Source organism: Nonomuraea endophytica, assembly GCF_014203235.1.
Lineage (GTDB): Bacteria > Actinomycetota > Actinomycetes > Streptosporangiales > Streptosporangiaceae > Nonomuraea > Nonomuraea endophytica.
In genome coordinates, this window is the sequence record NZ_JACHIN010000020.1 from 1 (window position 1) to 110,473 (window position 110,473).

Genomic DNA, 110,473 nt, shown 5'->3' on the forward strand with positions numbered 1-110,473 from the left:
ACGTCTTCCGCGGCCTCATGCGCTGGGGCTTCAGCATGATCGCCATCGCCCCCCTGCTCACCTGGCTGATCTTCCTCGCACCCAACTGGTCCTGATGGCGGCCGCAGGCGGGAGCCGCCTGCGGCCGTTAGTTCTGGATCGACCATAAGGCCCATTTTCGACAGCTTTTTCGAAACTGTGTTCCCTTGAGGGTTGTGACTCCAGGTTCGGCTGGGGTACAACTGACCTGGATTTGCGCAAGTCGCACCCGGCTGAAGGCGGCGAGACCCGCCGTAGTCGGCCATGTCGCCCAGGAGTCCGCCGGAAGGCTTGCTCCGGCAACCCCCAAGGAGCCTCGTGCCGAGCTTGCTGCTGCCCATGTCCAGACATATCCCGTTTCTGGTGGCGCTGGTGCCTGCCATCGCCCTGCGGGGACTGGCGATACACGGCTACCCGCCAGCGCTGTTCTTCTGGGCGGACTCCTTCACCTATCTCAGGTCCGCGGCCGAACCCGTACCTGGAACGTTCCGGCCGCTCGGATACTCCTTGTTCCTGGCGGCGTTAAGCCCGGGGCAGAGCCTGGCGCTGGTCACGGCCGTCCAGCACCTGCTCGGCCTGGGCCTGGCGGTAGCGGCCTACGCGCTGCTGCGCCGGCACGGCCTGCCCGGCTGGGGCGCGACGCTGGCGGTCACGCCCCTGCTCTACGACGAGTTCCTGATCCTGCTGGAGCACATGATCATGGCGGACGCCCTGTTCACCGTGCTGGCCACGGGCGCGATCCTGGTGCTGCTGCGCCGGATCACGCCCGCGTCGGGGGCCTGCGCCGGACTGCTGCTCGCGCTGGCCACGCTCACCAGGACGATCGGCGCGGTCGTCCTGCTCCTCACCGCCGCCTATCTGCTGTGGCGCGGCCGGCACGCCGTCATCCCGCACCTGCTCGCCGCCGCCGCCCCACTCATCGCGTACGCCTGCTGGATGGCGGCCACCAGCGGCACCTTCGGACTGACCAAGTCCGAGGGCATCTTCCTCTGGTCGCGCACCATGAGCTTCGCCGACTGCTCGGTGATCAAGCCCGAGCCCCGGCTGGTGGTCCTGTGCCCCGGCCAGCCCGTCGGCGAGCGGCCTGCGGCGCCGTTCTGGCTGTGGCAGCCCGCCTCGCCCCTGTACAAGGTGCCGGGCGCGGACAGGAACGCCCTGGCCGGGCAGTTCGCCCGTACGGCACTCGCCGCCCAGCCCGGCGCCTACCTCGCGGCGGTCGGCAAGGACATGCGCTGGCTGCTGCGCTGGGAACGCACCACCGACAGAAGCGTCGCCGTCAGGAAGACCAACCCGTACTGGTTCCCGTTCGAGCCACGGCCGCTCAAGGACAGTGCGGCCGCCGCCTACGAGGGCGAACCGGTCAAGCCGCGCATCGCCGAGCCGTACGCCGGCCTGCTCCGCGTCTACCAGCGCTTCGGCTACCTGCCGATCCCGCTGCTGCTCGCACTGCTCGCCGGCACCCTGGCCACAGCGCTGATACGGCGCCGCCACGACGCCCTGCTGCCCGCCCTGGCGGCGACCGCGCTCATCCTGGCCCCGCTCTTCACCGCCGGTTTCGACGTGCGCTACGTCGTCCCGGCAATCCCGCTGGTCTGCGTCGCGGCCGGGCTCGCGGTGCTGCGGGGCGGTCAACCCCTGGGCGTCGCGGCTTGACCGGTCACCGGCCCAGGTCGTCCCACTCCTGGAGCAGGTGGGCCGTGGCCGCCGCGGGGGCCGTGAACGACCAGCGGCCCGGCGGCAGGTTCAGGGCGCAGCCCCCGTCGGCCAGGCGGGTGGTCGGCAGCTGCTCGTTGAGTCCCATCAGGAAGGTGCCGTTGACGGTCATCCCGTCCCAGGCGCCGCGCACGGGCAGCACCGCGCGGGCGGTCACGCCCTCCGGGACGGCGAACGTGAACTGGACCCCGTCGGGCCCGGCCCGCCAGCCCGACTCGACCGTCCCCGACGCGCTCTCGTAACGGGCGTGCGCCTCGCGCAGCAGCGGGACGGGGCCGGGGCGCAGCAGCAACTCACCGAAGCCGCCGCCCGTCCCGCGCGGGTCGTCGCCCAGGCCCGCCACGTGCCGGAACAGCCAGTCGCCCACGCAGCCGTAGGCGTAGTGGTTGAAGGAGTTCATGGCCGGCGTCTGCAGGCCGTGCCGGTGGTGCCAGGCGTCCCAGCGCTCCCACATGGTCGTCGCCCCGGCGCGGAGCTGGTAGCGCCAGGACGGGTAGCCCTCCTGGTTGAAGATCCGGCACGCCAGGTCGTGGTGGCCGGTCTCCGACATTACGGGCAGCAGCAGGGGGGTGCCGACGAAGCCGGTCATGAGCCGGTGCCCGTCGGCGCGTACCAGCTCGGCCAGGGCCTGCGCCGACGCGGCGCGGTCCTCGGGCGGGACCAGGTCCCAGGCGAGGGCGACGGCGTAGCCGGTCTGCGTTTCTGTGTGCAGCTTCGGCCCGTTGAGGAAGGCCTGCTGGAAGGCGCCGGACACGCGGGTGAACGCCTCGCCGTACTCCGGCGCGTGCGGTTCGCCGAGCACGTCGGCCACGTGCGCGACCAGGCGGAGGCTGCGGGCCAGGGCTGCGGTGGCGATGAGGCTCTTGGGCGTCTCGACCGTGCCGGGGGCCAGCCAGTCGCCCAGGGCTCTGCCGGGTCTGATGCCCCCTTCGGCCTGGGCCAGGCAGTAGTCGGCCCACCGGCGCATCGGGTCGTACGCGCGGCGCAGCGTGCGGTCGTCGCCATAGCGGCGCCACAGCAGCCACGGCACCTCGACCAGCGCGTCCGACCATACGGGGGAGTCGTATCCGTACTCGGGCAGGACCGGCGCGACGTGCGGGACCGCGCCGTCGGCCCGCTGCCCGTCGATCAGCGTCGTCACCCAGCCGGACAGGAACGCCTGCGTGTACCGCAGGAAGCTGAGCGTCGAGCCGAACACCGAGATGTCGGCCGTCCACCCGGCCCGCTCGTCGCGCTGCGGGCAGTCGGTCGGCACGCTCACCAGGTTGCCGTCCGCCGACGCGCCGATGTTGGCGACGAGCTGCCGGACGGCGGGATCGCTCACGGTCAGCGAGCCGGTGACGGTGAGCGCCGAGGACAGCAGCACCGCCTCCAGGTCGTCCGGCGTCAGCGTGCCCGGCCAGCCGGTGACCTCCGCGTAGCGGAATCCATGCAGAGTGAACGCGGGCTCCGCGACATGTGAGCCGGGGCCGAGGTCGAACTCGTCACGCTGGTCCGCGGTGCGCAGGTTGTCGGTGTAGAGCCGCCCGGTCGCGGTCAGCTCCTCCCCGTGCCGGACCACGATCCGCACCGGGCCGGGTGCGTCGACGCGTAGCCGTACCCGCCCGACGACGTTACGCCCGAAGTCGGCCACCTGGACGCCCGGCACGGGCTCGGTCACGGACACGGCGGCCACCGTGCCGATCACCCGCACCGGGGGAGCGGGGTCGGCCTCCACCAGGATCTCGGGGGCCGGGATCTCCGAGGCGGTGGTGACGTGCGGCGAAGGCGCCTGGACGGTCTCGCCCATCACCAGGTCGGCCCGTGGACGACCGAGATCACGCACGGTCCAGGTGGTGTCCGTGGCGGCCACGCGGCGAACCCCGCCGGAGTCCCGCACGAGCACCTGGGCGCTGGCGGCGGGCCGGTCGCCGTAGCGGCGCGGGCCGCCGCCGGCCACGTGACCCGCGTACCAGCCGGGAGCCAGCCACAGCTCCAGCTCGTTCTCACCGGGTACGAGCAGCTCCGTCAGCTCCAGCAGCCGGTAGCGCGTCCGGTGGCCGTAGTCGGTCCAGCCGGGAGCCAGTTCCTCATCGCCGAGCCGTACCCCGTTGAGCAGCGCCCGGTAGAGGCCGAGCGCGGTGACGGCCAGCCACGCGCGCCCGGACGGCCTGGTGAAGGACCCGCGCAGGCTCACGGCCGCTCGCGGGTCTCCCGCCAGCCACGGAGCGGTCCACTCTCCCCGCAGGCCCGTGGTGAACGCGCCGGTCGCGTGTCCTTCGACCTGCCAGGTGTACGGCATGAGCGGTTCCAGCAGCCCATCGGGCACGTCCACGAGATGTGACCCGGCGGACAGGACGGACCGCCACACCTCGCGCTCGCCGGCGGACACGGTGACCGCGGCCGCCTCGGGCAGCCGGGTGTCCCACGAGAGCCGGGGCTCCTCCACACCCACCGGATCCACCAGGCCACACGTCAGACCCGCCCGCGACCCGGGCGGAGCCGGACGGATGTAGGGCGTCTGCGCGCCCGAGACCCGAACCCCCGAGTTCTGGTTCACGCATCCAGCCCAGTCGTGAAGGCGTTGTGCAGATTGTCGACGTCGACGCCGGACAGGCTCGGCGCCATCACGTTGATCAGCAGGACGAAGCAGGCGTCCTGCTCCGGGTACATCCACCACTGGCACCCCGAGGCGCCGCCGTGCCCGTACAGCCGCCGCTCCAGCAGCCCGGGAGCCGCGTTGCGCAGGTTCCAGGTGAGGCCCCAGTCCTGTCCGGCGTTGACCGGGTCGGGCTGCAGCTTGACCAGGCCCGTCGTCTGCGGGGTCGTCATGGCGGCCAGGGTGGTCGGGTGGATCAGCTCGCGGTCGCCGCGCAGCAGCGCCCCGCCCAGCGCCAGGAGGTCTTCGGCGCGGGAGAACAACGCGCCCGCGGGGTGGCGGAGCCGTACGAACTTGTCGAAGTCGAAGCCGGGCCCGAGCAGCTCGATGCCGTGGACCTCAGCCGGGTCGCACGCCGGGTCGAACGTGATCCGCCCGCCGCCCGGCACCAGCGCGTTCAGGTCGGAGTCGATCACGTCGGCCAGGTCGCGGCCGGTGACGTCGCGGACCATCTCCGCGATCCCGGCGAAGCCCAGGTTGCAGTACTGGCTGAGCGTGCCCGCCTCGAACATCGACGGCGCGGTGACGAGGTGCTCCACCAGGCTGTCCGGCGTCAGCGTCTGCTCGGCGATGCCGCTGGTGTGGGTGAGCAGGTGCCACAGCGTCACGTCGGGCCGCGCGAAGTTCGGCAGCACGTCACGCAGCGGGCGGCGCAGCGACAGCAACCCGCGCTCGACCTGGCGCAGGGCGGCCAGCCCCGTCAGCGGCTTCGTCACCGAGAACAGCGCGAAGTGGTCGTCGGTCCTGGTCTCGCGGCCGTCGTGCTCGCCGAACGCCTCCAGCACCTGGATCCCGTCGGAGGTGGCGGCGCCGAACACCGCGCACGGTAGCCGCCCCGCCTTGATCTCGCGCCTGACCCAGTCGAGCGCGAAGTCGTGAGTGGTCATCCCTTGAGTGCACCTTCCGTAAGACCGGCCAGGACGCGCTTCTGCGCGACGACGTACACCGCCACGAGCGGCAGCGTGGTGAGCAGGACGTGGGCGAAGACGAGGTTCCAGTTCAGGCTCTGCAAGGTGCCGGAGGCGAACTGGAACAGGCTCAGCGGCAGCGTGGCGTTCGCGCTGCCCTGGAGCAGGAAGAGGGCGAAGAAGAAATCGTTCCAGACGTTGATGATCAGGATCACGCCGCCGACGAACAGCACGGGCCGCAGCAGGGGCAGCAGCACGCGGACGAAGACCTGCGGGCGGGAGGCGCCGTCGATGGCCGCGGCGTCCTCCAGGTCGCGGGGGAACGCCCGGACGAACCCGGTCGCCAGGAAGATCACGATGCCCAGGCGGCAGCCGGTCATCGTCAGCACGTAGCCGAGCGAGCCGCCGTCCAGCGACAGCGCGCGCAGCAGGTAGACGGTCGGGATGATCGACGGCGGCAGCAGGATCGACAACCCCATCACGAAGTACGCCGCCTGCAGCCACCGCGACCGGCTGCGCCCGAACGCCCACGCCGCCGCAGCGCCGAGGAGCACCACGGCCACCACGATCGGCACGGTCACCTTGAGGCTGTTGACCAGCCCCATCAGGTAGCCGCCCCGGTCGAGCACGATGCCGTAGTTCTCGGCGATCGCCCACGTCCTGGGCAGGCCGAGGCCCAGCTCGGCGGCCTCGCCCGCGGGTTTGAACGAGTTGACGACCACGAGCCAGATGGGCACGATCACCCACGGGATCGCGAAGAGCGTCAGCGCCGCGTACTTCACCAAGGCCTTCATCCCGTCACCTCCCTGCGCCGCAGCCACCACACCAGCGGCACGGCGGTGGCGATCACCAGCAGCGTCACGGTGAACCCGAGCGCGCTGGCCGAGCCGAAGAAGCCCTGCCCCCACTGCTGGCGCATCACCACGTTCAGCGCCCGCGTGTGGTCGCCGGGCCCGCCGCCGGTGGTCGCCGCGATCACGTCGTACGCGCTCAGCGCGCCCACCAGCGTGACCGCGACGTTGAAGGTCAGCGCCGGGGCGAGCATCGGGAACACCACCCGGCGGAACCGGGTCCACGGCCCGGCCCCGTCGACGGTCGCCGACTCCAGCAGCGACTTCGGGATGGAGTTGAGTCCCGCGATGTAGACGAGGGTGATCAGCCCGCTCCACTTCCACGCGTCGATGAACGCGACCACCACCAGCGCGGTGGCCGGTTCACCCAGCCAGGCCCACTCCAGGCCGAGGAAGGAGTTGACCGCCCCGTCGGGGGCGAGCAGCCCGCGCCAGATGTATCCGGCGGCCAGCGGCGAGATGAGCGTCGGCAGGAAGAACGCCGAGCGGAAGATGGTGTTGATCCGGCTGGTCCGCTGCAGGGCCAGGGCCAGCGAGAGGCTGACCGTGTTCTGGATCGCCATGCACAGGATCGCGTACACCACGGTCACGGTGACCGCGTTGGCCAGTAGGTCCTGGTCGATCAGCGTGCTGAAGTTCTCCAGCCCGTTCCAGGTGATCTCGGCGCGGAAGCTCGTCCAGGAGGAGAACGCGAACCTGACGTTGAGCAGGAACGGGGCGACGAAGAAGACCATGACCAGCACGATCGCCGGGAGGGCCCATGGCAGCCAGGCCGCCCTGTTCCGCATCACCATCCGGGCAGCCCTGCCGCCTTGGCCGCCTGCTCGACCTGGCCCTGCAGCTGCGTCGCCGCCTTCTGCGGATCCTTCTGCCCGGCGATCAGCTCGGACATGAGCTGGGCCAGCCCGCCCATGCCGGGGATGTCGGAGTTGAAGGCGATGACCGCGCCGGTGTCGTACGCCTTCTTGACGTCCTGCAGCACGGACGAGACGCCCTGCGGGTCGGGCACGTCCTTGAACACGGGGAAGGTCTTGGACGCGGTGATGTACTCGGCGTAGGCCGGGCCGGTCATGAAGCGGACGAAGTCGAGCGACGCCTTCTCGCGTGCCGCGTCACCGGTCTTGGGCAGGTAAAACGTTCCGATCGGGCCGGGCGCGTAGGTCACCAGCGGCTTGTCGCTCGACAGGCCGACGAAGCCGACGGACTCGTCCACGGTCTTCTGGTCGCCGCCCGCGGCCGCGAGGAGGGCCGGGAGCATGTCGGAGTGCTGGGCGACCATGGCGGCCTCGCCGGTCACCAGGGCCTTCATCGAGTCCTCGAACTTGGCGGTGACGATGTCCTTGTTGAAGCAGCCGTCGGACTTCAGCTTGGCGTAGGCGGTCAGGCCGGAGACGAAGGGGGAGCCGGCGTCGGCCAGCGTGCTGCTGTGTCCGGCGATGGCCTTGCCGTACGCGTTGGACTGGTTGGCGCCCGCCAGGTAGAGGATGGGCAGGATCTGCACCGGCCAGATCGACCCGCCCGACTCGAAGACCGGCGTGACCCCGGCGGCCTTGAGCTTGGGGCAGGCGGCGGCGAGCTCGGTGAAGTTCGCGGGCGGGGTCAGCCCGGCCTTGGTGAAGACCTTCTTGTTGTAGTAGAGGCCGAAGACCTGGGGGAAGCCGGTGATGGCGGCGTAGACCTTGCCGTTGACGGAACCGGCGGCCTGGTAGAGGTCGCCGGACCTGGCGATGTACGACTCGCCGGTCAGGTCGCGCAGGTTCTGGGCCGGGTTGAGCGCGAGCAGACCGCTCACCGTGGCGTGGTACTCCAGGATGTCCGGGCGTTCGCCGGTGGCCCACTTGGTCTGGGTGGTGTCCTCGAAGCCGTCGGACGGGATCGACACGAGCTCGATCTTGTGGCCGGACTGCTTCTCGAACTTCTTGTACATCTCCAGCAGCGGCGCCGGGTCCGCGCTGTTGTGCCAGAGGGTCAGTTTGACCTGACCGGTCCCCTCCGGCGCGGACGACCCGCAGCCGGAGAGTGACAGGGCGAGGACGGCGCCGAGTGCCGCGCCGAGCAGACGGGATGGTGCTCTCACGCCCGCCCTCCTGTTCATGTTGGATGGTCTTCGTGTAGAACGTTCTCCATTGGTAGGGCATGAGAGAATCGCCCGTCAAGAGGTAGACCTGAGTAGCGGTGGAGAGCTAGCCTCCGGTTTTAGAAATCGTTCTACGAAGAATCGACGAAGGACGGCGTGTGACGAGCGGACGGGTGACGATCGCCGATGTGGCCAGGCGGGCCGGGGTTTCCACGGCCGCCGTGTCCAAGGTGGTGCGCGGGGCCTACGGCGTGAGCGCGGAGATGCAGGCCAAGGTGACGCAGGCCATCGACGAGCTGGGCTACCGCCCGCACGCCGCGGCCCGCGCCCTGCGCGGACGCACCTACACCCTCGGCGTCATGCTCTCCGACACCCGCAACCCGTTCTTCCCCGACATCATCGAGGGCGTCACCGACCGGCTGGGCGACACCGAGTACCAGGTGCTGCTCGGCCCCGGCGGGATCGAGCCCAAGACGCAGGCCAGGATGACCGACGCCATGATCGACCGGAGCATGGACGGGCTCATCCTGATCTCGCCGGTCATGACGGACGCCGAGCTCACCGCCATCGCGACGGCCACCCCGGTCGTCGTGGTGGGCAGGCACGGCGGCGCCGCGGCCTACGACGCGGTCGTCGACGACGACGTGATGGGAGCCAGGCTCGTGGTCGACCACCTGGTCGGGCTCGGGCACACCCGGATCTCGCACATCACCCACCTGGAGCGGGCCCGCGCCCAGGGACTGCCGCACACGGTGCGCGCCGAAGGCTACCGCCAGGCGATGCGCGCCCACGGACTGGCCGACGACGTGCTGGCCACCTCCTTCACCGAGGTGGGCGGCTTCGAGGGCGCGCGGGAGCTGCTCGCCCGCGCCGACCGGCCCACGGCGATCTTCGCCGGGGCCGACATCGCGGCGCTCGGCGTGCTGCGCGCCGCCGACGAGGCGGGGCTGTCGGTGCCGGAGGACCTCTCCGTCGCCGGTTACGACAACATCGGCATCGCCTCGCTGAAGCGCATCTCGCTCACCAGCGTCGACCAGGACGGGCACGTGATCGGGGCGACCGCCGCGCGCCTGCTCGTCGAACGCATCGAGGGACGCACACGTTCGGTGACCTCGTCGGTGTCACCCACGCTGATCGTCCGCGGAACCACCGGGCGGCCTCGACCCTGAGAACCGGGCCGCATGTCGGGGGACTGCCGCGGCCCACGCATAAAAACGTTCCGGCCGTCACATGCCGTGCGTTAAAACGATTCAATGGAAGGACCCCCCACGTGAGACGACTCGCTCTCCTCGCCCTTCTCCTCCCGCTGGTCGCGCCGGCGCAACCGGCCAACGCCCAGACGTCAGCCGCCCTGGCCTGCCCGGTCAGGGTCGACCCCGCCGCGTTCGCCTCCGAAGCCCGCCTGAACACCCTGGCCGAACAGCAGGAGACATACGGCCCCAGGCCGACCGGCTCCTCCGCGCACGCCGACTACGTCGACTGGCTGGAGGACGAGATGGCGGCCATCCCCGGCCTCCAGTTCTCCTCCCTGCCCTACAACATCGACCGCTGGGACAGCCTCGGCACCGGCCTGACCGTCGGCGGCACGGCCGTGCAGGTCGCGGCCCCCGTGCCGTTCTCCTCCTCCACCGGCGCCGGCGGCGTCACGGCGCCGCTCGTCCACCTGGCCGCGGGCACGAACATCACCGCGGCCAACGCCGCCGGGAAGATCGTCGTCCGGGACCTGCCCTGGACCAACGTGCCCAACCTGCTCTTCTATCCGCTCGGCCTCGGCTACTCGATGTACGACCCGGGCATGACGATCAACCTGCTCGGCTCGGAGTCGATGGAGGCCCCGGCCGCGGCCGACGCCGACCTCAAGGCGGCCGCCGCCGCCGGCGCGCTGGGCGTGATCGAGGTCAGCCAGCTCCCGCACGCCCAGATCCAGGGCATGTACGCGCCCTACGAGGGCCTGCCGTACGGCCTGCCCGGCGCGTACGTCGGCGCCGACCAGGGCAAGCAGATCAAGGACGCGCTGGCCGCCGGGCAGCCGGTCCAGGCCAAGCTGACCGTGAACGCCGCCTGGACGCCGACGACCACCCGCACCCTGCTCGCGACGCTGCCCGGCGGAAGCGCACAGAAGATCGTGGTGGAGAGCCACACCGACGGCATGAGCCCGGTGTGGGACAACGGCCCGCTCACCATGATCGAGATGGCCCGCTACCTGTCGACGCTGCCGGTGGAGTGCCGTCCGCGCACCGTGCAGTTCGCGTTCGTGACCGGCCACCTCTACCAGCACCTGACCGGCCCCAACGTGCGCGAGGGCGGCGCCGGCCAGCTCGCCGCCCAGCTCGACGCCGAGTACGACCAGGGCGGGGTCTCCTCCGTCGTCGTGCTGGAGCACCTCGGCGCCAAGCGCTACGACGCCGTCGCCAGGCCGAACGGCCTGCCGGGCAAGCAGCTCGTCGCCAGCCCCAACCTCACCGAGCTGCTGATGGTCCCGGTCAGCGAGAGCACGCCGCTGCGTGAGCTGGTCAAGGGTCACATCCAGTACTGGGACGTGAAGCGCACCGCCGTCCTCAAGGGCCTGTCCGCGGCCGACCTCGGCACGGTTCCGCACCACTGCGGCTTCGGTGGCGAAGGCACGCCGTACAACCAGCACCTGCTGCCCGTCATCTCGCCGATCGCCGCGCCCAAGACGCTGTTCTCGCCGCAGTTCGGCGCCGAGGCGCTCGACATCCCGGCGATGCGCAAGGCGTCGCTCGCCTTCACCGACGTCGTGCTCGACCTCGGCCCGATGGCGCAGTCGGCGGTGGCGGGCGACGTGACCGCCATGCGCCAGCAGCGCGCCTCCGGCACGCCGGGGTGTGCGTGAGCATGGACAGGAGGACGCTCGTGCGTCGGCACACCATCGCCGACGCCGGGTGTCCGCTCACGGTGGGCAACGGGGAGTTCGCCTTCACCGCCGACGCCACCGGGCTGCAGACCTTCGCGCCGCTGGGCACGCAGGCGCAGTGGGGCTGGCACACGATGCCCAACCCCAAGGGCCACGTGCCGGAGGACGCGCTCACCGACTACGACGGCGTCGGTTATCCGGACCTTTATCCGGCCACCGAGGCGGGCGGCTGGCTGCACGTGAACCCGCACCGCCTGCATCTCGGGCGGATCGGCCTGGACGTCCGTGAGGGTGACACGCTGGGCCGTTCTGCTCAGACGCTCGACCTGTGGACCGGCCTGTTGTCCAGCTCGTTCGAGCTGGGCGGCCTGCCGTACGAGGTGGAGACGGTCTGTCACCCGGAGCGGGACCTGCTGGCCGTCCGCGTCGTGGGCGGCGCGGTGATCAGGATCGCCTTCCCCTACGCCAGCGACGGCTGGCACACCACCGCCGACTGGGACAAACCAGACAGACACACCACCACCTACACGCGGAACGGCTCCCGCTGCGACTTCGTCCGGATCCTGGACGAGGACCGCTACCACGTGGCCGCCGAGTGGGCGGGCCCGGCGCGGCTCACCTCGCCAGGACCTCACGTCTACCTGATCCGGAGCGAGGAGCTCGTCGTCGAGTTCTCCCCGCGTCCCGTCGGCGGCGCCCTCCCGTCCTTCTCCGAGGTACGCGCCGCCGCCGAGGAGCACTGGGAGAGGTTCTGGACCAGCGGGGGAGCGGTGAGCTTCGAGGGCAGCGCCGACCCTCGGGCGCCCGAGCTCGAACGCCGGGTCGTGCTCTCGCAGTACCTCACCGCGGTCAACTGCGCGGGCTCGATGCCGCCGCAGGAGACCGGGCTGGCGGTCAACTCCTGGAGCGGCAAGTTCCATCTGGAGATGCACTGGTGGCACGGCGCCCACTTCGCCCTGTGGGGCAGGCCGGAACTGCTGGAGCGCAGCCTGCCCTGGTATCGCGAGATCCTGCCGATGGCCAGGGCCACGGCCGCCCGGCAGGGGTTCCGCGGCGCCCGCTGGCCCAAGCAGGTGGGGCCGGAGGGCAGGGAGAGCCCGAGCGAGATCGGCGCCTTCATCGTCTGGCAGCAGCCGCACCTGATCTACTTCGCCGAGCTGCTCCGCCGGGCCCGCCCGGGGGCGCTGGAGGAGTACAAGGACCTGGTGTTCGAGACGGCCGAGTTCATGGCCTCCTTCGCGGGCGGCGGGCATCTGGGTCCGCCGCTGGTCCCGGCGCAGGAGTCGTACTTCGAGGCGCGGCGGGTGGTGCGCGATCCCACGTTCGAGCTGGCGTATTGGTGGTGGGGGCTGGAGACGGCCCAGCGGTGGCGGGGCCTGCTCGGGCTCGGGCCCGACCCGGAGTGGGCGCGGGTCATGGACGGCCTGGCCCGGCCGCCGGTCCGCGACGGCGTCTACGCGGCGATCGGCGTGGAGCCGTACACGATCAGGACCGACCACCCCTCGATGACCGGCGCGCTCGGGTTCGTGCCGCCCACTCCGCTGATCGACCCCGAGACCATGCGGGCCACCCTGCACGACGTGCTGGCCGACTGGGACCTGGACAGCACCTGGGGCTGGGACTATCCGATGCTCGCCATGTGCGCGGCCCGGCTCGGCGAGCCCGGCACCGCCGTGGACGCGCTGCTGATGGACGCCCCGAAGAACACCTACCTGGCCAGCGGCCACAACCACCAGTGGCCCGATCTGCTGCCCCTCTACCTGCCGGGCAACGGTGGCCTGCTGGCCGCCGTCGCCCACATGGCGGCGTCGGAGTGCTTCCCGGAAGGCTGGCGGGTTCAGGCGGAAGGGGTGGTCACGATGCTGTGAGCAGGACGACCGTGGAGTGGTAGAGGTCGCCGGCCGACGACGTCAGCGTGGCGACGCGGCCCGCGCGCACCTCCGAGGCGATGAACTCGGTGGTCCCGTAGACGATCAGGCGGGGCACCGCGGCGCGCAGCGGCGGCAGCGAGGGATCCTCCTGCCTGGCCCGCGCGGCCAGCGCCTCCAGCATGTCGAGGAAGGGCCGGTAGGCGGCCTCGCGCTGCTCGACGGCCCGCTCACCCGCCCTCGGCAACTCCACGAAGTACGCCTGCGCGTATTCCGGGCGCTCCTGCCACCACCGCAGGTAGGCGTTCATCCCCAGCCGGAGCGCCTCGCTCCAGCGGTCGCCCGCCTCCTCCGCGGCCGTGTAGATCGAGTCGATCATCTGGGGCAGGTCGCGCTCGCACACGGCGAGGAAGCACGCCTCCTTGTCGGCGAACTGGGCGTAGAAGGCGTTGCGCGAGACCCGCGCGGCGGCGATCACGTCCGGCACGCTCGTGGCGGCGTATCCACGCCTGGCGACGAGCCTCAGCATGGCCTCCACGAGGCGGTCCCGCTGGGAGTTGCGCACCGTGTCGGGGGAGAGTCCGTGCCGCCCCCGGGGGAGTGGACGGGCCGCCGGAACTTCCTTCTGTTCATCTCTTGACATCGCTCACCGATCGTACTTCCCTCTGTTGGGAGACGTTCACGTCTCCAAATAATCTACGAGGTGACCATGGAAAACTTCACCCGCCGGCAGGCGTTGCGGGCAGGGGCGCTCGGCCTCATGTCGGCCGGATTCCTGTCGTGGACGACCACCGAGGCCAACGCCGCCTCCGCCATCGAAACGATTTACAAGGCAGCGGGCCCGTGGCCGGTCGCCACCGGCACCTCGGGCGGTCACCGGCTCTACTACCCCTCGACCCTGGGCTCCGGCGGCGCCACCCACCCGATCGTCACCTGGGGCAACGGCTCCTGGGCCACCCCCGACAACTACCCGGGACTGCTCAACCACCTCGCCTCGTGGGGCTTCGCGGTCGTCGCCTCCACCGACACGACCACGGGCACCGGCGCCGAGATCCTCGCCGCCGCCCAGCACCTCGTCGGCCTCAACACCGACCCCGCCAGCGTCTTCCACGGCAAGCTGAACACCGCCCAGGTCGCCGCCGTCGGCCACTCCCAGGGCGCGGGCGGCTCCATCAACGCGGCCAACGACTCCGCCGGGCTGATCAAGACCGTCGTGCCGATCGCCGTGCCCGCGCAGTGGATGGCCAGCCCGGGAGACGAGTTCTCCGTCGCCGACCTTACCTGCCCGGTGCTCTTCCTCAGCGGTGCGAACGACTGGCTGATCTCCTCGGCCGCGACCGTCCAGGGCTACTACGACCAGGCCCCCGCCGGAGCGGGCAAGGCACTGCTCAAGGGCGCGGGCCACAACGACATCCAGAACACCGGCGGCGCCTTCCTCGGCTACCTGACCGCCTGGCTGAGATACCGCCTCCAGGCCGACACCCAGGCCCGCGGGGCGTTCGCCGGCGGCACCCCCGAGCTCCCCACCAACACCGCCTGGCAGAACCAGGCGCTCAAGAACCTCACCTAGGAGAACCACGATGGCGGATCTGACGCGGCGTGGGCTACTCGCCGCCGGCGCGCTCACCCTGCTCGCCGGATGCGGCGATGACCAGCCTCGGCAGCAGGCCGCGGACGGCAAGCCGCAGGGCACGGTCAACGTCTGGCTGCACGGCTCGCAGGACACCGGCCGGCAGTTCCAGGAGCTCGTGCACCGCTACATGGCCGACTTCCAGATCGACGTGAGGCTGCTCTACCTGCCCGTGGGCCAGCTCGACGCCAAACTGCTGACCGCCTTCAGCGGCGGCACCCCGCCCGACGTCTTCAAGATCGGCCACTGGAGCTTCCCCGCGCACGCCAAGAAGAAGCGGCTCGCGCCCGTCGACACCAAGGCGCTCCCGCTGCAGAACTACGAGCCGGGCACGACCGCCCCGCTCACCTACCAGAACGTGCCCTACGGCGTGCCCATCGACTTCAACCCCTGCATGCTCTACTACCGCAAGGACCGGTTCAAGGAGGCCGGGCTCGACCCCGACAAGCCCCCGTCCACCTGGGAAGAGGTCGCCGAGTACAGCGCGAAGCTCACCTCGAAGGACCGCAAACGCGTCGGCCTGCAGTGGCTCTACGGCGACCCGCAGTGGGCGCTCATGATGCTCACCGCCCTCATCCAGGGCCAGGGCGGCAAGTTCCCGTCGCTCGCCACCGAACACGGCATTAACGCCCTGACGTACATGTCGGGGATGGGCAACCCCAAGCTCTCCAACCCGCTGGGCGCGCTCGGCCTGTTCTACTCCGGCGAGGCGGCCATGGTCGTCAGCGGCGCCTTCCTCGGCCCCGCCCTGGAGAAGCTGGGCAAGGACAAACTCACCTTCGGCAAGCAGTACGGCGTCGCCCCCATGCCCACCTGGGCCGGCGGCCAGTCCGTCGTCCCCGCCTACACCTGGGGCTGGGGCGTGGCCAAGGACTCGCCCAACCAGTTCACCTCCTGGCACTTCGTCAACTACATGCAGGGCGCCCCGTCGGTGACCGCCAACCTCGACAACGGCATCATCATCCCGACCAAGGGCTGGCGCGAGGCAGGCCCGCGCGGCAAGTCGGAGATCATGAAGATCGTCGCCGACAGCCTCCCGCACGTCGACTTCGGCCCGATCATCCCCGGCACCCTCGAACTGGCGAAGGCCGCGGCCGGCGCCGTCGACTCCGTCGCCCACGGCAAGTCGACCCCGGACCAGGCCGCGGCGACCTTCGACTCCACCGTGCGACTGATCCAATGAGAACCCGGCCCCAGGCCACGGCGGGTGTCGCGCTGACCCTCCCGGTGGCCGTCTTCTTCGTCGTGTTCTGGCTCGTCCCGTTCCTGGCCGCCATCTATCTCAGCTTCACCGACTACGAGATGGCCGGGACACCCAACTGGATCGGCCTCGCCAACTACGAGCGCATGTTCGCCGACCCCGGCTTCCTCAACTCGGCGTGGATCACCGTCGTCTACACGGTCTGCACGGTCGTCCCGACGATCGTGCTGGCCCTGCTGGTGGCCGTGCCGCTGAGCAAGCCGGGACGGCTCAACCGCTGGCTCAGGGCGCTCGTCATGATCCCGGCCGTGATGCCGCTGGCCGCCACGTCCATGGTCTGGGTGATCATCTACTCCGACCGCGGCCTGGCCAATACCCTCCTCGGCCTGGTCGGGGTCGAGCCGCAGTCCTGGCTGACCAGCTCCGACCTGGCCATCTGGGCCCTGGTCGTGATGGTCGTCTGGAAGAGCATGGGCCTGTTCGTGATCATCCTGACCGCAGGGCTGCAGGCGCTGCCCGGCGAGGTGTACGAGGCCGCCGCCATCGACGGCTCGGGAGCGGTGACCACGTTCACCCGGATCACGATCCCGCTGCTGCGCAGGACCCTGCTGTTCGTCCTGGTCATCTCGGTGGCCGGATCGATGCAGGCGTTCGTGCCCGCGTTCCTGCTCACCGGCGGCGGGCCCGCCGACGCCACCCAGGTCCTGCCGTACTACATCTGGGCCAACGCCTTCCCCTACGAGCACATGGGCTACGCCGCCGCGATGGGCATGGTGCTGCTCGTCGCCATGGTGATCGTCTCGGCGCTGCAGTTCGGGTTCCTGAAGGGCGGCGACGAATGAGGATCCTGCGCGCCGCCTGGCTGATCGCCGCGGTCGGGACGATGCTGTTGCCGGTGTACGTCATGCTCGTCGTCGCCTCGGCGCCCGACGACACCGACCTGCGCGGGCTGGTCTTCAACGGCTTCCACCTGCCCGACAACATCGGGGTGCTGTTCGGCGAGGGCAACCTGCCCATCTACCTGCGCAACAGCCTCATCCTGTGCGTCGGCACCGGCCTCCTGGACGTGATCTTCTCGGCCGCCGCCGGATACGCGATGGCCCAGCTGTCCTTCCCCGGCCGCCGCGTCCTGTTCGCGCTGGTGGTCGGCACGCTCGCGCTCACCCCGATGGTGCTGGTCATCCCCGTCTTCCTCATCGTCAAGGAGTTCGGCTGGGTCAACACCTTCCAGGGCATGATGGTGCCCGGCATGATCAGCGCGTTCGGCGTCTTCCTGGTGCGGCAGTTCGCCCTCGGCATCCCGAAGGAGCTGCTGCTGGCCGCCCGGGTCGACGGCGCGGGGGAGTTCCGCATCTTCGCCCGCATCGCCGTGCCGCTGCTCAAGCCCGCGCTCATCACGCTGTTCCTGGTGCACTTCCTGGCGCAGTGGGACAACCTGCTGTGGCCCCTGATCGTGGCCAACGAGCAGGAGCTGTGGCCGTTGCCGGTGGGGCTGGCCAACTTCCAGAGCGAGGTCGGCGTCACCTATCACCTGACCACCACCGCGGCGCTGGTCACCGCCGTGCCACCGTTCATCCTGATGGTGGCGCTGCAGCGCTACTACGTGGCGGGGCTGACCTTCGGAGGGCTGAAACGATGATGGACTGGATTGAAACGATCGTTTCGCGGGGCATCAGGCGTCCCGGCTACCCGGCCGACGACTGGACCGCCGCGTGGGCCGCCAAGCGCTTCACGGAGTTCGGGCTGCATGACGTACGGCTGGAGCCGGTCGAACTGCCCGTCTGGCGGCCGGTCTCCGCCTCCTTGGAGGTGCGCCTGGACGCCGATCCGTCGAAGGTCGTGCGGGTGGCGGCGTCGGCGCTGCCGTACACCACACCGAAGGCGGTCGTGAGCGCGCCGGTCAGTCGTGAGGTCGTGCCGGGCGCGATCGTGGTGCCCGAGTACACCTTCACCGAACTGCCGCAGTCGTTGGTCAGGGAGCTGGCGACGGCCGTGCACGACCCCGAGGGCGTCTTCGACGAGCTGGTCCAGACGCTGCCGTTCCAGCTCGACTATCTCGACGTCATCCAGGGCGTCATGGACGGCGGCGCCGCCGCCTTCGCCGGAGCGCTGACCGGCGTGCCGTGGGAGACGCGCGACTACTACGTGCCCTACGACGCCGTGCACCGCGACATTCCGGCCGTCTGGCTGTCGGGCGGCGACGCGCGCCGGGTGCTCGACCTGGTCGACGAGGGCCCCTGCACCGGCACGCTCACCGTCGAGTCGGAGACCGGCCCGGCCGTCTCGCACAACGTGCTCGGCACCCTCCCCGGCCGCTCCGACCAGTGGGTGATCATCGGCTCGCACCACGACGCGCCCTGGGCCTCCGCCGTCGAGGACGCCACGGGGATCGCGCTGGTGCTGGCCGCCGCCCGGCACTGGGCCGGCGTGCCCGAGCGGGACCGGCCGCACAACCTGATCTTCCTGCTGACCGCAGGTCACATGGCGCACGCCGCGGGCACCCGGGCCTTCATCGAGACCCACCGCGACCTGCTGGGCGACGTCGTCCTGCAGCTTCACCTGGAGCACGCCGCCCGGCGGTGCGTGGTCGTGGACGGCGAGCTGATGCCCACCGACGACCCCGAACCCGGCTGGTGGTTCACCACCAGGAAGCCGGAGCTGGAGAGCCTGGTGGCGAGCGCCCTGGTCGCGGAGGACTTGAAACGTTCGTACGTGCTGCCGCCGGACGTGTTCTCCCCGATGCCGCCCACCGACGGGGCCTTCTTCCACCCGGAGGGGGTGCCGCTCGTGCACTTCCTGTCGGCTCCCATGTACCTGTTCGACTCGGCCGACACCCTCGACAAGGTGCACGAGGCCGGCCTTGAGCCGCTCACCAGGGCGGCGATCAGAATCGTCGAAGGGACCGCCGGATGGCGCCGGGCATGATCGTGCGAACCACCGCCGGGCTGGTCAAGGGCAAGGCCGAGGAGGGCGTTCTGGCCTTCCTCGGCGTGCCGTACGCGGCCCCGCCCTTCGGCGAGCACCGCTTCGGCGCGCCCGCCCCCACCCCTCCCTGGCAGGGTGTACGGCCGGCCGTCACCCACGGCCCCGCCGCCCCGCAGGCGGCCGGAGAGGACATCGGCCTGTACGCGCCCGACGTCTTCGAGACCGGCGAGGACTGTCTCAACCTCGACATCCGCACCCCCTCGCTCGATGGAGCGGGTCTGCCCGTCCTGGTCTGGATCCACGGCGGCGCGTTCTCCATCGGCGGCAACGGCGCGGCCTGGCACCAGGGTCACCGCTTCGCCCGCGACGGCGTCGTCTGCGTGGCGATCAACTACCGGCTCGGCTTCGAGGGCTTCCTGGCCCTGGAGGACGCCCCGCTCAACCGGGGCGTCCTGGACTGGCTGGCCGCGCTGGAGTGGGTGCGCGACAACATCGCGGCCTTCGGCGGTGACCCGGGCAACGTGACGATCGCCGGCCAGTCGGCGGGCGCCGCCGCGGTGGCCACCCTGCTGACGATGCCCCGCGCGGAAGGGCTGTTCCGGCGCGCGATCGTGATGAGTGGCTCGGCCAGTCTGGTCGCCACCGAGCAGGAGGCACGCGACTACGCCAAGGAACTCGCCACCCGGCTCGGAATCGAGCCGACCAGATCCGCCTTCGCCCGGCTGTCGCCTTCGGAGCTCGTCGCCGAACAGCCGCCGCCGCTGGCCGGCGACTCCGGCGGGCTGAACGCGTCGGTGCCGATCAAGCCGGTGATCGACGGCGACCTGATCCCGGCCGTCCCGCTGGCCGCCCTGGGCGCGACCGCTCACGTTCCGCTGCTCGTCGGCTGCACCTCGCAGGAGGCCGACGTGTTCGTCCGCCGCATGGCCGCCGACGTCGACGAGGCATCGGCGCGGGCTCTGCTCGACCACCTCGGCGTCCAGATCGACGAGCCCGGCCTCACCCCCGCCGAGCGCGTCGGACGCGCCTTCACCCAGCACCTGTTCACCCGCGAGACCCGCTGGATCCGCGAGGCCAGGCCCGCCTACGCCTACGAGTTCCGGTGGGAGTCGCCGGTCGAGAGCCCGGTCGGCGGCGGCCGCGTGGGCGCGGTGCACAACCTCGACCTGCCCTTCGTCTTCGACGTGCTCGACGCGCCCGGCGTCGAGCGCACCGCGGGGCCGGACGCGCCGCAGGACCTGGCCGACGCGATGCACGCCGCGTGGGTCCGCTTCGCCCGCACCGGCGATCCAGGCTGGCCACTTGATCATCTACGGAGGTTCTGACATGCAGTCCTACTCGAGCGCGGTCGCGCCGGCCCCGCTGCTGGGCGAGACCATCGGCGGCAACTTCGAGCGTACGGTGGCCCGCTTCGGTGGCCGCGAAGCCTTGGTGGAGGTGCCCACGGGCCGCCGCTGGACCTACGCCGAGCTGGACGCCGCCGTGAACCGGCTGGCCCGCGCCCTCCTGGCCTCCGGCATCGCCAAGGGCGACCGGATCGGCATCTGGGCGCCCAACTGCGCCGAATGGGTGATCGTCCAGTACGCCACCGCGAAGATCGGCGCGATCCTGGTCAACGTCAACCCCGCCTACCGAGGCCACGAGCTCGACCACGTCGTCAGGCAGTCGGGACTGCGCCTGCTCATCAGCGCGCTCACGCACAAGGGCAGCGACTACCGCGCGATGGTCGAGGAGATCGGGTTCGCCGACGTCGTCTACCTCGGCGAGCCCGGCTGGGACCGGCTGCTGGAGCTGACCGTCCCCGAGGAGCGGCTGCGCGAGCGCATGGCGTCGCTGAGCCCGGACGACGCGATCAACATCCAGTACACCTCCGGCACGACCGGCTTCCCCAAGGGCGCCACGCTCTCGCACCACAACATCCTCAACAACGGCTTCTTCGTCGGCGAGGGACTCGGCTACACCGAGGATGACCGGATCTGCCTGCCCGTGCCCTTCTACCACTGCTTCGGCATGGTCATGGGCAACCTCGGCGCCACCTCCCACGGCGCGTGCGTGGTCATCCCGGCGCCCGGCTTCGACCCCGAGTTGACGCTGCGGGCCGTACAGGAAGAACGATGCACTTCCCTGTACGGCGTGCCGACCATGTTCATCGCCGAACTGGAGATCGCCGCCCGGTTCGACCTGACCAGCCTGCGCACCGGCATCATGGCGGGCTCGCCCTGCCCCGTCGAGGTGATGAAGCGCGTCGTCACCGAGATGAACATGGCCGAGGTCGCCATCTGCTACGGCATGACCGAGACCTCGCCCGTCTCCACCATGACCAGGTCCGACGACAGCCTGGAGCGCCGCACCGAGACCGTCGGCCAGGTGATGCCGCACGTCGAGGTCAAGATCACGCATCCGGAGACCGGGCTGACCGTGCCACGCGGCGAACCCGGCGAGCTGTGCACCCGCGGCTACTCGGTGATGCTCGGCTACTGGAACGAGCCCTCGAAGACGTCCGAGGCGATCGACGCCGCCCGCTGGATGCACACCGGCGACCTGGCCACCATGGACGCCGACGGCTACGTGAACGTGGTCGGCCGGATCAAGGACATGGTCATCCGCGGCGGCGAGAACATCTACCCGCGCGAGGTCGAGGAGTTCCTCTACCGCCACCCCGACATCACCGACGTGCAGGTGGTCGGCGTGCCCGACACGAAGTACGGCGAGGAGCTCATGGCCTGGATCGTCGTCCGCCAGGGCGCCGCCCCCTTGACCGCCGAGGCCGTCAGGGAGTTCTGCGCGGGAAAGCTCGCCCACTACAAGATCCCGCGTTACGTCCACGTCGTCGACGGATTCCCGATGACGGTCACCGGCAAGATCCGCAAGGTCGAAATGCGTGAGGAGGGCGTGCGCCTGCTCGGACTCTGAACGTGAAGGCGTGGGCTTTTGCGTATGCGCGCATCGGTTATTGCTGACAATTCGGTTTTATCGGGATATAAGAACCTTGAACGCATAGACGCCGAATGCCAGGGGGCATGATGCGCAAGGTTCTGGCCGCTATCTCCATCCTCCTCTTATCCATCTGGACGTCAGCCCAGCCCGCCCACGCCGCTGATGACACGGGAGCAATCAGCGGCAAGATCATGACAGCCGAAGGGGAGCCCGCCCGGTTCGCCTGGGTGGCTCTGACGGACGCCGCGACCGGCATCGGTCTGGGCGAGGTCTTCACCGAGCTCGACGGCACCTACACCCATCCGAACGTCCGCCCGGGCATCTACAAGCTCCAGATCAACTACAACAACCGCTATCAATGGGTACCCCAGAAGGTCACCTATGAGGACGGCGCCGTCTTCACCGTCACGGCGGGGGCCACCACCGTGGTGGACGAGACGCTGCTGCCCGGTGCGGTGCTGAACGTCAAGCTCGTCGACGCGAGGTCGGGACGGCCGGTGAGCGCGGCCTGCGCCGCCGTCCACATCGACAAGAAGTGCGACCAGGCGGGCGGGCTGTTCACCTTCACCGGCCTTCCCGGTGGCGAGCACGACGTCGACGTGAACGCCCCCGACGGGCTGCACCGTTCGGTGTCCCAGCGTGTCACCACCGTCCTCGGCCAGACCACCGACGTCGAGATCCGCCTGACCCCGTCGGCGGCGATCACCACGGTGGTGCGCGATCGGGCGACGGGAAGCCCGGTTCAGGGCGTGTGCGTCATCGCCCTGCCTCGTTACTTCGGTGACGTCCGCTACGAGGACTGCAAGTACCGGAGCGCCGCCGACGGCAAGGTGGTCGTGGGCCAGCTCGACAGCGGCACCTACTCCTTGCTCGCCGTGCCGGGCTGGGGCCACGGCATCCAGTGGGTCGGACCCTCTGGCGGCACCGGCAGCCAGTACCGCGCTCAGCAACTCAGGGCGGTGGTCGGAGCGGCCACACCGGCGAGCCAGATCCGGCTGGACCCGGCCGGGTCCGTCACCGGCACCATCACCGACGCCGATACGGGCGAGCCCATCAGGTACGGCAACGCGTGCGCGACCATCCTCCCCATCCGCACGGGACAGAGCGGCGTCGGCGGAGCATCGTGCACCACTCCCGAGGGCACGTTCGTGCTCAACGGGCTGGGCCCGTACGCGTGGCCGATCCAGTACACGGCCACGCTCTATCCCAAGTACTACGCCTGGGAATGGTCGGGCGGCGCCGCCGACCGGCGCTCGGCTGACCCGGTCAAGGTCACGTCCGGCCAGGCCGCGACCGCGAACGCCGCGCTGAGGAGCGGCGGCACCCTGACCGGCCGCACGCTGAACAAGGACGGCACCGTCTACTCCGGATTCCTCGACCTGTGGAGCTACAACGCGCGCACCGGCGATGTCGCGGGCCCGGCCGAGTACGGCCACGCCGGCGCCTACACCCTGCGCGGGCTGGCGAGCCAGCACATGAAGATCAAGCTCTGGGCGGCCGGCCACGGCTACCGCTGGCACGAGGACGCCGCGACCTTCGAGAAGGCCGACCCGGTCCGCGTCACCCGGGGCCGCGACCGCACGCTCGACATCACCCTCCCGTCCCCGTCCTGACCTTCCCTCCAGTACGGCTCCCGCCGGGGAAGGCGGGAGCCGTACTGCGTTGTGCCGGGAACGTCCCGATCGGCCGGGCGGGGACGGGTCCCGGAACGGACGGTGAATCCTGAGGGAGCCACGCGGCCTCGCGCCATAAGGGTTCGCGGAATTTGGCGGCTGCTGAATTACCGGAGAATGCCGACGAAGTCATCGCATCCTGGCATTTGTCATTTAACCGACCTATCGTGCGATGTTTCGAGCTTTATTGACACACGTGGCCTTCATCCGTCGATCCACGTGGAGACGACATGTCTGGACCTGACGAACACAACGCCGTGGTCGTGGCCGAACTCGGGGCGATCGCGGGCCGCGAGATGTACCAACGCAACGCCTTCCGCGTCACCGGGCTGGAGACCGAGGCCGACGCCGCGGTCGTCCGCGGGCGGCAGCAGTGGATCAGCGCGGCGCGGTCGGCGGGCATGGGCGCCGACCTCGACGCGGACGAGGTGCGGGACGCTTTCGACCGGATCGGCGACGCCCCGCGGCGGCTGGTGCACGAGCTGTTCTGGCTATGGGACTCGCCGAAGGCCACCTGCTCGTGCGCGCGTTCGCTGCACAAGGATCACGACGTCGCCGTCCGGGCGCACAGTGCCGCGCTCGACCGGGAGGCGCGGCTGACCGCGCCGGACGGGGCCGGGCGGCGCGAGCTCGCCGACCTGTGGAACACGGCCGCGCGCGCCTGGTCGTCGGTGCTGGGCCGCGCCGACCTTTGGGATCATGTACGGCACCGCGTCCACGAACTGGACTCCCTCGACGCCTCCGCGCTCGAGCCGCTGCGCTCCGAGCTTCCTGCCTTCCTGGTGAAGCCGCTGGTGGAGCTGGCCGGCTCGGCGGAGGACCCGGCGCGGCTGGCCGCGATCGCCCGGTCGTGGCCGGTGCCGTCCCATGTGCTCGACGACGCGCTGAAGAGCGTCTCGGAGCCGCTGTTCCAGACCGTGCGGTCCCAGCTCGACCGGCCCGGCGATCCGGCCGCGAAGGTGGCCGGGGTGAGAGACACGGTCCTGCCCCTCCTGCGCCGGCTGGACGGTCTCTTCCCGCGCGGCCAGAACCGTCGCGCCGCCGGAGCACACGCCGAAGCCGCCAACATGATCAACGACTGCGCCCGCGAGCTGGTCAGCGCGTCCGCGCTGCTGGATGACGCAGCCGCCCGCGAATGGCTCAACCTGGCGCTGAGCATCGCCGACGACGACACCACGCGGCAGCTCATCACGAAAAGCCTGACCGACCTGGACAAGCTCGTCGAAACGCTGGACAACGTCGGCGAAGACGCCAGGCGACAGCTGGCGGCCGGACGGACCGACGCGGTCAGAGACGTGCTCCGGCGGCTGCTCGTCCAAGCCGGTGGCGGAGCCGGATCGGGCGCCCTGGCGGAGATGCTCGCCCAGGTGGAGAACCAGAGGCCGCTGGTCTGGCGCGCGGATCCGCGTACCCCGCCCACGCAAGGCCTGTCGGCCCGCGCGCTAAGATCAGGGGTGATCGGCACCTTCGCGGTGGCGGTGGTCCTGGCCATCGGCTGGATGTACGGCGTGGGCCCGACGCCGGCCCCCGTACGCCTCGGTACGACGAACACCGCCACCATGCCGCCCAGCACCCCGACGACCCCCGCAGGACCGAAGCCCGCGACGTTGTTCGCCGAACGCATGAGTGACAACGCCCCGGCCGGGACCTGCCTCGCCACCGAGGAGGGCTGGGACGACAGCGAGGACAAGTCGAGTGTTCCCACCGTGTCGTGCGACGAGCCGCATTGGGGGGAGGTCCTGGGCTATGTCCGCCTGGCCCGTGCTCCTTCGCGCTACCCCGGCGACGACCAGGTCACCGCGTTGGCGGGATTCCACTGCGGCCGGATGCTCGAACACCAGAAGCTCGCCGAAAGCCATGACTTCGACTACGTCATCCCCGTCCGGGCGTCCTGGAACGAGGGCGGGGAGGTGTACCAGAACTACGCCACCTGTGTGGCGGTGAGCATGGACGACAGCCTGATGGCCGCCGGCCGCGCGACCGAGCCCCGTGGGCCGGTGCCGGGCCGCGTGACGACCGTGATGAGCCTGTACGCGGCCAAGATCCGGGACAACGCGCCCGTGGGCACGTGCGTGCGTACCGAACGGAGCTTCGACACGATGATCTCGGTGTCCGTCCTTCCCTGCTCGCAGCCCCACTGGGGCAAGATCATCGGCTATCCGGTGTTGTACGGCAAAGGCAAGAAATGGCCGGGTCTGAACGCGCTCGTCGCGAAGGCGAGAGTGGCCTGCGAACGGCTGGCCGACGCGCGATCCGACGTCAAGTACGGCATCGGCTACAGCATCAACTACATCCGTCCTCTCAAACGGGTCTTCGCCGACAAGAGCAGGGTGCGCTACGCCACCTGCGTGCTGACCCGCACCGACAACCGGCTGATGAAGCGCTAGCCGGGGGCGGTGGGCATGCGTTCGCGGAGCGCGTCGACGAGGGTGCCGAGAGCGTGGCGGAAGGTGTGCTCGGCGGGGGTGGCGTAGCCGATGACGATGGCGGGCGGGGCGTTCTGCCGCTGGTGGTAGAAGGGCGACAGGCCCTCGACGTGGACGCCGCGGCGCTCAAGGTGGCCGAGCAGGGAAGCCTCGGATCCGGCCTGGTCGGGGAGCTGGAGCACGGCGTGCAGACCGGCGGCGATGCCCGACAGCCGCGCGTACGGCAGGCGCTCGGTGACGGCCTGGCCGAGAAGATCGCGCCGGCGGCGGTAGCGGGTCCGGCAGTGGCGGATGTGCCGGTCGAGTTCGCCGGTCTGGATGAGCCGGGTGAGGACGAGCTGGTCGATCACGTTGACGTAGGACTCGTCCCAGCGGGTCGCCTCCTGCAGCGGGGTGACCAGGCCGCCGGGCAGGACGAGCCAGGCGAGGCGCAGGCCGGGGGCGATGGTCTTGCTGGTGGTGCCCACGTAGATGACCCGGTCGCTTGCCATGCCCTGGAGCGCGCCGACCGGGCGGCGGTCGTAGCGGAACTCGCCGTCGTAGTCGTCCTCCACGATGAACCCGCCGGACCGCCTGGCCCAGGAGACGAGCTCGACCCGCCGGGCCGGGCTCAATGTGACTCCCAGCGGGTACTGGTGGGCGGGCGTGACGACGACGGCCGATTCGTCGGTGAGCCGGTCGACGATCAGCCCGTCATCGTCGACCGGTAGGCGCCGCGCCCGGTGTCCCAGCTGCTCGACGAGTTCGGGATAGTCCGGCTCGGTGGGATCCTCGAAGACGATCACGCTCCCGGCGCCGGCGTGGTGGCGCAGGACCTGGCACACCAGCCGCAGCGCGTGCGCGTACCCGGCGCACACCACGATGTGCGCGGGAGCGGCGGCGACTCCACGCGCCCGGCCGAGGTATTCGGCCAGCGCCTGCCGCAGCTCGACCGCGCCGCTCCGATCCCGGTAGCCGAACGCGGTGTTGGGCGCGGTCCGCAGGATGTGCCGCGTGGCCGCGAGCCACTGACGTCGCGGGAACACCGCGAGGTCGGGAAAACCCGACCTGAGATCGATCCCCGGTACGGCCGGCAGCGTCGCGTGCGACGGGCGTGGAGTCTCGACCGGCGGGGCGGGCTGCGGCGCCACCCGCAGGCCGGAGCGCGGCTTCGACTCCAGGTACCCCTCGGCGACCAGCTGGTCCAGGGCCTGGGTGACGGTGCCGCGCGAGACCCCGAGGTCGCTCGCGAGCGTCCGCGACGAAGGCAGCCGCGTCCCCGGTGGAAGCCGCCCACTGCGGACGGCGTCACGCAGCGCGACTTCGAGCCCGGCTCTCAGCCCTTCACCCGTGCTCGTCTGAAGATGAAGATCCAACCCCGATCTGGACCACTGAACTGCCATGGTTCTGGACTATAACCCTGGGCCAGATGCCATCTAGCGTCGAAGGCATGAGGCACCTCGCCACAGCCATCGGGCTCACGGAGTATTACCTCGGCCAGGCCGTCCCCGCAGCGCCGGAGGCGGTACCGGACCGATCAGACGGCGACCGGTTGTGGGGCATCGCCCGCTGGGCCAGACGCCTGGCCCGCCCGACGAGCCGCTGATCGCTTCTCGGGGAGGGCAGATGGCAGTCGGCGGCCGGCCACCCTGGTGGCAGCGGGTCCTCACCGCCCTGGCCGTGCTCGTCTTTCTGGCGATCGCGGGCATGATGGTCGTTCTGCTGGTCGCGGGTCCCGACTGAGGCCCCCGGGTCACAGGAGCATCCTGGTGAGGGCGGTTTCCGCCCATGCCTGCCAGGCGGCGTGAGTCCACCGGCGTTCCGTGACCAGCAGCGTGTAGGTCTCGGGGGACAGGATCGTGAGCGCGATGTCGGCGGCGATCTCCGGCTTCATGCCGTCGCGCAGCGGAGTCTTGCCCGCCAGGGCGCGGGCGAAGACCTGCTGCACGGCCAGGCGCTGCCTCAGGTTGGCCGCCCAGAGCTCACTCAGGTCGGGGTCGGTGGGCGCCGCGCTGCGTACGACGTCGAGCAGAGGCGCGGCGCGCAGGTAGATGTCACCCGCCCCGGCGGCCTGGCGGCGTAGCTGGCCGCGCGGGTCGGGGTCGGCGACCGCCTCCCGCGCCCACGGACGCTCCAGCGTGGGGATCGGCTGGTCGTCACCGGCGACGGCGCGGTCGAGCGCGGCGGCGAGGACGGCCTTCTTGGTGCCGAAGGAGTAGTAGATGGTCTGCTCGCTCACTCCGGCCGCCGCGGCGATCGCGCCGATGCTCGTGAGAGTGTAGCCGGTGCCGGTGAACAGGCCGGCCGCCGCCGCGACGACGCGCGCCCTTGTCGCCTGCGCCCGTGCGGTGCGGCCGTCCGTCCGCTGTGATCTTTCTCCCACCCGCTTGACTGTAGCACCACTACAAAAACATTCTTGTAGGAGCACTACAAAAATGAGGTGAGATGAACAGACGCGAAAGCATCAAGCTGGGCGCCCTGGTCGCCGTGTCGGGCACGGCCTTCGTCGCAGAGAAGGAGGTCCTGGTCACCGCCGACCTCATGTTCGACGGGCGGCGCTTCGTCGAGGACGCCGCGGTGCTCGTCAAGGATGGCAAGGTCGTGCGGGCCGGCCCGGCGCGGGCGGTGGGCGGGTCCTCGGCCCGCAGGTTCGTCCTGGGGGCGGCGACCATCGCGCCGGGGATGATCGACCTGCACGTGCACGCCACCCACAACCACGTGCCCTTCGACCGGATCCTGCGCCACGGGGTGACCACGATCCGCGACCTCGGCGGCCAGGTGCGGGGCGGCCCGCAAGGACCCGGGCGGCTGCGCTACCTGGGGTCCGGGCCGCTCGTCACCGCGCCTGGCGGCTATCCGATCCCCACGTGGGGGACGGGGCTGGCCGCCGTGGTCACCGGGGCGGACTCGGCTCGCCGTACCGTGTCCGAGCTCGTCGACCGGGGAGCGGCCGTGATCAAGATCGCGCTGGAGCCCGGAGGGGAGTCCGGGGCGCCGTGGGGCGGCGAGCACGCCTCGACGCCGCCACCGTGGCCGATGCCGTCGCCGGAGACGGTGCTCGCCGTGGTGCGCGAGGCGCACCGGCGCGGACGGAAGGTGAGCGCGCACATCGGCGAGCACCGCGGGGCCCGCCTCGCGCTGGCGGCGGGCGTGGACGAATGGGCGCACAGCCCGGCCGATCCGCTGCCGGCCGACCTGCTCAAGCAGGCCGTCCGGCAGGGTGTACGCATGATCGGCACCCTCGACACCCAGTCCCGGACCCAGGGCGCGATGAAGAACGCCAAGACGTTCGTCTCCCTCGGCGGCAGGCTGCTCTACGGCACCGACATGGCCCACCCCGAGATCCCGCACGGGTTCGACTCCCAGGAGCTCAGCCTGATGACGCACGCCGGGCTCACCCTGGAGCAGGCGCTGGCCGCCGCCACCTCGCTCGCCGGGGAGCACCTGGGGCTGTCTCCGCTCGGCACCCTGGCACCCGGCGCGCCCGCCGATCTCATCGCCGCCGCCGGTGACATCCGCAAGGGGCACGGCGGCGTGAAGAACCTAGAGTTCCCTCTACTCGTGATGGCCGGCGGGCGTGCGATCGTCACCCCCTAACCTCTCACGCCGGTGACTCTTGTCCCGCGCGAGCTTGCTCCGGATCACGAGTGCCATCCCGGCCAGCGTCAGCCCCATGCCGGCGACCTGCAGCGACGTCGGCGCCCCGGCCAGGTGCGACAGCGCCGAGCTGATCCCCACCAGCGGCGGTACGGCAAGGCCCAGCAGAGCGGAGTAGGACGGCCCCCCGGTCAGCAGGATGCGATGTTGAAGGAGGTAAACGGGCACGTAGATGACGATGCCCAGGACGACGAGCATGCCCAGCACCGTCCAGCTGACCCGCTCGCCGCCCGCGACGTCCGTGGCCGCCCACGCGGCCAGCGGCACCGTCCCGACCGCGAAGATCGGCAGGATGCGAGGCGCCATCGCCCCCTGGTAACCCCGGTTCGTCCGGCTGAAGTAGAGACCGTAGAAGGCCATGGAGAACATCGCCCCGAGCGCGACCAGCGCCCCGAGCGCCACGTCGTCGCCGAGCGTCCCCGCCAGCCGCGGAACCGTGTAGAGCACGGCGCCGCCGACGGCGATCACCGTTCCGGCGATCGTGCGTGGTGAGGGCCGGGTGCGCAGCATGACGCTCTCGGCGATCAGCACCACGGCCGGGGTCAGGGAGAGGGTCAGCGCGGGCAGCGCCGGTCCGGCGAGGCTGATCGCGACGGTCGAGAGCACCGTGTACGCGGTCACGCCCGTCAACGCCAGCAGCCCGATCTGCCACCACCGATAGCGCGCGGCCGGGGCGGCGGGCGACGCGGGGGCAGGCGTCCACCAGGTGAGCGCCAGCAGACCCAGCACGGTGAACGCCGTGCGGCCCGCCGACACGATCGCGGTGCTCGCGTCGCGCAGGGACGCCTCCACGACCAGCCAGGTTGAGGCCAGCAGGATGACCAGCGCGGCGGACTGCCAGATCAAGCGCCCTCTGCCACCGCTCACCGGGTGACGGTTTCGTAGACGGCGCAGGTGCGTTCCACCATGCGGCCGGCCATGAACAGCTCCCGGTGCCGGTCGCGGGCGCGGTCGGCCATGGCGGCGCCGCGGTCCTCGCGTGCCAGGACGTTCAGCGCGGCCCGTGCCAGCGCGTGCGGGTTGTCCGGCGCGACGAGCAGGCCGTCGACCTCGTGCCTGACCAGCTCCGGGATGCCGCCCACCGTCGTGGACACGATCGGGATGCCCGAGGCCATCGCCTCCAGGACGACGAGGCTGGCCGCGTCGCCGCGGGAGGAGGCCAGGAGCACGTCCGCGCCGATGTCGGCGGTCAGCGCGCCCGACACGCTGCCGTGGAAACGCACGTGCTCGGCGATCCCGAGAGCGGACACCAGCCTGCGGAGCAGCGTCTCGTCGGGGCCCGTCCCCACGAGGTGCAGCTCCGCGCCGGGCACCTGGCCGAGCATCAGCTCGAACGCGAGAACGGCGACGTCCGCGCCCTTCTCCGGCGACAGGCGTCCGCAGTACAACACCCGCGGCCCCGCGCCCGGCTCCAGCCGGAAGCCCGCCGGGGCCGGGACGTCGACGCCGTTCGGCACGTAGTGGACGCGGCCCGCGTCGCCGAGGAACTTGCCGATCACCCGCTGGGCGAACTCGGCGACCGCGATGACCGGGAAGTCCATGTCCATGGCCAGGGCGGCCTGGAGAAACGGGTCCACCGGGTTGTACATGTGCTGCGTGTACAGCAACGGCGCCCCGATCGCCCTGGAAAGCTCAGCGCCGCGGAAGCCGGCGTGCATCAGGTGGGCGTGGACCAGGTCCGGCCGCCAGGCGGACCCGACGGCGAGGAGGGCGGCGGGGTCGCCGGGCTCTCCCGCGGCCGGCACCGGGAGCAGGGTCGGGTCGACGAAGACGTCGGCCCCCGCCTCCCGGCAGTGCCCGGTCAGCACGCCGTCGCTCCCGGCCACCACGCCGACCTTCAGTCCGCGGGCGATCTGGTGGGTCACCTGGGTGGCGACGTGGCTGACCGTTCCACCGGTGGTGGGGCCGCACTGCACCAGATGCATGACACGCATGCGTTCGTGTCCTTTCCTGTCGGGTAGGGGGGTCAGCTGCCTTCGACGGAACGGGCCATGAGGGCGTTGCCCGCGGTGAGCCCGCCGTCGACCGTCAGGACCGACCCGGTGATCCAGGCCGCGCTGTCGGAGGCCAGGAAGCAGATCGACGTCGCGACGTCCTCCGGCTCCCCGACCCGTCCCAGCGGGTACCACTGTTTGAGCGCCTCGAAGGTGGCGGGGTTCTTGGCGATCTGCTCGTCCCACGCCGGGGTGCGGATGGTTCCCGGGCTGATCGCGTTCACCCGGATGCCGTGCCCGCCGTACTCCACGGCCAGCGAGCGTGTCAGCGAGACGATCGCCGCCTTGGCCGCGCTGTAGGAGGGGTGGCCGAAGAAGGCGAAGGCGTTCACCGAGACGACGTTCACGATCACGCCGTCGCCACGAGCCATCATCGCGGGCAGTGCCGTCTGTACGCAGCGCACCGCACCCTTGACGATCACGTCGAGGTCGGTGTCCCAGAGCCGCTCCGGCGCCTCGTGGAAGCGGGGCGGCACCGGACAGGCCACGATGGCGTTGTTCACCAGCACGTCCACCGGGCCGCCCAGTTGCTCCACGGCCGTGGCGAATCCCGCCGACACGCTCTCGGCGCTCGTGACGTCCAGCCGGAGACCGATCGCCCGGCCGCCGTCTGCGGTGATCTCCTTGGCCAGGTCGATCGCGCCGCTCTCGTCGACGTCGGTGACGGCCACCGCCGCGCCCGACGCCGCAAGCCGCCGGGCCGTCACCCGCCCGACGCCCCCGGCCGCGCCGGTCACCAGCGCCGCCCTTCCGCTCAGATCGAATCGGTCGTGCCGCCCGCTCATGCCGCCTCCACCTGTCCGTTGTCGAAGTAGGCGCGCAGCGACGCCTCCAGTTCGGGAACCCGCAGGACGGCGCCGCCGTTCCGTAACGAGCGGGTGGCCAGGTCACCGGCGGCCACCGCCGTACGCGCGTCCACCGGCGAGGTGTCCGTGCGCCCGCCCTCACGCACGAACCGGACGAACTCCTCGACCACCTTCTCGTCCGCCCCGCCATGCCCGCCGACCGGCCCCGGAATGTGGAACTCCGCGTCCCCGGCCGGGTCGTAGCCGCGCCGGCTCGAGTTCCAGACCCGGATCGTGCCGCCCGGCTCGTCACCGAAGTTCTCCAGCCGCCCGGCGTCGCCGATCACCGTGAAGGAGCGCCAGTAGTCGGGGGTGTAGTGACATTGCTGGTACGCGGCCAGCACCCCGTTGCCCAGACGCAGGTTCAGCAGCGCCAGATCCTCCACGTCGATCACCGGGTTGAGGTCACGCTGGCTCGACGGCGGCCAGTGTTCCAGGCTCAGCCAGTTGTCCGCCTTCGGCACTCCCGCCGCGCGCCGGGGCAGGTCGCCGTAGACGGTCAGCCCGCCCAGCGCCTGCACCTCCTCGGTGTGGCCGCCGACGATCCAGTGCATGGCGTCGAGGTCGTGGCAGGCCTTCTGCAGCAGCAGGCTGTTCACCTTGGACCGTTCGGCGTGCCAGTCCTTGAAGAAGTAGTCGCCGCCGTGGCCCACGAAATGCCGGATCCACACCGCTTTCGGGGTGCCGATCCGGCCCTCCTGGACGAGCCGGCGCATCAGGCGTACCACCTCCATGTGCCGCATGTTGTGCCCCACGTACAACCGGGAGCCCGACTCCCTGGCGGCGCGCAGCACGGCGTCGGCGTCCGCCACCGTCGTCGCCATCGGTTTCTCCAGGTAGACGGCCTTGCCCGCGCTCAGCGCGTCGATCGCCACCTGGGCATGGGTGTGGTCGGGGGTCGCCACCAGCACCGCGTCGACGTCGTCGCGGTCCAGCAGGCGGCGGTAGTCGGTCTCGGCGGCGTTCGCGCCGAAGAAGTCGGCCTCCGCGCGGAGGGTGGTCTCATCCAGGTCGCAGACGGCGGTGATACGCGATCCGCGGCCTGACTCGCGGTGGGCGGCGACGGCGAGGCTGCGCCTCTGTCCCAGCCCGATGGCGGCAATGCGGAGATCGTCCATGCTCTGTCGGCCTCTCCATACGTTGAGTCGTCAAGGCGTGGTTCCGTTGCGATCAAGATGCCTAATGATGATTGAAAAGACAAGACTTGAAGCGAGTTCGAGCACGAGTACGCTGTCTCCGCCACCAAATATGATGGAGTCCACAATTAGCGAAGGGGTGCCACCGGCCCGTTCTCCGGGTTGAAGAACCGCTGGTTGAGATGCTCCACGCCGAGGCAGACGGCCCCGATGGCCACGCATTCGTCCCCCAGCGTCGAGGCGCGCAGCTCGGGCGTGCGCAGGCACATCGTCTCCAGCTCGGCGCGGAGCGGCGGCATCAGGACGTCGGCCGAGCGGGAGAACCCGCCGCCGATGACGATCACCTGGGGGTCGACGGTCAGCGCCATGGCGGCGGTGGCCAGGGCGAGCACCTTGACGTAACGCAGCACCGCGTTGAGCGCGGCGGCGTCACCGCGCCGGGCCGCGTCGAAGACGGCCTGTCCCGAGTTTCCCGAGGTCAGCACGTCGCTGGAGTCGGCCAGGTGGAAGAGCGGGTGGAGGCCGATCTCGCCGGCGGCGCCGGTGGAGCCGCGCAGCGGGACGCCGTCCAGGATGATGGCCGCGCCGGCCCGGCGCCCGATGTGCAGGTAGACGATGTTGCGCGCGTCGCGGGCCGACCCGCGGCGGCATTCCGCGAGCGCGGCGAGGCGGCTGTCGTTGTCGACCAGGACCTCACCGGCCACCCGGCCGGTCAGGTGCTCGGCCAGGGGCACGCCGGACCAGTCGTGGATGGCGCGGGAGACGACGACGTTGCCCTCGTTGTCGACGTAGCCGGTGCTGCCGGCGGTGGTGATCCAGACGTCGGCCGGCGCGGTGCCGGTGGCGGCCAGGCACGCGTCGACGGCCCGGTCGACCGCGGCCAGGCGCTCCCGCCTGCTGTGCTTAGGGGTGATCGACTCGCGGGACACGTGCAGGACCTCGCCGTCGAGATCGCCGACGGCCGCCAGGACCTTGTGCGCCCCTATGTCGAGGCCGAGCACCCGGCCGTTCTCGGCACGGAAGCGGTAGCGGCGGGCTGGACGGCCCTTGCCGCCGCCGGTGCTCGGATCCATCTCGGCGACCCAGCCCATGGCGACGAGGTCGCGGACCACTTCCTTGATCGTCGCCCTGGCCAGCTCGGTGTGCCCGGCGAGCCGGGTGAGCGGGAGCGGTCCGGCCGTGCGCAGGGCGGAGACGACCGCGAGGGCGTTGAGCCGCCGCAGTCGCTGGAGGTCGCCACCGCTGACAGCGAGGGTCACTGCGTTGATCCCCTCTTGACGGTTATTAATTGTGGAGTCCACTATAAATGCGATTTCGGGGATCAGCGCCGGGAACGGCATCTTCGGCACGTCATCCCGCGGGAGAGGTCACATGCTCAAGATTCTTGCCAGCTTAGTCATGCTGCTCGGCCTGGCCGTACCGGCTCAGGCGGCAGCCACCCCGCAGCTCGAGGCGTATTTCACCGCCCCGAGCCTCACCGGCGCCACCGACGCCTCGCTGGAGACCAAGCTCAACGAGCTGATCGACCAGGCGGCGCCGGGCTCCACCCTCCGGCTGGCCACGTTCGTGCTCGCACGGGCCGTCATCAAGGACAAGCTCGTCCAGGCCGCGCGGCGCGGCGTGGACGTCCGGGTGGTGGCGGAGAAGACCGGGCACGACCCGCTTCTCGACCAGCTGGCCACCGAGCTCGGCCAGGGCCACGTGGTGTTGTGCGCGGACGCCTGCAACAGCACCGCCAAGGATGTCATGCACCACAAGTTCGCCGTCTTCAGCCGGTTGCTGGACGGCCGGACCGACGTGGTGGCGCAGAGCTCGCAGAACCTCGACGGCAAGTTCGGCGCCCATCAGAACATGCTGGTCAGTACCGGCGACGCCGGGCTGGCGGCCGGATATCGCGCAGTCTTCGACAAGCTGTGGTCGCAGCAGATCCACACCTGGTCGGGCTCCTTCACCTCCGACAGCGGCAGGGTCACCGTCTGGATGACGCCGCGTGCCGACGACCCGCTGGCGGCGGCGATCAACGCGGTCGAGTGCCCGGGTTCGATCCGGCTGGCGCACTCCCAGTTCGCGCTCGATCGCGTCGCGGTCAGAACCGCGCTGGTCGATCGCAAGAAGCAGGGCTGCTCGATCCAGATCTTCGTGCCCGAGGGCAACCAGACGACGGACGTGGCCAAGGAGCTCGCCAAGGACGGCCTCGTCGTCCACACCTTCCGTCCCGGCGGCTGCCACGAGCCCGTCTCGACCTGCGACGTGGACACCATCCACTCCAAGATCATGCTGACCGAGGACGCGCTGGGCAGGAAGCACGTCTACACCGGCTCGCACAACATCAACATGGGCTCGCTGACCACGGCCGACGACTCCATCGTCAAGGTCGACGACGCCGCGACCTACACCGCCTACGACGCCAACATGGATCTGCTGTACGAGCAGGCGATCAAGCTCGTGCCCGCCGTCTACCCCAACGCCGCCCTGCAGATGGCCGCCAACGACCCGGCCGACGAGCGCACCCCCAGAGCCTCCGCAGAACGCAACGGCTACACCGCCCTCACCTGGGAGAGCGGCGCTCAGGTCGTCGCGAGAATCTTCCGGTACGGCCGGCCCGTCACCGCCCCGATCCGCGTCGACATGGGCGGCGCCGGCTGCGCCACCGGCTGGAACCACATCCAGCCCTCGGCCGGAGTCGACGACGGCGGCAACGCCTACATCGCCTGGGCCGAGGACGGCGACTGCCGCGCCGAGCACAACATCGCCGTCCGCAAGCTCTCCGTCACCGGCCAGCTCGGCGCCCCGATCTGGGTCAACCAGCCGGAATGGCGCGGTGACCAGACACGGCCCCGGATCGCGGTCACCGGCGCCGGAGCGTTCACCGTGGTCTGGGAGGACGGCCCCACCTCGACCGTCCGCGCCGCCGGATACTCCTCCTCCCTCACCCGGCTCTGGGGCCCGGTTGAAGTCGGCGCCGGCAACCGGCCCGACGTCGCCGTGGACGCCTCCGGCGTCGCCACTGTGGTCTGGCAACAGGCCCCTCACGTGTACGGCAAGCGCCTCGGGGTGACCGGGACGGTCGTGGCGGGCCGTACCCAGATCAACACCAACAACGCGGGCCAGCACCTCGCCCCCGCGGTCGCGACCGCCTCGTCCGGAAACAGCGTGGTGGCCTGGAGCGACAACCTCGACGGCATCTGGCGGGTGCGCACACGTGGATTCACCCCGTCGCTGGCCGGCCGGTTCGCCGAGAGGCCGGTGAAGAACGGCCGCTACACCCTCGGCGACCAGGCTGACGGCAACCTGGAGTACCCGCCGCTCTGCCACCTGAACACCTGCGCCGTGCAGGGAACGCCGTCGATCGCCGCGGACCCGTCCGGCGGCTTCGTCGTCGGCTGGACCGAGACCGACATCTGGAACCAGTCCCGCACGCACGAGGTCTACGCCAAGGGCTTCAACGCCGACGGCTCGGCGACCGGACGCTTCCCGGCCGAGCGCATGAACCCGAACACGGTCGGCAACCAGTTCGCCACCGCGGTCAGCGCCGGGCCGGGCGGCTTCACCTACTTCTACACCGAGGACTTCAACGTCAACGGCTACGCGGACATCGTGGCCAGAACCGGCTTCACCAACACCGCTTTCTGACCACCACACCGGCCTGGGCAGATGGCCCGCGATGGTACGAAGGCCACCTTCCGATCCAGGACGATCATCTGCTGCGCCGAGTCGTCGACGACCCGATGCCGGGATCAGCGATAGGTGGGATCGGGGAGTGTCTCGGTGGTGATCGGGTGCCGGCGCATCGCGCGCGCGATCCGGGCCAGCCACTGGACCTGCGCCGCGGCGTTCGCCTGGTCGTGCGCGGGTGCCGGGTCGACGAAGCTCCGGATCGCGGCGGGGTCGTCCACCGGTGGCCGGCCCGCGCGTCTGAGGGAGATGGCGAGCGCGAGCATCTGGGCGGCGACGTCGGCCTCCGGGTCGAGCTGCCCGGAGGGATGCCGGCGTACCCGCTGCTCGGTTCGGGCGGACATCCATGGGCTGAGCAGGACGTAACCATCGAGGATCTCGACGGTCAGCCGGATGCGCCGGAGCCGGGGTTCGACCGGGCGGGGGCACAGGGCGATCTGTGGCACCGCGTCGTACATGATCTGCCAGAGCGGTCTGAGGCGCCGGCAGTCGCGGCGGGCGAGGAGGCTGTCGAGCAGGCGGTCCAGGCCGACTCTCGGGCCCCAGGCGGGAACGGTGCCACCGACGAGCACCGCCAGGATCGCGACGACATACAGCAACAGAACGACCTGGTCGAGCAGGACGGTGGACGCGCCCACGCTCGCGGCGATCATCGCCGCGAGTTTGGCCGCGATGTAGCCCAGCCCGACGAGCACTCCCACGGCGATCAGCCGGGTGCCGACGGCCAGGAGCGGGCGGGAGACGATCCGGGCATAGCGGATGGCGGCGATCGCGAGCTGCACCACCCACCAGCCGAGGCAGATCAGGTAGAGCACGGTGTGCGGGGCTTCGGAAGGGGTGGGGGTGGCGGTGTAGTACGCGATGCTGCGTACGTAGTCATCGGCGAGGTCGTACGGCGCCGGCGCCAGCGGGAACACGGCCGCGATGGCGGCGACGGAGGCCGCCGCGAGCGTCAGGTCGCGGCGAACCTGCCGGAGCGCGGGCTCGTCCTGCGCGGTGAGAAGGATGATCAGCGCGTGTCCCGCCGCGACCGCGACCAGCGTGAGGCAGTTCCCCAGCGCCCGGCTCAGGCCGAGGACGCCCAGGGCCAGGTCGAGTCGCGGGGCGATCGGCTGAACGGTCAGCGCCAGCGTGATCGCCGTCTGGGTGAGGCACATGAAGGCCAGGGGCCGGTTGCGCGGCCGGCGAACCAGATGCGCGATCTTGATCGCGGTCATGACCCAGCAGGCGAACGCCACGGCGAGCTGCGCCACCTGGATCGGCGTCACGGCCGGGGTGCACTGCCTTCCAGCGTCTCGATCAGCCGGGCGAGCTGCTCGGGGGCCGCCGACCGGCTCTGCGACAACGATGACCAGGTCTGCGTGCGCCGCACCGTCACCGTGCCGAACAGCTCCGCCCGCAGTTCGGCCAGTTCCGCGTAGGTGGTGCGCTGCTGGACCTTCTGCACCGTCGAGTGGTCCATCTCCGGGCTCAGCATCGCCACGAGTTCGCGGGGGTCCGCGGCCGCCGTGTCGTCGTCGAACAGCATGTGGCCGAGCTCATGGGCGATGATCTGGTACTGGCGGACGGGGCCGATGGAGCTGTCGAAGAAGACGTAGTCGGCGTGTTCGCCGGCGACCCAGAGGCCGTGCGGAGCGCGTACCGGGAGTTCTCGGGCGATGAGGTGAATCGAGCGGTCGCGGCGTTCCTCGACTCGGCCGCATAGCTCGGGGATCGTGAACGTTCCGGGTAACCCTAGGGAGTCGAGCAGCGCCTCCGACTGACGGCACAACTCGCCGACCTGCCGACGCCCTCGTACGCGAACATGAGCTCCGCTCGCCGCCACGGCATCAGTCTTGACCGAAGATCGCGACCGGTCAAGCCTGGCCGGTGTCACGCTTACGGGGCGGCTTGGGCGCGATCGATTCCTCCAACTGGCGCACCTGGTCGATCATGGCGGTGATCGCGTCGAGGGCGGCCGGAGACAGGTCGGCCTCCATGGCGCGCATGGCCAGGCGCTTGATCCCCGGATCGTTCAGGGCCTGGACCAGCCGCAGCCGCGCCTCGACCGCTTCGGCGTGCTCGTCGTCGACGTCCTCGTCGACGAAATAGCTGGGGCGCACCTCGAAGAAGCGCGCCAGCGCTTGGATCGTCTCCACCGACGGGTTGTCCCTGACGCCCTTGCGGAGGTAGCCGATGTAGCTGGCCGAGACGTCCGTCGCGGCCGCGACCTCGCTGTTGGTGTATTCCCTGTGCGCGTCTCGCGGCCGGACCGTCTCGAAGAGAAGGTTCAGCTTGTCGGCGAAGCTCTTACGGCCGTCTGCTGGCGACGCCATCCACTCATCCCTGCTTGACTATCGTGAATCTTGATCAACCTGGCTGCACAATGGTTGACCGTTCTGTGTTGACGTGGTTATGTCCCTTGTAGCGCTCGCACAACTATAGTGCAGCGCCGGACGCCGGCGGCAACTCAGCGACGCCACGCGTCCCACCCCCCCTGCAGCCGACCCAGGAGGTCGCTTCATGGCACACCGATCGCGCATCCGCATGGTCCTGGCCGGGTTATCCCTCGCCGGCCTCGGTCTTCTCGCCCCCATGGGCAGCGCCTCCGCCGCGGCCTCCCAGCTGGCACCGGACCAAGAGGTCCTGGGCTCACAGAAGGCCGCGGCCGCGGACATCAATTGCTGGACCACGATCCTGCAGCCGGGCGGCAACGGCACCATGATCCACATGTACTACCGGAACTGCGGGGGCGCCTCCGCGGTCATCGCCCCCACCAGCTACGCCGTCGCCTTTGACGGCTCCTACACCCATGTCAACCGCTGCATGGAGGTTCCGCCGGGAAGTATCGGGTATTGGCGGGTCGCGCCGTCCCACTTCCCGCCCGTTGACACGACCCGGTGGGGCTTCACCAACTGCATGTGGACCGGATAGCCGGCCGTCAACAGCATCAGAGGGACCCGTCCGGGATGCTCCGGACCGGTCCTTCGCCTGATCCCGCATGGTCGGCTGGCGCCCGCTCGCCGACCTCGACCCGTCGGCCACTAGGGCATGTTGTGGCGGCCGGGGGAGGGGAGGGCGTTGGTGGTGGCGACGGTGTGGAACCAGTGGCCGGACGCCTTGACGGTTCTGCGCTTGGTCTGATGGTCCACGTGGACGAGGCCGTAGCGCAGGGACAGGCCGTCGTGGAATTCCCAGCCGTCGAGCAGGCCCCAGACGAACGCGCCGCGTAGGTCGATCCCGTCCTGGATCGCGCGATGGGCGGCGATCAGGTGGTCGCGGAGGTATCCGATCCGGTCGTGGTCGTGGACCTCGCCGCCGGTGAGGCGGTCGGCGCGGGCGGCGCCGATCTCCACGAGGTAGACGGGGATCTTCCCGTAGGTGTCGCGTAGGGCGATCAGCGCGGTGTGCAGGCCGTCGGGGTCGTTCTCGTTGAAGGTGTCGGTGGCCGACAGTGCGTGTTCTCCTGGTTTGGCGGCCTGTACGGCCCGGCTGCTGCCGTAGTAGTCGACTCCGATGAAGTCGATCGGCGCCGAGATCGTTTCCAGGTCGCCGTCGCGGATCGACGTGTGGGGCCAGGCTTCGCCGTACCAGTCGATGAGAACTTCGGGGTAGTGGCCCAGCAGTTGCGGGTCGAGGACGATCCCGTTGTAGAAGGCGTCCAGGCGGGCGGCGGCGGCGACGTCGCGCTCCTTGGGCGATTTCGGTGCGGTGGGGATCAGCAGGTGCCAGTTGCCGATCTGGCCCTGGGCGTCGCCTGCGCGGAGTGCCTGGACGGCCTGTCCCTGGCCGAGGAGCTGGTGGTGGATGGCGATCAGGCCTTGGGACACGTCGGCCAGCATCGGCGGGTAGTAGCCGAGGAAATAGGCGTACTGGGTGAAGGACACGATTTCGCACATCGGCAGCCAGTGGGTGACACGGTCGCCCAGACGGTCATGGAGGACAGCGGCGTAGTCGGCGTACCAGTGCGCCATGTCCCGGTTGAGCCAGCCGCCGCGATCCTGGAGCGCTTGCGGGTGGTCCCAGGTGTACATGCCGCAGATGGGGGACATTCCGCCCGCGAGGGTCTCGTCGACCAGCCGGTCGTAGAAGTCCAGTCCGGCGTGGTTGATGGTGCCCGTGCCCTCGGGTAACACCCGAGCCCAGCTGACCCCGAAATTGTGGGAACCGAGCCCGCGTATGAGCCGCAGATCGTCGCGGTAGTGCCGGTAGAAGTCGGGCCCGTCCTCGACGGTCTCGCCCGTCGTCACGTTGCCCGGCGTACGTGACCAGGCATGCCAGATGGACGGGCCACCGCCGTCGGCGAGCGGCGCCCCCTCGTTCTGTACGCCGTTGGTGCCCACCCCCCAGAGAAAGCCCTGCGGAAAGGCGTGATTCGGGTCCAAGGTCATCATCTCCCTCCGTGATGCCGCCGACGTTAGCCCTGGACCATCCCTCTCCGCCTATGGGCTTGTGTCTCATTTGGCAGGTCAGTGGGCATGCGGAAGGATCACGCCCATGGAGGCACTCGCCCGCCGGCTGGTCCCCGACGCGATGTGGGAGGCGGCCCGTCCGCTCATGCCGGGCCCGCGTCCCAGGCGGCAGGGCGGCGGCCGGGCCGCGGCCGACGCGCGCACGGTCATGGCCGCGGTCGTCTACGTGATCACCAGCGGCTGCGCCTGGCAGCACCTGCCGCCCGTGTTCGGCGTGACCGTGCCGACGGCGCACCGCTGGTACACCCGCTGGACCAGCGCGGACTTGTGGCAGGGCCTCTGTGAGGCCACCGCCGACAATCCCGGCCTCGCCGACTGGACCAGGACGATCCGTGACTGTGCGGCATCTCGCGTGTACGACTGAAAATTCGCCAAACGAGAGAGCGTCATCTGGGGCGTTGGACGCAGGGGGTGAAGTAGGTCCTTCTCTTGTCCGTCTTGAAGTCGCGCAACCTCATCTCCAGGTAGTAGCAGACGTTGTACTTGGTCGGGCTCGTCCGGACGCCGACCCAGCTGGCCGTGCCGGTCGTGGGGATGGCCTGGTAGTGGACGGGTGCGTACTCGCCGTTTCCGGATACCCAGAACTGCAGCCACGACTTGTTGCCCTTGTGGTTCTCGTAGCGGCCGTACCTGATGCCGGCGCTGTCGATGCTGAGGCAGAAGGAGGGCAGGTCGGCCGCGCAGCCCTTCTTGGCCATCAGGCGGGAGCCGGTGTCCGCGCCGGCCGCTGACGGCAGCGACAGGAGTCCGGCGGCGAGCGCCGCGGCGACGATCACGATCTTGTGCGGGGGATTCACCATGACGGCCACGGTAGGGATGGCCCTTATAGATTCGCTTTTGGTCCTCAGCGGCGGTTGGCGATGCCGTCGAGGATCAGGGCGATTCCGGTGAGGAACTGCTCGCGATCGTCGTGCTCGCGCATCTGGTCGCTGATGGCGTGCATGAACGGGTAGTCGGCGGGGTCGAGTTCCTGCCACGCCGCCGACGCCGCCTCAAGGTACTTCTCGCGGTCCTCGTCGGACTCGGCGCCCGGGGCTTCGCCGCCGATGTGGGTCTGGCTGACGGCGCCGAGTATGTAGTGCACGAGCGTCGAAGCCGCGACGAACCAGATGCCCCGAGGCACGCCCAGGGCGCGCACCGGCCGGCCGCGTACGAGGAGGCCATGTTCACCCGCATGAGCCGGGCTGACGAAGAGACGGCCAAGCACCTCAGGGAGACGTTCGGCGACGTGATCGGATAAGACCGGCCGCTACTCCGGGCAGTCGCGGGGGTCGACGCTCTGTCCTGAACCGACGACGGAGATCTCGTCAGGGTTCTCCTGCAGGGCGGCGGTGGTGCACACGATCTGCTGGACGGCCAGCGGGGACAGTTCGCTGCCCGGGATGGACGGGTTCAGCACCAGCCGGCTGGGCGACTTGACGGTCACCGCGATCGGGTTGGCCTCGGGCGGGACGTCGGTGGTGAGGCCGCGTGCCCGTTCCTCCGCGGTGGGCCCCGCCGCCAGCTGCGCGAGGATGTCCGGCAGGAACATGGGACGGATACGCGGCCGCGTCACCCCGGTGAGCCGGCTGTTCTTGACCAGGTAGAGGGTGACCGTCATGGCCGGTGCGACGCTTCCGCTCGGCGGCGCGCCGGCGGAGATGGCGTCGCTGGGCCGTACGCCGCAGCCGGCCGCGGCGACGAGCGACACGAGGCCCGCGGCCAGCACGAGGCGGGCGCGTCCGGCCTTCACCCGGAGCCTCCGTCCGAATCGTCCGCCCGGCGCGGCAGGCGCAGCGTGAAGAGGGCGCCGCCGTCCGGGGCGTTGGTGACGCTGAGGTCGCCGCGGTGCAGGCGCGCGTTCTCCAGCGCGATGGCCAGGCCGAGGCCGCTGCCCTCGGATCTGGTCCTGGCCGCGCTGGCCTTGTAGAACCGGTCGAACGCGTGCGGCAGCACCGCCTCGTCCAGCCCCGGCCCGTGGTCGCGTACCTCCAGAGTGATCCACTGCGGGTCGGCGGAGAGCCGCACCGACACCGGTGGCGCGCCGTGCCGCAGGGCGTTGCCGACCAGGTTCGCGAGGATGACGTCCACCCGGCGCGGGTCCAGCCGGGCCGTCACCGTGCGGGGAAGGTCGGTGCGCACCTGCTCCGACCAGCCGCGGGCCCGCAGGGTCGCGGGGACCAGCTCGGCCACGTCGACCTCGTTCAGCGTGAGGGCCGCGACGCCGGAGTCGAACCTGCTGATCTCGATGAGGTCGTTCACCAGCTCGGTGAGGTTGAGCGTCTCCTGGCTGACCAGCCTGGCCGCCTTACCCGCGGTCTCGGGCAGCCGGGCCGCCTCCTCGTCGAGGATCTCGGCGACCGCGGCGAGCGCGGCCAGCGGGGTGCGCAGCTCGTGGGACACGTCGGCCACGAACCGGCGGGCGTCGGACTCCATCTCACGCAGCTGCGTGACGTGCTGCTCCAGTTCGGCCGCCGTGTTGTTGAACGTACGCGCCACGTCGGCCAGCTCGTCGGAGCCGCTGACCGCGATCCTGGTGCGCAAATCGCCCTCGCCGAGCAGGCGGGCCGCCCGGCCGAGCTCGCGCACCGGGCGCAGCACGCTGCGGGTGGCCAGCAGCGCCAGCAGGACCGCGAACGCCATGGCCGCCCCGCCGATGAGCCAGGCACGCGTGGCGAGCCAGTCGATGCTTTGCTGTTCGGGAAGCAGGCTGCTCGTGGTGTAGACCTCGATGCCGGACACCCGCGTCCGGCCCTGCTCGACGATCAGCAACGGCGCGCCGATGATCAGGTACGGCCGGCCGTCCCGCACCACGCGTTGCCACGTGATGTCGCCCTTGGCCACCTGCTCCCTGAGCCCCCGCGATAGGTCCTCCGGACCCAGGGACGGCGGCGTGTTCCCGCCCGGCCCCCTGCCCCACGGCGGGCCGGGCGGAGCGCCGGGCGGTGCCCCCTCCGGCGGGCCGACCTGCGCGTACGCCTTCTGGTAGATGACGAGCGCCGAGCTGTTTCTTTCGACCATGGTGGAGCCGATCCTGCCGAGCTCGGTCTGGTCCGGCGTCGAGGTCCGCAGCGGGAAGAGCGCCTCCAGACGGCTTTTCATCGCCTGCAGCGCGGCGTCCTGGGCCCGCTGCAGGATGTCGTTGCGGGCCTGGACGTAGATCCCGCCGGCCACCGCCGCCGTGGTGACCACACACAGCAGCGCGAACGCGGACAACAGCCGGGCACGCAGCCCCAGGCTCGGCCGAGGCGTCATCGGCGGCTCACACCGGCCCGAACCGGTACCCGAACCCCCGCACCGTCTGCACGTAGACGGGCGCCGCCGAGTCGTCCTCGATCTTCGCGCGCAACCGCTGCACGCACGCGTCCACCAGACGCGAGTCACCGAAGTAGCCGTGCTCCCACACCGAGTCCAGCAGCTGCTGGCGGCTGTGCACGCGGCCCGGCGTGCCGGAGAGTTCGAGCAGCAGGCGCAGCTCGGCGGGGGTGAGGCTGACCGGCACGCCGCGGTTGGTGACCACCAGCCCGGCCCGGTCGATGGTCAGCTCCCCGTGCCGCTCCAGCTCCGCCTGGTCCCGGCCGATCCGCCGGAGCACCGCGCGGATGCGCGCCTCAAGCACTCTGGGCTGCACCGGCTTGACCACGTAGTCGTCGGCGCCCGCCTCCAGCCCGGCCACCACGTCCATGTCGTCGCCGCGTGCCGTCAGCATGATGATCGGTATCTCGCCGATGGCCCGGATGCGGCGGCAGACCTCGAACCCGTCCATGCCGGGCAACATCAGATCGAGCACGACGACGTCGGGCGGGTCGGAACGCAGCCGGTCCAGCCCTTGCTCGCCGGACTCCACCGCGCCCACCCGATGCCCGTGCCGGGTCAGGGCCAGCTCAAGGCCCTCCCGGACCGCCGGGTCATCCTCGATCAACAACACTCGCGACACGCCGCCGAGTACCACAGCACGCTCCGTAACTCGTTCGCCGGTCAACTCCATCCACTGTCGGCCGGCCATGTCCCCGCCCCGTCCGCGGCATGTCATCGTTGTGTCACGGTCGCCGACGGGTGGTCGCCGTCGTCAAACGGTGACAATCGGCAGACGACGCACTCACATTCGGCGCCAATCGTAGTTCGTCATGAACGAACCACGCACCATCCCATCCCGGCCCCGAGATCGGCTGTTCGCCGTGGTCACACAGGTGCTCGCCGTACTCCTGCTGCCCGTGGCACTCCTCCGCGCCCCCGGCCGGGCCCGCGAACGGGCCTGCGGCTGGGCGTTGTGGATGCGCTTCCCGGCCGAGGATCTCACCGGGCTCACCGAGGGCGCCCTCGCGGCGTTCACGGCGGCGCGCACCGAGGCGTTCTGGCGGTACGGCCAGCTCATCGGCCTCACGTCGGGCCACCGCGATCCCCTTGTCCAGCAGCGGATGTTCGACGACGAGGTACGCCGCACCGGCTCCCCGGCCCTGGCCCGCATGCTCGTGCTACCACCGGCGGAGTCCTGCCACGTCCAGGGCATCGCGCTGGACGTACGCCCGCACGAGGGCGCGCGCTGGCTGGAGGAGCACGGCGCCCGCTACGACCTCTACCGCATGTACGACAACGAGTGGTGGCACTTCGAGCACCACCCGGAGTACGGCGGCATGCCGCCACGACGACGACCCCACCCCGGCGTGCGCTACGCGAGCGAGAACGGTAACCGGTATGTCAGCGGCGAGTAACAAGTCCGGGCTGCTCGGCCGGCGCCTGCGAGCGGCGCGCGAGCTGGCGTTCGTGGGACGCGAGGAAGAACTAGCGGCCTTCAACAAGGCGTTGTACGGCGGCAGCAGCGTTCTCTATGTCCACGGTCCCGGAGGAATCGGAAAGACGGCCCTGTTGCGCAGGTTCGCGCACGAGGCCGCGGCGGCGGGCCGGCCGGTCTCCCTGGTGGACGGGGACACGCTGGAGGCCGACCTGGTTCCCTACGATGCGGACGCTGTGCTGCTGGTCGACGACGTCGAGCAGGGCTTGGAGGGATGGCTGCGCGAGCGGTTCCTGCCGCGCCTGCCCGTGGGCGCCCTGGTGGTGATCGCCGGCCGGAACCCGCCGGACCTGCGCTGGCAGGCGGATCCGGGCTGGGCGGGGGCGCTGCAGGTGCTGCCGCTCGGTGACCTGCGGCCAGGAGACGCACAGGCCCTGATGGACGCCGGCGGGGTGCCGGCCGAGTCGCGCGGGCCGCTGCTGGCCTTCGCCGGCGGTCATCCGCTCGCGCTGCTGCTGGGGGCGGCCGTGACGGTGAAGGACGGCCGGCGGTGGAGGCCAAACCAGGACATGGTGGCCACGTTGCTGGATCAGCTGGTGGGCGAGCTGCCTTCGGCGGCGCACCGGCACGCCCTGGAGATCTGCGCGCACGCCTACACGACCACCGAGGACCTGCTGCGGGCGACCCTCCCGCAGGACGCCGGGACGTTGTTCCGGTGGCTGCGGCGGTTGCCGTTCATGCGGTCGAGCAGGTACGGACTGTTCCCCGACGACGTGGTGCGGGAGGTCCTGGAAGCGGACCTGCGATGGCGCGATCCCCAGGGGTACGCGGCGATGCGCGACCGTGTCCATGCGCATCTGGCCGACAGAGTGCGCACGGTGAGCGACGCGGACGTGCCCGGCGCGGTGGCGGCACTGCTCTACCCGCACCGCGACGACAGAACGCCGGCCGACCGCGACGACCCGGGCGAGTTCCGGGAGGACGTCATGCGAGAGGCAGACATCGGCACGCTCCTCCAGGAGGGCGCCGCGGCCTTCTGGGCGGAACGTCAGCCGGAGGCGTTCCGGCTGTATCGGCGGACCGAAACCGGCGAGCCCGTGGCCTTCGCCGCGTGGCTGCGGCTGGCGGAGCTAGACGAGGAGGAGCTGGCGGCCGACCCCATCGTGGCCAAGGCATGGGCGCACGCCCGTGCCACCACGCCGCTGCGCGCCGGTGAACATGTGGCGGTCGGCCGCACATGGACGCTGCCCCCGTATCGCGGGAACTCGCCGGTGACGGATCTGATCCGGTGGCGGGTGATCGGCAACTGCCTGCGCTCCGACCGGTTGGCATGGTCCTACATCGAGGACGCCGAGCGTTACGGGATGCGTGACATCTCCGACGACGCCCACACCCTGTTCGCGCACGACTGGCGCGCGGTGCCGGCGCGGGCGTGGCTGCAGGGGATGAACCAGCCGCCCGACGCCGTCGCGACACTGGCGGTGCTCTCCCGGGCGGAGTTCGCCGAGGCGGTTCGCCAGGCCTTGCGCCACCTGTCACGCAAGGACGCGCTGGCCGCCTCCCCGCTGACGCGTACCAGGCTGATCGCCGAGGGGGCCGGGGAGAACCCGGCCACGGCACTGGGCGACCTGCTCCGCCGGGCCATCGACGACCTGCGTGAGGACCCGCGCTCGGCCAAGTTCCACCGGGCGCTCACCGTCACGTTCCGGAGCGGCACCCCCACCCAGGAACTGGCCGCCGAACGCCTCGGCCTCCCCCTCACCACCTACCGCCGCCACCTGACCGCCGGAATCGAACGCGTCCGCGCCGACCTGTGGCACCGGGAGCTGTACGGCGCCTAGTCGGCGAGCGCGAAGCCGGCCGCCGCCTCCGCGTGCAGCCGGGCGCTCGGCAACACCGGAATGGGGCTGTCCTTGTCGCTGATCAGCAGCTCGATCTCCGTGCAGCCGAGGATGACGCCTTCAGCGCCGTCGTCGGCGAGGTCATGGATGATCTTGGTGTACGCATCCCTGGACGCGTCGCTGAGCACCCCGCGCACCAGTTCTTCGAAGATCACCCGATGGACCAGTTCCCGCTGCTCACGCCGGGGGACGACCACGTCGAGGCCATGGGCGGCCAGCCGATCCCGGTAGAAGGGCTCCTCCATGGTGAAGCGGGTGCCCAGCAGGCCGACCCTGCGCATGCCCCTGGCGCGGATCTCGGCGCCCAGGATGTCGGCGATGTGCAGCACCGGGACGCTCACCGCCCGCTCCACGTCGTCGCTGACCCGGCTGAACGTGTTGCTGCAGACGAGCAGCAGGTCGGCGCCGGCATCCTCCAGGCTGCGGCCCGCGCCGGTCAGCAACGTGCTCACCTCCCCCCAGCGGTCGGCGAAGATGAGATCCTCGACGGTCGTGTAGTCGACCGACCAGATCAGGCTGTTGGCGGAATGGCTGCCGCCGAGCCGCTCGCGTACCCGCTGGTTGATGATCTGGTAGTAGACCACTGTCGATTCCCAGCTCAAGCCGCCGATGAGACCGATCGTGCGCATGGAACTCCGTTTCACAGAATGGCCAGGGCGCGGGCGCAGACATCGAGGCCGATCTCGCTGGAGGCCTTGACGAACACCACGTCCCCCGGTTCGAGCAGCGCGGTGGCCAGCCTGAGAGCGTCGGCCACGTCATCGGCGGTGTGGACGGCCACGCCCCGCTTCGCGGACTCCGCGGCCTCCGCCAGCGCGAGCGGATCCCCCGCTCCGACCGCGATCAGCACGCCGAAGCCGAGGTCGGCGACGAGCCGGCCGATCTCCGCGTGCCGGGCGCGGGAGGCGTCCGCCTGCTGCCCCATCGCGCCGAGCACGGCCACGGTACGGCGGGCGCCCGCCAGGGCCTTCACCGCCCGCAGCCCGGCCCGCATGGATTCGGGGCTGGCGTTGTAGGCGTCGTTGACGACGGTGACGCCGTCAGGCCGTTCGACGATCTCCAGCCGGCCCGCCGAGCGCCGTCGTGCGGCGTTCAGCCCGTCGGCGATCTCGGCGGCGCCCAGGCCGAGCGCGGTGGCGACGGCCGCGGCCGCCAGGGCGTTGCTCACCTGGTGCTCGCCGATGAGGTCCAGCTCGACCGGGGCACGTCCGGAGGGCGTCACCAACGTGAACGCGGCCCGCGCGCGATCGGCCATCCGCACGTCTTCGGCGCGCACGTGGGCCTCCCGCGGCCTGCCGTACAACATGATCTGGGCCTTTGTACGGACGGCCATGCTCATGACATACCGGTCGTCGGCGTTGAGCAGCGCGAACCCGTTCGCCGGGAGCGCCTCGACCAGCTCGCCCTTGGCCTCGGCGATGTCGGCGGGCCCGGTTCCCAGGCGTTCCACGTGCGCGGTGCCGACGTTGAGCACCAGCCCGAGGTGGGGCGGTGCGAGCCCGGTCAGGTACGTCAGGTCGCCCTTCCGTCCCGCGCCCATCTCCAGCACCAGGTAGCGGGTGGTGGCATCGGCGCGCAGCACGGTGAGCGGCAGCCCCAGCTCGTTGTTGAACGACCTGTCGGTGGCGACCGTCGCGGCATGCCGTTCGAGCACCTGGGCCAGCAGGTCCTTGGTCGTGGTCTTGCCCACGGAGCCGGTCAGGCCGATCACGGCCGGGCTGAGGTGTTCGAGCACGTGCTTGGCCAGCAATCCGATCGCGAGCTGCACGTCCTCGACCACGAGCGCGGGCACGCCGACGGGCCTGGAGGCGAGCACGGCGACGGCGCCCGCCGCGATGGCGGCGGCCGCGTAGTCGTGACCGTCCACATGCGCGCCGGCGGTCGCGACGAACAGGCCGCCGGGCACCACCTCACGGGAGTCGACCGCCGAGGCCCCCGTCACCAGCGCCCGCGGGTCGGGCACGTCGTGCAGGCGGGCGCCGACGACCTGCGCGATCGTGTCCAGCGTCATGGGGATCATGAGCCGCTCCTGGCGAACGCGAGGTCGATGAGGCGGCGCAGCAGCTCCGGGTACGGGACACCGCTCGCGGCCCACGCCCGCGCGTAGACCGAGCGGGCGGTGAAGCCGGGCATGGTGTTGATCTCCAGCACGTACACGCGCCCGGTGTCCTCCTCGTAGAGGAAGTCGACCCGGGACAGGCCGTAGCCGCCGATCGCCCGGAAGGCGCGCAGCGACAGCTCACGCACCTCCTCGTCCACGCGTTCCGGCAGCACCACGGGGATGGTGGCGATCTCTGCCTGGCTGAGGTATTTGGCCTCGTAGTCGAGCCAGTCGCCGGGCACGATGAGCTCGCCCGGCACCGAAGCGTCCGGAGTGTCATGGTCGCCGAGCACGCCGCAGATGAGCTCGCGCGCGTTCACCTCCTGCTCGACGATGACCACCCGGTCGTAGGCCAGCGCCAGATCCACGCCCGCGCGCAGTTCCTCCATGGAGGTGACCCGGGAGATGCCGATGGAGGAGCCCATGCTCGCCGGCTTGACGTACATCGGCCAGTCGAGTGATTTCACCAGACCCCAGTGGTCGGTGGAGGTACGCCATTCGTGCGCCGTGAACCACACATGCGGCGTGACCGGAATGCCCTCCGCCAGGAAGGCACGCCGCATCGCGACCTTGTCCATGGCCACGGCCGAGGCCAGGACGCCGCAGCCCACGTACGGGATGCCCAGCGTCCGCAGGTGCCCCTGGACGACGCCGTCCTCGCCGAACGGCCCGTGCAGCACGGGGAAGACCACGTCCACCCGATCGCGTCGCAGTTCCACCGGCCACCTGCCCTGCCGGTCGATGATGACGGGGACGGGCTCGTACAGATCCTTCGGCAGAGCGTCGAGCACGGCGTGCGCCGACTGCAGCGACACCTCGTGCTCTGCCGAGGGCCCACCCGCCAGCACAGCCACGCGTACGCGTTCGGTCACGATCGATCAGCCTTCCTCACCGGCATGGAGACAGCGCGGCCGGCGACACGGTGTTCACCGTCCGCCGGCCCAGCCTGCCGAGTGTCGTGTCTCCGGCCCGCCATTTCCCAGGCCATTCGCCGTCCAGTTCCAGGCGTTCACTTGGACAGATGTTCTGACCGGACCGGGAAGAGGCGGCAGTCGTGCTGTTCCTGTTACGGGCGACTCTTCTGGCCCGGGGGGTGGAGGGCGGTGATGGGCGCGTCGGCGGCCTCCAAACGGCCCTTGGTGAACTCGTCGGCGAAGGCGTCCGCCCCCAGGGCGCGCCGGGCGGCGGCGGTGATGCGGTCGACGTCGCCGCGCTCGCCCGCCGGCAACGGAGCGTTCACCGCGTCACGGGCCGCTGACCCGGCGCCCAGGAGGCGGGCAGCCGTCCGGTGGTCGCCCGCGCCCGCGTACGCTCCGGCGAGCCCTTCCAGGGCGAGCGCCACGGCGCGCTTGTCAGAAGTGGCCAGGGCCGCCTCCAGCCCCTCCCGGTGCAGGTCGAGGGCGGTTTCGGGGTCGCCGCGGAGTTCGGCGACGAAGCCCAGTTCTGCCAGGATGAGCGCGGCGCCGGGATCGCCCTGCCACTGGCGGCACCAGTCCAGCCAGGCGCGCAGGTGCCGCTCGGCGGTGTCGAGGTCACCGCGTCGCCGGGCGGACAGGCCCAGGCCCACCTCGGCGAACTGCTCCGATCGTCGGCGCCGCGCCGGGGGAGAAGGCCGGGTCGGCCGCGGCCATGGCGGAGACCGGGGCCGAGCTCGGCGCCGCTCTGGGGATCGCGCTGATGGGCAGTGTCGGGGCCGCGGTCTATCGCGCTGCGACAGCGGGTACGGCGGCGCCGGCCGTACCGGGTGGGCTGCTGGAGGGGGTGGCGCGGGAGGCGTTCATGCGCGGGCTGAACACGGTCGCCGGCCTCAGCGCGGTGATCATGGTGTGCCTGGCGGTCGGGGCGGGCCTGCTGCGCCGGGTCCGGACCGATGGGTGAGGTCGAGTCCGGCGAGTTCGGTCCGGGAGGAGATGCCGAGTTTGGGATAGGCGTTGGACAGGTGGTAGCCGACGGTTCGCGGGCTGAGGAACAGGCGGGCGCCGATGGCCCGGTTGCTCAGCCCGTCCGCGACCAGCGCGGCCACCTGGAGTTCCTGCGGCGTGAGCCGTTCGACCAGGTCGGCGGCGTCCTGCCGGGCGGGGCGGCTCTCTCCGGCCGCGCGCAGTTCGGTGCGGCCCCGCTCGGCCGGCCCTCCGTCGTGCCTCCGGAGCTCCATGAGACCTGGCCGCGGGGCACAGAACCTCGGCTCTCCTCTCGCATCTTGCCGGTGTCATCACTTCCGGCAAGATCAGGAGATTTGGCAGAATATGGCGATACGGCCCCGAAGCGTCGGAGTCGCTCGGTGAGGAGTGCCCCATTTCCACCCCAGCCAGCTTCGCGGAGGCGCTGCGCCGGCATCGGCGCGCGGCGCGGCTGACGCTGGAACAACTGGCCGAGGCCTCGGGCGTCAGTGCCAGAACGGTGTCCGACATGGAGCGCGGGCGCAGCACCGGCCCCCAGCACCGGACCGTCGTCGCGCTGGCGCGGGCGCTCTCGCTGGGGGAGGAGGACAGCCAGCGGCTCATCGACTGGGCGCGGGAGGGCCGGCTGCGCGATCACTGGACGCGGCCGACCGGCCTGGCCGAGCTGCCCCGCTCGGTGGACGACTTCACCGGGCGCGCCGCCGAGCTGGCCTGGGCGGACGACTTCATGCGCGCCGGTGACACGCCGGGCGCGGCCGGCGTGGCGCTGATCACGGGCGCGGCGGGGCTGGGCAAGACCACGTTCGCCGTCCGTGCCGCCCATGTGCTGCGGCCGAACTTCACCGACGGGGTGTTGTTCGTCGACCTGTTCGGCATGTCCGCCCAGCCCCTTCCCGCGCAGGACGCCCTGACGCTGCTGTTGCGCGCGCTCGGCACCACCGACCGGGACATGCCTCCCGCTCCCTTGGAGCGTGCCTCGCTCTACCGTTCGCTGCTTCGGGAACGGCGGGTGCTGGTCGTGCTGGACAACGCCGCGTCGGAGGAGCAGCTACGCCCGCTGCTGCCCGGCGGAGGCAGCAGCCGCGTACTGGCCACGAGCCGGCGGCTGCTGGCCGGGCTGGAGGGGGTGCACCGGCTGAGCCTCGGCCCGCTGCCGCCGGACGAAGCGGCCGAGCTGCTCACCGGGATCGTGGGCAGGCGCGGGTCGTCGGACGGTGAATCGGCGATCGGCGAGCTCGCCGAGTTCTGCGCGGGACTGCCGCTGGCCCTGCGGATCGTGGGCAACCGCCTGGTCAGCCGCCCCAACTGGCCCGTCGCGGAGTTCGCCGACCGGCTGGCGGACGAGGAGCGGCGCCTGGACCAGTTCAGGGCCGGCGACCTCAAGATCGCGACCGCGTTCGGCATGTCCTACCAGCAACTGGCCAGTCTCTCGCAGCAGGTCTTCCGCCGTCTGTCCCTGGTGCCGGGCCGCGACTTCGACGCCGACCTCGCCGCCGTGCTCGGCGGCGTCCCGGTCGCGGACGCCTGGGACGCGCTCGACGACCTCGTCGACCTCGGCCTCCTGCAGGACAGCACGTCCGGCCGCTACCGCTTCCATGATCTGGTACGGCTGTTCGCCCGCGATCGCCTGAAAGAGGAGGAACCGGCGGAAGACCGCGACGCCCTGGCGGAACGGATGACGGCCTGGCTGCTTCAGACGGCCACCACGGCCGGACGGTGGTTCGAACCCGCCTACGCCCGGCCCGACCGCCCGGACACCCACCTGTCCTCCCCGGACGAGGCCGAGCGCTGGCTGCACGAGAACGCCGGCAACTGGCTGGGCGCACTGCGGCAGGCGGCGGCCAGCGGCCTGCACTCCGTCGTACTCGACTGCGCCGAGTCCATGCGCTGGTTCTCCGGCCGGTGGATGCACTGGCCCTACTGGCAGGAGGTCTTCACGCTCGGCGCGGAGGCCGCCACCGCCCTGGACGATCCCGCGTACCAGGCCCCTCAGCTGACCCATCTGGCCCAGCTTCACATGGTTCCGCCGCCCGACCCGGAAACCATGCTGCGCTACGCGGTCGAGGCCCTGGACCTGGCCACGAAGAAGGGTGCCAGGCCGCCGCAGCTCGCCTGGGCGCACATGCACCACGGCCGCGCGCTCATGCGCCTGGGAAGGTTCGGTGAAGCCGTCGAGCCGGTCTCGGAGGCGGCGCGGCTGTTCAAGACCGCCGGCGACGTCGACGTCTACTGCCAGTGTCTCGGCACGATCGGCGAGTGCCGGCGCGGCGAGGGCGACTACGCCGCGGCCCTGGAGCTCTACCTGGAGATGGCGGCGCTGACCGGCGACGAGGGATCCGGGATGACACCGAGCATCGCGGCGCTCAGCCTGCCGAACGCCTTGGCGGGCGCCGGCCTGTGCCTGGAACTGCTCGGCCGCCGGGCCGCGGCGATCGAGAAGTACACCGAGGCCAACACCCTCTTCGAGCGGCAGCCCCCGTCCGGATCGTACGCCCGCAGCCAGCAGCGGCTCGCGATCGTCCTGGCCGAGGAGGGCAGAACCGGCGAGAGCCGCCACGCCTACGCGCGCGCGGCCGAACTGTTCGAGGCGACCGGCGACGCCGAATCGGCTGACCGGTGCCGCGCCCTGGCGGCGGGGGCGACCTGACACGCGCGGAAGTTCTGCATGCTGTTCTGCGTGGTCCGGGCCCTTCACCGCGAGTTGGATGGAGGGCACAGGGACAGGCGCTGGGCCTGTTCCACCAGGTCAGGAGCGACCATGGCAACCATCAAGAACATCGTGCTCGTGCACGGTGGGTTCGTGGACGGGTCCGGATGGCAGGGCGTCTATGACGAGCTGACCAGGGACGGCTTCCGCGTCCACGTGGTGCAGAACCCCACGCTGTCGCTGGAGGACGACGTCGCGGTGACCCGCCGGACCCTGGACGGCCTGGACGGCCCCGCTGTGCTGGTCGGTCACTCCTACGGCGGCGTCGTCATCAGCGAGTCCGGCACCCACCCCAACGTCGCGGCGCTGGCCTACATCGCCGCGTTCGCCCCCGACAAGGGCGAGTCGGTCAACACCCTGATCGCCGACCCGCCGCCCGGGGCCCCGGTGCCGCCGATCCTGCCTCCCGTCGACGGCTTCCTCTTCCTCGACCGCGAGAAGTTCGCCGCCTCCTTCGCCGCCGACCTGCCCGCTCAGGCGGCCGCGTTCATGGCCGACTCCCAGGTGCCCTGGGGTGTCAACGCTCTCGGCGGCGCGGTCACCGAGCCGGCCTGGCGGCACAAGCCGTCCTGGTACCTGGTGGCCACCGACGACCGCATGATCCCGCCGCCCGCCCAGCGGGCCATGGCCGAGCGCGCCGGAGCGACCGTCGTCGAAGCCGTCGGCAGCCACGCGATCTACGTCTCGCAGGCCGCGACGGTGGCCGACCTCATCCGTCAGGCCGCCGCCTGACCTGGAGCCCATACGCGGCGCTCCGCTGGAGAGCGCCGCGTCCTCCTTTCTCCCTACCCCCCGTTTCTTGGAGACTGTTGTGAACCGTCCTATCGCTCTGCCGCGCCGTCTTGCCTTCGCCGCTGTCGCCGGTGGTCTGGCCGCCGCGCTGCTCGCCGTACCGTCCGCGACCGCGGCTTCCACGGCTTCCGGTGTCAAGCCCACTGTCGTGCTGGTGCACGGCGGGTTCGCCGACGCCTCCGGCTGGAACAGCGTGATCGAGCGCCTCCAGCGCGACGGCTACAAGACGATCGCCCCCGCCAACCCGCTGCGCGGCATCCCCACGGACGCGGCGTACATCAACAGTGTCCTGAAGTCCGTCGAGGGTCCGATCGTCCTGGTCGCCCACTCCTACGGCGGCGCGGTCATCACCAACGCCGCGGTCGGCGTCGACAACGTCAGGGCGCTGGTCTACATCGCCGCGATGGCGCCCGACGAGGGCGAGAAGCTCATCGACCTGTTCGGCAAGTTCCCCGGCAGCCAGATCCCCGACTCCGTGCGCGAGGTGCCCTACGCCAACGCCGACGGCAGCACCGGCGTCGACCTGTACCTCAAGCCGGACAAGTTCCGCGCCGCCTTCGCCGCCGACCTGCCCGTCTCCACCACCCGGCTGATGCAGGCCACGCAGCGCCCGTTCGCCGCCTCCTCCTACACCGACGTCACCGCCGGCGCCGCCTGGCGCACCATCCCGTCCTGGGCGCTGGTCGCCACCGAGGACAAGGCCATCCCGCCGGCCCTGGAGCGCTTCTTCTACAAGCGCGCGAAGTCCAAGGTGTACGAGGCCAAGGGCGCCTCACACGTGCCGATGATGAGCCGGCCCGGCCTGGTGACCCGCGTCATCAAGGACGCGATCCACGCCGTCGACTGAGTTTCTCCGCCTGAGTGCCGCCCTCGATTCCCCGGGGCGGCACTCTCCCCTTGAGGAGCCCGCTTGTGAGCCCTGACCCGCTGCCGCCCGGCGCGCACACCGTGACCATCCGGGGCGTCCTGCAGCGTTACCACGTCGCCGGCACCGGTCCCGTGTGCCTCGTTCACCCGGGCGGTCCCGGCCTTGGCTGGGAGTATCTGCGCATGCCGTACCTGGAGCGGCATCTGACGCTTGTCTACCTGGAGCCGGTCGGCACCGGCGGTTCCGGGCACCTGGCCGGTCCTCAGGACTACCGCATCGGCACCTACGCCCAGTTTCTGCACGGCCTCGTGGAGCATCTGGGCGTATCGCGCCCGTTCCTGCTCGGCCACTCCCACGGTGGCTTCGTCGCGCAGCACTACGCGCTGGCCCACCCTGACACGCTGGCCGGCCTGATCCTCTACGACACCTCGCCCCGCACCGGCGAGGAGTTCTGGAACCAGGCGCTGGCCAACCTCGACAGCTTCCCGGAACGCCATCCCGGCCGGCCCGAGGCCGCCGGCATCCCCGGGGCGTTCCGCCAGACTCTGGCCGCCACCGACAACGAGTCCGCCACCGAGGGCCTGCGCGCGGTCCTGCCCGCCTACTTCGCCGACTACTGGGCGCACGAGGCGGACCTCGCCCCGCTCCGGGCCGGACTGCGCGCCTGGATCAGCCCGATGCGCGCCGCCGAACCGCCCTTCGACGTCCGCGACAAACTGGGCACCATCCGCACACCCGCGTTGATCATCAGCGGTGCCCACGACTTCATCTGCGCTCCCCGCTGGGGGCGGATGCTGCATGAGGGCATGACGCACTCCGAGTTCGTCCTCCTGCACGACAGCGGGCACATGGGACACCTCGAACAACCCGCCGCCTTCGCCTCCGCGATCGCTCAGTTCACGCGCGACCGGCCCGCGGTGGCGTAACCGGACAGAAGGGCGCTCAGAATGTCGGTCAGCCGGGGTTCGACCTCGACGATGGAGTGGTTCTCCGCCCGCACCGCTAAAGTCAAGCAGCCGTTTGACCTTGAAGGTCAAACGGCTGCTTGATCGCTCAGCGGCCGTACGACCAGATGACACCGCCACGGCCAGAGGGCGCCGTGCCGACCGCCCAGACGGTACGGCTCCCCAGCTGGTTGGCGAGGTCGCGGACGGACGCGTTCCGGCTCGGTGAAGCCGGAAAGGCGCCCGGCTCGACGCTGTCGGGGCCGATGTGCAGGTACGCGCTGCCTCCGCCCTTGGCGTCGTAGACGACCCAGGCGCCGCCTCTGCCGTCGGGCTCCGCCTGGGCGCGCGGCTGGATGCCCGGTTCAGTGCGGACCTCGTATTTCATGCTGCCCAGATAGCCGGACAGCAGCAGAGTCTCACCACAGAAGGAGCGATTCCCGGCGCCGCACGGCCAGGCGACCCAGCCGACCGCCATCACCCGGGCGGTCTCACCGTCGACCGCGACATCCGTCAGCTCCGAGATCTGGCCCGGGTGGGCGGAGGGAATCGCCGGAAGTGCGACCGCGCGCCAGTCCTTGCCGTTCCAGCGGGCCAGAGCCGCCGTGCCCCGCACCGACCCCGCCGCCCACTTGCCGTCGAGCCCCTTGACCACGATCGGCGTCGGGACCTTGCGCCACGCCGACCCGACCAGCCGCCGCAACGTGGACCGCGCCTTCCATCCAGCCTTGCCGGCCGATGGGAACACGTTGGAGTTCTCGATGACCCACAGGTTCTGGCCGATCGCGTACGCCCGATCCACCCGGCCGTGACTCCATCGTTTGACCTGCCAGCGCTTGCCGTCCCAGCGGGCGTAGCGCGACGCCCCGAACGCCCAGACCCTGGTGTCGGAGGCCGACGTCAGCCGTTTCACCCGGAAGCCCGGCCCTTTGACCCGCCGGCCGCCCTTCAGCAGGAGCGGCTCCGAGAGCCTGGTCCCGGCGACCCAGACCGCCCCACCCGGAGTCACCGTGACCGCGTCGTAGGAGTCGCGGCGATCGTGGTGAACGACCTTCCACTGATCGGTCGGCGCCGCTGCGTGGGCCGGCCCTGTGGCGACGACAAAGGCGACGACCGCAGCGGTGCCGCGCAACCATAATCCCATGAGAGTGAGACGCGCCTTTCGTAGGAAAAGTTCGAGCCTTGTGTCGTCACGCGGCGTCGCTCTTCGGGGCGATGACGCGTGCCCATGTGGTGATCCTGTCCACGAGCTTGAGAATGAACTCCCGGCCAGCCGTGAAGAACGGCAGCACCAGGAAGGCCGGAGTCATCAGAAGAATGACCAGGGCCAGGGGAAATACCAGAAGCCCGCCGAGCGCGACGCGCTGCCAGGTGGCGTTCATCACGATCATGAAATCGGCCCTTGCTCGCGAATGGCACTGAGAGGGCTAAGAGGTTCGGCCTCTTAGGTTCGTCGGCAGCCGGCTGGCTGCTCAAAGGCGTGCCTCTCGCCTAGGGCCACGGCAGGGCCTGCCGTTCTCCGCTGTCAGAGGCTGACGGTGAACGCCAGCACACAGACCAGGGGGTGGGCATTGGGGATCAAGTACTTGTACGACTTGATTCGCATGCCATCACGTTACCCCGATTTGATGGACGCACGCGCGCGGTGGCTGGTTCTGGCCCAAGTAGGCCGTGCCAAGCCTCACCCTCGACGAGCCGCGATCGCGCGTGTGATCGGCCGGGTCGCGTAACGAAGGAATCGTTGCAGCGCGCGAGGGAACAGAAATGCGACGCCCATGACGGCCAGGACCATGCCCACCAGAGGCAGCAGAAAGATCGTAAGGAACAGCTGGGATGTGCCCGGCGCATAGACGTTTCCAGAGGTGCCGGCGAGGAGCGCCGGGGTTTGGGCATCGGGACTCAGCTCATCCGCGGAGCGGCCATGGAGCCACACGTCGTGTTTGACGATGGCGCCGTCGTCGCTGGTGAACTTTCCGCGCCACTCACACGGCCCACGACCCGAACAGTCCAGCTCCCGGGCGACGAAGGCGCCCATGCTGCCTTCGCCGCGAGACGCCCGGATCTCCTCGCCCACGTGAAGGAGGGCAACGCCCACGACGCCCAGCCCGATGATCACAAAGATCAGCCCGACAAGCCTGCCGACGATGCCACGCGATGCCCAGACCGGTAACGGCTCCCGTCTCCTTGCCTGAAACGGCTTCCGAGACGACCGTGCCGCCCTTCCCCCCACTACCTGCCCTCGTCCTTCGTCACACCTCCATGAACGGATCCTTCTCGGCTCCAGTTCCTGGCCCGCTTCCGGTGGGCTTGCCGAACCAGCGGGAGAGGTGCTCGTCCAGGGCCCGCTGATCGTCGCCGATCCAGGCGACGTGGCCGTCGGGGCGGAGCAGGACACACGGGACATCCAGCCCCGCAGTGGGATCCGCGAGGTGGTCGACCCGATCTGACCAGCCGCCGACGGTCAGGCGTTCGGTGCGGTCCAGCAGCAGGCCACGGCCGCGATGCAGCCGGCCGTACAGGCTCCCCTGTTTCAGGGTGACGTCGCGCAGGCGGCGGCCGACCAGGTCGGGGCCTGCGCCGAAGTCGTAGCGGATGCCGATCGCGGTGATCTTCTCGATCATATGGCGGTTCACCTCGTCGAAGTCCATCAGTTCGGTGAGCAGCCTGCGCACGGCCCGAGGGCCCGGTTCGGCGGACAGGAGTTCCTTCTGGGCGCGGGTGTTGTCCAGCACGTCCTCGGCGACCGGATGGCGTTCGGCCTGGTAGGTGTCCAGCAGTGGTTCCGGCGCCCAGCCGAGAATCTGCGCGGCCAGTTTCCAGCCGAGGTTGAACGCGTCCTGAACGCCCAGGTTGAGTCCCTGACCGCCGATGGGCGGATGGATGTGCGCCGCATCCCCGGCCAGCAGCACCCGGCCGACCCGATAACGTTCGGCCAGCCGGGTGGCATCGCCGAAGCGGGAAAGCCAGCGCGGGGAGTGGACGCCGAAATCGGTTCCGGCGATGGCACGCAACTGTTGCCGGAAATCGTCGAGGGTGGGCGGTTCCGCGCGGTCGCTGACTCCCGAGGCCGGGACCACCACGCTGTAAACCCCTTCGCCGAAGGGTCGGAGCCAGAATGGGGTCTCGCTGATGGCGGCCACCGTGGCGGCGATCTCCTCCTGCGGCACGCCCACTTTCATCTCACCCATGAGCGTGTCGTTCCGTGCGGGCTCGCCGGGAAAGCCGACGCCGAGCAGTTTGCGCACCGTGCTGCGCGCGCCGTCACAGCCGACGAGATAGCGCGTACGCAGCAGTTCCCCGCCGGCCAGTTCGACGGTCACCCCGTCGTCGTCCTGCTCGAATCGGGCGACGGCACGACCCCGCCGGACCTGCGCGCCCCGTTCGATGGCATGTTCTTCGAGCAATCGAACGATGACCGGCTGCGGGATGCCCAGCAAATAGGCGTGCGCCGAATCCAGGCCCTCGGGCGCGGGTTTGGGAATGGCGGCGAAGAAACCACCGGCCGGACGCTTTCTTCCGTGCGGGAGAACGCGCTCCAGCAGCCCGCGCATCGCCATCAGCTCAAGACTGCGAATGTGCAGACCGACGATGCGCACGAACGACGCGGGCTCGGTTTCCTTGTCCAGGACGAGGACCCGCACATCGTGCAGCCGTAGTTCGGCGGCCAGCATTGCACCGGTCGGCCCGCATCCGGCGATGATCACGTCGAAGGTGTGAGTGACCTGCATAGGTGTTGCCTTTCGGGAGTTGGTAAGGCGCTCCCGGCGACACCTACGTCAGTCGCCCGGCCGTGACGGCAAGGGGGAGCACCCACAGCGATACAGCGTTCATGGGTCTCACCTCCTCGGGCGGCGTCACGGTCAGCAGCAAGCTACAAGCTCGGGCACCACCCCGTCCAACCACTTTCCTCCTCCACTTGCGTACACGGTACCCAGTAATCTACCGTAACCGCGTACAACGTACCCAATGGGGGAGTCATGGCAGAACCGATCGTGATCGCCGAAGGACTGCACAAATCCTTCGGCGACACCCATGCGCTACACGGCCTGGACCTGAGCGTCCCGAAAGGAACCGTCTGCGGTGTGCTCGGCCCCAACGGGGCAGGAAAAACCACCGCGGTCCGTATCCTGGCCACCTTGTCCGACCCCGACGCCGGGCACGCCCGCATCGCCGGATACGACGTCGTCCGCGACGCCGCCCAGGTGCGGGCCAGGATCGGGCTCGCGGGCCAGTACGCCGCCGTGGACGAGAAGCTCACCGGCCGCGGAAACCTGCGCATGTTCGCCCGCCTGTCGCACCTGTCCAGGCGCGAGGCGCACCGGCGGGCCGACGAACTGCTCGACCGCTTCTCCCTGATGGACGCCGCCGACCGGCAGGTCAGCGGCTACTCGGGCGGCATGCGCCGCCGCCTCGACCTGATCACCAGCCTCATCCTCCGCCCCGACGTGCTCTTCCTGGACGAGCCGACCACCGGCCTGGACCCGCGCAGCCGAGGCCAGATCTGGGACAGCGTCCGCGAACTCGTGGCCGACGGCACCACGGTGCTCCTGACCACCCAATACCTCGACGAAGCCGACCAGCTCGCCGACGACATCGCCGTCATCGACCACGGACGGGTGATCGCCACCGGCACCCCCGACGAGCTGAAGGCCACGATCGGCGACCGCCTCGACGTCGAACTCGAAGACCCCGCCGCACTTCCGGCGGCGGCGACCGTGCTGGAAGCCCTGGCCGGCGCCGAACCCACCACGACCGACGACCGGCTCACCGTCGCCCTGCCCGCCACCGGTCTCCGCCTCGCCGACATCGTGCGCGAGCTCGACCGGGCCGGAGTCGCGGCGGCCGACGTGCGGCTCCGCCGTCCCACCCTCGACGAGGTGTTCCTGCGCCTCACCGACCAGAAGGAGCCCGTCCGATGACCGCCCTCACCTCGCCCCTGGGCCGCCTGCGGTGGACGTTCACCGACGGGTTCACCCTGATCGGCCGCGAACTGGGACGGCTGCGAAACGACCCCGGCGAACTCATCGTCGCGCTGATCTTCCCGGCCGTCATGGTCGTGCTGTTCGGCTACGTCTTCGGCAGCGCCATCCAGGTGCCGGGCGGCGGCGACTACCGCGAGTACCTCATGCCCGGCCTGTTCGCCATGGTGACCTTTTCCGCGCTGATGGGGGTCATGACGCGGATGGCCGGCGACGCCTCCCGCGGCGTGATGGACCGCTTCCGCTCCATGCCCATGGCCCGCTCGGCGGTGCCGTTCGGGCAGACCGGCGCCGACCTGCTCACCGGCCTGCTGATGCTGGCCATCATGGTCGCCGCGGGCCTGCTGGTGGGCTGGCGGCCACACCACGGTCTGGTCCCCACTACCCAGGCGTTCCTGCTGATGATCGTCCTGCGGTACGCACTCAGCTGGGCAGGCGTCTACGTGGGCCTGGCGGTGAAGAACGACCAGATCGCCAACGCCCTGGTCCCGCTGTTCCTGCCGTTCACCATGCTGTCCAACGCGTTCGTCCCCACCGGCGGCATGCCCGGCTGGCTGCGCTTCCTGGCCGACTGGAACCCCGTCAGCGCACTCACCGCCGCCACCAGGCACCTGTTCGGCAACCCCGGCGCCCCGTCCGCGAACGCGGTCTGGCCACTCGCGCATCCGGTGGCCACCGTCCTGCTCTGGTCGGCCGCCCTACTGGTGATCTTCGTCCCGCTGTCGCTGCGCGCGTACTCCCGCAAAGGCCGCTAAAGCTCGAAAGGCATGAAAATGACACACGAAAACGTGCAGGACATCCTGGACCGGGCCGTGGCCGAGGACGGCATTCCCGGCATCGTCGCCGAAGTTCACGACGCCGACGGGACATGGTTCGGCACCGCGGGAGCGGCCGACCTCGCCACCGGACATCGGCGACAGCCGGGGGAGCACCTTCACATCGGCAGTTCCGGCAAGGCCTTCACCGCAGCCACCGTGCTGACCCTGGCAGCCGAAGGCAGGCTGAGCCTCGATGACCCGGTGAACACCTGGCTGCCCGGCGTCCTGGAAACGGGCGGCTACGACGGTGACAGGATCACCATCCGCCAGCTGCTCAACCACACCAGCGGCCTGTTCCTCACCGGCCTGGCGCCGGAGTTGCAGACCAGCCTCGTCACCGAGCCCACCCGCGTCTGGACCACCTCCGAACTGCTGAAACTCGCCGTGTCCCAGCCGCCGGTAGGCGAGCCGGGAGGGCAGTTCGTCTACTCCAACGGCGGCTACTACCTCGCCGGCGCCATCATCGAGAAGGTCACCGGCAACACCTACGCCGCCGAAGTGGAACGCACGGTCATCCGCCCGCTCAACCTGACCCACACCTACGTACGCCCAGCCGAAGCCACCGGTTACCCCCACCCCCACCCCACGGCCTACGTCACCGGCGCCCTCAAGGACGGCGTCGACCCGGCGACCCTCACCGCGGAGAACTGGGCGTCAATGATCGACCCTGACAAACCGCCCATCGACGTCACCGCCCTCAACACCTCATGGGGCTGGGCGGCCGGCGGCATCGTCTCCACCACCGAAGACCTGACCCGCTTTCTCAGGGCGATCTCGACCGGCGCCCTGCTCCCACCGGCTCAGCATCGCGAGATGTGGACCATGGTCGACAACAACACCGGCGTCGTCTGGTTGCCGCACGCCCGCTACGGCCTCGGCGTGATCGAGTTCGACAGCGCGGGCATGGCCGGCCTGACCGTCCGCGGCGTCAGCGGCACCCTCCCCGGCTCCTTCACGCTCGCCCTGAGCACCGGCGACGGCCGCCGGAGCGTCGTCATCCACACCAACCTCGAACCGACGACCTTGGACATCCCCATCACAATCATCAAGGCGATGTACGGCGTCGCCCTCGGCTGACCGAGCCGGACGGCGGTTCATGACAGGCCGCCGTCCCCGGGTCACCTCCCTGCTCGCCGTCATCCCGCTCCTGCGTTCTGGCCGGAAGGGCATCCCTGTGAGGACTCTCGTGATCACCGTTCGATGGTCGCCTTGAGCAGGGCGGTCAGCGCCGCGTCGTCGAGCAGCGAGCCGTCCCAGACGATGGTGAGGCCGCTGATGCGTGACTCGCCGTCGAGTTCGATCGCCACCTGCCGGAGTAGCCCCGGGCCCGGTCGGACTCGGGGTAGCGCTCCAGCCTGGCCCGGACCTCGGCGGCGTCGACGTCGGCTCCGAACAGCGTGGTCCCCGGCTCGAACCGCACGCCCTCGGCCAGCGGTCCCGCCACGACCGGGTCGAAGCCGAACGCGTCGACCAGTGCCGCGACGGCTTCGAGGTCTGCCGGGTGGTCTCCGGCGATCGCGATGGCCTTGCGTCCCGGGCTGCCCGCCGGCCGGGCCTCGTCCTCCAGGTCGTGGTAGCCCAGGTGGTTGAAGGCCTTCACGACCCGGGAACCGGGCAGGAAGGCCTGCACGATCTCGCTGGAGGACGTCGCCGGGTCGGTGAGGTCGTCGCGGACGCCGTCCACCTCCCACCAGTAGTTCATCGCGTCGACCACGAGTTTGCCGCGCAGCTCCGCCGCGGGCACCGTGTGGTACTTGCCGAGTGGCAGCGCCAGGATGACGAGGTCGGCGCGGGCCGCGGCGTCGGCCGCCGTGGTCGCGACCGCGCCGGGCGTGAGCACGTCGACCGTGAGTGCGATCTTCGCCGGATCGCCCGACCCGGCGATGAGCACCTTGTGGCCCGCGGCCAGCGCGAGCCGTGCCAGCACGGTGCCGACCTTGCCCGCGCCGAGCACGCCGATGGTCTCGTTCACCGGTCACTCTTTCCGAGCAGATCGCGGACCATCGGGATGACGGCCTTGCCGTACAGCTCGACGGCGCGCAGGCGGGCGCTCGCCGGTTGCGAGCCCGCGGTGTAGATCAGGTCGAAGCGGCCGACTCCGAGCGTGCCGACCGCGTCGGCGATCTTGCGGGCGACGGTTTCCGGCGCGCCGATGTAGAGGGAGCCGTGCTCCACCTCGGCGTCGTACTCCTCGCGGCGGATCGGCTGCCAGCCGCGCAGCGCGCCGATCCGGTCGCGCAGCACCCGGTAGCGCGGCCAGAACAGCTCCCTGGCCTCCTCGTCCGTGTCGGCCACGAAGCCGGGCGAGTGCATGCCGACCGGGTGCGCGGTGGTGCCGAGCTGCTCGGCGGCGCGCCGGTAGAGCTCCAGGTAGGGGGCGAACCGCTTGGCGGGACCGCCGATGATGGCCAGCATGAGCGGCAGGCCGTACTGGGCGGTGCGGACGACCGACTGCGGCGAACCGCCGACGCCGACCCAGGTGGGCAGGCTGCCCGAGGCGGTCTTCGGGAAGACGTCGGCGTCCTCCAGAGCGGGCCGCAGCCTGCCCTTCCAGGTGACGGGCCGCTCGTCCAGCAGCTTGGCGAACAGGTCCAGCTTCTCCTCAAAGAGCTCGTCGTAGTCGGCCAGGTCGTAGCCGAACAGCGGGAACGACTCGGTGAACGAGCCGCGGCCGAGGATGACCTCGGCGCGGCCGTCCGAGAGCGCGTCGACGGTGGCGAAGCGCTGGAACACCCGGACCGGGTCGTCGGAGCTCAGCACGGTGACGCCCGACGACAGCCGGATCCGCTCGGTGCGCGTCGCGATCCCGGCCAGCACGGTCTCGGGCGTCGAGATCGCGAACTCCGGGCGGTGGTGCTCGCCCAGCGCGATGACGTCGACGCCGAGCTCGTCGGCCAGCACCGCCTCCTTCAGCACCTGACGGATCGCCTCGGGGTGGGTCATCAGCTCGCCGTGGTCGTCCTCCGGCAGGTCGCCGAAGGTGTCCAGGCCGAACACCAGATCAGACATGACAGGCCTCCTGCGCCTCATGTAATTGACACGTCAATTATGTATGATGTGATTGATATGTCAATCAGGAGGCGGGATGACGCGGAAGCGCAGCCTGCCCACAGCCGATGAGCTGCGGGTGTGGCGTGAGTACATCGAGACGGCCGAGGCGCTCAGGGCGGTGATCTCGGCGCGGCTGCAGAGCGACTCCGCGCTCTCGCCCGGCGACTACGCGGTACTGCTGGCGCTGAGCGAGGCGGAGGGCCATCGGATGCGGTCATCCGATCTGGCGGCGCACATCAACTGGGAACGCAGCCGCCTGTCGCACCACCTGGGGCGGATGGAGCGGCGTGGGCTGATCGGGCGGGAAGATTGCGTCACCGACAGCCGAGGGGCGGAGGTGGTGCTGGCCGCCGCGGGCGCCGAGGTGTTCCGGGGGGCGACGGTGCCGCATCTGCGTGCCGTACGGGAGTTGTTCGTCGACGCGCTGACAGCCGAGCAGCTCGACGCGGCCGGGCAGGTCGCCGCGGCGCTCCGAGCGCACGTGCGTTCCTGACTCTCCCAGGCCCGGGATCGTACGATCGAGGTAAGAACCGGGGGGTTGTCATGGTTGACATGAAGATCGAGGCCGTCGCCGTTCCCGTGTCGGACGTCGACCGGTCGAAGGTGTTCTACACGGACCTGGGGTGGCGGCTGGACGCCGACTTCGCCTTCGACAACGGGTTCAGGATCGTGCAGTTCACGCCGCCGGGCTCGCCGTGTTCTGTGCAGTTCGGGATGAACGTCACCGTCGCCCCGCCCGGGTCGGCGCGGGGGCTCTACCTGGTGGTGTCCGACATCGTGGCCGCCCGTGACGAGCTCGCCGCCCGTGGGGTGAAGGTCAGCGACGTGTTCCACATCGAGGCCCCGGGGGCCCAGTTCCAGCCCGAGGGCAGTCCCAGCCGCGGTGCCGGGCCGGAGCCCGAGCGGGGCAGCTACGGCTCCTTCGCCACCTTCGCCGACCCCGACGGGAACGTCTGGCTGCTGCAGGAGGTCACGACCCGGCTGCCCGGCCGCGTCGACGACGCTCCCACCTCGTACGCATCGGTGGACGAGCTGCGGCAGGCGCTGGAGCGCGCGGCGGCGGCGCACGGCGAGCACGAGAAGAGCCTCGGACGACGCGACGACGACTGGCCGGAGTGGTACGCCGCTTACATGGTGGCCGAGCGGTCGGACTGAGCCCGCTGGATCACGGACCAGGCCCGCTCCTCGGCGAAGGTGCGAACACCTCCTCGTGATCAGTGGCGACGGCGGAGCCGTACGGCAGGCGGGTGTGTGTCTGTTTGTCTACGATCACGTCATGCCGGATCAGAAGAGGGAAGCGCATCCGCTGGGGCCGCCACCGGAGGAGCAGCACTGGGTGGATACCGCGGCCGAGCTGGCCAGGGAGTTCGCCGGGACCGCGGCCGCCTATGACGAGAGCACGTTGGTCCCGCGCGAGAACCTGGAGATGCTGCACGCCAGCGGGCTCGACGCGGCGCTGCTGCCCAAGCGGCTCGGCGGGCAGGGGCTGAGCTACCGGAGCTACGGCGAGATCGTGCGGCTGGTGAGCGCGGGCTGCCCGGCCACCGCGTGCATCTGGGTGATGCACATCGGGGCGGGCGTGGGGCTCGCCGAGATGTCGGAGCCGGAGGTGGGCCGCTTCTACGCCGACGAGCTGATCGCCGGGCGGCGCTTCGCCAACGCGCTGTCGGAGCCTACGGGCGGCAACCTGTTCCTGCTGCCGCAGCAGCACGCGCAGCCCGCTCCCGGCGGGTTCCGGCTGTCGGGATCCAAGCGGTTCACCTCCGGGTGCGAGATCGCCGACCACTTCCTGGTGAACGTGCTGGTCGACGGGGTGCCGACGTTCTTCGGGGTGGAGGCGGGCGAGTCGATCCGCTATCTGCCGATCGGCGACACCATGGGCATGCGGGCCAACGGCAGCCGCCTGGTCGAGTTCTCCGGCACCTTGTTGCGCGAGGACCGGCGCTGCCCGCCGCCGTCCGGGCCGCGGCCCAACCACATCGGGTCCGGGATCGCGTTCCTGTCGCTGGGGATCGCCGACGCGGCGGTCGCGGCGCTGGTCGCGCACGCCCGTGGACGCACGATCCCGACGACCGGCGAGCCGCTGTCGGCGATGCAGTGGCTGCGGTTCGACCTGGCCACGGTGCACAGCCAGTTGGAGGCCGCGGCCATGTACGCGCGGCACATGTCGTGGCTGGCCGACCAGAACGACCCCGGGTTCAACTCCGCCACCCTGCGGGCCAAGGTGCTGAGCAACCAGGTCGCCATCGACGCCGCGCAACTCGCCCTGAAAGCGGGCGGCGGTTCCGGCTTCCTCAGCACGTCCCCTATTCAGCGCATTCTTCGCGACGCTTATGCGGGCTGGGTGATGGCGTACTCGGTCGAGGTCTGCCGCGACAGCATCGGCGATGAGCTGTTCGGCAGTTCGTGATCGGGGGTGATTACTCGACTGCCATGTACTGGATGTGCCAGCCGTTGTTCTTCGCGAACAGCGGGTCCAGGGCAGCTCCGTCAGCGAACCGCAGGTAGATGCGGAACCCTCGCCGCAGGTCGCCGCCGAGCGTTGAGTCGGGCGGGTAGACCGAGGTGGCGCCGGTGGTGTTCCAGTGGGTGGAGGTGCCGGCGAGCGAAGTGAAGTACATGGGAGTCGAGCGGAAACCGGCGCTGGAGGTGTCTACCTGCATCCAGATTCCGGGGGAGTTGGGGCCGGTGTAAACCTGCCATGTGCTCGGGTCTGTTGTCCCGTGATGATTTTCATGTCGTCTCCTCTTTCGTTGCTGGAGTAAGGGCTTGTGCCTCCGGGGGTGATCCCGAATTCCGGTCTGCCTTGTGGAAGCGTCCCGCTTTTAATGTCTCGCGCGGGAGGTGGGGAGAGAAATACGCTCTTCCGCGTATTCCCGTGGGTGCCGGAAATGAAGGACCGGGACGATGGAAGATCCTCGCGTTGTCGTGCTCGATTTGAGCTATCAGGCGCTGGGAGCGGGCCAGGACTGCCACGCGGTGGTCGGAGCGTGCCTTCAGCGGGTGATCGGGGGAGATCATGTCGGATGGTGGTGGCACGAGCCGGAACAACGGCAGATCCGGATGTGGGGCGACCCGCCCGATCACATTCCACCGCCGGACTCATTGGCGTTGGCCGTGCGGGAACATCCGCTGGTCCGCCACTTCCGGCATTCCGGTGCGGACTTTCTGCCGCGCCGGGTGAGCGACTGCCTCCCGCCCCGGGAGCTTCGACGCAGCTCTTTCTACGTCGATCACATGCTCCCGCTGGCTTCCGCGTACCAGCTGATGATCGCCTTGACGAGACCGGGGGAGGACACGGCCGGAGCGGGCTGGACCATCACTCGCTCGGTCACCGACTTCACCGACGAACAGGTGCGGCTGGCGGCAGTCCTGGCGCCGATGATCCGGCTCCTCGATCGCCGCTTGGACCTGTGCCAACCGGCGGAGCGCGATGAGGCGCGGCTTCGGGCGAGGCTCACGCCGCGCGAGGCCGACCTCATCACGCTGCTGGCCGCGGGTGCCAGCGCCGATCAGATGGCGCACCTACGGCGGCTGAGCGTGCGGACGGTGCGCAAGCACCTGCAGAACACCTACGACAAGCTGGGCGTTCACGACCGGGTGCACGCCATCAACCGTGCCCGCAGACTCGGGGTGATCCCCTGATTCCGGGGGTCGCGTCACAAGCTGATCGCCGGTTCGCCTCCCTCGTCGACGAGGCGGCTGATGCGGTCCACGATGGTGTAGTTCAGGCCGAGGCGCCGGTCCGGTCCGGTGTGGCTGACGTCTACGGTGACCACGGGTTCCATGCCGTCTATCCGGAAACGTGCCTGCGTCGACCGCGGGGACAGCCGGATCTCCAGGAGGTCGCCTGTCCACGAACGCGCGTACACGGTCCAGGGGTCGAGTCCGTAGGCGATCATCTTGATGATCCAGGCGTGCTGGACCAGGGGTGGGTCGTCGCCGGCCGGCATGCCCAGGGACCCGTCGTCCGGTGGGGCCGCGCGGAGCGGGACGCCCTGCGCGGCGAGCGTGTCGCGCAGGGCGTCCCGTGAGGAGATCGCGTAGTCGACGTGACACTCGACGGCGGCGCCGCCGGCCGGTGTCACCGTGCACCGGCCGGTGTCGCCGTCGAGCCGGATCGAGCTGAACCTCAGGCCGTCCGCGGCGTTGGCGCGCTGCGTCGCCGCCAGGTCGTACGACAGCCGTAAAGGTGCGACCAGGTCAGGCTGGTCTTCGGTCCGGGCGTCGATCCGCATGGGGAGGTTTCCTCGGTTATCCGGGCACGGGCAGGAGTACGGCGCCGAACGATCGTTTCATCCACGGGGGGCACACCGTAATCCCCTCGCAGTACGCGGTGAGAACTCCGAGAGTGCCCTGATACTTGCTGGACTCGGTGTTGAAGTCCACGATCGTCCTGGTGTCGCGGCTTTCCGTCACCTTGCAGGTTCGCCACCAGAGGAACCCGCTGCACGTGTGCCGGTAGGCCGTGGCCTGGTAGTGGTAGCGCGTCATGATGAACGGGTCGGGGACGATGCCGCGATGCGGGTGCTTCGTCATCTGATGAGCGGACAGGGCGTCCAGGTCGTGCTTCTGCACGATCTTGACGTTGCCGAACCCTTCGTCCCGTGCCCGGTCCCAGTACCCCTTGCGGTAGTTGATCCGCTTGCCGTCCTGGCTCTGCCAGGAGCCGAGCAGGGCGAACGCGTCGGGCGGCGGCGCCGCGGCGGTGACGACGTCGTTCGCGGGCGTGGTGGCCCGCTGCCATGCGGACCACGCGCCGGTCGCGACGCGGGCTCGCCAGTGCGCCGTCCTGCCGGTGACCTTGCCGATCGGGATGCTCAGCCGCGCCACCGTGCCCGCCCGCACGCCGCCCGCCGTACCGGACCATAGGAGTGTCGCGCCGCTCTTGGCGGCGGACCTGACCTCAACCGTCACACGGTACGGCCGGCGCTCCTCACCACCGGCCTTGACCATCAGGGTGCGTCCGTCCGGACGGGTCCAGGCGCGCTCGACCGCAGGAGCGGCGGCGGCCTTCTTCTTCGGTGGCTCCTCGCCGAACCTCCACGTGTGGGGGCTCATCGTGTTGCCCGCCGCGTCCCTCGCCCCGGACACCGTGACGGCCATGAGGGAGTCCATCCACGGTTCCGACGGGGTGAACGTCAGCACCGTGCGCGCCGGGTTCAGCTGTGTCGTGCCGGGCACCTCGTCCTCGAACCACTCGTCCAGGACGCTGATCTGCGCGTCGGTCACCGGTTCGCTGAACGTCACCGCGACGGGCGAGTCCGCCGGCACCCCGGTCGCCCCCGCGGGCGGGTCACCGCGGTGACGGCGGGCGGCGTCGTGTCACCGGGGCCGGACGGCGACGGCCCGGGTCCGCCGGCCACGGTCACCGTGAGAACCGGGGGACGGGCGCCTTCCGAGGCGTCGAACCCGCGGTCGTACATCCCGGCGGTCACCGACTCGTCCGCCGCCCGCAGGAGCACTCCGTGGTTGGGCTGCCCCGATGCCCACGCCGCCGCGAGGTCGGTCAGCCGCCAGGTCCAGGGCACCGACTCCGCGGGGCAGGCGCCGGGATCGGTGGCGCTGCTCTCACCGGTGGTCGTGGCGGCCGGCTGGTCGCCCCAGTCGAGGGTCTCGGCCTGCCAGGCGTCGGTGACGCGCTGGGCCTTGATCGCCCCGCCGCAGCCGTAGGAGTCGTTGTTCCAGAGTTCGAGCCGCGCGTCGGTGACGGTACGGCCGGCGAGCGCGGCGGTGTCGAACTTCAGGTACGTCCGCCCGGTGATGGAGAACTCGCCGGTGTCGTACTTGCCCGCCCACAACGTCGTGTCGTCGTGCCCGGACGAGCCCGAGTCGTCGATCCAGGTGTCGGCCTGAAGCGGCAGAGTGATCGTCTGCTCTCCGGACGTCGGGGTGGGGGTCGGGGTGGGCGTCGGGGTAGGGCCGGGTTCCGGCCGCTCTCCGTGCTGCACCTCGTAGTACCTGGGTGGCGCCTCCCAGTCACCGGTGAGCGGCCACTCGGTCGCCGCCTCCGCCACCGATGGCGACCGGGTCGCCTTTCCGGTCTGCGCGAACTCGGAGAGATCGTCCTCGCGCATGCCCGGCACGTTCATCAGGGAATGGAATTCGTACGGCGTGCCGTCGAGCGGAACCGACGGCCCACCTTGATAGGTCGTGAGCTCGATCTGTTCCGGCCCGGGATGGGTGAACAGGATGAAGAGCACCGGCCCGATGCCGCCGCTTTCCGAGGAGCGGTACATACGCCAGTTGGTGGTGTCCGACTCGTTGGTCGCACGCAGCTGGAAACCGTAGCCGTCTCTTTCATGACGTGAGTGCCACCACGGTCAATGGCTGGGTCGTGGGCTGCCGGGAACCGCCCTGGGGTTCCACGGTGATGCCGAGTTTGTCGCCCGCGTGGACCGGCCCCGCCAGCACCGGCCCTGGCCGGTCGGGCATCAGCCCCGCCGACCGGATCGCGTCCGGCCCGATGAGCCACACCTGGTAGTCGTGGGCGGCTGGCGCCGTGGGCATGCCCGCGGTGACGACCACCACCGACGCCTTGGCGGGGGAGTAGATCGCGGTGACGGTCGCGGCGCCGACGCGGGTGGACACCTGGCGGGCGTCGGGCGCGGCCAGTACGGCGGCGATCCGGTCACCCTGAACGCGTTCCTCGTTCAGCTGGCCGTTGGTGCGGATGAGCAGCACTCCCAGGACCAGCGCCGCCGCCACCAGGAGAGCGGCGGCCGCCCGTCCGGCGAGCAGCCGAGCATGCGGTCGGCTCGACCGGCCCATCGTGGCGGGGACGATCGGCGAGGCCTGGCGGACGGCTCCGATCTCCTCCATCACCCGTGCCTTGAGGACGGACGGGGGCTCGTGCCGGACCGCCGCGGCCATCCGGGCCGTGGTCTCGCACAGGCCGCGGGTCTCCTCGGCGCAGTCGGGGCAGCGGGCCAGATGGCGTTCGAACTCGCGGGCCTGCTCCTCGGGCAGGGCGTTGAGCGCGTAGGCGCCCGACAGCGTGTGGGTGTTCTCTTTCATGTCGCCACCCCGAGGCAGTCGCGCAGCCGGATGAGCCCGTCGCGCATGCGGGTCTTGATCGTGCCCAGCGGCGTGGCCAGGAGCTGGGCCACCTCAGGGTAGGAATGGCCGCCGTAGAAGGCCAGCGTCACGGCCTGGTGTTGCAGGTCGGTCAGGCCGTCGAGGCAGCGGCGTACCCGCTCGCGTTCCAGCCGGTCCTCGACCGCCTCGGCGACGCTGTCGTAGTCGCCTCCGGCCACCTCGCGCCGTCCGGCCGCGGCCTCACGGTCGGCGCCGGCCTGGGCGGAGCGGACCCGGTCGACCGCGCGCCGGTGGGCGATCGTGGTCATCCACGCCATCGCGCCGCCGCGGGTGCTGTCGTAGCGGGGAGCCTGCCGCCAGATCTCCAGCAGCACCTCCTGGACGACCTCCTCGCTCTGGCCACGGTCGCGTACGACCCGGAGCACGAGCCCATACAGAACGCCCGAGACCTGGTCATAGAGCCGGGAGAAGGCGTCGCGGTCACCCCGGCCGCTCTGCCGCAGCAGTTCCTGGACCGGGGGCGCCGGCCCGGGACCTGTCCGGTGCTGATCGGGATCGTCGCGCTCGCGGCTGTGGGTCACGTCCTTGTATTCGGAGCGGAGCCGTTCACGGATTGGGCCGTGCCCGAACCAAACCGGTGGGCGGCCCGCTCCGAATACCCGCTGTGAGCCGAAAACCGCACCACGTCATCAGGGCAGCTAGCGCCGGGTTGCTGAGCGTGGCCGCCGCACTGGCGGTCGCGGAGTTCGTCGCGCGCTTCACCGGCGGGCAGAGCTCGCCGGTGGTGACGATCGGGTCGGTCGCGATCGATCTGACGCCGACCCCGGTCAAGGAGTTCGCGGTACGCACGTTCGGCACCGCGGACAAGGCCGTGCTGGTGGGCGGCATCCTGCTGGTCCTCATGGCCGTCTCTGCGGGCCTGGGGATCCTGGCCACCCACCAGCACGGCCTCGCGGTGGCGGCGGTCGCCGGACTCGGCGTCCTGGGCATGCTCGCGGCGGCGACCCGGCCCGCGATGGTGGCGACGGATCTGCTGCCAGCCCTGGTCGCGGCGCTTGTCGGCGCGTTCACCCTCACCGCGCTGACCCGCCCGGCCGCCGAGGTGGCGCCGGGGCGGCGGCGAGCACTCCGAGCAGGCCTCGGCGTGGTCGCGCTGGCGAGTCTGGGCGGGCTGGCCACGCGGTTGCTCCCGGTAGAACCGCTTCGTGCCCGCTTCGCCCTGCCCAGACCCGCGAGCCCGGCCAGACCCCTCCCACCCGGGACCGATCTGCGCATCCCCGGACTGACCCCCTTCACCACGCCGAAGGCCGACTTCTACCGCGTCGACACCGCCCTGTCCGTCCCCAGGCTCGACGCCGCCACCTGGACCCTGCGCGTGATCGGCGCCTCGACGATCGAGCTCACCATGGCCGACGTCCTCCGGCGCGGGCTGATCGAACGCGACATCACCCTCACCTGCGTCTCCAACGAGGTCGGTGGCCCGTACGCGAGCCATGCCCGCTGGCTGGGCCTGCCGCTCGCCACCCTGCTGCGCGAGGCCGGCCTCCCGCCCGGCGCCGACCAGCTGCTCAGCCGCTCGGCCGACGGGTGGACCGCCGGCACCCCGCTGGCCACGATCATGGACGGCCGCGACGCCATGCTGGCCGTCGGCATGAACGGCGAGCCGCTCCCCGCCGAGCGCGGCCACCCCGCCCGCCTCGTCGTGCCCGGTCTGTACGGCTACGTCTCCGCCACCAAATGGCTCGTCGAACTCCACCTGACCCGCTACGACCGGCGGCAGGCCTACTGGACCGAGCGCGGCTGGGCCACCGACGCGCCGATCAAGACCGCCTCCAGGATCGACGTGCCCGCCCCGCTCGCCGCCCTCCGCCCCGGCCCGGTGACCGTGGCCGGCGTCGCCTGGGCCCAGCACCGCGGCGTCGCCTCCGTCGAGGTCCGCGTCGGTGAGAACCCCTGGCAGCGGGTACGGCTGGCCGCCACGCCCAGCGCCGACACCTGGGTTCAGTGGAGCTGGACCTGGCAGGCGACTCCCGGCACCCACACCCTCCAGGTCCGCGCGACCGACACCACCGGCCGCACCCAGCCCCCGGCCCGGGTCCCGCCCTTTCCGGACGGCGCCACGGGCCGGCACTCGATCGTGGTCACCGTCGCGTGACCGCCCACCCTCAACACCTCCATCACCGCAGCACGTCATTCATCAAGGAGATGAACCCCATGAAGTACCTCGGCATCCTCGCCGCTTCCGCTACCGCCCTGATCGCCGTCACCGGCTGCAGTTCCGGCGCCACCGACACGGCCGCGCCCGCCGGCAGCATGACCGCCACCACCCGGCCCGCTCCGGCCACCAGCCCCGCCATGGCCGACGGGCCGTTCGGGGCGGCCTGCTCCGCCGTACCGGCTGATGGGGAGGGCAGTTTCACCGGTATGGCCGACGACCCGGTCGCCACCGCGGCCTCCAACAACCCCGTGCTGTCCACGCTGGTCACCGCGGTCAAGAAGGCGGGCCTGGTCGACACGCTCAACTCGGCCAAGGACGTCACCGTCTTCGCGCCCACCAACGACGCCTTCGCCGCCATCCCCAAGGCCACCCTGGACAAGGTCCTGGCCGACAAGGAGACGCTGACCAAGATCCTCACCTATCACGTGGTCGCCGGTAAGCAGGCGCCGGCCGACCTGGCCTCAGCCGACCTGAAGACGCTGCAGGGCGGCACGCTGAGCGTGAAGGGATCCGGGGAGAGCTACACCGTCAACGAGGCCGGCGTGGTCTGCGGCAACGTGCCCACCGCCAACGCCACCGTCTACATCATCGACAAGGTCCTGATGCCCAAGTAGGGCCAGGCTGAGGGCCGCGTTCGTCCAGACCTTCGGGCAGGACGGCGCGGCCCTCAGCGCATGCCACTAAGCGGGCAATCCGGGCGCGGTACGGCTCCGAATGTGAGGTGGCGTCCATACGGAGGATGACATGCGTGCCATTGCGGCCTCACGTCCGGGAGATCCACAGAAGCTGGGCATCTACCAGGTAGAGGGAAGGTTAGGCAAAGGCGGGCAAGGTCTGGTCTATCTCGTCTCGGGGCCGGACGGTCAGCGCCTGGCCGCCAAGCTCCTCAACGCCGACTCCTGGAGCGCCGAGCGGGTCCAGCGGCTGTTCCTGCGCGAGGTGGCACTGGCCAAGCAGGTCGCCGGCTTCTGTACCGCCCAGGTCATCGACGCCGGGACGCTCGACGGCCAGCCGTACCTGGTCAGCGAGTACATTGACGGGCCGTCACTGGCGGAGAAGGTCGGCGTGGACGGTCCCCTGAGCGGCGGCGACCTGGAACGGCTGGCCATCGGCACCGCGACCGCGTTGATCGCGATCCATCAGGCGGGCATCGTGCACCGGGACTTCAAACCGGGCAACGTGCTCATGGGACCGGACGGGGCCAGAGTCATCGACTTCGGCATCGCCCGCGAGGCCGAGGCCACCGCGACCGCCACCAGCCACGTGCTGGGCACGCCCTCCTACATCGCTCCGGAGCAGTTGAGCGGCTCACCGGCCACCGCGGCCTCGGACGTGTTCGCCTGGGGCGCGACCATGGCGTTCGCCGCCACCGGCCACGCGCCCTTCGGCCACGATTCCATCCCTGCGGTGATCAACCGGCTGGTCCACGAGGAACCGGAGCTGTCCGGCGTCCCGATGCCGCTGCGCGACTTGGTGGAGCGGTGCCTGAACAAGTCGGGCCCATCCCGGCCGAGCGCGCTGGAGGTCCTGCTCACGTTGCTGGGCCGGAATCAGGATGTTCCGGCCGCTGTGCCGCAGCAGCCCAAGCGGCCGCTGCGGCGGTCGCTGTTGGCGGCGTTACTGGTGGGAGGGGTGCTGGGCGCGTTCGTGGCGACGCGGCCGTGGGGCGGCGACCTGCCCGCCGCAGACGCGGTGGCCGCCACAACGCAGGCCGGAGCGCCCGGTCCGGCTGGGTCGTCCGGCTCGGCCGGGACGGGCGCGAATGTGCCGAACCCGGTTCCGCCGGTTTTGACCGGGCTTACGAGGCAGGCGGCGGAAACCAGGATCCGGCAGGCGGGATGGACCACCGGAAAGGTGACGCTCGACTGCGGAGCCGGCGTGAGCGTGGACCGAGTCGTACGAACCACCACCGGACCAGGCGTCGTCCACCTCACCATAGGCGCGGGAAGCGCCCGCGTGCCGGACGCGCGTGGATGGCCGCTCCAGGACGGAAAGGCGGCGCTGCAGAAGGCCGGCTTCACCGTCCAGATCGGCTACCGGCAAGGCCACGACTGGATCGGCAAGATCGCCGAAGTCAAGCCCCGGCCCGGAGCCGTGGCCTGCAAGGGCTCCACGGCCAAGATCTGGATCGGCATCACCTGAGCAGACAGTCCGCCAATTCCGGGAGACGGGAGTAACTCCATGCTGGCCACCGTCCTTGCCGTCATACGCAACCGGCGACCGTACCGTGACGTGTTCTACGCCCGATGCGTAGGCTGCGGCCACGCCTTCGACTCCATGCAGGCTCCCGCCTGGCTGAACTACACGGCCACCCAAACGCCCGCCCACCGGCTGGAATGGGTCATCATGCCACCGGAATGGCACTGCCCCGACTGCGGCCGCGACGGCCCACTGAGCTCCGAGGAACTCCTGGTCAACGACACATTGACCCACTGCAGACACAAACTGCTCTGCAGAAACCAATGGCTCGTCCCCGCCGAAATAGGCCAGGCCCGATGCCCCCGCTGCAGCACCACCCAAACGGTCCGTGTCGATGGTTGATCCCGAAAGGGGCATGCAATCGACACTGACACCGAGTCCGCGCCTGGCATAGTCCTCAATCCACGGCACCCGAGGGCGTGCCTAGGGTACGGCGGCGGACCGGGCGGCCATTTCCCGGAGGACGTCGTCGATCGGTGTGGGCGTGATGCCGAGGGACTTGATGGCCGAGGATGCGTCGAGGATGTTCGGCCGGTCGTAGAGGTACAGCATCTCGGGGAACTCGGCCATGATCGAGTCGGTGCGTCCGATCTCCTCCAGTTCCGTCAACGGCATGTGCCGCAGCCGGGGAGCGGCGGCATTGGCGGCTGCGGCGAGGCAGCCCGCCAGTTGGCGTGCCGGCAGTTCGGTGGTGGAGGGCACGTGCCGGGCCCGGCCCCAGGACTCCTCGTTGCCGGCGGCGGCGAGGAGGGTCCGGGCCGCGTCGCCGGTGTAGGTCCAGCTGTGTGGCGCGTCCAGGTCGCCGGGGTACGCGGCGGGTACCCCGGCCAGCACCTGCGCCCCCACCATGAGCGTGAACGGTGAGTAGGCGCCGGCTCCGAGAAAGTCGGAGGCACGGACTTCGGTCACCCGCACGCGTCCCGCCTGGTGAGCGGCCAGGGCGTCGTGCCACATCTGTGCCCGTACCTGGCCCTTGCGGCTGGTGGGCGTCAGGGGCAGCCCTTCGATGACCGGCCCGTCGACGGGGCCGTACCCGTAGGTGTTGCCGAGCATGACGTAGTCGGCGCCGCTGTGTTCGGCGGCGGAGAGCAACGCGGCGGCCAGCGGTGGCCAGTCGGTCGGCCAGCGGTCGTACGGCGGCATCGCGCAGTTGAACAAGACGGTCGCCCCGGCAGTCAGTTCCGCCAGCCTGGCGGCGTCGGCAGCGTCGGCGCCGACCCGCTCGATCGAAGGATGGACCGGGCCGCCACCGCGCCGGGTGACAAGCCGGACCTGCTCCCCGGAGTCGGCCAGCAGACGTGCGAGGGCCGATCCGGTGGCTCCCGCGCCAACTATGACCTGCAAAGACATGATTTCTCCTCGTTACGGGGGTCGGCCTCCACCCTGCCCTGGGGGCCATCGCGTAAGGTAGTGGCCCGAATGCCAGGTATCTGGAGGTTTGGGCCATGCATCAGGTCGCGGTCATCGCCGTCCCGCCGGTCACCACCTTCGACCTGTCCATCCCGGAACTGGTGCTCGGCGAGACGCGCGTGAACGGCCGGCCCGGCTATGCCGTACACATCTGCACAGCCGAGCCCGGCCCGGTCGCCACGAACGGCGGCCTTCACCTCACGATTCCCCTGGGGCTGGACATCGTCGGCGGAGCCGACACCGTCATCGTCACCGGGACCAGCGCCCGCGACGACATCGATCCGCGTGTACTGCGAGCCCTGCGCCACGCGGCCGAGACGGGCAGACGCGTCGCCTCCATCTGCACGGGAGCCTTCGTCCTGGCCCAAGCGGGACTGCTCGAAGGCCGCGGCGCCACCACCTATTGGGCCAAGACCGAGGAGTTCCGTCGCCGCTTCCCGACCGTCGAGCTGCGCCCTGACGTGCTCTACGTCGAGGACGGCAACGTGCTGACCTCCGCCGGCCTTTCCGCCGGCATCGACCTGTGCCTTCACTTGGTCCGCGGCGATTACGGCGCCGCCGTGGCCAACACGGTGGCCCGCCTCGTCGTGGCAGCACCGGTGCGGACCGGCGGCCAGGCCCAGTTCGTCCCGTCCCCGCTGCCACCCGAGACAGGCAGCTCACTTGCCGACACCAGGGCATGGGCGCTGCGGCGACTCCATGAACCGCTCAGCCGTGCCGCCCTGGCCGTCCACGCAGGCACCAGCGTTCGCACCCTGACCCGCCGCTTTCACGCCGAAACCGGCCTCAGCCCCCTGCAATGGCTGCTCCACCAGCGCATCGAACTGGCCAAGGAACTGCTGGAGAGCACGGATCTCCCCATGGGACAGGTGGCGCACCTCAGCGGTCTGGTGACCACGGACTCCCTGCGCCAGCACATGACCCGCCGGACCGGGCTCACGCCCAGCGCCTACCGAACCGCCTTCACGCTCCGGCGGGCGAAGGGGTTCCGGCAGAACTGACGAGTGTTCCCGACGAGGTCAGAGATCAAGTCAGTGGTCGGGGTTCCGGCTGTGTGTTCCAGCTGGCCAGCAGGCGGAGCGCGTCGGCTTCGGGGGTGCCGGGCTGCGGGGCGTACACGGTGAGAATCTGGTTGGAGGCGGCGTCGATGCGGAGGGTTTCGTAGGGCAGGGTGATCTCGCCGATGAGGGGGTGCCGGAAGGTTTTGGCGCCGGTTCGGTGGATACGCACGTCGTTGGCCGCCCAGCGGGTCCGGAACTCGGTGCTGCGGGTGGCGAGTTGTCCGATCAGTTCGGTCAGGTCAGGATCGTCGGGGTGGCTTCCGTTCATCCGTGAGTTCACCAAGGCGCCGGCCGTCGTCGCATCGGTGATCCCGAGCGGCAAGGCTCTCGCCCGGCAGATCACCTCACCGATTCCGGCGATGGGGCAGCCGGTCGTCGTGGAACTCGGCTCCGGCACCGGCGCGTTCAGCCGGGCCATTCAAGAACGACTCGACGGGCGGGGAAGGCATCTCGCCCTCGACGTCAACGAGCGCTTCACCGCCCTGCTGGCCGAGCGCTTCACCGGGCTCGACGCGGTCACGGCGGATGCCCGTGACCTCGCCGCCATCCTCGCCGAACGCGGCTTCGGTCAGGCCGATGCCATCATCAGCGGCCTGCCGTGGGCGTCGTTCCGGCAAGAACGACAGCGTGAACTGCTGGACGCCGTCGTGGACGCCCTGTCACCCGAGGGCGCCTTCACGACCTTCGCCTATATCCATGCCCGCCAGTTCACCCCGGCCCGCCGGTTTCGCCGGTTACTGGCGGATCGGTTCGAAGAGGTCGTCCTGGGGCGGACCGTGTGGGCGAACCTGCCTCCGGCCCTGGTGTATCACTGCCGTCGTCCCCAACACTGACGCAAGACACCGGCATGGGCTTCGGCTCCGCCGTACATCCTGCGGCTGATCTCGGGGCCGGCGGCGCGCGACGGACGGAATTTTCGCGGGCTTGGTTGTACCCGGACGCTCCTCCATGTTGAATAACTTTTGAAGAGGTTATCTCGATGGGGGGAGGGGTCATGGAAGCGATCGACGAGTGCTTCCGCACCCACGCGTCGCTGGTCCGGTCGTACCTGCGCCGGTTGATCCCGTGGCAGGAGGTCGACGACGTCGCGCAGGTGGTCTTCGCCGAGGTGTGGCGCTCCCGGGCGCGCTACGACCCGGACCGCAGTCTGGAGACGTGGCTGCTGAGCATCGCCCACCGGCGGGCCGTCGACCATCTGCGGGTGCGTCGCCTGAGCACGGTCTCGCTGGACGTGGTGGCGGATCCGCCGGGGCAGGACGGGCGGGTCGACAGTGAACGGCTGGCCGACCGGGACCGGGTCCGCCGGGCGCTGGCCGTACTGCCTGATCCGCAGCGTGAGGCCATCGAGCTGGCCTACTACGGCGACCTCAGCCAGCGCGAGATCGCCGAACGGCTGCGCGTCCCGCTCGGCACGGTCAAGGCCAGGACCGCGCGCGGACTGCACCGCCTGCAGACGATCCTGGCGGCGGCGTGAACCGGCCGCTGATCGCCGTCTCCAGTTGCCTGCTCGGTGAGCCGGTCAGGTTCAACGGCGGGCACAGCCGTGACCGGTTCCTCACCGGACCGCTGGCGCCGTTCGTCGAGTGGGTGGCGATCTGCCCGGAGATGGAGCTCGGGCTGGGCGCGCCGAGGGAGACGCTGCGCCTGGAGAACGCGGCGGACGGGCCGCGGCTGAAGGTGCGCAAGACCGGCGAGGACCTCACCGGCCGGATGACCGCCCTGGCCGAGAGGCGCGCCGCCGTGCTGGACGTCGACGGGTACGTGTTCAAGGCCAAGAGCCCGACCTGCGGGATCCACGGGGTGCCGCTCTATCCGCCGGACGGCCCGCCGATCGACCGCCGCCATCGGGGCCTGTTCGCCGACGCCATCCTGCGCGCGCATCCGCTCCTTCCCGTGGAGGACGAAGGACGGCTGAACGACGCGCTGCTGCGGGAGTCGTTCGTCGAACGGGTCTTCGCGCACGCGCGGCTGCGCGAGCTCCTGGCCGGCGACTGGCGTCCGAGGGACCTGGTGGCCTTCCATTCCCGGCACAAGATGCAGATTCTCGCGCATGACCCGGTCGGATACCGGCAGGCGGGCCGCATCGTGGCCGAGGCGGGTCGCGGCGTGCGTGCGGAGCTGGCCCACGCCTACGCCGAAGCCTTCCGCCGGTCACTGATGAAAAAGGCGAGTCCGGGCAGGAATGTCAACGTGCTTCACCACTGCCTGGGCATGCTGCCCCTGGACAAGACCCGGCGGGACGACCTGCTCGCGGTCATCGACTCCTACAAGGCGGGCCTGGTGCCGCTCAGCGTGCCGGCCACGTTGCTGCGCCACCACGCGTGCGGAGAGAACGCCGGATACGTCCGCGACCAGACCTACTTCTCCCCGTATCCCGACGCTCTGCGGCTGCGCAACCATGTCCCCGCCTGATCGGGTCTGCGTCACCGGTGCGAGCGGCTACATCGGCGGCCGGCTCGTGCCCAGCCTCCTGGCCGCGGGCCACCGGGTGCGCTGTATGGTCCGCTCACCCGCGCGGCTGCGGGATCTGCCCTGGGCCGCCCAGACCGAGATCGTCGCCGCCGACGCGCTCGACCCCGTCGCCACGCGGGCGGCGCTGGAGGGCGTGGAGGTGGCCTACTACCTGATTCACACCATGGGCGGGGGACGGGGCTTCGCCGCCGCCGACCGCAAGGCCGCGCACGTCTTCGCGGAGGCGGCCGAGGCGGCGGGCGTACGCAGGATCGTCTATCTGGGCGGGCCGGCGACCGGCGAGGACCTGTCGCCGCACCTGCGCTCGCGCGCCGAGGTGGCGCGGGTTCTGCTCGACGGCGCGGTGCCCACGGTGGTGCTGCGCGCGGGCGTGATCATCGGCTCGGGTTCGGCCTCGTTCGAGATGCTCAGGCATCTCACCGAACGGCTGCCGCTGATGACGACCCCGCGCTGGGTGAACACCCGGACCCAGCCCATCGCCGTCCGCGACGTGCTCCGCTACCTGACCGCCTGGGCGTCGGTGCCCGGCGAGGTCGACCGCGCCTTCGACATCGGCGGCCCGGACGTGCTCACCTACGCCGACATGATGCGCGGCTACGCCGCCGTGGCCGGTCTGCCGCCCCGGTTGATCGTCTCGGTGCCGCTGCTGAGCCCCTGGTTGTCCAGCCTCTGGGTCGGCCTGGTCACGCCCGTTCCCTCCACCATCGCCCGTCCCCTGGTGGAGTCGCTGCGCAACGAGGCCGTCTGCCGGGAACACGACATCGCCCAATATGTCCCCGACCCTCCGGACGGCCTGATCGGCTTCCGCCACGCGTGCGAACTGGCGCTCAAGAAGATCAAGGAGGCCGCCGTCGACACCCGCTGGTCCTCGGCCTCCACGCCGGGCGCGCCCAGCGACCCGCTGCCCACCGACCCCGGCTGGGCCGGCGGCAGCCTCTACATCGACCATCGCACCCAGCGCACCGACGTCGCATCCGAGAAGGTGTGGCAGGTCATCGAGGCCATCGGCGGCGAGAACGGCTGGTACTCCCTGCCCGTCGCCTGGCGCCTGCGCGGCGCGCTCGACCGGATCCTGGGCGGCGTGGGCCTGCGCCGCGGCCGCCGCCACCCGCGCCTGCTGCGGGTCGGCGACACCATCGACTTCTGGCGCGTGGAGGAGATCGAGCCCGGCCGCCTCTTGCGCCTGCGCGCCGAGATGCGGCTGCCCGGCCTCGCCTGGCTCGAACTCGGCGTCCGCACCGAGGACGGCCGGACGGTCTACGACCAGCGCGCGCTGTTCCACCCGCACGGCCTGGCCGGACACGTGTACTGGCGGGCGCTCGCGCCGTTCCACCGCATCATCTTCGGCAGAATGCCGCGCAACGTGATCGCCGCCGCGGCGTCGATCACGTCAGCGCCGCGGTGATCCTCCGCACGGCGTCCTCCAGCGACCCGACCCGCACGGCCGCGCGCGGCAGCTCGCCGCGCCAGCCCGGCCCACCCACCATCAGCCGGTACGGCGGGCGCACCGCGGGCAGCGTGCCCAGCGGCGCCGGATCCCCGGTCGCCCCCTGCTGCGACCACACGAACACCACCCCCGGCGACACCGTCCGCACCGCACCGGCCAGCGCGGCCGCGGGCGTCCGGGCGCCCAGCACCCGGCTCTCCACCCCGCACCCCGTCGCCAGCGCCGCGGCCAGCGCATACAGCGGCAGGCTGTGCTGCTCATCCTCCGCACACGCCAGCAACGCCAGACGGTCGTTGACCGGCACGGCAGGCCGGGCGGCCAACGGCTGCAGAGCCGCCATCACCCGATCGGAGAACACGTGCTCGACCTCGATCCCCGCCCCCGTGCGCTCCTGGCCGGCGCTGATCGTCTCGAAGACCGGCAGCACGAGCCGCTGCCACGTCCACACCACGCCATACCTGCCGAGCCCGGCCGCCAGACCCTCGTCCAGCGTGCGCCCGTCCAGCACCGCCGCCGCCCGCGCCAGCATGTCCGCCGACGGCACCGCCACCCCCGGCGGCGCCGGCGGCGCGCTCTCGGCAACCGAGGACGCATCGTCCAGCCGCAGCCCCAAGGCCTCACGCGCGGCATCCGCGGGCGCGACGCCATGGTGGATCAGCCGGTTCATCTCCTCCAGACGCCGCAGATCCGCCAGACCGTAGCGACGATGACCGCCCGGACTACGCCGGCTCGGCCCGATGCCATACCGCAGATTCCAGGTCCGCAACGTGGGCGCGGGCACGCCAAGCCGCCTGGCCACGGCTCCGATACCGTACCCGGGCTCCTCGGCAGGCGCGTCCTCTGTCGACATCTCCCTCATTCTTTCGGACGCCGGCCCCGGGAAGTTGCAACCAGCGCCCTGACGGCTGCGAACACCCTGGTGATGGATACCGTGATCGTCCTGTTCAACCGGGACCTGCGTCTGCACGACCACCCCGCGCTGGCCGCCGCCTGCGAGCGCGCCCGCACGGTGGTTCCGCTGTTCGTGCTCGATCCGGCCGTGCCGACGGGCCGCCGCACGAGCTTCCTGCTCGACAGCCTCACCGACCTGCGCGCCGGCCTGCGCGAGAAGGGCGCCGACCTGTTCGTACGGCACGGCGACACCGTGGCCGAGACCGTGCGCCTGGCCCGGCAGGTCGCCGCAGGGGCGGTCTTCACCTCGGCCGACGTCAGCAGTCTGGCCCGCCGGAGAGAGCAGCGGCTGGCGGCCGAGCGGATCGGCCTGCGGCTCTTCCCCGGCGTGACCGTCGTCCCGCCGGGACAGCTGCGGCCCGCCGGAGGCGACCACTACCGGATCTTCACCCCCTACTGGAGAGCCTGGACCCAAACCGAACGGCGAGCGCTCGCGCCGGTTCCGGCCCAGATCACCGTCCCGGATGATCTGGAGCCGGGAAAGATCCCGCACGCGGCGCGCTGGGGCGCGATACCCGGTGGCGAGACCCATGCCCGCGAACGCATGCGTACCTGGATCGGCGCACATCTGGACGACTACTCCGACAGGCATGACGACCTCGCCGGGGACCGTACCTCCAAACTGAGCCCTTACCTGCGCTTCGGCTGCCTGTCACCGCTGGAGCTGGCCGGGCACGGCAACGAGCCCTTCATCAGGCAACTGTGCTGGCGCGACTTCCACCACCAGGTCGCCTTCGCCTTCCCGGAGATCGCGCGCGCCGACTACCGGCCGCGCGGCCACCGCTGGCGCGACGACTCAGACGCCACCCAGGCATGGGCCGCGGGTCAGACCGGCGTCCCGATCGTGGACGCCGGCATGCGCCAGCTGCTCGCCGAGGGATGGATGCACAACCGCGCCCGCATGATCACCGCCTCCTACCTCGTCAAACACCTGCGCGTAGACTGGCGGGCAGGCGCAGCCCACTTCTTCGAGCTGCTGCTCGACGGCGAGGTGGCCAACAACTCCGGCAACTGGCAGTGGATCGCCGGCACCGGCAACGACACCCGCCCCAACCGCACGTTCAACCCGATCCGGCAGGCCAAGCGCTTCGACCCCGGGGGCGCGTACGTCCGCCGCTACATTCCCGAACTGGCCGACGTCCCCGCCGCGCTCATCCACGAGCCGTGGCGCGCGGATCGGCCGATCCCCGGCTACCCACCGCCGTTCTCCCTGTGACCTCGCCGCCGGGTCGTCGTCTGTCGACGGCCCACACGGCCAGCGCGCAGGCGGCGAAGGCGGCCCCGAGGAGGCTGGAGCCGAGCCAGCCGTGAGTGGCGATGACGGCGGTGGTCGCGGCCGCGCCGAGGGCGGAGCCGAGCGAGTAGAAGACCATGTTGCCGCCGATGACGCTGCTGGTGCGGTCCGGGTACGCGGCGGTGAGCACTTGCTGGTTGCTCACGTGCACGGCCTGGACCGCGAAGTCGAGAACCACGATGCCGGCGATGAGGATCCACAGGGACCAGGGCAGTTGTGCGATCGCCGCCCAGGAGAGGATGAGCAGGGTGAGCGCGAGGGCGGTGACCGGGGCCGCCCGTCCCGCGTCGGCCCAGCGTCCCGCGCGTGCCGCGCCGAGTGCGCCGGCGAGCCCGGCGACGCCGAGCAGTCCGATCTGGCTCTCGCTCAGCTGCCAGGGCGTGTCGGCCAGCGGCAGGGACACTCCGCTCCAGAGGGTTCCGAACGATGCGAACAGGAAGAACGTGATGAGCCCGCGGGTGAGGAAGGTGCGCTGCCCGAACAGTCCGGCCAGGGAGAGGACGGCCCGGCCGTAGCCCGAAGGCCGGCTGGGGCGCCGCTCTGACGGCAGGGCGGCGAGGACGAGGGCCGCGAGCCCGAGTGACAGCACCGCGAGCACGGCGTAGACGCTCCGCCAGCCCCACGCCTCGGCCAGCGCACCGGTCACGACCCGCGCGCCCAGGATGCCGACCACAATGCCCGAGGTCACGACGCCGATGTTGCGTCCGCGTTCGGCGGGCGGTGAGACGGACGCGGCGTACGCCACCGTGGTCTGCACCACGACCGCGAACACCCCGGCGGCCGCGAGCCCCGCGAACGCCACCCACGCGGCCGACGCCAGAGCCGTCAGGACCATGCCCAGCGCGGTGAGCGCCAGGTGCGCGGCGATGAGCCGGCGCCGGTCGATCAGATCACCGAGCGGCACCAGCAGCACCAGCCCGGCCAGATAACCGATCTGGCCGGTCGCCACGATCCATCCGGTGAGCTCCGCCGGTATGCCGAGGTCGTGGCCCATCGGCTCCAGCACCGGTTGTGCCGCGTAGATGCTCGCCACAGCGACACCACACACCACCGCGAGCAGCAGCCGTCGCCACCTGTTCATCGCGTCTCCACCTCCCGATTAGTAGCAAATTGCAACCAATTTGACCGTACGGCATAATGGTTTCAATCTGCAACTCATCGGGAGGTGTCATGGCCGCGCGAGCCCTCGACTGGACCGACGCCACCTGCCCCGTCGCCCGCACGCTCGACCTCGTCGGCGACAGGTGGAGCCTTCTCGTCATCCGCGACGCGATGGACGGGGCACGATCGTTCACCGAGTTCCAGCGGCGTACCGGCATCGCCCGCAACATCCTCACCGACCGCCTCGGCAAGCTCACCGCCCACGGGCTGCTCGCCCAGCGCACCGCGGCATCGGGCCGCCGCCAGGAATACGTCCTCACCGACGCCGGCCGCGACCTCTTCCCGGTCATCCTCACCCTGCGTCAGTGGGGAGAACGCCACGCCTTCGCGCCCGGCGAACCCCACTCCACCCTCGTCGACCAGCACGGCATCCAGGTGCCGGAGATCGCGCTGACCGGCGCCGACGGCACCCCTCTCAACACCGACACCACCCACGTGCGAAAGACGGCCTGACGCCGTGGGCCCGGTCGTCCGGGCCCACGGCGGTGCTGAATCAGTTGATGATGAACTGCGTGCCCGGCTGGCGGACGATGTCGCCGTCGGCCGAGTTGGTGATCGTCACGTTCGTCAGCGTCGCGCTGCCCCTGGCTCCGCTCATCGCGAGGATGCCGGCGCCGTTGTTGGACTTGTCGATGCGGACGTTGGTGACCTGGACGTTCGGCACGTTGCCGCCGCCCGTCTTGAACTGGATCCCGTCGTAGGTCGAGTCGTGGATCTCGGTGTCGCGGATGACGACGCCGGGGATGTCACGTCCCTGCGCGAAGATCGTGATGGCGCCGAACTCCTGGTCCTCGTTCCAGAACGCGCCTCCTGTGCGATGCAGCGCGTTGTTGGCGATGAGGGTCTGCCCGGAGAAGGGCAGCGGGTCGTGGTCGGTCGCCAGCATGATGCCGGGGTAGTTCATCGTGTCGTAGATCAGGTTGTTCTCGATCTTGTTGCCGTAGCCGCCGTAGACCGCGATGCCGTTGGCCCGCCAGGGCAGCTGGATGGTGTTGTTGAGGAACTGGTTGTCGTGGCCGATGTCGACCGAGGTGTCCTTGACGTACTGGCTGGCCCAGACCGCCAGGGCGTCGTCGCCGGTGTTGCGGAAGGAGGAGTTGAACACCTTGGAGTTACGCGTGCCGTTGGCGAAGTTGACGCCGTCGGCGTAGGTGTTGCGGAAGCGCACCCCGCTGAACTCCAGCCCGTCGCCCGGGTTCCACAGCTCGGGGATGTTGCTGTAGTCGCGGCCGACCCAGGCGGCGACGTTGGCGTGCTCGATCCAGACGTTGGTGATCTTGGTGTTCTTGCCGAAGCGGCCGTTCAGGCCCACGCCGCCCTCGGCGCCGCCGGGGCCGCCGCGGATCCGGCCGGAACCGAAGATCGCGATGTCGGAGATCTGCGTGTTGTCGTCGATGTCGAAGCCGAAGTTGCCTTCGTGCGGATGGTTGATGCCACCCTGCACCAGATGCGGTTCGGTCAGCGTGTACAGCTGCGAGTGCCACATGCCCGCGCCGCGGATGGTGACGTTGCGGATGCCCACCTGGTTGTACTGTCCCCGGTTGAGCGGGTCGTCGGTGAGGATCTTCTGCTCCTGGCGCCACTGGCCCGCCGGGATCCAGACGCAGCCGATCACGCCGTTCTGGTCGTCGGTCACCGCGCGCTGGATGGCGGCGGTGTCGTCGATGCCGTCGCCGGCCACCGCGCCGTACTGCGTGATGGACACACACCCGGCGGGTTGCGAGGCGGGCGGCGCCACCTGCTCCAGATCGATCATGTCGATGATGTAGAAGGAGGCGCTGTCACCCGCGTCCCGCTGCAGCTTGAACCTCGTGCCCGGCGGGTAGCTCTGCGTCAGCAGCGCGTGCGACTCGTCGAAGAGGCGGCGCGCGTTGGCCTGCGGCGTCTGCGTCAGCCCCTCGGGGTCGTCGGTCGTGCCGTACAGCCAGCTGTACTTGCTGGTCAGGTTCAGCTTCTGGGCGAAGGCGCCGTTGACGTAGAGGCTGATGGTGGCGTCGATGCCGCCGCCGCCCGCGGCGTCGGGGATCGAGTTGCGCACCACGATCGAGTTGGCCTGGTTGGCCGAGGTGAACTCCACGTACTGGCCGGTGCTGTTGAGCCGCACCGACTTGCGCCCCGAGGACTCGGTGGCGAAGTTGGTGTGCCCGAACGTGCGCAGCGCGTCGGTCTCCAGCAGGGTGCCGTTGTGGCTGGCCGCCTCCGCCTCATAGGAGCTATACGGTACGGCCGCGCCGCGCCCCACCACGATCGACTGGGTGCGGGTGTTGTTGCCCTCGTTGGTCTCGGCGACGACGTTGGTGGCGTCGGCCGTGGCCAGGATGGTGGCGCCGCCGCTGGTGGCGGTCCAGGTGCCGCTGATGGACACGTTGGCCGTGGCGCCCGCGGCTATCGTGCCGGCGTTGCCGTTCAGCGTGGTGCTGCCCACGGTCACCCGGGTGACCGAAGCCGCCGCCGCGCCGGTGCCGCGGTTGTTGACCGCGACGGTGAAGCTGACGGGCGCGCCGACCGCGGGGTTGGCCGGGCTGGTGGTGATGCCGGTGACCTGCAGGTCGGGCCCCGGCGCCTGACCGACCGTCAGCGTCGCGCTGGCAGAGTTGTTGCTCTCGCTCTGCTCGACGAGGGTGTTGTCAGGATCGGCGGTGGCGGTCACCTGGTAGGTGCCCTGGCCGCGGGTGCCGATGTTCTGCGTGACCGTGGCAGTGGCGCCGGCGGCCAGCGCCGGGACGGCGACGGTGCCCGCGGGCGTGCCGCCCACCGAGAAGCCCAGGTTGTCGGCGGGAGCCGCCGCGTTCCCCGCGTTCCGCACCGTGGCCGACAGGGTGATCGCCTGGGTCTCGCTGGGGCTGGCGGGGGTCCACGACAGGTCGGTGACGGTGAGGTCGGGGTTGGGCGCCGGGGTGCCGAAGACCTGGAACTCCGCCGCCTGGCCGCCGGGCGCGCCGGTGTTGGAGTTGAACTTCAGCTGTACGTCGGCGACGGTGCCCGTAACCGGGATCGTCACGGAGTTGCCGTTGTTGCCGGGGTGGAACTCGTAGGCGGCCGCCGTCTTGAGGTTGGTGTAGCCGGTGGCACCCTGCTCACGGCCGAGAACCTGGATGTTCTGGGTGCGCGGACCCCAGCTCCCGTCCGGGTTGAGCTTGACCACCACGGAGGTCACGCTGGCGTTGGTGCCCAGCTTGACGGTCAGCGTGTTCGGGAAGGCGCTGGAGTTGGCCTCCCAGTAGGTGCTGAGGTTGTTGTCGTTGGCGTTGGCCGCGACGTACGTGTGCACGTGCCCCGACTCGGCCATCTCCTTGCCGATCGCCAGATTCGTGCCCGGGTCGCCGGAGCCCTGCCTGGTCACCGTGTTGCTGTTGGCCGACTCGTTGCCCGCGGCGTCCTTGGCCCGCACGAAGTAGGAGACCGTGGCACTGGCGGGCTGGTTGTCGGTGTAGGTCAGCACGTTGCCGGCGACGCTCGCCCTGAACTGGTTGTTGGCGTAGACGTCGTAGCCGGTGACGCCGACGTTGTCGGTGGAGGCCGACCAGGTCAGCCGGATCTGCCCGGCGGCGGGCTGGGTGTAGGCCAGGTTGCCCGGGGCGGTCGGGTCCTGGGTGTCGCCTCCGGTGGCGGCGCCGTAGATCTCGAACTCGGAGATCTGCCCGGCCGGCCAGCCGGTGTTGGCGGAGATGAGGACCCGCCAGAAGCGATGGGTGGCCGCGGTGAAGCCGATCGTCACCGTGTTGCCGGAGGCCGGGTTGAAGGTGTAGCCCGCCGAGGCCTTCACCGTGCTGAAGTTCGTGCCGTCGGGTCCGCCCTGGACGGTGAGCGTCTGGGTGCGGGTCTGCCACGCGGCGGGGGCGGGCACCTTGAGGACGATCTGGTCGACGCTGGTGGCGGTGCCGAGGTCCACCTGGGCCCACTGCGGGAAGTTGTTGCTGGTGCTCTCCCAGTAGGTGGCCTGGTTGCCGTCGTTGATGTTGGAGACCGGGTACTCGGGGTGGGAACTGCTGGCTCGGGTCGCCTTGCCCGGCGACAGGTTGGGTCCGGCGGCGGCCGTGGCCGGTACGGCCCAGCCGAGGACGAACACGCTGGCGGCGACCATCATCGCCGCCAGCCGTAACGGCTTTCTCATGCGCCTGCTTCTCTCGTCGAGCACAACGGGGGGTGGTTTGAGCCGTGCACAGGTGAAGAATTGCGAGAGATTGCCACACAACCAACATCGGATTGTCGATTATTTGCGTGACATTGGCCGAATGTTACCTGCGTGCTACAGGAGCGTCAACGGAGCGGGAGCCCGGTTGTCAACTCAGAACCGGAGCCCGGTCATCCGGCGAGTGGTTACGGCGGCGCAGGCGGCGTACCGAGGCCCGCACGCAGCTCAGGACCACGTACGAACAGCTCGTGGCCATGGGCGCCGCGCTCTTCGCCGACCGGGCCCGGGTGGAACTGGCTGCGGCCGGGGAACACGTCAGCACGCGCGTCGTGGGCCAGTCCGGCCCGCTCACCTCGCAGGAGGCCCAGATCGTCGCGGGCGGCGCGACCAACGCGGAGATCGCGACGAGGCTCTACCTCACCACCTCGACGGTCGAATACCACCTCACCAAGATCTTCAGAAAGCTGCGGCTGAGCTCACGCCGGCAGCAGCTGAGGGACACCGGAGTGCTTCAAGGACTGTTCGGAACTGTTCGGAACAGTTCCGCGCTCTTGTCGCCAATAGATGGATCGCCAACTGTTGCGGTGTCCCTCAAGAAAGGAGCCATCGGGTCCACCGCACAGCTCATGGATTCGACTTTCTCCGAAAAGGAATGCCATGAATCGCAGGTTATCCATCGCGGCATTGGCCGCGGCCACGCTCGTCACCCAGCTCATCACCGCCGTACCGGCAACGGCCGAACCAGTGGAACAAGCCGACCCCCCCGTCCTCGTTATTTCCGGAAATCCGGTGGACATCCCGGCGGGCGAATCCCGGGAAGGCGTAATCCCCGCCTCCTATGCCCGATGGGATGGAAAGACCCTCTACCTGGATCCGCCGGGCGACCCCCGCCTCGCCGAGGAAGCCGACCCCAGGACGCGGGCCCTGGAAGGGGAGCAAACGGCGCCCTTCCTGACCGGAAGCCCAGAAGAACCCGCCTGGGAAGAGGACGTTCCCCCGGGCGAGCTGACCGAAGACGACGCGGAATTCACGGAAGGCGCGACGACCTTCGCCCAGAAGCCGCCACGCCGGCCCAGCCAGGCACTGGTCGCCTTCTGCAAGGACGCCAAGTCCGGCAAGTACGGCATCTTCCGGAGCCGGTTCGTCTGGTGTGAACACTACGTGGGCTGGAGAATCACGATCAACGCCCGCACCAGGCTGCCGAGCGTCACGCTGATCAACCACACGTACTACGGCTTCGGGCGCGACGACGGCCGTCGCCAGGTCAAGATCTTCATGAAGCCCACGTTCGTCTTCTCCATAGGCCCCGATCACCGGCCGAGCGACCAGTACGGCTTCGTGCCCGCGTGCATTCCCGGCGGGTCGACGCCGGGCTGTGCCGTACCGACGATGATGCGCACCAAATCGCTCACCGGGTGGCGGGCCGCCATCCCCGGGGCCGGCGGGTTCGTCTCCTGGCTGGTGACGTCGGACGAAACGCAGGGACACGCGGCGGAGAAGTGGAGCTACCACAAAATAGTCTTCGCCATGGGCAAGAGCGGGCTCATCAGCGCATGGTCCAGCACCGATTACATGCTGCGATGTGACTCCGCCACCTACATTTCCGGCGCCCGGCAGAAGGCCTGCCTCTTTCATGACGTGGTGCCGAGGATCCAGTACGCGCTTTTCGACGCGGACGGCTCACGCTCGGACGTCCACGACGTCGCCAACCACATTCAAACGGCGTTGACGCAGCCCGACATCACCTACCCGCGTGAGAGTCATCCCAAGAGAATTCCCGGCAAGTACACCAATCCGCCGGACCTGAATTCCGTCCTGGAGCGAGTCGCCTACAACGGCCCCGAATGGACGGCCAACGCGGCGACCAAGTCGCGCGCCTGCCATCGCAGGGGCGAATACCGGCTCACCGGGCTACCGGGGCCGCCGGCGTCCGGTCAGCAATGCGACGAGTTCCCCTTCGCGACCACCGTTCAGGGTGCGAGCAACCCGAGCTGGGACTTCTCGGTGGCCTGGGTCGACCGCGACGACAATCACCAGGCCGGACAGGAACTCAAGGCCTTCTACCGCAGGCAACGCATCCTGTACAAAGACCTGGACCTCTTCTACGTTCACGTCGTGCAGAAGCACTGAAGGACCTTCGGATGAACCCCGTCTTGCTCGGAGTCACGGAGACGTCGCTCCCGCCCGACAACTGCATGATCATCGTCGTCGGCGTCCGTTATGACGAGATGATCAAAGTCGACTTCAGAAACCGGCGCATGTGTTACGGCGGGCTCGACATGCTCTATCTGATGAGCGAGACGGAGTTCCTCCACGACAGCCATGTCCGGCTGGAGGCGTGGACGTCCGAACCCCCTCCCACAAAGGGATGGGAGGAGGAAGAGCACACCCGCATCCGCCTGACCGAGGGCCGCATGTACGTCTCGGGAATGATGGAGTTCGCGGCCAGTCCCGAGATCCCGACCGGCGCTCCGGGGCACTACCACGTGCAGGTTTACGCCTCGGGCAGGCACGAGGCGCGCCGGCTGGCATTCGACCCGGAAGTAGAGGAGATCCCCCCGGATGTCGAGCGGTTCCTGGTCCGGGTGTGGCCCGAATGATCAGGAATTCTGGTTTCGCAGCGTTTCCAGGGCCTTCTCGATCCGCCGGACGCGGGTCTCGGGCTTCTTCGCGCTTTCGATGGCGAGCACGTGTTCACGCCGGCGGCCGGGGGCCAGGCGGTCGTAGGCGGCTCGGGCGATCGGGTCGGAGTCCAGGGCACCGGCGAAGTCCTCGGGCGCTACCACGACAGGTGGATCGGCATCGAACTCCACCTCTACCTCGACCTCGTCACCGGTCACGACACCGGCGGCCTGCCGGTTGGCGTTGCTGAGGCCGAGCAGGTAGCGACCGCGCATGATGGCGACCCGGCTCTTCCACGTGTGGCCGTTGACGGTGATGATCACCCTGGGGCGCTTGCCTTCACCGAGCGCCTCCACGACCTCTTCGGGAACTTCCAGCCCCCTCATCGGCTCCACGGGCTCGACGTGGGCTCGGAACTTCATGATCTGCTCCTGTTGTCGTGTATCGCCTTCGGATCAGCCCGATCGACCCCGAGCCCGGTCTCGGTTCGGTGAATCGCAGCATATTGCCTGATGGGTCAAGGAATGCACAGTCCCGGGCGCCGTCGGGCTGGTCGATCGGTTCTTGCATCACCTCGGCGCCCGCGGCCTCGATGTGCTCGAAGGTGGCGTCGCAGTCGTCGGTCACGAAGGTGAGGCAGCTCAGCAGTCGCGAGGTCATGAGGTCCTGCGCACCCAGGTCCGTGCCGAGGAGGAGTCGCAGGTCGGGTTGCGTGGGCGGGCTGACGCTCACCCACCTCGTTCCCTGGAGTACGACGCCGTCGCCCACCTCGAAGCCGAGCACGTCCCGGTAGAAGCCGAGCGCCTCGTCGACGTCGTGGACGGCCAGGGCGCACGAGGCGAGCTGGAGAGCCGGGCCGGTCACCGCCGCTCCCTGTCACTGGTGGTGAGCGCGATGATGTCGAGGTCGCGCAGCCGTTCCGGATCGGTGTCGATGGCGATGCGGGTGATCTTCCCGTCGCTGATGGTGAACGCGAAGACGGCCTTCGGCCGGCCGAGATGGAACCAGGCGGCCGCCGCGACGCCGTCCACCAGAGCGAGCCGGGCGGCCTCGGCCCGTCCGGCGAAGAAGGCCGCCACCTCCTGGTTGCCGTGCATCTCGCCGACCACGACCTCCGGATCGAGCAGTTCCAGCAGCGCGGCGAAGTCGCCGTTGCGGGAGGCCGCGAGGAAGGCGGCGACGATCTCCCGCTTCGGCGATCGCGCGGCGTCGGAGGCGTCGGCCGCACCTTGCAGCCGGCGCCGGGCGCGGCTGGCGAGTTGCCGGGCCGCCGCCGGGGAACGGTCGATGATCCCGCCGATCTCACCGAACGACACCGCGAAGACGTCATGCAGGACGAACGCGAGCCGCTCGGCCGGAGTCAGCGTGTCCAGCACCACCATCAGCGCGACACCGACGGAGTCGGCCAGCAGCGCCTCCTCCTCCGGGCCGGCCTGGCCACTCCGGTGGGTGCCCGGGTCCGGAGGGACCGGTTCCGGCGGGAGCGCCCCGGCCGACTCCTCGCGCCGGTTGCGGCGTGCCTCAAGCATGTTCAGGCAGACGCGGGCGACGATCGTGGTCAGCCAGGCGGCCGGGTTCTCCAGCTCGCCGGTGTCGGAGCGACTGACCCGCAGCCAGGTCTCCTGCACCGCGTCCTCGGCCTCGCCGGATGAGCCGAGCATCCGGTAGGCCAGCGCGTGCAAGCGGTCCTGGTGCTCGGTGAATCGCTCACTCAGCCAATTCTGCTCGGCCATCTGTCACATTCCTCCGTTTCGCCGGTCATACCTATTGACCGGCGAACCCACACCGATGTGACGCCCCCGGGTGTCCGGCCTCAGTGGTTCACCTCTAGTACACACGGAGAAAAGACATGAAAGCGCACGTCAGCTCGATTCTGCTCGGCGTCAGGGACATGGACGCGGCCAAGCGGTTCTACACCGAGGGGCTCGGCTGGAAGATCAAGGACGACTACGGCATCTCGGTGTTCTTCGAATCGGACGGTGCCTCGCCCGTCGGCTTCTACGGTCGCGACGGCCTGGCCGACCAGGTGGGCACGAGCCCGGAAGGCAGCGGCTTCACTGGGCTGGTGCTGACCTACGTCGTCCGTAGCGAGAAGCGGGTCGACGAGATCATCGCAGAGGCTCAAAAGGCCGGCGCCACGATCCTCAAGCCGGCCGGCGCCCTGCCGTGGGGCGGGTACGGCGGCGTCTTCGCCGACCCGGACGGCTACATCTGGAGCCTCGGCTACAGCGGCCACGGCACGGACCAGCCGTACGCGGAGTAGGGAGCGGTAAGGCCACTGCCGACCGGCACGGAGAAGTGAGCTCGGCGTCGGCACGGGGATCGTGTCGACGCCGACGGCATAGTGAAGGACCGAAGATGTGGGATGGCGTCAGCGAGGACCTGGACGACGTCGTGGGCCCGGAATGGGCCGCCGCCATCCGTGCTCGGCTCGCCGTCGAGAGCGATGCCCGCAGCCGCCTGCTGCGGCGATTCGGCAACGAGCACGAGCGGTGCCGGCCGGAGCGGACGTCGGCCCATGACCTCGTTCGGCACGTGCTCGGCGCGGCCCCGCCGCCCCAGCCGACCGCGGAGGACTGGATCGACGCGCTGCGCATGATCAAACGCTCCCACGCGGACCTGGACACGATGGAGTGCCAGGTCATCACCCAGGCACGGGCGGCCGGTCTCACCTGGCGGCAGGTCGCGGCGGCACTGGGCCTCGACAGCGCTCGGGCCGCCCAGCACCGCCTCACCCACCTTGGTGGCCGCGAATAGCGGTCTCCGGATGGGCGTCAGAGCATGAGCTGGTCGATGGTGATCGGCAGTGTGCGGATGCGGCGGCCCGTGGCGTGGTGGACGGCGTTCGCGATGGCCGCCGCCAGGCCGACGAGCCCGACCTCGCCGACGCCCTTGGTGCCGATCGGGGTGGCCGGGTCGGGCTCCCCGACGAAGATCACGTCGATGTCGGGGATGTCGGCGTTGACCGGGATGAGGTAGTCGCCGAAGGTGGCGTTGGCGATGCGGCCGGTCTCCCGGTCGGTGGCCGTGTCCTCGAACATGGCCTGGCTGATGCCGCCGACGGTGCCGCCGACGATCTGGCTGGTGGCCGTCTTCTCGTTGAGTACGCGCCCGCCGTCGATGGCCGAGACCACCCGGGCCACACGCAGCAACCCCAGGTCGGGGTCGACGCGCACCTCGACGAACTTGGCCCCGAACGCGCCCGCGACCGCCATCCCCAGGTCCTCCGACCGTGGCGGGATGCTCCTGCCGTCGGCGCTGAGTTCCTCCACGCCGTGCCGGGCCAGGATGTCGCTGTAGGCCTCACCCTGTTCGGGAATGCCGACGCGGTGGACGCGGCCCTGGTCAACGGTGACGTCGTCGAGCTTCATCCCGCGCAGCGGCGAGTTCGCGTCGTCGCGGACCAGGTCGAGGACGTCCCCGACGAGCCGCCGGCAGGCGAGGTGCACGGCGTTGCCCAGCGCCCCGGTGAGCCCGGACCCGCCCGCTTGCGGTGAGTACGGCATGTCGGAGTCGCCGAGGTCGAACCGCACCCGCGACACGTCCAGGCCGAGCGACTCGGCCGCGAGCTGGGTCATCACCGTGTACGTGCCGGTCCCGATGTCGGTGGCCGCGCTGCGCACGAACGCCGATCCGTCCCGGTGCAGCGAGGCGCGGGCCTGGCACGGCACCTGGTACGCGGGGTAGGAGACGGCGGCCATGCCGTACCCGATCAGCCAGCGGCCTTCGCGCATCGAGCCCGGCTGCGGCGTGCGGCGCGACCAGCCGAACCGCTCGGCGCCCAGCCGGTAGCACTCGCGGAGCGCGTTGCTCGACCAGGGCAGGCCGGACTCCGGGTCGGCTTGGGCGAAGTTGCGCAGCCGCAGCTCCAGCGGGTCCATGCCGAGGGCGTGGGCGAGCTCGTCGACGGCCGACTCCAGGCCGAAGTTGCCCTGGCCCTCGGCGGGAGCCCGCATCGAACCCGGGCAGGGAATGTTGAGCCGGACCTGCCGGTCCCGGGTGCGTACATGGGAGCAGCCGTACGCGGTGGCCGCGCAGAGCGAGACCGGCTCGTAGTCGTCGTCCTCCATCGCCACCGGCGAGACGCCGTCGGCGTCGATCGCCATCAGGCGGCCGTCCCGGGTGGCGCCGAGTTTGAAGCGCATGACACTGTGCGGACGGTGCCCCACCGAGGTGAACATCTCCGGCCGGGTGAGCACGAGCTTCACCGGCCGGCCCACCTCGCGAGCGGCCAGCACGGTCAGGATGACGTGCGGCCACATCCGCAGTCCGGCGCCGAAGCCGCCGCCGACGTACGGGGCCAGGACCCGGATACCGCTCTCCGGAACCTTGAAGATCTTCGCCAGCGACGTGCGTACATTGTGCGGCCACTGCGTGGAGTCGTGCACGGTGAGCGAGTCGCCGTGCCAGATCGCGACCGTGGACATCAGTCCGAGCGGGTTGTTGGTGTTGTCCGGCGTGGTGTACGTGCCTTCGACCACCACGTCGGCCGCGGCGAACCCGGCGGCCACGTCGCCGCGGTCGGTGTCCAGGTTCCACGGATTGGCGGTGACCTCCGCGCGTGGGTCGTCGAGGTCCAGCAGCGCCTTGACCGTCTCGTACTCGACCCGCACCAGCGAGGCGGCGTGCCTGGCCCGCTCCGGGCTGTCGGCCACCACGATGGCGACGTGCTGGCCATGGTGCAGGATGCGGTCGTCCTGAATCGGGGCGGGCGGGGACGGTCCCAGCAGCGTCATCGGCCCGCGGTCGAGCCGCGGCGCGGTGAGGTGCGTGATGACGGTCAGCACGCCCGGCGCGGCCTCGGCCGCCGAGGTGTCGATGGCGCGGATCCGTCCGGCGGCGACGGTCGCGCGCACCAGGGCCGCGTGCGCCAGGCCGGGGTAGGCGACGTCATTGGGGTAGTTCGCGCTGCCTGTCACCTTCAGCGCCGCGTCCACGCGGTCGATACCCGCGCCGATGATCGCGGTCATGCTCGTGCTCCTGCGATGGTTTCGAGCGTGCGTACGAGGGTGCGCTTGGCCAGGTCCACCTTGAACGCCGTGCCCGGCAGCGTCCTGGCGCCTTCGAGGGCGGCGTCCGCGGCGGCGCGGAAGGTCTCCCGGGTCGCGGGCGCGTCCCGCAGGACACGTTCCGCCTCCCATGAACGCCACGGCAGGGTGCCGACCCCGCCCAGCGCGACCCTGGCCGAGGTGATCAGGCCGTCCTGGATCACCAGGGCCGCGCCGGCCGAGGTGAGCGCGAACTCGTAGGAGACCCGGTCGCGGACCTTCAGGTAGTGCGACCTCGCCCCCTCGGGCAGCAGCGGCACCTCGACGGCGGTGATCAGCTCGCCGTGGCGAAGCACGTTCTCGATGTGCGGGGTGTCGCCGGGCGGCCGGTAGAACTCGGTCAGCGGGATGCCGCGCGGGCCGTCCACCCCTTGGACGTGCACCACGGAGTCCAGCGCGACCAGCGGAACCGCGACGTCGGAGGCGTGCAGGGCGATGCAGTGGTCGCTGGTGCCCAGAATGGCGTGCATCCGGGCGAACCCCGTGATCGCGGCGCACCCCGAGCCCGGGTCACGCTTGTTGCACGCCTCGACGGCCGGATCGCGGAAGTAGCGGCACCGGGCCCGCTGGAGGAGGTTGCCGCCGATCGTGGCCAGGTTCCGTAGTTGCGTGGAGGCTCCGAGCAGAAGCGCCTCTCTGATGAACGGCAAGCGCTCGATCACGACGGGATCGGCGGCCAGTTCCTCCATGGTGGTGGTCGCGCCGACGCGGATGGCCGAGCCGGTGGAGGTGACGCCGCTCAGCGGCAGCCGGGTGACGTCGACCAGCCGGGCGGGCCGCAGCACGCCGTCCTTCATCAGGTCGAGCTGGGTGGTGCCGCCCGCCAGATAGGAGGTGTCCGGGTCGGCGCTGACCAGCGCCACGGCCTGCCCGGCGTCCACGGCCCGCACGTACTCGAAGGGACGCATCGCTCAGCCCTCTTCCGCCACGTCGCGAATCGCCTTGCGGATGTTCGGATAGGCGCCGCAGCGGCACAGGTTGCCGCTCATGAACTCGCGGATCTCCTCCTCCGATCCGGCCCGGCCTTCGGCCAGCAGCGCCACGGCCGACATGATCTGCCCCGGCGTGCAGTAGCCGCACTGGAAGGCGTCGTGCCGGGCGAAGGCCGCCTGAACCGGGTGCGGCGTGCCTTCCTCGGAGAGCGCTTCGATGGTGGTGACCTCGCGCTCCTCGCACTGGGCGGCGAGCGTCAGGCACGCCACCACCCGCCTGCCGTCGAGAAGCACCGTGCACGCCCCGCAGGCGCCCTGGTCGCACCCCTTCTTCGCGCCGGTCAGGCCCAGGTGGTCACGCAAGGCGTCCAGCAGGGTGACCCGGGCATCGAGGCGCAGCGGGTGAGCGGAGCCGTTGACGTTGAGCGTGACCTCCACTGACTGCTCCTGAAGGCGTGTGCTTGCGGCCGTGTTCATCGCGCCTCGCTTCTGAGTTCTGGATCGGGGTCAGACCTCCCATCGAAATCGACAAAAGCCGCAAGTATCCACCAAGCGCTGTGCTGGGAGTGGAAAAGATCTCCGGCCGTGCGTCAACGCCCGCGCGGCACGTCTTTGCCCGGACAGCTCTCGAAGCCGTCGTACCGCGGCCGGTCGTCGGCGGTGAGGCGGTCGAAGATCCTTCCCGCGAGGCCGGCGACGGTCAGCGCGCAGGTCAGGACGCTCGCGCCGAGGAGGAGGCCGAGTGCTTGAGCGATCGCGGGCCACGCGAGGCAACCCTGGACCAACACCGCGGCGGTGATCGCGAACGCGAAGGCCTGGACGAGCCGACGCTTGACGATGCGGAGAAGTGGCCGGCGTCGACCCGGACGGGCGTCGGCGATGACGAAGTTCTCGATGAGCAACAGGTCGAGATCAGGTGCCGGGGGGCTCATAAGTCGCTTTGGCTCCTACATCAGGTAAGGCCTATCGCCTTACAAACTGTAGGGTAGATTGTATGGCATGCGGTCGTACCCTCATGGGCCGCATGAACATCCAGCACCGATCCAACGCAACACAGGAGGTTGCATGCACAACGCACACACCGGTAATCGCGATCCTGCCGACGCGGTGGGATTCGTCGAGACCCTGGGGGTCCTCGCGAGGGGGATGGCGGCAGCCTGCGGGGGCCTGCTCGTCATCTCGCTCGCGGGGCTCTCCTCCAACCCCGCCTCTCTCCAGATCTTGATGACCGTGCTCATGGGCCTTCTGCTCGTTCTCGTCATCACGACCGTGGAGGGGGGCTTCACGAATCACCGCGCAGGCAGGCGGGCACCCCGATTCGACTCGGGTCCGCTCTGCGACCGCAGGTAGAGGGGGACAGCTATGCCGCAGTCTCAGCCCAGAAAGGTGACGGTGAACCTCGACGCCGGCCTCCACAAGGACGCCACGGAGATGTTGGAGCCGCTCGGACACGACTCGATGTCGGCCCTGATCTCAACCGCGCTGGAGGAGTACATCGTCGCCCACTCCATGCGCCTTCACAGCCAGTGGAGGGAGGCCAACGGCCTCAACACCTCGGAGGCGCTCGCCACCGAGGAGTCGCTGATCACGGAGGTGGTCCATTCGTGATCAAAAACCCACCCATGCGACCAAGGTCGCCTAGTCAGGAAGGGGTCTGGCAATGTCGCAGATCCACTTTGGTGACGTCGTCGACATCAAGATGGCCGACGGCAGCACCATCAAGGGCCTCGTCGTGGGGTCCAACAACACGATCCGCGAGGGCCACAAGGTCCCCTGCGCCTACGTCGTGGAAGGCAACCCCAACGGCGCTGTCCCCCTCTTCACGGAGGTGATTCCCGGCGTGGGTGTCGCGTTGCTCGACACTCTTTTCACGCCCCTGCGCGACCGCCTGACGCGTGAGGGGCACAAGATCGACGAATCCAGGCACGAGGACGTGGGACGGCGGATCCGCTACCAGTTCGGCGGGTAGCGGCCATTTTCAGGACGGCGGGTGCGCCTAACACCCGCCGTCCCCATGTCTTCAAGATAGTTCAAAAGCTTTGTCACCGGCCGCCGATGAAGAACCGGGCGGGAATGAACAGCTCGTGCCCGCTGTCGAAAAGCACCCGCACCCCGGCGGTCGTCCACTCGGTCGTCTTCACACCAGCGGACGTTTCGATGTCCACCCGATGGCCGTAGGAAAGGCTGGGATCCCGGCCGACGACGATCTGGTGTGACTCCCCGAGCAGGGCACTCCGGCGAACCAGCGCCAGCACATGCTTGGAATCGTCGGTGTACGCCACCGTGGCCGGCTGATCGCCGCGATATACCACCTCGGACCTCGGCCACCGCGCCGCGACCGACAGCGCCACACCCAGCGCGATGCCGAGAACGACCAGCCCGAGGCCCTTGGCGATGGGTGTCATGTACGGCCTCCGCGATGGTCGACTACAGGGTTCGTCGCTCCCGCACGATAGATGGTTCGCCAGTGCCAGGGGGCCGGCGCCGGGCAGCACCGGCCCCCTGGGGACGGCCCGAGCCGGGCCGTTCCGGGCGTTCGCCGTCGAGGATCGGCGGTTGCCCCTGATCAGGTGGGCATCGTCCAGGACTGGTTGGCGCCCGAGTGGCAGGTCCAGATCTGCAGGCGGGTGCCGTCGGTGGAGCTGTTGCCCGTGACGTCGAGGCACTTGGCCGCGTACTGGTTGGTCAGGTGGCCGCCGGCCGGGTCATAGGTCCATTTCTGGCTGGCGCCGGAGTGACAGTCCCACAGGTGGGTGACGGTGCCGTCGGCGGTACTCGGGCCGTTGACGTCCAGGCACTTGCCCAGGGCGCGGAGGGTGCCGTCGGTGGCGCGGGTCCACGACTGGGCGGAGGTTCCGTCGCAGGTGTTGAGCTGGACGGGTGTGCCGTTGGCCGTGCCGCCGCCGGCGACGTCCACGCACTTGCCGGCCAGGCCCGTGATGGGGCCGGTGGGAGTGGGTGTGCTGACGTTGTTCTGCCAGGTGAAGGTGGCGGTGGTCCGGGCGGGCAGCGTGTAGACGAAGGACTGGCTGCTCCAGTTCACCCGGATGGACTGGGCGGACGTGCCGGCGTTGTGGGCGATCAGGGCTTTCGTCCCGTCGGTGTTGCGCCAGGCGATGTTCTGGACGGCGCCGTTGTTGGAGTCGATGCGGACGGCGCCGGGCCGTACGAACTTGGTCAGATGTCCGGTCGTGTAGTACTCGATCGTGTTGTCGACCTGGCCCGCGCGGGGGCCGCCCTCCTGCACGGTGATCAGGCCGGTGCAGGTGCCGCAGCCGCCGTTGTGCGGGCCCATGAACTGGTTGAGCGCCAGGCTCCACTTGACGATCGAGCTGGACCAGTTGCGCCCGTGTTCGATGATGTCGCCCAGGTCCTCGTTGTGCTGGTTCGAGACCCAGGTGCCGCCGGAGTGCTCGGTGCTGAACTGCCTGACCGACGGATAGGTGTTGTGCACGCTCGTGCCGGTCGACGGGCTGCCGAAGTAGTCGTGCCAGGCGATGCCGCCGAACAGCGGGTCGTTGCGCACCCCCGCGTCGGCGAGGATTCCGGAGCCGAAGCTCGCGTAGTCGCCGTAGTTCCAGTCGTGGACGAGCACCTTCGTGGTGATGCCGGCCGCCCGGAACGCCGGATAGAGATGGTTCTTCGTGAACTCGACGAGCCCGGACGGCGTCCAGTCCATGCCCGGGTAGTTCATGGCCGTCGGATTGGACGCCTGACAGCAGTGCGGCTCGTTCTGCACCGAGACGTAATTCATCGGCACGCCCGCCGCCTGGTACGCCTGGACGTACTTGACCAGGTACTGGGCGTACATCGGGTAGTACTCCCACTTGAGCCAGCCCATGTGGTCCATCCGGCCGTTGTCCTTCATCCAGCCGGGGGCGCTCCAGGGGACGCCTTTGACGCGCAACGCCGGGTTGAGCTGCCTGGCCTGCTGGGTGAGCAGGCGGACGTTCGTGTCGTATCCGTTGGTGTTGAAGTCGTTGAGGTCGCAGCACGTGTCGTCGAGGGAGACCATGCCGGGCCTGGACAGGTCGGAGGCGCCGATCGGGTTGCGGACGAACGACAGGCCGATGCCGTTCGCCGGGCTGAACAGCCTGCTCATCACGGCGTCGCGGGTGGCGGCGCTGATCGGTCCGCCGCGCAGCAGGTAGGCGGTGGTGTCCGTGATCGACGCACCGCCGCCCTCGAAGGTCTGATAGGTGACCCCTTCGTTGACGTTGATCGTCTGGTTCGCGGTTCCGCCGGGCGGGCCGAAGTTGACGGACGCCTGCTGCTGAAGTCCTCGGGTGACGGTACGGCCGCCGCCGTCCGAGGTCGTCGTGAGGTACACGGAGACGGTTTCGCCCGCTGCTTGGGCGGCGGTGGCGGTGACGGACGTGGCGGTGACGATCGCAGCGACGACAAGGAGGCGTAAAGCGGGGCGGGGCATGGACGGGACTCCCTTGCTCGGACACGGTCTCGCCCGCCGGGGGCGTGAAGCCACCGGCGCGGGGGGTGGGCGGCCAGACCCCGCCACGCCCTGGGTGGACGTGAACGGTCCTCGAAGGTCATGCGCAAACCGAGCGAAACACTGCCGCCATACTCGTGTCAATCGGCACAGTCGGCTTTTCTCAATACTTAAGAAAAGGATTGGCCGAACTCCGCCCACGCACCGATTGACATGACCGGCCCGGGCGTGGTTCGTTCACGGTGCCGTCGTCGTGGGCCGGGCAGCCCGGGGCGCCGGGTCATCCTCGGCTGATGTCCGGCTGGACCGGGCATCCGGACCATTTCGAGGCCCGTCAGCCCCTGGCGTGACGGGGGTCTGTGCGCCGCACCACGCCGCGTTCCTCGCCTGACCGCCGAACGCGGGCCCCGGCCAAGGGAGATCCGTGATGCGCCTTCTCGGCAGAGCCCCGAAGACCCGCCTGTTCGTGGCCGCTGCTGTCGTCGCCGCCGCCGTACTGACGAACGCGTCGGTCGCGACGGCCGACCACCTGCCGTACCACGATCCGGCGCTGTCCGTCGCGGACCGCGTGGACGATCTGCTCGCCCGGATGACGCTGGATGAGAAGATCGGCCAGATGACCCAGGCGGAACGGGCCGCGGTCAGCAACGCCGACATCACGAGCAATAGTCTCGGCTCGCTGCTATCCGGCGGAGGGTCGGCGCCGTCGCCCAACAACGCGACGTCCTGGGCGAACATGTACGACGGGTACCAGAACGCCGCACTGGCCAACCGGCTGGGCATTCCGCTGATCTACGGCGCCGACGCCGTCCACGGCCACAACAACGTGGCCGGCGCGACGATCTTCCCGCACAACATCGGTCTCGGCGCCGCCCGCAACCCCTCCCTGATCGGGCAGATCGCCCAGGCCACCGCGCGAGAGGTCGCCGGAACCGGCGTCGACTGGGACTTCGCGCCCTGCCTGTGCGTCGCGCGCAACGACCGCTGGGGACGCACCTACGAGTCGTTCGGCGAGAAACCCGAGATCGCCACGTCGTACGCGGCGCCGTACACCACCGGTCTGCAGGGCGCCACGCTGGGCACGCCGGCGTCGGTGCTCGCGACCGCCAAGCACTACATCGGCGACGGCGGCACCACCAACGGCACCGACCAGGGCAACACCCAGGTGTCGGAGGCCGACCTGCGGGCGATCCACCTGCCTCCGTTCGTCGAGTCGATACGCGCCGGCGTCGGCTCGGTCATGATCACTTACAGCAGCTGGAACGGCGTCAAATCCCACGGCCACCAATACCTGATCACGACCCTGCTCAAGGGCGAGCTCGGCTTCACCGGCTTGGTCGTCTCCGACTGGAACGGCATCGACCAGATCGACGGAGCCACGGGCTTCACAGCCGCAGAGGTACGGCAGGCGGTCAACGCCGGCATCGACATGGTGATGGTGCCGCACGAGTGGCGTGCCTTCATCTCGATGCTCCGCGCCGAGGTGCAGGCGGGACGTGTCCCCATGAGTCGTATCGACGACGCCAACCGCCGCATTCTGACCAAGAAGGTCGAACTCGGCTTGTTCGAACGGCCGCTGACGGACCGGTCCCTGACTCCGACGGTCGGCAGCGCGGCACACCGCACGCTCGCCCGGCAGGCGGTACGCGAATCACAGGTGTTGCTCAAGAACGCGGGCAACATCCTGCCGCTGGCGAAGAACAACAACCGCATCTTCGTGGCGGGCAAGAACGCCGACAACATCGGGCACCAGAGCGGCGGCTGGACGATCTCCTGGCAGGGCGGCAGCGGGGCGACCACCCCGGGCACGACGATCCTGCAGGGCATCCGCAACGCCGTCGGGGCCTCGACGACCGTCACCTACAACGCCACCGGCTCCGGCATCAACAACACCTACCAGGCGGCCATCGCCGTGGTGGGGGAGACGCCGTACGCCGAAGGCGCGGGCGACCGGCCGTCCGGCATGGGGCTGGACGCCGCCGACCTGCAGGTCGTCTCGACGCTGCGGGCCGCGGGAGTGCCGGTGATCGTCGTCCTCATCTCCGGCCGTCCGCTCGACATCGCGACGCAGCTGCCCAACTGGAACGCGCTCCTGGCGGCCTGGCTACCGGGTACCGAAGGCGCCGGCGTCGCCGACGTGCTCTTCGGCGACCACAACCCCACCGGCAAGCTGCCGTCGACCTGGATGCAGAACGCCGGCCAGCAACCGATCAACGACGGCGACGGCAAGCCCGCGCTGTTCCCGTACGGCTTCGGCCTGGCGTACGGCGGCACGGTCGAGCGCGACCCCTACCAGGTGGTGCAGGCCGAGTCCTACGCCTCGCAGTCCGGTACCCAGCTTGAGACGACCACCGACACCGGCGGCGGCCAGAACGTCGGCTTCATCGCCCCCGGTGACTGGCTGGCTTATCCCGGCATGCAGTTCGGCGCCACCTCACCGGCGTCGATCACCGCCCGGATCGCCTCGGGAGCGTCCACATCCGGAACCGTCCAGTTCCGCACCGGAAGCACCACGGGCCCGGTCTTCGCCAGCGTGCCCGTCACCTCCACCGGAGGCTGGCAGACCTGGACCAGCGTCACCGCGAACGTGACCGGCTCGGTGACCGGGCTGCAGAACGTCTACGTGACGTTCACCAGCTCTGGCGCCGGCGATCTGGTCAACGTCAACTGGTGGCAGGCCAACCGCTCCGGCGGCGGAAGCGCGTACCAGACACGGCAGGCCGAGTCCTACGCCTCGCAGTCCGGCACCCAGCTCGAGACGACCACCGACACCGGCGGCGGCCAGAACGTCGGCTGGATCACCACCGGCGACTGGCTCGCCTACACCAACGTCGACTTCGGCACCCCGGCCGCGGTCTCGGTGACCTCCCGCGTCGCCTCGGGCGCGAGCACGGGCGGCACCATCCAGTACCGCCTCGGAAGCACCACGGGCCCGGTCATCGCCAGCGTGCCCATCTCGCCTACAGGAGGCTGGCAGACCTGGACGAGCATCACGACGAACCTGACCGGCTCCGCCCCCGGCGTGCAAACCGTCTACCTGACCTTCACCGCGTCCGGCGCCGGAGACTTCCTCAACCTCAACTGGTTCCGGTTCAACCGCTGACCTTTGGGGAGCTCACGGCCACATGAGGCTCGCAGGGCGCTGTCGTGGGCGCAGCGTCGACTCCACGGTGCGGCTCAGCAGGAACTGCCGAGCACCCGCCCGTCGAGCATCGAGGCCATCCGGCAGGAGAAGGTCTGCGGTGGGGACATCACTCCGGACAGCAGGGTGATGGTGGCGGGCCCGTATCCCGACGGGCCGGTGCATCCGCTCGCCATGATGTTCATGGTGCTGGCCAGCGGGTTGAAGTAGTAGATGCCCGAGTCGCACACGTAGGCCCGATCGGCGGGCGGCGGTGTGGGTGCTCCCGCCGAGATCGTGGCGACGGCGATGGCCGCGATCAGCGTCTTCATGGCGACGCCTCCGGCCGGCAACCGTCGGCTCCGAGGAAGCCGTTCCAGGAGAAGGCGGTTTGGCAGCGGTAGGTGCCCGCGTCCTGGCCGAACCGGAGCACGACGATGACGTCGGCACCACCCCAGCCGTCGCAGGGGTTGGCCGAGATGTGCCCCTGGGTGACCCTGCCGCTGAAGCAGGTGTGGGTGCCCACGGCGTGGGCGGTTCCGGCGAAGAGCGGCGAGGCGGCGAGGGCCGCCGCGGCCAGGGCGGCGACGGCGGCGCGCCGGATGAGTGGCACGATGTTCCCTCCTGGGCGTGCTGCGGTTTTCGTCCCACGCTAGGAAGACCGCCCCACGCCGCCCAGAGGCAGACGTCACCGGTTGGCATGGATATTTCCCCGCCAACCTGTCATGTCATCACATCTCATGAATTCGCCCGGTCGTCACCGGCATGATCGGCGAATACCATCACGCCGCATGACCGCAGCTCAGCCCACGAGACTCACACCGTGAAAGGCAGCGATGAACCAAGGCACCCGCGGCGAGCTCATCAGCGGGCTGGCCGAGGCGATCAGGTCCGTCACGACCGCGCACCCATCGCGGGTCGCCATCGACGGGCCGCCCGCCGCAGGCAAGACCACGCTGGCCGACGAACTCGCCGTCGTCCTGCGCGCGCGGGAGCGCGACGTCATCCGCGCGACCATCGACGACTTCCTCGTCCCCCGTGCACAGCGCTACCGACGCGGGAAGTACTCGGCCGAAGGCTGCTACTTCGACGCCCACGACCACCCCGCGCTGTGCCGGGTCCTGCTCGATCCGCTGGGGCCGGGCGGAGACCGGAGGTTCCGGCACACGGTCTACGACGCGGACACCGACACCCCGCCGGCCACGACCGCCCCCGAAGACGCCGTGCTGCTCTTCGACGGCGTCTTCCTCCTGCGCCCGGAACTCATCGACCGGTGGGACCTGAGCATCTTCGTGTCCGTCCCGTTCGAGCAGACGGTAGATCGCGCCCGGGACCGAAACGCGGCGCTGGCCGGATCCAGCGCCGACACCGCCGACATCGAACGGTCCTGGCGCGACCGCTACATCCCCGCGCAGCAGCTCTACTTCGCCACAGCCCGCCCAGCCGACCACGCCGACGTCATCGTGTACAACGACCAGCTCCAACGGCCGGCCTGGGAAGTCCGGCCACCCTCATCTGACACTCGCTCGGACCGCAGCGGGTCCAACCGGGGCACTAGTTGAAACAGTCCTGCTTGTTGAGCGCGATGCCGTACTCGGTGACCTTGCCGCGCGTGACGCCGAAGGAGTAGTAGGCCTTCTTGTTGCCGGGGACCGTGGTCACGTAAAAGCCGTGGGCGTCCTTCTTGACGCGCGGGTAGGCGGCTTTCACCTGCTTGGCCGTGGAGCCGATCTTGATGCCTTCGGGGGTTTTCATGCCCTTAGCGGCGAAGATGGCGGCCAGTCCCACCTTCGGGGAAATGTAGATGCCGACCGAGTCCTTGGGGGTCGGGAAACTCTTCAGGTCCCAGCCGGAGCAGCCGCTGCCGCCCGGCATCTTCTTGACGACGGCACCCGTGGCTTTGGCCTGCTTGACGGTCAGGCCGAGCTTGACGGCGCCATAACCATAGGGGCCCAGGGTCGGCTTCGTCTGGGCGGCCGCCGCGGTGGCGCCGGAGACCAGCAGCGAACCGGCAAGGAGCGAGGTTCCGATCATCATCTTCATCATGTTCTGCTTTGACTGCGGAACACCGGTAAAGGTTCTGACATCCTCGATCCGAGATCCACATCGGCCTGACCCAGCACCAACTGCGTCTGACTCACGAGGTCGTCCACGCTGGTCAGACGTCAGTGGCGGGTACGTTCCCACGGGGCCTGGGCCCAGGTGGTGGAAAGAGCCCCACCATGCGAGAGGTCACTCGGTGGGGCACGTCACAAAGCCGGTCTGTCACATGGTTCATGCCGTCGGCGTCTCTTGGTCGTCAGGGGGCCGAGCGCCTCCTCCGAACGAAGGAGCCGAGCGTGCCCGAACTGCGCCAACGCCTGTCCGAACTCCAAGCGTCCGCCACCACGGCCGACCGCGTCCGCGCCGCGCTGCACGAATGCCTGCCGGCCGGCGAGAGCTCGATCAACGCCGTCGCCGGCCAGCTCATGCTCAGCCCGCGCACGCTCCAGCGGCAACTACAGGCGGAGAACACCAGCTACCAGGCCGTCCTCAGCGACACCAGGGAAAATCTCGCCGCGGCTACCTGACCGACCGGTCCCTGACCACCTCCCAGGTCGCCTACCTCCTCGCCTACGACGACACCAACTCCTTCTACCGCGCCTTCCGCCGCTGGACCGGCCTCAC

At 70.1% G+C, this 110,473-nt stretch carries 108 protein-coding genes and 1 pseudogene; 53 read left to right on the forward strand and 56 right to left on the reverse strand.

What is annotated here, in order from left to right; genetic code table 11:
• The first annotated feature begins 357 nt into the window (after positions 1-357).
• Positions 358-1,671 carry a hypothetical protein gene (locus HNR40_RS46485; RefSeq protein ID WP_184973430.1) on the forward strand — a complete coding sequence of 438 codons (1,314 nt, stop codon included), beginning with the start codon at positions 358-360 and terminating at the stop codon, positions 1,669-1,671.
• Between the two features lie 4 nt (positions 1,672-1,675).
• On the opposite strand, the gene HNR40_RS46490 is transcribed toward HNR40_RS46485, so the two are convergent.
• The 5 genes from HNR40_RS46490 to HNR40_RS46510 all read right to left on the reverse strand — a co-directional run bounded on the left by HNR40_RS46490 (position 1,676) and on the right by HNR40_RS46510 (position 8,205).
• Positions 1,676-4,174, reverse strand: a complete 2,499-nt coding sequence (locus tag HNR40_RS46490) for a family 78 glycoside hydrolase catalytic domain (RefSeq protein ID WP_184973432.1) — start codon at positions 4,172-4,174, stop codon at positions 1,676-1,678.
• Positions 4,175-4,266: 92 nt separating this feature from the next.
• On the reverse strand, positions 4,267-5,256 hold the full coding sequence (locus tag HNR40_RS46495) for a serine hydrolase domain-containing protein (RefSeq protein WP_184973434.1): 990 nt from the start codon (positions 5,254-5,256) through the stop codon (positions 4,267-4,269).
• The gene (locus tag HNR40_RS46500; protein WP_184973436.1) at positions 5,253-6,071 is read right to left on the reverse strand and encodes a carbohydrate ABC transporter permease; all 819 of its coding nucleotides are present in this window, start codon (positions 6,069-6,071) and stop codon (positions 5,253-5,255) included. Before HNR40_RS46500 ends, HNR40_RS46495 begins: the two co-directional genes overlap by 4 nt.
• Positions 6,068-6,916: a carbohydrate ABC transporter permease gene (locus HNR40_RS46505; protein ID WP_246510649.1), complete on the reverse strand. Its 849-nt coding sequence runs from the start codon at positions 6,914-6,916 to the stop codon at positions 6,068-6,070. Before HNR40_RS46505 ends, HNR40_RS46500 begins: the two co-directional genes overlap by 4 nt.
• A complete protein-coding gene (locus HNR40_RS46510; RefSeq protein WP_184973440.1) occupies positions 6,916-8,205 on the reverse strand; it encodes an ABC transporter substrate-binding protein in 1,290 nt (429 codons plus the stop codon). The genes HNR40_RS46505 and HNR40_RS46510 overlap by 1 nt, the downstream gene beginning before the upstream one ends.
• A gap of 158 nt (positions 8,206-8,363) precedes the next feature.
• Here HNR40_RS46510 and HNR40_RS46515 point away from each other — a divergent pair, with 158 nt between their 5' ends.
• The 3 genes from HNR40_RS46515 (at position 8,364) to HNR40_RS46525 (ending at position 12,948) form a co-directional block, all read left to right on the forward strand.
• Positions 8,364-9,374, forward strand: a complete 1,011-nt coding sequence (locus HNR40_RS46515) for a LacI family DNA-binding transcriptional regulator (RefSeq protein WP_184973442.1) — start codon at positions 8,364-8,366, stop codon at positions 9,372-9,374.
• Between the two features lie 101 nt (positions 9,375-9,475).
• Positions 9,476-11,059 carry a zinc-binding metallopeptidase family protein gene (locus HNR40_RS46520; protein ID WP_184973443.1) on the forward strand — a complete coding sequence of 528 codons (1,584 nt, stop codon included), beginning with the start codon at positions 9,476-9,478 and terminating at the stop codon, positions 11,057-11,059.
• Between the two features lie 20 nt (positions 11,060-11,079).
• On the forward strand, positions 11,080-12,948 hold the full coding sequence (locus tag HNR40_RS46525) for a hypothetical protein (RefSeq protein ID WP_221341666.1): 1,869 nt from the start codon (positions 11,080-11,082) through the stop codon (positions 12,946-12,948).
• On the opposite strand, the gene HNR40_RS46530 is transcribed toward HNR40_RS46525, so the two are convergent.
• Positions 12,935-13,591 carry a TetR/AcrR family transcriptional regulator gene (locus tag HNR40_RS46530; protein WP_184973447.1) on the reverse strand — a complete coding sequence of 219 codons (657 nt, stop codon included), beginning with the start codon at positions 13,589-13,591 and terminating at the stop codon, positions 12,935-12,937. The two genes, HNR40_RS46525 and HNR40_RS46530, sit on opposite strands and share 14 nt — an antisense overlap.
• Positions 13,592-13,657: 66 nt before the next feature.
• On the opposite strand from HNR40_RS46530, the gene HNR40_RS46535 reads away from it, so the two are divergent.
• The 9 genes from HNR40_RS46535 to HNR40_RS46575 all read left to right on the forward strand — a co-directional run bounded on the left by HNR40_RS46535 (position 13,658) and on the right by HNR40_RS46575 (position 25,701).
• On the forward strand, positions 13,658-14,518 hold the full coding sequence (locus HNR40_RS46535) for a poly(ethylene terephthalate) hydrolase family protein (RefSeq protein ID WP_184973711.1): 861 nt from the start codon (positions 13,658-13,660) through the stop codon (positions 14,516-14,518).
• 10 nt (positions 14,519-14,528) lie between these two features.
• Complete coding sequence (locus HNR40_RS46540) at positions 14,529-15,761, forward strand: ABC transporter substrate-binding protein (RefSeq protein WP_184973449.1); 1,233 nt, start codon at positions 14,529-14,531, stop codon at positions 15,759-15,761.
• Positions 15,758-16,621: a carbohydrate ABC transporter permease gene (locus tag HNR40_RS46545; protein ID WP_184973451.1), complete on the forward strand. Its 864-nt coding sequence runs from the start codon at positions 15,758-15,760 to the stop codon at positions 16,619-16,621. Before HNR40_RS46540 ends, HNR40_RS46545 begins: the two co-directional genes overlap by 4 nt.
• The gene (locus tag HNR40_RS46550; RefSeq protein WP_184973453.1) at positions 16,618-17,418 is read left to right on the forward strand and encodes a carbohydrate ABC transporter permease; all 801 of its coding nucleotides are present in this window, start codon (positions 16,618-16,620) and stop codon (positions 17,416-17,418) included. The genes HNR40_RS46545 and HNR40_RS46550 overlap by 4 nt, the downstream gene beginning before the upstream one ends.
• Complete coding sequence (locus HNR40_RS46555) at positions 17,415-18,704, forward strand: M28 family metallopeptidase (protein WP_184973455.1); 1,290 nt, start codon at positions 17,415-17,417, stop codon at positions 18,702-18,704. The genes HNR40_RS46550 and HNR40_RS46555 overlap by 4 nt, the downstream gene beginning before the upstream one ends.
• Positions 18,701-20,029: a carboxylesterase/lipase family protein gene (locus tag HNR40_RS46560; RefSeq protein WP_221341667.1), complete on the forward strand. Its 1,329-nt coding sequence runs from the start codon at positions 18,701-18,703 to the stop codon at positions 20,027-20,029. The genes HNR40_RS46555 and HNR40_RS46560 overlap by 4 nt, the downstream gene beginning before the upstream one ends.
• 1 nt (position 20,030) lies before the next feature.
• Entirely contained in the window at positions 20,031-21,617 is a 1,587-nt protein-coding gene (locus tag HNR40_RS46565) for an AMP-binding protein (RefSeq protein ID WP_184973458.1), read from the forward strand.
• A 215-nt stretch (positions 21,618-21,832) separates the two neighbouring features.
• Positions 21,833-23,254, forward strand: coding sequence for an MSCRAMM family protein (locus HNR40_RS46570; RefSeq protein WP_184973460.1), 1,422 nt, complete (start codon positions 21,833-21,835; stop codon positions 23,252-23,254).
• Positions 23,255-23,544: 290 nt separating this feature from the next.
• Positions 23,545-25,701, forward strand: a complete 2,157-nt coding sequence (locus tag HNR40_RS46575) for a hypothetical protein (RefSeq protein WP_184973462.1) — start codon at positions 23,545-23,547, stop codon at positions 25,699-25,701.
• Here HNR40_RS46575 and pdxR read toward each other — a convergent pair.
• Positions 25,698-27,122 (reverse strand): MocR-like pyridoxine biosynthesis transcription factor PdxR, encoded by a 1,425-nt coding sequence (gene pdxR, locus HNR40_RS46580; protein WP_184973464.1) that lies wholly within the window; start codon positions 27,120-27,122, stop codon positions 25,698-25,700. The two genes, HNR40_RS46575 and pdxR, sit on opposite strands and share 4 nt — an antisense overlap.
• Before the next feature lie 47 nt (positions 27,123-27,169).
• On the opposite strand from pdxR, the gene HNR40_RS46585 reads away from it, so the two are divergent.
• Complete coding sequence (locus tag HNR40_RS46585; RefSeq protein WP_184973466.1) at positions 27,170-27,325, forward strand: hypothetical protein; 156 nt, start codon at positions 27,170-27,172, stop codon at positions 27,323-27,325.
• 147 nt (positions 27,326-27,472) lie between these two features.
• Here HNR40_RS46585 and HNR40_RS46590 read toward each other — a convergent pair whose 3' ends face one another.
• Positions 27,473-28,102 (reverse strand): TetR/AcrR family transcriptional regulator, encoded by a 630-nt coding sequence (locus tag HNR40_RS46590; protein WP_184973468.1) that lies wholly within the window; start codon positions 28,100-28,102, stop codon positions 27,473-27,475.
• 62 nt (positions 28,103-28,164) lie between these two features.
• Here HNR40_RS46590 and HNR40_RS46595 point away from each other — a divergent pair, with 62 nt between their 5' ends.
• A complete protein-coding gene (locus HNR40_RS46595; protein ID WP_184973470.1) occupies positions 28,165-29,316 on the forward strand; it encodes an amidohydrolase family protein in 1,152 nt (383 codons plus the stop codon).
• Here the strand turns inward: HNR40_RS46595 and HNR40_RS46600 are convergent.
• From HNR40_RS46600 to HNR40_RS46620, 5 genes are all read right to left on the reverse strand, one after another.
• A complete protein-coding gene (locus HNR40_RS46600; RefSeq protein ID WP_184973472.1) occupies positions 29,275-30,222 on the reverse strand; it encodes a DMT family transporter in 948 nt (315 codons plus the stop codon). The genes HNR40_RS46595 and HNR40_RS46600 overlap by 42 nt on opposite strands.
• A gap of 17 nt (positions 30,223-30,239) precedes the next feature.
• Positions 30,240-31,310, reverse strand: coding sequence for a glycosyltransferase family 4 protein (locus HNR40_RS46605; RefSeq protein ID WP_184973474.1), 1,071 nt, complete (start codon positions 31,308-31,310; stop codon positions 30,240-30,242).
• A 32-nt stretch (positions 31,311-31,342) separates the two neighbouring features.
• Positions 31,343-32,155: an SDR family NAD(P)-dependent oxidoreductase gene (locus HNR40_RS46610; protein ID WP_184973476.1), complete on the reverse strand. Its 813-nt coding sequence runs from the start codon at positions 32,153-32,155 to the stop codon at positions 31,343-31,345.
• A complete protein-coding gene (locus tag HNR40_RS46615) occupies positions 32,152-33,333 on the reverse strand; it encodes a Gfo/Idh/MocA family protein (RefSeq protein WP_184973478.1) in 1,182 nt (393 codons plus the stop codon). Before HNR40_RS46615 ends, HNR40_RS46610 begins: the two co-directional genes overlap by 4 nt.
• A gap of 146 nt (positions 33,334-33,479) precedes the next feature.
• A complete protein-coding gene (locus HNR40_RS46620) occupies positions 33,480-34,610 on the reverse strand; it encodes an ROK family protein (protein WP_312896786.1) in 1,131 nt (376 codons plus the stop codon).
• 112 nt (positions 34,611-34,722) lie between these two features.
• Between HNR40_RS46620 and HNR40_RS46625 the strand changes: the two genes are divergently transcribed.
• The gene (locus tag HNR40_RS46625) at positions 34,723-36,984 is read left to right on the forward strand and encodes a phospholipase D-like domain-containing protein (RefSeq protein WP_184973480.1); all 2,262 of its coding nucleotides are present in this window, start codon (positions 34,723-34,725) and stop codon (positions 36,982-36,984) included.
• A 104-nt stretch (positions 36,985-37,088) separates the two neighbouring features.
• Here the strand turns inward: HNR40_RS46625 and HNR40_RS46630 are convergent, their stop codons facing one another.
• The 3 genes from HNR40_RS46630 to HNR40_RS46640 form a co-directional block, all read right to left on the reverse strand.
• Entirely contained in the window at positions 37,089-38,294 is a 1,206-nt protein-coding gene (locus HNR40_RS46630) for an MAB_1171c family putative transporter (RefSeq protein ID WP_184973482.1), read from the reverse strand.
• A complete protein-coding gene (locus HNR40_RS46635) occupies positions 38,291-38,797 on the reverse strand; it encodes a hypothetical protein (protein ID WP_184973484.1) in 507 nt (168 codons plus the stop codon). The genes HNR40_RS46630 and HNR40_RS46635 overlap by 4 nt, the downstream gene beginning before the upstream one ends.
• Positions 38,798-38,882: 85 nt before the next feature.
• Positions 38,883-39,341, reverse strand: coding sequence for a helix-turn-helix domain-containing protein (locus tag HNR40_RS46640; protein WP_184973486.1), 459 nt, complete (start codon positions 39,339-39,341; stop codon positions 38,883-38,885).
• A 187-nt stretch (positions 39,342-39,528) separates the two neighbouring features.
• Between HNR40_RS46640 and HNR40_RS46645 the strand changes: the two genes are divergently transcribed.
• Complete coding sequence (locus tag HNR40_RS46645; RefSeq protein ID WP_184973488.1) at positions 39,529-39,939, forward strand: hypothetical protein; 411 nt, start codon at positions 39,529-39,531, stop codon at positions 39,937-39,939.
• Between the two features lie 110 nt (positions 39,940-40,049).
• On the opposite strand, the gene HNR40_RS46650 is transcribed toward HNR40_RS46645, so the two are convergent.
• On the reverse strand, positions 40,050-41,390 hold the full coding sequence (locus HNR40_RS46650) for a glycoside hydrolase family 1 protein (RefSeq protein WP_184973490.1): 1,341 nt from the start codon (positions 41,388-41,390) through the stop codon (positions 40,050-40,052).
• 112 nt (positions 41,391-41,502) lie between these two features.
• On the opposite strand from HNR40_RS46650, the gene HNR40_RS46655 reads away from it, so the two are divergent.
• On the forward strand, positions 41,503-41,841 hold the full coding sequence (locus HNR40_RS46655; protein ID WP_184973492.1) for a transposase: 339 nt from the start codon (positions 41,503-41,505) through the stop codon (positions 41,839-41,841).
• A gap of 22 nt (positions 41,842-41,863) precedes the next feature.
• Here HNR40_RS46655 and HNR40_RS46660 read toward each other — a convergent pair whose 3' ends face one another.
• From HNR40_RS46660 to HNR40_RS46680, 5 genes are all read right to left on the reverse strand, one after another.
• Positions 41,864-42,277, reverse strand: a complete 414-nt coding sequence (locus HNR40_RS46660) for a hypothetical protein (RefSeq protein ID WP_184973494.1) — start codon at positions 42,275-42,277, stop codon at positions 41,864-41,866.
• 44 nt (positions 42,278-42,321) lie between these two features.
• The gene (locus HNR40_RS46665; protein WP_221341668.1) at positions 42,322-42,615 is read right to left on the reverse strand and encodes a TetR/AcrR family transcriptional regulator C-terminal domain-containing protein; all 294 of its coding nucleotides are present in this window, start codon (positions 42,613-42,615) and stop codon (positions 42,322-42,324) included.
• Positions 42,616-42,726: 111 nt separating this feature from the next.
• Positions 42,727-43,209: a hypothetical protein gene (locus tag HNR40_RS46670; protein ID WP_184973498.1), complete on the reverse strand. Its 483-nt coding sequence runs from the start codon at positions 43,207-43,209 to the stop codon at positions 42,727-42,729.
• Positions 43,206-44,711, reverse strand: a complete 1,506-nt coding sequence (locus HNR40_RS46675; RefSeq protein ID WP_184973499.1) for an ATP-binding protein — start codon at positions 44,709-44,711, stop codon at positions 43,206-43,208. Before HNR40_RS46675 ends, HNR40_RS46670 begins: the two co-directional genes overlap by 4 nt.
• A gap of 7 nt (positions 44,712-44,718) precedes the next feature.
• Positions 44,719-45,393 (reverse strand): response regulator, encoded by a 675-nt coding sequence (locus HNR40_RS46680; RefSeq protein ID WP_184973501.1) that lies wholly within the window; start codon positions 45,391-45,393, stop codon positions 44,719-44,721.
• Between the two features lie 190 nt (positions 45,394-45,583).
• On the opposite strand from HNR40_RS46680, the gene vanY-N reads away from it, so the two are divergent.
• Positions 45,584-46,168, forward strand: a complete 585-nt coding sequence (gene vanY-N / locus HNR40_RS46685) for a D,D-peptidase/D,D-carboxypeptidase VanY-N (RefSeq protein WP_184973503.1) — start codon at positions 45,584-45,586, stop codon at positions 46,166-46,168.
• On the forward strand, positions 46,152-48,029 hold the full coding sequence (locus tag HNR40_RS46690) for an ATP-binding protein (RefSeq protein WP_184973505.1): 1,878 nt from the start codon (positions 46,152-46,154) through the stop codon (positions 48,027-48,029). Before vanY-N ends, HNR40_RS46690 begins: the two co-directional genes overlap by 17 nt.
• Here the strand turns inward: HNR40_RS46690 and HNR40_RS46695 are convergent.
• The 4 genes from HNR40_RS46695 to HNR40_RS46710 all read right to left on the reverse strand — a co-directional run bounded on the left by HNR40_RS46695 (position 48,026) and on the right by HNR40_RS46710 (position 51,757).
• Complete coding sequence (locus HNR40_RS46695; protein ID WP_184973506.1) at positions 48,026-48,718, reverse strand: aspartate/glutamate racemase family protein; 693 nt, start codon at positions 48,716-48,718, stop codon at positions 48,026-48,028. The two genes, HNR40_RS46690 and HNR40_RS46695, sit on opposite strands and share 4 nt — an antisense overlap.
• An 11-nt stretch (positions 48,719-48,729) precedes the next feature.
• Positions 48,730-50,109 (reverse strand): UDP-N-acetylmuramoyl-tripeptide--D-alanyl-D-alanine ligase, encoded by a 1,380-nt coding sequence (locus HNR40_RS46700; protein WP_184973508.1) that lies wholly within the window; start codon positions 50,107-50,109, stop codon positions 48,730-48,732.
• Positions 50,106-51,062, reverse strand: a complete 957-nt coding sequence (locus tag HNR40_RS46705) for a D-alanine--D-alanine ligase family protein (RefSeq protein ID WP_184973509.1) — start codon at positions 51,060-51,062, stop codon at positions 50,106-50,108. The genes HNR40_RS46700 and HNR40_RS46705 overlap by 4 nt, the downstream gene beginning before the upstream one ends.
• A 194-nt stretch (positions 51,063-51,256) precedes the next feature.
• A complete protein-coding gene (locus HNR40_RS46710) occupies positions 51,257-51,757 on the reverse strand; it encodes a tetratricopeptide repeat protein (protein ID WP_312896787.1) in 501 nt (166 codons plus the stop codon).
• A gap of 62 nt (positions 51,758-51,819) precedes the next feature.
• Here HNR40_RS46710 and HNR40_RS46715 point away from each other — a divergent pair, with 62 nt between their 5' ends.
• The gene (locus HNR40_RS46715) at positions 51,820-52,068 is read left to right on the forward strand and encodes a hypothetical protein (RefSeq protein ID WP_184973511.1); all 249 of its coding nucleotides are present in this window, start codon (positions 51,820-51,822) and stop codon (positions 52,066-52,068) included.
• Here HNR40_RS46715 and HNR40_RS46720 read toward each other — a convergent pair.
• Entirely contained in the window at positions 52,010-52,345 is a 336-nt protein-coding gene (locus HNR40_RS46720; RefSeq protein WP_184973513.1) for a helix-turn-helix domain-containing protein, read from the reverse strand. The two genes, HNR40_RS46715 and HNR40_RS46720, sit on opposite strands and share 59 nt — an antisense overlap.
• A gap of 170 nt (positions 52,346-52,515) precedes the next feature.
• Between HNR40_RS46720 and HNR40_RS46725 the strand changes: the two genes are divergently transcribed.
• From HNR40_RS46725 to HNR40_RS46740, 4 genes are all read left to right on the forward strand, one after another.
• Entirely contained in the window at positions 52,516-54,738 is a 2,223-nt protein-coding gene (locus HNR40_RS46725; protein WP_281395844.1) for a helix-turn-helix domain-containing protein, read from the forward strand.
• A gap of 111 nt (positions 54,739-54,849) precedes the next feature.
• Positions 54,850-55,530, forward strand: a complete 681-nt coding sequence (locus tag HNR40_RS46730) for an alpha/beta fold hydrolase (protein WP_184973516.1) — start codon at positions 54,850-54,852, stop codon at positions 55,528-55,530.
• Positions 55,531-55,609: 79 nt separating this feature from the next.
• Positions 55,610-56,437 carry an alpha/beta fold hydrolase gene (locus tag HNR40_RS46735; protein ID WP_221341669.1) on the forward strand — a complete coding sequence of 276 codons (828 nt, stop codon included), beginning with the start codon at positions 55,610-55,612 and terminating at the stop codon, positions 56,435-56,437.
• A 65-nt stretch (positions 56,438-56,502) separates the two neighbouring features.
• Complete coding sequence (locus HNR40_RS46740) at positions 56,503-57,384, forward strand: alpha/beta fold hydrolase (protein ID WP_221341670.1); 882 nt, start codon at positions 56,503-56,505, stop codon at positions 57,382-57,384.
• A 127-nt stretch (positions 57,385-57,511) separates the two neighbouring features.
• Here the strand turns inward: HNR40_RS46740 and HNR40_RS46745 are convergent, their stop codons facing one another.
• The 4 genes from HNR40_RS46745 to rox all read right to left on the reverse strand — a co-directional run bounded on the left by HNR40_RS46745 (position 57,512) and on the right by rox (position 61,130).
• Positions 57,512-58,534 (reverse strand): hypothetical protein, encoded by a 1,023-nt coding sequence (locus HNR40_RS46745; RefSeq protein WP_184973518.1) that lies wholly within the window; start codon positions 58,532-58,534, stop codon positions 57,512-57,514.
• Between the two features lie 58 nt (positions 58,535-58,592).
• Positions 58,593-58,793, reverse strand: a complete 201-nt coding sequence (locus HNR40_RS46750) for a hypothetical protein (RefSeq protein ID WP_184973520.1) — start codon at positions 58,791-58,793, stop codon at positions 58,593-58,595.
• Positions 58,794-59,083: 290 nt separating this feature from the next.
• Complete coding sequence (locus tag HNR40_RS46755) at positions 59,084-59,518, reverse strand: hypothetical protein (RefSeq protein ID WP_184973521.1); 435 nt, start codon at positions 59,516-59,518, stop codon at positions 59,084-59,086.
• Positions 59,519-59,651: 133 nt separating this feature from the next.
• Positions 59,652-61,130, reverse strand: a complete 1,479-nt coding sequence (rox, locus tag HNR40_RS46760; RefSeq protein ID WP_184973523.1) for a rifampin monooxygenase — start codon at positions 61,128-61,130, stop codon at positions 59,652-59,654.
• A gap of 249 nt (positions 61,131-61,379) precedes the next feature.
• Here rox and HNR40_RS46765 point away from each other — a divergent pair, with 249 nt between their 5' ends.
• The 3 genes from HNR40_RS46765 to HNR40_RS46775 are packed head-to-tail and all read left to right on the forward strand — an operon-like array spanning position 61,380 to position 64,276.
• Positions 61,380-62,321 carry an ATP-binding cassette domain-containing protein gene (locus tag HNR40_RS46765; RefSeq protein ID WP_184973525.1) on the forward strand — a complete coding sequence of 314 codons (942 nt, stop codon included), beginning with the start codon at positions 61,380-61,382 and terminating at the stop codon, positions 62,319-62,321.
• The gene (locus HNR40_RS46770) at positions 62,318-63,136 is read left to right on the forward strand and encodes an ABC transporter permease (RefSeq protein WP_184973527.1); all 819 of its coding nucleotides are present in this window, start codon (positions 62,318-62,320) and stop codon (positions 63,134-63,136) included. The genes HNR40_RS46765 and HNR40_RS46770 overlap by 4 nt, the downstream gene beginning before the upstream one ends.
• Before the next feature lie 18 nt (positions 63,137-63,154).
• Positions 63,155-64,276 carry a serine hydrolase domain-containing protein gene (locus HNR40_RS46775; RefSeq protein WP_184973529.1) on the forward strand — a complete coding sequence of 374 codons (1,122 nt, stop codon included), beginning with the start codon at positions 63,155-63,157 and terminating at the stop codon, positions 64,274-64,276.
• Between the two features lie 145 nt (positions 64,277-64,421).
• Here HNR40_RS46775 and HNR40_RS56880 read toward each other — a convergent pair whose 3' ends face one another.
• Both HNR40_RS56880 and HNR40_RS46785 read right to left on the reverse strand, forming a co-directional pair.
• On the reverse strand, positions 64,422-65,171 hold the full coding sequence (locus HNR40_RS56880) for an NADPH-dependent F420 reductase (RefSeq protein WP_184973530.1): 750 nt from the start codon (positions 65,169-65,171) through the stop codon (positions 64,422-64,424).
• Entirely contained in the window at positions 65,168-66,208 is a 1,041-nt protein-coding gene (locus tag HNR40_RS46785; RefSeq protein ID WP_184973532.1) for an LLM class flavin-dependent oxidoreductase, read from the reverse strand. The genes HNR40_RS56880 and HNR40_RS46785 overlap by 4 nt, the downstream gene beginning before the upstream one ends.
• A gap of 76 nt (positions 66,209-66,284) precedes the next feature.
• Here HNR40_RS46785 and HNR40_RS46790 point away from each other — a divergent pair, with 76 nt between their 5' ends.
• From HNR40_RS46790 to HNR40_RS46800, 3 genes are all read left to right on the forward strand, one after another.
• Positions 66,285-66,743: a MarR family winged helix-turn-helix transcriptional regulator gene (locus tag HNR40_RS46790; RefSeq protein WP_184973534.1), complete on the forward strand. Its 459-nt coding sequence runs from the start codon at positions 66,285-66,287 to the stop codon at positions 66,741-66,743.
• A 59-nt stretch (positions 66,744-66,802) separates the two neighbouring features.
• Positions 66,803-67,405: a VOC family protein gene (locus tag HNR40_RS46795; protein ID WP_246510653.1), complete on the forward strand. Its 603-nt coding sequence runs from the start codon at positions 66,803-66,805 to the stop codon at positions 67,403-67,405.
• A 121-nt stretch (positions 67,406-67,526) separates the two neighbouring features.
• The gene (locus tag HNR40_RS46800; protein ID WP_184973537.1) at positions 67,527-68,660 is read left to right on the forward strand and encodes an acyl-CoA dehydrogenase family protein; all 1,134 of its coding nucleotides are present in this window, start codon (positions 67,527-67,529) and stop codon (positions 68,658-68,660) included.
• Between the two features lie 10 nt (positions 68,661-68,670).
• Here HNR40_RS46800 and HNR40_RS46805 read toward each other — a convergent pair whose 3' ends face one another.
• Positions 68,671-68,913 carry a hypothetical protein gene (locus tag HNR40_RS46805; RefSeq protein WP_184973539.1) on the reverse strand — a complete coding sequence of 81 codons (243 nt, stop codon included), beginning with the start codon at positions 68,911-68,913 and terminating at the stop codon, positions 68,671-68,673.
• A gap of 244 nt (positions 68,914-69,157) precedes the next feature.
• On the opposite strand from HNR40_RS46805, the gene HNR40_RS46810 reads away from it, so the two are divergent.
• Positions 69,158-69,895: a response regulator transcription factor gene (locus HNR40_RS46810; protein WP_184973541.1), complete on the forward strand. Its 738-nt coding sequence runs from the start codon at positions 69,158-69,160 to the stop codon at positions 69,893-69,895.
• Positions 69,896-69,909: 14 nt separating this feature from the next.
• On the opposite strand, the gene HNR40_RS46815 is transcribed toward HNR40_RS46810, so the two are convergent.
• The 5 genes from HNR40_RS46815 to sigK all read right to left on the reverse strand — a co-directional run bounded on the left by HNR40_RS46815 (position 69,910) and on the right by sigK (position 73,869).
• Entirely contained in the window at positions 69,910-70,488 is a 579-nt protein-coding gene (locus HNR40_RS46815) for a hypothetical protein (RefSeq protein ID WP_184973543.1), read from the reverse strand.
• 16 nt (positions 70,489-70,504) lie between these two features.
• Positions 70,505-71,524: an Ig-like domain-containing domain gene (locus HNR40_RS46820; protein ID WP_184973544.1), complete on the reverse strand. Its 1,020-nt coding sequence runs from the start codon at positions 71,522-71,524 to the stop codon at positions 70,505-70,507.
• A complete protein-coding gene (locus HNR40_RS46825; protein WP_184973546.1) occupies positions 71,497-72,489 on the reverse strand; it encodes a DNRLRE domain-containing protein in 993 nt (330 codons plus the stop codon). The genes HNR40_RS46820 and HNR40_RS46825 overlap by 28 nt, the downstream gene beginning before the upstream one ends.
• Before the next feature lie 61 nt (positions 72,490-72,550).
• The gene (locus tag HNR40_RS46830) at positions 72,551-73,267 is read right to left on the reverse strand and encodes an anti-sigma factor (RefSeq protein WP_184973722.1); all 717 of its coding nucleotides are present in this window, start codon (positions 73,265-73,267) and stop codon (positions 72,551-72,553) included.
• Positions 73,264-73,869, reverse strand: a complete 606-nt coding sequence (gene sigK, locus HNR40_RS46835) for an ECF RNA polymerase sigma factor SigK (RefSeq protein ID WP_184973548.1) — start codon at positions 73,867-73,869, stop codon at positions 73,264-73,266. Before sigK ends, HNR40_RS46830 begins: the two co-directional genes overlap by 4 nt.
• Before the next feature lie 83 nt (positions 73,870-73,952).
• Between sigK and HNR40_RS46840 the strand changes: the two genes are divergently transcribed.
• From HNR40_RS46840 to HNR40_RS46850, 3 genes are all read left to right on the forward strand, one after another.
• Positions 73,953-75,443, forward strand: coding sequence for a molybdopterin-dependent oxidoreductase (locus tag HNR40_RS46840; protein ID WP_312896788.1), 1,491 nt, complete (start codon positions 73,953-73,955; stop codon positions 75,441-75,443).
• A gap of 50 nt (positions 75,444-75,493) precedes the next feature.
• Entirely contained in the window at positions 75,494-76,120 is a 627-nt protein-coding gene (locus HNR40_RS46845; RefSeq protein WP_184973549.1) for a fasciclin domain-containing protein, read from the forward strand.
• A gap of 130 nt (positions 76,121-76,250) precedes the next feature.
• Positions 76,251-77,648 carry a serine/threonine-protein kinase gene (locus HNR40_RS46850; protein ID WP_184973551.1) on the forward strand — a complete coding sequence of 466 codons (1,398 nt, stop codon included), beginning with the start codon at positions 76,251-76,253 and terminating at the stop codon, positions 77,646-77,648.
• A gap of 480 nt (positions 77,649-78,128) precedes the next feature.
• On the opposite strand, the gene HNR40_RS46855 is transcribed toward HNR40_RS46850, so the two are convergent.
• Positions 78,129-79,055 (reverse strand): NAD-dependent epimerase/dehydratase family protein, encoded by a 927-nt coding sequence (locus HNR40_RS46855; RefSeq protein WP_184973553.1) that lies wholly within the window; start codon positions 79,053-79,055, stop codon positions 78,129-78,131.
• Positions 79,056-79,150: 95 nt separating this feature from the next.
• On the opposite strand from HNR40_RS46855, the gene HNR40_RS46860 reads away from it, so the two are divergent.
• On the forward strand, positions 79,151-80,116 hold the full coding sequence (locus HNR40_RS46860) for a GlxA family transcriptional regulator (protein WP_184973555.1): 966 nt from the start codon (positions 79,151-79,153) through the stop codon (positions 80,114-80,116).
• Positions 80,117-80,141: 25 nt separating this feature from the next.
• On the opposite strand, the gene HNR40_RS46865 is transcribed toward HNR40_RS46860, so the two are convergent.
• Complete coding sequence (locus tag HNR40_RS46865; protein ID WP_246510655.1) at positions 80,142-80,498, reverse strand: MmyB family transcriptional regulator; 357 nt, start codon at positions 80,496-80,498, stop codon at positions 80,142-80,144.
• Here HNR40_RS46865 and HNR40_RS46870 point away from each other — a divergent pair.
• From HNR40_RS46870 to HNR40_RS46885, 4 genes are all read left to right on the forward strand, one after another.
• The gene (locus HNR40_RS46870) at positions 80,482-81,009 is read left to right on the forward strand and encodes a class I SAM-dependent methyltransferase (protein ID WP_184973557.1); all 528 of its coding nucleotides are present in this window, start codon (positions 80,482-80,484) and stop codon (positions 81,007-81,009) included. The two genes, HNR40_RS46865 and HNR40_RS46870, sit on opposite strands and share 17 nt — an antisense overlap.
• Positions 81,010-81,170: 161 nt before the next feature.
• The gene (locus HNR40_RS46875; protein ID WP_246510656.1) at positions 81,171-81,650 is read left to right on the forward strand and encodes an RNA polymerase sigma factor; all 480 of its coding nucleotides are present in this window, start codon (positions 81,171-81,173) and stop codon (positions 81,648-81,650) included.
• Positions 81,647-82,588, forward strand: a complete 942-nt coding sequence (locus tag HNR40_RS46880) for a YbgA family protein (protein WP_312896789.1) — start codon at positions 81,647-81,649, stop codon at positions 82,586-82,588. Before HNR40_RS46875 ends, HNR40_RS46880 begins: the two co-directional genes overlap by 4 nt.
• A complete protein-coding gene (locus HNR40_RS46885) occupies positions 82,575-84,053 on the forward strand; it encodes an SDR family oxidoreductase (RefSeq protein WP_184973561.1) in 1,479 nt (492 codons plus the stop codon). The genes HNR40_RS46880 and HNR40_RS46885 overlap by 14 nt, the downstream gene beginning before the upstream one ends.
• On the opposite strand, the gene HNR40_RS46890 is transcribed toward HNR40_RS46885, so the two are convergent.
• The gene (locus HNR40_RS46890; protein WP_184973563.1) at positions 84,034-84,945 is read right to left on the reverse strand and encodes a MerR family transcriptional regulator; all 912 of its coding nucleotides are present in this window, start codon (positions 84,943-84,945) and stop codon (positions 84,034-84,036) included. The two genes, HNR40_RS46885 and HNR40_RS46890, sit on opposite strands and share 20 nt — an antisense overlap.
• Before the next feature lie 72 nt (positions 84,946-85,017).
• Here HNR40_RS46890 and HNR40_RS46895 point away from each other — a divergent pair, with 72 nt between their 5' ends.
• A complete protein-coding gene (locus tag HNR40_RS46895) occupies positions 85,018-86,262 on the forward strand; it encodes a cryptochrome/photolyase family protein (RefSeq protein WP_184973565.1) in 1,245 nt (414 codons plus the stop codon).
• Here HNR40_RS46895 and HNR40_RS46900 read toward each other — a convergent pair.
• A complete protein-coding gene (locus HNR40_RS46900) occupies positions 86,198-87,421 on the reverse strand; it encodes an MFS transporter (protein WP_184973567.1) in 1,224 nt (407 codons plus the stop codon). The genes HNR40_RS46895 and HNR40_RS46900 overlap by 65 nt on opposite strands.
• 89 nt (positions 87,422-87,510) lie before the next feature.
• On the opposite strand from HNR40_RS46900, the gene HNR40_RS46905 reads away from it, so the two are divergent.
• Positions 87,511-87,954: a winged helix-turn-helix transcriptional regulator gene (locus HNR40_RS46905; protein WP_184973568.1), complete on the forward strand. Its 444-nt coding sequence runs from the start codon at positions 87,511-87,513 to the stop codon at positions 87,952-87,954.
• Between the two features lie 40 nt (positions 87,955-87,994).
• On the opposite strand, the gene HNR40_RS46910 is transcribed toward HNR40_RS46905, so the two are convergent.
• Entirely contained in the window at positions 87,995-91,615 is a 3,621-nt protein-coding gene (locus HNR40_RS46910) for a CARDB domain-containing protein (RefSeq protein WP_184973570.1), read from the reverse strand.
• A 275-nt stretch (positions 91,616-91,890) separates the two neighbouring features.
• On the opposite strand from HNR40_RS46910, the pseudogene HNR40_RS58045 reads away from it, so the two are divergent.
• The 3 genes and pseudogenes from HNR40_RS58045 to HNR40_RS46925 all read left to right on the forward strand — a co-directional run.
• Positions 91,891-92,112, forward strand: a pseudogene (locus tag HNR40_RS58045) (helix-turn-helix domain-containing protein); the annotation flags it as partial.
• A gap of 208 nt (positions 92,113-92,320) precedes the next feature.
• A complete protein-coding gene (locus tag HNR40_RS46920) occupies positions 92,321-93,766 on the forward strand; it encodes a NucA/NucB deoxyribonuclease domain-containing protein (RefSeq protein ID WP_246510658.1) in 1,446 nt (481 codons plus the stop codon).
• 11 nt (positions 93,767-93,777) lie between these two features.
• Positions 93,778-94,236, forward strand: coding sequence for a hypothetical protein (locus HNR40_RS46925; RefSeq protein WP_184973574.1), 459 nt, complete (start codon positions 93,778-93,780; stop codon positions 94,234-94,236).
• On the opposite strand, the gene HNR40_RS46930 is transcribed toward HNR40_RS46925, so the two are convergent.
• Genes HNR40_RS46930 through HNR40_RS46940 form a run of 3 tightly spaced genes read right to left on the reverse strand, consistent with a single transcriptional unit; the run spans position 94,237 to position 95,991 of the window.
• Positions 94,237-94,680 carry a YdeI/OmpD-associated family protein gene (locus HNR40_RS46930; RefSeq protein ID WP_184973576.1) on the reverse strand — a complete coding sequence of 148 codons (444 nt, stop codon included), beginning with the start codon at positions 94,678-94,680 and terminating at the stop codon, positions 94,237-94,239. It lies immediately after the preceding gene.
• Positions 94,598-95,122 carry a VOC family protein gene (locus HNR40_RS46935; RefSeq protein WP_184973577.1) on the reverse strand — a complete coding sequence of 175 codons (525 nt, stop codon included), beginning with the start codon at positions 95,120-95,122 and terminating at the stop codon, positions 94,598-94,600. The genes HNR40_RS46930 and HNR40_RS46935 overlap by 83 nt, the downstream gene beginning before the upstream one ends.
• The gene (locus HNR40_RS46940) at positions 95,119-95,991 is read right to left on the reverse strand and encodes a sigma-70 family RNA polymerase sigma factor (RefSeq protein ID WP_184973579.1); all 873 of its coding nucleotides are present in this window, start codon (positions 95,989-95,991) and stop codon (positions 95,119-95,121) included. The genes HNR40_RS46935 and HNR40_RS46940 overlap by 4 nt, the downstream gene beginning before the upstream one ends.
• A gap of 116 nt (positions 95,992-96,107) precedes the next feature.
• Between HNR40_RS46940 and HNR40_RS46945 the strand changes: the two genes are divergently transcribed.
• Together HNR40_RS46945 and HNR40_RS46950 are read left to right on the forward strand one after the other, a co-directional pair.
• On the forward strand, positions 96,108-96,521 hold the full coding sequence (locus HNR40_RS46945; protein ID WP_184973581.1) for a VOC family protein: 414 nt from the start codon (positions 96,108-96,110) through the stop codon (positions 96,519-96,521).
• 95 nt (positions 96,522-96,616) lie between these two features.
• On the forward strand, positions 96,617-97,015 hold the full coding sequence (locus tag HNR40_RS46950) for a hypothetical protein (RefSeq protein ID WP_184973583.1): 399 nt from the start codon (positions 96,617-96,619) through the stop codon (positions 97,013-97,015).
• Positions 97,016-97,032: 17 nt separating this feature from the next.
• Here the strand turns inward: HNR40_RS46950 and HNR40_RS46955 are convergent, their stop codons facing one another.
• The 4 genes from HNR40_RS46955 to HNR40_RS46970 form a co-directional block, all read right to left on the reverse strand.
• Entirely contained in the window at positions 97,033-99,228 is a 2,196-nt protein-coding gene (locus HNR40_RS46955; protein WP_184973586.1) for a xanthine dehydrogenase family protein molybdopterin-binding subunit, read from the reverse strand.
• Positions 99,225-100,214 carry an FAD binding domain-containing protein gene (locus HNR40_RS46960; protein WP_184973587.1) on the reverse strand — a complete coding sequence of 330 codons (990 nt, stop codon included), beginning with the start codon at positions 100,212-100,214 and terminating at the stop codon, positions 99,225-99,227. Before HNR40_RS46960 ends, HNR40_RS46955 begins: the two co-directional genes overlap by 4 nt.
• 3 nt (positions 100,215-100,217) lie before the next feature.
• Positions 100,218-100,715, reverse strand: a complete 498-nt coding sequence (locus HNR40_RS46965) for a (2Fe-2S)-binding protein (RefSeq protein ID WP_184973589.1) — start codon at positions 100,713-100,715, stop codon at positions 100,218-100,220.
• 113 nt (positions 100,716-100,828) lie between these two features.
• Positions 100,829-101,140: a hypothetical protein gene (locus tag HNR40_RS46970; protein ID WP_184973591.1), complete on the reverse strand. Its 312-nt coding sequence runs from the start codon at positions 101,138-101,140 to the stop codon at positions 100,829-100,831.
• 163 nt (positions 101,141-101,303) lie between these two features.
• Here HNR40_RS46970 and HNR40_RS46975 point away from each other — a divergent pair, with 163 nt between their 5' ends.
• From HNR40_RS46975 to HNR40_RS46985, 3 genes are read left to right on the forward strand one after another with little or no spacing between them, the layout of a single operon-like run.
• Positions 101,304-101,588, forward strand: a complete 285-nt coding sequence (locus tag HNR40_RS46975) for a hypothetical protein (protein WP_184973593.1) — start codon at positions 101,304-101,306, stop codon at positions 101,586-101,588.
• A 12-nt stretch (positions 101,589-101,600) separates the two neighbouring features.
• The gene (locus HNR40_RS46980) at positions 101,601-101,846 is read left to right on the forward strand and encodes a hypothetical protein (protein WP_184973594.1); all 246 of its coding nucleotides are present in this window, start codon (positions 101,601-101,603) and stop codon (positions 101,844-101,846) included.
• A gap of 52 nt (positions 101,847-101,898) precedes the next feature.
• On the forward strand, positions 101,899-102,207 hold the full coding sequence (locus HNR40_RS46985; protein ID WP_184973596.1) for a hypothetical protein: 309 nt from the start codon (positions 101,899-101,901) through the stop codon (positions 102,205-102,207).
• Positions 102,208-102,280: 73 nt separating this feature from the next.
• On the opposite strand, the gene HNR40_RS46990 is transcribed toward HNR40_RS46985, so the two are convergent.
• Positions 102,281-102,643: a hypothetical protein gene (locus HNR40_RS46990; RefSeq protein ID WP_184973598.1), complete on the reverse strand. Its 363-nt coding sequence runs from the start codon at positions 102,641-102,643 to the stop codon at positions 102,281-102,283.
• Positions 102,644-102,804: 161 nt separating this feature from the next.
• Entirely contained in the window at positions 102,805-104,667 is a 1,863-nt protein-coding gene (locus HNR40_RS46995) for a ricin-type beta-trefoil lectin domain protein (RefSeq protein WP_184973599.1), read from the reverse strand.
• A gap of 445 nt (positions 104,668-105,112) precedes the next feature.
• On the opposite strand from HNR40_RS46995, the gene HNR40_RS47000 reads away from it, so the two are divergent.
• A complete protein-coding gene (locus HNR40_RS47000; RefSeq protein ID WP_246510688.1) occupies positions 105,113-107,788 on the forward strand; it encodes a glycoside hydrolase family 3 N-terminal domain-containing protein in 2,676 nt (891 codons plus the stop codon).
• 74 nt (positions 107,789-107,862) lie between these two features.
• Here HNR40_RS47000 and HNR40_RS47005 read toward each other — a convergent pair whose 3' ends face one another.
• The gene (locus HNR40_RS47005) at positions 107,863-108,138 is read right to left on the reverse strand and encodes a hypothetical protein (protein WP_184973603.1); all 276 of its coding nucleotides are present in this window, start codon (positions 108,136-108,138) and stop codon (positions 107,863-107,865) included.
• Positions 108,135-108,419 carry a hypothetical protein gene (locus tag HNR40_RS47010; RefSeq protein WP_184973605.1) on the reverse strand — a complete coding sequence of 95 codons (285 nt, stop codon included), beginning with the start codon at positions 108,417-108,419 and terminating at the stop codon, positions 108,135-108,137. The genes HNR40_RS47005 and HNR40_RS47010 overlap by 4 nt, the downstream gene beginning before the upstream one ends.
• 223 nt (positions 108,420-108,642) lie before the next feature.
• Here HNR40_RS47010 and HNR40_RS47015 point away from each other — a divergent pair, with 223 nt between their 5' ends.
• The gene (locus HNR40_RS47015; RefSeq protein WP_184973607.1) at positions 108,643-109,368 is read left to right on the forward strand and encodes a cytidylate kinase family protein; all 726 of its coding nucleotides are present in this window, start codon (positions 108,643-108,645) and stop codon (positions 109,366-109,368) included.
• Here the strand turns inward: HNR40_RS47015 and HNR40_RS47020 are convergent.
• Entirely contained in the window at positions 109,361-109,843 is a 483-nt protein-coding gene (locus HNR40_RS47020; protein ID WP_246510660.1) for a hypothetical protein, read from the reverse strand. The two genes, HNR40_RS47015 and HNR40_RS47020, sit on opposite strands and share 8 nt — an antisense overlap.
• 302 nt (positions 109,844-110,145) lie before the next feature.
• Between HNR40_RS47020 and HNR40_RS47025 the strand changes: the two genes are divergently transcribed.
• A complete protein-coding gene (locus HNR40_RS47025; protein WP_184973609.1) occupies positions 110,146-110,376 on the forward strand; it encodes a hypothetical protein in 231 nt (76 codons plus the stop codon).
• The last annotated feature ends 97 nt before the right edge of the window (positions 110,377-110,473 follow it).

What these genes read in the sequence shown, in the direction of transcription:
- HNR40_RS46485 (WP_184973430.1), top strand. Translation starts at nt 358, where the DNA reads ATGTCCAGACATATCCCGTTTCTGGTGGCGCTGGTGCCTGCCATCGCC.
- HNR40_RS46495 (WP_184973434.1), bottom strand. Translation starts at nt 5,256, where the DNA reads ATGACCACTCACGACTTCGCGCTCGACTGGGTCAGGCGCGAGATCAAG.
- HNR40_RS46500 (WP_184973436.1), bottom strand. Translation starts at nt 6,071, where the DNA reads ATGAAGGCCTTGGTGAAGTACGCGGCGCTGACGCTCTTCGCGATCCCG.
- HNR40_RS46505 (WP_246510649.1), bottom strand. Translation starts at nt 6,916, where the DNA reads ATGCGGAACAGGGCGGCCTGGCTGCCATGGGCCCTCCCGGCGATCGTG.
- HNR40_RS46530 (WP_184973447.1), bottom strand. Translation starts at nt 13,591, where the DNA reads ATGTCAAGAGATGAACAGAAGGAAGTTCCGGCGGCCCGTCCACTCCCC.
- HNR40_RS46535 (WP_184973711.1), top strand. Translation starts at nt 13,658, where the DNA reads ATGGAAAACTTCACCCGCCGGCAGGCGTTGCGGGCAGGGGCGCTCGGC.
- HNR40_RS46540 (WP_184973449.1), top strand. Translation starts at nt 14,529, where the DNA reads ATGGCGGATCTGACGCGGCGTGGGCTACTCGCCGCCGGCGCGCTCACC.
- HNR40_RS46545 (WP_184973451.1), top strand. Translation starts at nt 15,758, where the DNA reads ATGAGAACCCGGCCCCAGGCCACGGCGGGTGTCGCGCTGACCCTCCCG.
- HNR40_RS46550 (WP_184973453.1), top strand. Translation starts at nt 16,618, where the DNA reads ATGAGGATCCTGCGCGCCGCCTGGCTGATCGCCGCGGTCGGGACGATG.
- HNR40_RS46555 (WP_184973455.1), top strand. Translation starts at nt 17,415, where the DNA reads ATGATGGACTGGATTGAAACGATCGTTTCGCGGGGCATCAGGCGTCCC.
- HNR40_RS46560 (WP_221341667.1), top strand. Translation starts at nt 18,701, where the DNA reads ATGATCGTGCGAACCACCGCCGGGCTGGTCAAGGGCAAGGCCGAGGAG.
- HNR40_RS46565 (WP_184973458.1), top strand. Translation starts at nt 20,031, where the DNA reads ATGCAGTCCTACTCGAGCGCGGTCGCGCCGGCCCCGCTGCTGGGCGAG.
- HNR40_RS46570 (WP_184973460.1), top strand. Translation starts at nt 21,833, where the DNA reads ATGACAGCCGAAGGGGAGCCCGCCCGGTTCGCCTGGGTGGCTCTGACG.
- HNR40_RS46575 (WP_184973462.1), top strand. Translation starts at nt 23,545, where the DNA reads ATGTCTGGACCTGACGAACACAACGCCGTGGTCGTGGCCGAACTCGGG.
- pdxR (WP_184973464.1), bottom strand. Translation starts at nt 27,122, where the DNA reads ATGGCAGTTCAGTGGTCCAGATCGGGGTTGGATCTTCATCTTCAGACG.
- HNR40_RS46585 (WP_184973466.1), top strand. Translation starts at nt 27,170, where the DNA reads ATGAGGCACCTCGCCACAGCCATCGGGCTCACGGAGTATTACCTCGGC.
- HNR40_RS46595 (WP_184973470.1), top strand. Translation starts at nt 28,165, where the DNA reads ATGAACAGACGCGAAAGCATCAAGCTGGGCGCCCTGGTCGCCGTGTCG.
- HNR40_RS46605 (WP_184973474.1), bottom strand. Translation starts at nt 31,310, where the DNA reads ATGCGTGTCATGCATCTGGTGCAGTGCGGCCCCACCACCGGTGGAACG.
- HNR40_RS46610 (WP_184973476.1), bottom strand. Translation starts at nt 32,155, where the DNA reads ATGAGCGGGCGGCACGACCGATTCGATCTGAGCGGAAGGGCGGCGCTG.
- HNR40_RS46615 (WP_184973478.1), bottom strand. Translation starts at nt 33,333, where the DNA reads ATGGACGATCTCCGCATTGCCGCCATCGGGCTGGGACAGAGGCGCAGC.
- HNR40_RS46625 (WP_184973480.1), top strand. Translation starts at nt 34,723, where the DNA reads ATGCTCAAGATTCTTGCCAGCTTAGTCATGCTGCTCGGCCTGGCCGTA.
- HNR40_RS46640 (WP_184973486.1), bottom strand. Translation starts at nt 39,341, where the DNA reads ATGGCGTCGCCAGCAGACGGCCGTAAGAGCTTCGCCGACAAGCTGAAC.
- HNR40_RS46645 (WP_184973488.1), top strand. Translation starts at nt 39,529, where the DNA reads ATGGCACACCGATCGCGCATCCGCATGGTCCTGGCCGGGTTATCCCTC.
- HNR40_RS46655 (WP_184973492.1), top strand. Translation starts at nt 41,503, where the DNA reads ATGGAGGCACTCGCCCGCCGGCTGGTCCCCGACGCGATGTGGGAGGCG.
- HNR40_RS46660 (WP_184973494.1), bottom strand. Translation starts at nt 42,277, where the DNA reads ATGGTGAATCCCCCGCACAAGATCGTGATCGTCGCCGCGGCGCTCGCC.
- HNR40_RS46675 (WP_184973499.1), bottom strand. Translation starts at nt 44,711, where the DNA reads ATGACGCCTCGGCCGAGCCTGGGGCTGCGTGCCCGGCTGTTGTCCGCG.
- vanY-N (WP_184973503.1), top strand. Translation starts at nt 45,584, where the DNA reads ATGAACGAACCACGCACCATCCCATCCCGGCCCCGAGATCGGCTGTTC.
- HNR40_RS46690 (WP_184973505.1), top strand. Translation starts at nt 46,152, where the DNA reads ATGTCAGCGGCGAGTAACAAGTCCGGGCTGCTCGGCCGGCGCCTGCGA.
- HNR40_RS46695 (WP_184973506.1), bottom strand. Translation starts at nt 48,718, where the DNA reads ATGCGCACGATCGGTCTCATCGGCGGCTTGAGCTGGGAATCGACAGTG.
- HNR40_RS46700 (WP_184973508.1), bottom strand. Translation starts at nt 50,109, where the DNA reads ATGATCCCCATGACGCTGGACACGATCGCGCAGGTCGTCGGCGCCCGC.
- HNR40_RS46715 (WP_184973511.1), top strand. Translation starts at nt 51,820, where the DNA reads ATGGCGGAGACCGGGGCCGAGCTCGGCGCCGCTCTGGGGATCGCGCTG.
- HNR40_RS46720 (WP_184973513.1), bottom strand. Translation starts at nt 52,345, where the DNA reads ATGGAGCTCCGGAGGCACGACGGAGGGCCGGCCGAGCGGGGCCGCACC.
- HNR40_RS46730 (WP_184973516.1), top strand. Translation starts at nt 54,850, where the DNA reads ATGGCAACCATCAAGAACATCGTGCTCGTGCACGGTGGGTTCGTGGAC.
- HNR40_RS46750 (WP_184973520.1), bottom strand. Translation starts at nt 58,793, where the DNA reads ATGATCGTGATGAACGCCACCTGGCAGCGCGTCGCGCTCGGCGGGCTT.
- rox (WP_184973523.1), bottom strand. Translation starts at nt 61,130, where the DNA reads ATGCAGGTCACTCACACCTTCGACGTGATCATCGCCGGATGCGGGCCG.
- HNR40_RS46765 (WP_184973525.1), top strand. Translation starts at nt 61,380, where the DNA reads ATGGCAGAACCGATCGTGATCGCCGAAGGACTGCACAAATCCTTCGGC.
- HNR40_RS46770 (WP_184973527.1), top strand. Translation starts at nt 62,318, where the DNA reads ATGACCGCCCTCACCTCGCCCCTGGGCCGCCTGCGGTGGACGTTCACC.
- HNR40_RS46775 (WP_184973529.1), top strand. Translation starts at nt 63,155, where the DNA reads ATGACACACGAAAACGTGCAGGACATCCTGGACCGGGCCGTGGCCGAG.
- HNR40_RS46785 (WP_184973532.1), bottom strand. Translation starts at nt 66,208, where the DNA reads ATGTCTGATCTGGTGTTCGGCCTGGACACCTTCGGCGACCTGCCGGAG.
- HNR40_RS46790 (WP_184973534.1), top strand. Translation starts at nt 66,285, where the DNA reads ATGACGCGGAAGCGCAGCCTGCCCACAGCCGATGAGCTGCGGGTGTGG.
- HNR40_RS46795 (WP_246510653.1), top strand. Translation starts at nt 66,803, where the DNA reads ATGAAGATCGAGGCCGTCGCCGTTCCCGTGTCGGACGTCGACCGGTCG.
- HNR40_RS46800 (WP_184973537.1), top strand. Translation starts at nt 67,527, where the DNA reads ATGCCGGATCAGAAGAGGGAAGCGCATCCGCTGGGGCCGCCACCGGAG.
- HNR40_RS46805 (WP_184973539.1), bottom strand. Translation starts at nt 68,913, where the DNA reads ATGCAGGTAGACACCTCCAGCGCCGGTTTCCGCTCGACTCCCATGTAC.
- HNR40_RS46810 (WP_184973541.1), top strand. Translation starts at nt 69,158, where the DNA reads ATGGAAGATCCTCGCGTTGTCGTGCTCGATTTGAGCTATCAGGCGCTG.
- HNR40_RS46815 (WP_184973543.1), bottom strand. Translation starts at nt 70,488, where the DNA reads ATGCGGATCGACGCCCGGACCGAAGACCAGCCTGACCTGGTCGCACCT.
- HNR40_RS46825 (WP_184973546.1), bottom strand. Translation starts at nt 72,489, where the DNA reads ATGTACCGCTCCTCGGAAAGCGGCGGCATCGGGCCGGTGCTCTTCATC.
- HNR40_RS46830 (WP_184973722.1), bottom strand. Translation starts at nt 73,267, where the DNA reads ATGAAAGAGAACACCCACACGCTGTCGGGCGCCTACGCGCTCAACGCC.
- HNR40_RS46845 (WP_184973549.1), top strand. Translation starts at nt 75,494, where the DNA reads ATGAACCCCATGAAGTACCTCGGCATCCTCGCCGCTTCCGCTACCGCC.
- HNR40_RS46850 (WP_184973551.1), top strand. Translation starts at nt 76,251, where the DNA reads ATGCGTGCCATTGCGGCCTCACGTCCGGGAGATCCACAGAAGCTGGGC.
- HNR40_RS46855 (WP_184973553.1), bottom strand. Translation starts at nt 79,055, where the DNA reads ATGTCTTTGCAGGTCATAGTTGGCGCGGGAGCCACCGGATCGGCCCTC.
- HNR40_RS46860 (WP_184973555.1), top strand. Translation starts at nt 79,151, where the DNA reads ATGCATCAGGTCGCGGTCATCGCCGTCCCGCCGGTCACCACCTTCGAC.
- HNR40_RS46875 (WP_246510656.1), top strand. Translation starts at nt 81,171, where the DNA reads ATGGAAGCGATCGACGAGTGCTTCCGCACCCACGCGTCGCTGGTCCGG.
- HNR40_RS46885 (WP_184973561.1), top strand. Translation starts at nt 82,575, where the DNA reads ATGTCCCCGCCTGATCGGGTCTGCGTCACCGGTGCGAGCGGCTACATC.
- HNR40_RS46890 (WP_184973563.1), bottom strand. Translation starts at nt 84,945, where the DNA reads ATGTCGACAGAGGACGCGCCTGCCGAGGAGCCCGGGTACGGTATCGGA.
- HNR40_RS46895 (WP_184973565.1), top strand. Translation starts at nt 85,018, where the DNA reads ATGGATACCGTGATCGTCCTGTTCAACCGGGACCTGCGTCTGCACGAC.
- HNR40_RS46900 (WP_184973567.1), bottom strand. Translation starts at nt 87,421, where the DNA reads ATGAACAGGTGGCGACGGCTGCTGCTCGCGGTGGTGTGTGGTGTCGCT.
- HNR40_RS46905 (WP_184973568.1), top strand. Translation starts at nt 87,511, where the DNA reads ATGGCCGCGCGAGCCCTCGACTGGACCGACGCCACCTGCCCCGTCGCC.
- HNR40_RS46910 (WP_184973570.1), bottom strand. Translation starts at nt 91,615, where the DNA reads ATGAGAAAGCCGTTACGGCTGGCGGCGATGATGGTCGCCGCCAGCGTG.
- HNR40_RS46925 (WP_184973574.1), top strand. Translation starts at nt 93,778, where the DNA reads ATGAACCCCGTCTTGCTCGGAGTCACGGAGACGTCGCTCCCGCCCGAC.
- HNR40_RS46930 (WP_184973576.1), bottom strand. Translation starts at nt 94,680, where the DNA reads ATGAAGTTCCGAGCCCACGTCGAGCCCGTGGAGCCGATGAGGGGGCTG.
- HNR40_RS46940 (WP_184973579.1), bottom strand. Translation starts at nt 95,991, where the DNA reads ATGGCCGAGCAGAATTGGCTGAGTGAGCGATTCACCGAGCACCAGGAC.
- HNR40_RS46945 (WP_184973581.1), top strand. Translation starts at nt 96,108, where the DNA reads ATGAAAGCGCACGTCAGCTCGATTCTGCTCGGCGTCAGGGACATGGAC.
- HNR40_RS46950 (WP_184973583.1), top strand. Translation starts at nt 96,617, where the DNA reads ATGTGGGATGGCGTCAGCGAGGACCTGGACGACGTCGTGGGCCCGGAA.
- HNR40_RS46955 (WP_184973586.1), bottom strand. Translation starts at nt 99,228, where the DNA reads ATGACCGCGATCATCGGCGCGGGTATCGACCGCGTGGACGCGGCGCTG.
- HNR40_RS46960 (WP_184973587.1), bottom strand. Translation starts at nt 100,214, where the DNA reads ATGCGTCCCTTCGAGTACGTGCGGGCCGTGGACGCCGGGCAGGCCGTG.
- HNR40_RS46965 (WP_184973589.1), bottom strand. Translation starts at nt 100,715, where the DNA reads ATGAACACGGCCGCAAGCACACGCCTTCAGGAGCAGTCAGTGGAGGTC.
- HNR40_RS46975 (WP_184973593.1), top strand. Translation starts at nt 101,304, where the DNA reads ATGCACAACGCACACACCGGTAATCGCGATCCTGCCGACGCGGTGGGA.
- HNR40_RS46980 (WP_184973594.1), top strand. Translation starts at nt 101,601, where the DNA reads ATGCCGCAGTCTCAGCCCAGAAAGGTGACGGTGAACCTCGACGCCGGC.
- HNR40_RS46985 (WP_184973596.1), top strand. Translation starts at nt 101,899, where the DNA reads ATGTCGCAGATCCACTTTGGTGACGTCGTCGACATCAAGATGGCCGAC.
- HNR40_RS46990 (WP_184973598.1), bottom strand. Translation starts at nt 102,643, where the DNA reads ATGACACCCATCGCCAAGGGCCTCGGGCTGGTCGTTCTCGGCATCGCG.
- HNR40_RS46995 (WP_184973599.1), bottom strand. Translation starts at nt 104,667, where the DNA reads ATGCCCCGCCCCGCTTTACGCCTCCTTGTCGTCGCTGCGATCGTCACC.
- HNR40_RS47000 (WP_246510688.1), top strand. Translation starts at nt 105,113, where the DNA reads ATGCGCCTTCTCGGCAGAGCCCCGAAGACCCGCCTGTTCGTGGCCGCT.
- HNR40_RS47005 (WP_184973603.1), bottom strand. Translation starts at nt 108,138, where the DNA reads ATGAAGACGCTGATCGCGGCCATCGCCGTCGCCACGATCTCGGCGGGA.
- HNR40_RS47015 (WP_184973607.1), top strand. Translation starts at nt 108,643, where the DNA reads ATGAACCAAGGCACCCGCGGCGAGCTCATCAGCGGGCTGGCCGAGGCG.
- HNR40_RS47020 (WP_246510660.1), bottom strand. Translation starts at nt 109,843, where the DNA reads ATGATGATCGGAACCTCGCTCCTTGCCGGTTCGCTGCTGGTCTCCGGC.